The sequence below is a fragment of the Saezia sanguinis genome (assembly GCF_963921665.1).
Lineage (GTDB): Bacteria > Pseudomonadota > Gammaproteobacteria > Burkholderiales > Burkholderiaceae_C > Saezia > Saezia sanguinis.
This window is the reverse complement of the sequence record NZ_CAWUGC010000019.1, coordinates 1-114,919: the sequence shown is the minus strand read 5'-3', so window position 1 is coordinate 114,919 and position 114,919 is coordinate 1. Positions and strand designations below refer to the sequence as shown.

The window sequence follows — 114,919 nt, the reverse complement described above, 5'->3', positions numbered from 1 at the left end:
TTGCCGGGTGCTACCTCCAGGCTGCCGGCACCACCTACAACAAGCAGGCGAGCAATGCCGGCGGCCTTGACCAGAGCCAGTATATCATCGGCGGTGGGGCCATCTGAAAACCGTGCAGCGCTGATCAAGGCGTCGCAGCCTTTGATCTGAGGTGCCAGAGGCTGTGCCTGTTTGCCATCACCTGCAACCAGCGTGAGATTTTTCTGCGGTGAAATATTGTCAATGCGGCGCGCCACGCCAACAACAGCGTGTCCACGGCGCAGCAATTCGTGTGCAATGCGGGAGCCAACGCGCCCGCTGATGCCAATAAGGGCAACTTTCATTTCTTTTCCTTTCCTGTCTTGGAGTCAGTTTGTGGTTTTGGGGGGTGCGCAGCCATCAATCGGGCAGGCGGTCTGTGCCGGGCTGGTTTCGTCCAGCTCGATGATGTCGTGTCCCTGTTCATACAGCAATGTTTGCAGGTGCTTTTTCCATTCCTGCGGTCGGCCCAGGAATGAGCCCAGGTCGACAACCGCCCAGTCGGCATCCGGTGTTTCCAGCGCCAGTGTGGGAAAGCCCTGTCCTCCCACCTTGAACAACAGCGCGCGGCTCTGTTCAATATGGTCCTGTGTTTCATTGCCGGCCAACTGCTGATAAGCAGCGGTAAACTGCTGCGCATTCAGGCCGATATCCTGTGCCAGTTGGGTAAGCACATGTTCTTTGGAAATGTGCAGGCCTTCCACATACAGCGCTTTTTGCTCCCGGTGCAACATATCCAGCCCGTAGCCGCCAAGCGCCTGGGCCGCCAGCATGGCGGTCGTCGGTTGCATCGAGTTCAAAACCGCTTCGGAGTCGTGCAGCAGTCCGTTATAGTAAGCGTCGCCAAAAGGCTGTCCGGTGATTTTGGCTATGCGCTGGTCGTGCTGCATCACATAAGTGCGAAACTGCGGGCTGACATGTACCACGTTGGTTCCGGTCAGCATGCCGCCACCGTGCAGCGTCAACTCAACGTGCGGCATGCTTTGCGCAATATCCAGCAACGGTGCGGCAGCGTAGCACCAGCCGCAGTAGGGGTCAATGATGGCGTGCAGTCTCAGGTCAGAAGGTGTTTGTGCTGTCATACGGGTGTTTCCTCCGGCGTTAAATGAATCCATTTTTATATGCTGAATTGTTTTGACATGTTGCTTGAAAGCGCTTTCTTTGGCCAGCTAGCGGCCCTGGTTTTATCGTGAAGAGCCATGAATTTATGCTTGATTTAAATGATGCCTTGATCTTATATTGCATAAATCGATCAGTAAATGGCAAAATAGACAATAAATTGTTTCATTAATCGATCAAATAAATACATGGACCGCGTTACTGCTGCACGGGTTTTTGTCGAAATTGTTGAGCGGGGCGGGTTAAGTCCGGCTGCGGCCAGCCTGGAAATGTCTCGGCCCATGGTGACGCGCTACCTGGCCGCCATGGAACACTGGGCAGGCACCCGTTTGCTGCACCGAACCACACGGCAGATCAGCCTGACAGAAGCCGGCAGCCAGGCTCTGCAGGATTGCCGGCAGTTATTGGATGTGGCGCAAAGATTTCCGATTGCGTCGGCACGCTCGGTGCAGGGGCTGATTCGTGTCAGCTGTGCGCATGTGTTTGCGCAATATATCCTGGCGCCGGCATTGAGCCGTTTTCTGGCGCAGTATCCACAGGTGACGGTTGACTTGCAGGTCAGTGATCAGGCGGTTAATCTGGTGGCCAACCGGATTGATCTGGCGATCCGGTCAACCAACCATCCTGATCCGCAACTGGTCGCCCGGCCCCTGGGGCAGTGTGTTTCGGTGTTGTGCGCAGCCCCGGCTTATCTGGAAAAGCATGGCCTGCCTAAGCAGGTGGAAGACCTGATGGTGCACAACTGCCTGACACACCATTATTACAGCAAAAGCCTGTGGGCATTTCAGGCGCGGAAAAACCAGCCACCGAAAAGTGTGCCGGTGAATGGTTCCATGAGCGCCAGTGAGTCAACGGTTTTGCTTGCTGCGGCCTTGCAGGGCGCCGGGATTACCATGCAGCCGGTGTTTGCGGTGCTGCCGTATCTGCAAACCGGGCAACTGGTGGAGGTGCTGGGGCACGAGCATGTGCAGGATCTGGCGATTTATGGGCTGTATGCATCACACCAGGGCATGACGCCGCTGCTGCGCACGCTGCTGGATTTTTTAGTGCACTGGTTCAGCCAGCAGGACCCTGCTGGCGGAATCAGGCCGTTTCATCAATGATGGTGTTTATCGGCATGTTTGAGCGCGTGCGGAATTTTGATGCTGCGTAAAATGGTTGCCAGTAAACCGGAGAGAACAACCAGTGCCATGCCGATCCAGGTGAGCTGGTCGGGCCAGCCGGTGCCCAGTATCCAGTCAAACAGAATCACAAACACCAGCCCCAGATACTGCAGGCTGGCGTTGACCAGTGCATTGCCCTGTGTATAAGCACGGGTCAGCAGCAACTGTGCTGCCATGGCGGTGACGCCAACAGGAATCATCCAGGCAATGCCGGGCCAGGAAAATTCGGAAAAGCCGTTGGGGTTGAACAGCGTGCATACCAGCCCGAAGATAGCGCCAAACAGGCAGAAGTAAAAGACGGTGCGGTATTCCGGCTCGCCCATACGGCCCAGCGCTGCCACCTGCAGGTAGGCCAGTGCCGCAAAAACGCTGGACAGCAGCACCACCAGGCTGGCCCACAGTTCAAAACTGTCGCCGGTGGGGCGCAGAATCAGCACAATGCCGCCAAAGCCGACCACAATGGTGAGCAGCAGTTTAAAGTCCGGTTTGCCTTTGCCGGTGATCATGGCCGAAGCGATGATGAACAGCGCCATCCAGATGGAGGACATGTAACTCAGGGTGGTGGCGGTGGCCAGCGGCAGGATCGCGATACCGTAAAACCAGCAGGTCATCGACATGGTGCCGATGAAGGAGCGCCACATCTGCATGCCCAGATAGGGCGTTTTCATAGCGGTGATGCCGTGCCCGTGCGCAATCTGCTGGTAGATCAGCAGGCATGCCACACCGATAAAACCGCGAAATGAAATGATCTCAAAATTGCTGTAATAGCGTGAAGCCATTTTCACGCACAGCACCATGACAGAAAATAAGAACACCGACATGATCATCAGGAACGCCGGGCTTCGAATGATGCCGATCAGCAGATTCGGGCTGTCCTGGGCAGCGGAAGCTGCTTGCTCTGATGCTGTCGGTAGCACCGTATTGTCATTGGCCGCGCTGGCCTGCGGGGTGCTGGTTGAGTCTGGGAGGCTGTGAGAGGAGGCTGCTGGTAGGTCAGCCTCCGGATCGCTGGCGGCATTGCTGTTTTCTGCCGTCGCAATGGATGCATCGGCTGATGCATCCACTGTATTGCTGGAAATGTGTTGGTTCATTCTGCCGCCAGTCTGGGAGTCTGCTGTTGTGCCGGCTCTTTCATGATTTTGCGATACCACAGGTGGAACTGTTCCATGCCATTTTCCATCGGGTTCTGGTAAGGGCCTACTTCACTGACGCCGCGCTCCATCAGCGCACGGCGGCCAATGTCCATGCGCTCGCCGATTTCATCGTCTTCAATGCATGTTTCCATATAAGCTGCGCGTTCGGCTTCAATGAAGTCACGCTCAAAAGCGGCGATCTCTTCCGGATAGTAGAACTCCACGGTGTTGAGGGTTTTCTGCGTACCCATTGGGTACAGGTTGGAAACCACCAGTACGTGCGGGTACCACTCGATCATCAGCGTTGGGTAGTACAGCAGCCAGATAGCCCCATGGGGTGGGACTTCAGGCAAGCCGGCGTTGCGGCGGTAGTTGCGTACCACTTCCTGCCACTTTTTGTACACGTCCGAGCCCGACTTGGTCAGCCCGTTGGCAATACCCACGCGCTGCACCGAATACTCTTCACCATATTCCCAGGTCAGGTCGTCACAGGTGACGAAATTGCCCAGGCCCGGGTGGAACGGCCCGACATGGTAGTCTTCCAGGTAGACTTCAATAAAGGTTTTCCAGTTGTAGTTGCAGACGTGCTGTTCCACATGGTCCAGCACGTAGCCGGAAAAGTCCAGGTCGGCGCGGGGGCCGAGCTTTTCAAAGTCTTTGGAAATGTTGCGACCATGGTTTTCAAACAGCAGGCCATTCCACTCACTGACCGGGAAACGTTGCAGGTTCATGCAGGGGTTCTGGTCAAAGTGCGGTGCACCAATCAGTTGCCCATCGGTTTTGTAGGTCCAACGGTGCAGCGGGCAGACAATGTTTTCACCGGTGGTGCCGCGGCCCCTGAGCATGATGGCCTGGCGATGCCGGCAGACGTTGGAAATCAGTTCAATGCCATTTTTGTTGTGAACCAGCGCCCGGCCTTCGTTTTCCTGCGGCAATGCATAATAATTTCCTACCTCCGGAACGGCAAGGCGGTGTCCCAGGTACAGCGGTGTGTGCTGAAAGATAAGCTCCATTTCTTTTTGATAGAGTTCTTCGCTGAAGTAACTGGAAACTGGCAACTGCGGGCCAGGGCCGTCTTGATGGAGATAAGTTTTCAGATCCGACATGATTCCTGAGGTATCCCTTTAAAAAAGACATCAGGCTACCGGCCGATATGGCGTAGCGTGGGTGGCTAAAAAGAGCCGTACTCCTGTTGATGTGGGAAGAGGTGAATGATAAAAATACCCTGACTTCTATCTAGAGCATAAGTAGGTAGCAGACAGGGGCATATGGCAAAAGCGCCATACTCCTTATTTTACCCCGATCTTGCTGGTATTCGCCCGTCATAAGGGTAAAATGTGGAAAGTTTGAAGAAAATCTGAATCATATAGGTAACAGTATCATGGCATCTTCCCGCAAAGCGGCCGCACGGCCGGTTCCGGATAATTTTGAAAATGCGCTGGATGAGCTTGAGCAACTGGTGGCGCGCATGGAATCAGGCGAGCTGGCGCTGGATGCGCTGCTGGAAAATTACCAGCGCGGTGCGCAACTGATTTCTTTTTGCCGTGACAAGCTCAAAACGGTTGAACAGCAGGTGCAGGTGCTGGAAGGCGGCGAGTTGAAGCCGCTGATCTCCGGGGATGCCCAGTGAGTGGTGTTCAGATGCCATATGCTGTCAATGCCGAAGGTCAGCAGCAGGCCTTTGACTATGAGCGCTGGGCAGCGCAGCAGCTTGAACGGATTGAAACAGCGCTTGACCAGCATGTCAGCGCCAGCGCGCCGGCAGAGCTGGGGCAGGCGATGCGTTATGCAGCCTTGAATGGGGGCAAGCGGTTGCGCCCGCTGCTGGTGCTGGCAACCGCGCAGGCGGTGGGGGCTCAGGAAACGCCGGCAGCGCTCAGAGCGGCCTGCGCCGTTGAGCTGATTCATGCCTATTCGCTGGTGCATGACGATTTGCCCTGCATGGATAATGATGTGCTGCGCCGCGGGCAGCCTACCGTGCATGTGAAGTTTGGCGAGGCGCTGGCATTGTTGGCCGGCGATGCGTTGCAGGCACTGGCTTTTGAGGTGCTGACCCCGGCTGATGAAACACAGGTTCCGCTGGTGGCTCAGGCACGGCTGGTGGCTGTATTGGCGCGCGCGGCAGGTGCCATGGGGATGGCTGGCGGGCAGGCGATTGATCTCACGCACGTTGGGCTGAGCATGGATGAGCAGCACCTGCAGGAAATGCATCAGCTCAAGACTGGCGCATTGCTCAGCGGTTGCATATCGCTGGGAATGGCGTGCAGTACACAAAGCGTCAGCCGGCAGGCACGCGATGCGCTGAATACATATGGACATGCGCTGGGGCTGGCGTTTCAGGTGGTTGATGATATTTTGGACGCAACAGCCGAAAGTGCGGTGATTGGTAAAACGGCCGGCAAAGATGCGCAGGCAGGCAAACCGACTTATGTGTCGTTATTGGGCTTGGCTGCCGCCAGGCAGCGGGCGCAGGCGCTGCATACGCAGGCCAGGCAGGCACTGTTGCACAGCGGACTGACGCAGATTGCCCCGTTGCAGGCATTGGCCGACAAAATGGTGGCCAGGAGTTATTAGTGTGAGTGACTTATTGAATCAAATCCAAAGTCCGGCCGATTTACGCCAGCTCAGTTTAGAGCAGTTGCCCCAGGTGGCAGATGAATTAAGGGCTTATGTGCTGGAAAGCGTGGCACAGACCGGCGGGCATCTTTCGTCCAACCTGGGCACCATTGAACTGACGGTTGCGTTGCACTATGTGTTCAATACGCCTGAAGACCGGCTGGTGTGGGATGTTGGCCACCAGACATATGCCCACAAGGTTCTGACCGGGCGGCGCGACCGCATGCCGACGCTGCGGCAATACCAGGGGATGAGCGGTTTTCCCAAACGGGATGAAAGTGAGTATGACACATTCGGTGTGGGGCATTCCTCCACATCCGTGTCGGCCGCGCTGGGCATGGCGCTGGCGGCACGCCAGAAGGGTGAGCGCCGGCATACGGTGGCGATCATTGGTGATGGCTCCATGAGTGCCGGCATGGCATTTGAGGCCATGAACAATGCCGGCGTCAGCGATGCTGATCTGCTGGTGATTCTCAATGACAATGAGATGTCCATTTCTCCGCCAGTGGGGGCTCTGAACCGGCATCTGGCCAAGCTGATCAGTATCTACAATACCGCCAAAGATACCGCTAAAAGTGTCTTGGGGCCGATGCCTGTGTTGCTGGAAATGGTCAAGCGTCTGGAAGAGCATGCCAAAGGCGTGCTGGTGCCCGGGACCCTGTTTGAGGAACTGGGGTTTAACTATGTGGGGCCGATTGATGGGCACGATCTGGAATCTTTGGTACATGCGCTGGAGCGCATCCGCAATGCCAAAGGGCCGCAGTTCCTGCATGTGATTACCAAAAAAGGCTGTGGCTATAAACTGGCCGAAGCCGACCCCATTGCCTACCATGGGCCGGGCAAGTTTGATGTGGCCAAAGGCCTGCAAAAAGGGCCTGCATCCAGCGGCAAAACATTCACGCAGATATTTGGCGACTGGGTTTGCGACATGGCCGAGCAGGATGAACGGCTGGTTGCCATTACACCGGCCATGCGGGAGGGCTCTGGCCTGGTAGAGTTTGAGCGTCGCTTTCCGCGCCGTTATTATGATGTCGGTATTGCAGAGCAGCACGCGGTGACTTTTGCAGCCGGTTTGGCATGTGAAGGGCTTAAACCGGTGGTTGCGATTTATTCCACATTTTTACAGCGAGCCTATGACCAGTTGATTCACGATGTGGCTTTGCAGAACCTGCCGGTGGTGTTTGCTGTGGACCGTGCCGGCATTGTGGGGGCCGATGGTGCCACGCACATGGGTTTGTTTGATATTGCCTATCTGCGCTGCATTCCTAATATGGGCATACTGACGCCGGCGGATGAAAATGAATGCCGTCGTTTATTAAGTACGGCGTATGCGCAGCCCGGCCCGGTGGCGGTGCGCTATCCGCGTGGCAATGGCGCCGGCGTAGCGATCGAGCCGGGGCTTGCGCCGCTGCCGTATGGCAAAGGTGAAATCCGGCGCCAGGGGAAGAACGTGGCGATTCTGGCATTTGGTACGCTGCTGTACCCGGCGCTGGAGGCCGCGGAGCAACTGGATGCAACGGTTGTGAATATGCGCAGCGTTAAACCATTGGATATCGAATTGCTGGAGCAGGTTGCGCACGCGCATGAAACGATTGTGACCATTGAAGAAGGCTGTATTGCGGGTGGTGCCGGCAGTGCTGTGATGGAGGCATTGCAGCGACTTAAGCTGGCGCGCCCTGTGCTGCAATTGGGGCTGCCGGACCAGTTTATTGAACATGGGGACTCTCAAAAGTTGAAAAATATGCATGGTCTGGATGCGGCTGGAATTGCTAGGTCGGTTCAGGCATTTCTGGCCTGAATGCGGCGCATGTAGGCTGGGTAAATTGCTGTGTTGACAGGAGGCTGGCAGGCAGTATGGGTGGGCTTCTATTAGAATCTGCTGATTCGATTTGATTTTGAAAGGGACATGATGTCAGATGCTTCAGAAGGAGATGGGCAAAGTGCTGCCTTGGTCGCCATTGGTGCAATGGCTGCCGTAGCGATTGGTATTGCATTGTGGATTGGTATTGCGCAGCCTCATAAAACAGCGGCTGTGACAACGGCATCATCATCGCCGGCCACAGTTGCACAGCAAACTGCAGGAAATAATAATGCATCTTCTGCATCGCCTGAGAGCACGGTAGAAGCCGTGGCTGCTGAACAGGTTGCCAGCGTGACCATCGTCAATGGCAATGTGCATTTTTATTTTGCACCGGGTAAAGCTGATCTGGCCGATGGCGCCAAGGCAGCGCTGGCAGATGCTGTGGCCGCAGCCAAGCGGGGCCGTTTTCTGGTGATTTCAGGTTTCCATGATCCGACAGGCGATCCGGCTGCCAATGAAGAACTGGCAAAACAGCGGGCGCTGAATGTCAGGGCAGCACTGGTTGCCATGGGTGTCCCGCAGACGCAGTTGTATTTGTTGCGTCCAACTGAAACGACCGGGGACGGCTCGTACGCACAGGCACGCCGGGTGGAGGTTGTGATTGTGGAGAAAGCAGATTTCTCTGCGGATGCTTTGTTGGAAGTTGTGCAACAGCCCGAGGAGTCTGGCAGCGCCAATTGATGACCGGATAACCGTCTGAAAGGTCAGACACAACCGCGTTTGATGCGCAAGCTGTAATCGCTGTAATTAATGACAGGCCGCTCTGATACCCTCAGAGCGGCTTTTGGTTTTTTGGCTTTCGTGAAGGCTGTAGACATACGGTAGGTTCTTTTGCAAACGGGTTTTTTAAGAGCCCGTTTTTTATGCCTGCGTCAAGCAGGCGTGTGTCTGCCAACATGCTGAGAAGGCCTGCAAATAAGGCTGGCGCAGTGTTTTCATGCGTATTTCAGCCTATCGCTTGGTGTCAAATGACAACACCAGGCCCTTTTTGATACCCCGAAAGTGTGAACTTTCGCACAGAGATGCCAAGAAACGAGTGTCATGCGGTTTTTAAAGCAGGGAATAAAAACTATATTTAATGCATAAAACCAGAATTACGATAAGAAAAAAAAGATCAGTAGCTACTCACTCGGGCTTTATTAGCTATACAGGATAACAAGCGATGAACTCAACCTACCGGATTGTATGGAACCGTGCTCTGTCTCAATTTGTTGTTGCTTCTGAGCTGGCTAAAAGCCAGACCCAAGGAGGCAGCACAACACGCCTGATTCTTAAGACAAGGCGAAAAGAGCATGCGCCAGCCGTTGCTGCGCAGAAAGCACCCAGCCGGATGTGGCAAGCCTGTCTTGCTTTTTTAGGGACGTTCGCGCTGACAGCGCCGATTCAGGCGCAGACAACGGTCAATATTCAAAACATGACGCCCGATGGCTCCAGCTATGGCTATCAATACACGGTACCGACAGACGGAACACCGCTGACAATCACCGGCAATCTCAATGGTGTCATTGTTCCTGGTGGTTTTGCGTCTTCCGGATCGCCCAGCTCAGGTGATTTGCAGATCCAGGACAAGTTTGAGTGGACCAATGCACCGCCTGCCGATGTGACCGATTATTTCCAGAAAATCGGCACGCCGTCTCAGAACGAAGTGGTTAACGTGTTTGACCCCAAGACCGGCGGGGTGCTTGCAATCCCGACTTATGACTCTGACGCATTGGAAAACGGCGGCTATTTCAAGGACTTTTCAACCGAGCAGTTACCGGTTTTTAACCCGGATGTCGATTTGGTGAACAGTTCCATTTACATTGGTACCGGGCTGGGTCAGGTCACGTCAGCCGGTGGACAGATCAATGTGGATCTGGGTGATGACACCAAGAATGTGCGGGAAGCGGACAACACCATTTCGATGTCGGCCAAACAATCGACATTGTTATATGCAGATGGTACGGCCGGTAATGACAGCAGCATTGTCTGGCAGTCTGACAACTACATTGACTTCAAAGTAACGCCCGTTATTGCCACGGAAGTGCAGGGCGGCTCTGCCGAACTGTTGCAGTTTCAGGATGTCACGACCACTGAGTACAGTTGGGTGGATCCCAATGACCACAGCTTAGGGGTACAGTCAACATCTAAAACGTTTACCATTTCCAACCCGACCGAGCTGGCTGCCTATAACAACTGGTTGCAGGACCAGTTTCAGTATTGGGTGGTTTCCGCTGCGGATGGCGGGCTGGCCTTGTCTGAAAACCAGGTGAAAAGCCAGTACCGCACGCAACTGGATGCGGCGTATGGCGACTCCAGCACAGTGTCGTGGTCCTACAAGGTATGGGATGATGGCGCAGAACACAATAACAAAGCCACCGAAGGCATCGGTGAACTGCACGCGATACATGTGACCGGCTCCAACGCCAGCGGACAGATTGAATCGGATGCGCGGCTGGCCGTTTCCGGCAGTTCCGGCGGGGCCTTGTATGCAGACAGCGGCGCAACACTGGTGAATGACGGACAGCTCGATCATTGGCGTACATCCATATATACCAATGTTTCGCAGGGTATGGTCATGGTGGATTCCACCGGTATCAATAACGGGGTGCTGAATTCGGGCCTGTTTGTTGACAAAGACGGGCGCCAGGATGTCACGAACTGGGGCTCTTTTGGGATGCACGGTGCCGGCGACAGCGTTGTGGTGAACAATGGTGTGATCAACCAGGCCTTGACGACCAACGACTATTCGTCTCCAACCGGTGTTTCGGACGGTATTGATTCAGAGCCTTTGCCTGAAGACGGTTGGGTGCTGGGCCGTGGCATGTGGATAGAAGGGAACTCACAGGGCTACAACTCTGGCTCCATCAACCTGGTGGATGGCCGGGATGGTTCGGGTAACTCCTTCGGAGACGGAACGGCCTATGGCGTCATTGTGACGGGCAACGGGTCGTTTACCAATGAGGATACCGGCCAGATTTATATTGGTCGCGAAGCGCAGTCAAGCATTGATGAAGATACGGCCGATGTCAATATGGGCGGCGGCGCAAATCTGTCTGCCGGGGTTTATGTTGAAACCGCAGGCAATGTGCAAAATAAAGGCGACATTACATTAGGCACGGGCGTGCGCAACGCCGCTGGGATTTTGGTGGTGGACTCCAGTGGCGATGTCAGCAACAGCGGCACCATCAACATCAATGGTGATCAGGCCGGGCGTGTCAATTATGGTATGACGGTCAGAAACTCCGGGGCGTCTGGCTCTACCATAGAAAATACCGGGCAGATCAATGTTTCCGGCAAAAATAATGTGGGCCTGCATGTGCTGAGCAGTACGGCTGATGCAGAAGTGACGACAACCAGCACAGGGGCCATTACGGTGATTGACGGGCAGGACCCGTCTACCGGCTACCGGAACTATGCGGTGGTGGTTGAGGGCAGCCTGGCTGATACGTATCGGGCTACGGCCAATATTCAATCAAACATTGTTCTGGATGGACAGGGTGCTATTGGCATTTATGTGCAAAACCATGGAACGGTTAATGTAGCAGCGCAGTCCAGCCCGGTTATCAATAATACCGATCAGATCGGTTATCTGCTTTCTGGCGTCGGGGCTAAAGCCAATATTGAAACCATCACAACGGCGGATAATGGCCATGCACGTACCACGCTGTTTCGCGTAGCGGATGGTGCGGAGTTTGACGGCACCAATGGCGATTCTGGCCTGCCGATGGAAATGACGGTTACCGGACAGGATTCCATCGCGATTGTGGGCTCCGGCAGCTCCTCTGTGGTAGATACGGGGAATGCAACGCTGAATGTCGGCGGAGAAAACTCCATTGGCGTACGCATTGAGGGCGGTGCCGTTGGTCATATTGATGCCAATACCGTGATTAATCTGACCGGCTCTGGCGCCACCGCCGGTGTGGTGGATGGGCAGAAATACAATGTGGTGAACCAGAAGCAGGGTGTTTATTACACCAATCTGGATTCGAGCGGACGCATCACTTCCTCAGCCGATGATGTTGTTGCCTATGTGGCAAGAACCTATGGGACGATCACGCTTAACAGTGACGCCACAGTGAACCTGCAAGGCACAGACAATACGGGTGTGCGCATTGAAGACTACGGGCAACTGATCAATAACGCCGATGAGGCTTTGTATGTGGCTCACGGTGTCGGGGTTCAGGCTACCGGCAGCAATGCGGTTATCGGCAAGCTCGGGCATGTTCAGACCGATGATGGCACGGCTGCAGTTCAACTGCTCGATGGCGCGGGCCTGGTGGCAGATGGCAGCGATGGTATTGTTGCCGATGGTACTGCCGATGGTATTTTGCTGGATACGGGCGCTGCCGGGCTGACCGCGACAGACCTGACCGTGGATGTTCGAGGCAGCGGGACAGGGGTTGAAAATAAAGCGGAAACCTCTTTGATCACGCTGACCGATGTCACCATCAATGCGCATGATGGCGCAGGGATTCGCACGGCAGTGGATCTGAACTCCGGCAACTCGGGCAATACCATCAATGTCACAGGTGCAGGTACCGGCTATGTGCTGGATAACTATGATACGAGCGCACCGCAACTGACTTCAAGCTTCCTGTTCAGTGATGGTTATACCGTCAATGTGGGCAACGCCAGCGGTACTGCAACCGGTTCCGGCGTATATGCCAATACCACAGGCGCAGTGCAGACCGACGGGGTGATCAATGTGCTTGATAGCACCGGTGGTTCTGCGCTGATTGCACGTGACGCGCAAAGTATCCTGAATACAGGCGAGATACGCTCTGCCAGCGTAGCAGGCAGAGCGGTAGTGGATGCCAGCGGCTCGAACGACAAAATCATTCAAAATGATTATGTGCTTGAAGCTGCTGATGCCACGCAGAGGGTCATTCAGTCCGGTGCAGGTAATGACCTGGTGAACCTGATTACTGCCGGGGCCTCCACCGTCGGGGTGATCAATACCGGGGCGGGCGAAGACGTTTTCCGCTGGACAGCCGGATCATTCCGCGGTGCCGTGGAATTTGAAGGCACGGGCGGGAACAACTTTGCGCTGATCCAGCAGGGAGATCTGGGTGGTGTTTCACACATCATGACACCGGCAGCAGACGGTAATGTGCTGCAGCTTTCCGGTGTATCGGGGGCCAATGCCAAGGTTGGCACTTTGCCTACAGATGATCTGTCACGTGGCACCAATATCGGCTCGGGCTGGAATGTGATCAATGTGCTTGACAACAGTGACGTTCGCATTGTGGGTGATCTGCAAATGGCCGGAACCGCACCGGTGCTTCAGGTGCTGAGCGATTCGGTGGCGCGCGTCGGTGGTCATGACCTGAGCAGCGGCAGTCTGGGAAATCAAAACGTTTATCTGGGAGACCGTACGTCTGCCGTAATCGGTACGGGAACGCTGGTGTTTGACAATGTCAGTGGCAGCCAGACGTATGGCGGTGTTATTTCCGGCGATGGCAACGTGTTGCGTGATGCTGGTGGCACAACCGTGTTGACCAATCAGAACCTGTACACCGGCTCCACCACGATCCGTTCCGGCGCTACATTGCAAGGCGGCATGGCATTTGCCTTCAGTGCGGCGTCTAACCATACGGTGGATGCAGGGGCAACGCTGGATACCGGCGGACACAATCAGCAGGTGGCCGACCTGGTGAACGCTGGCACGGTTACACTTGCCAGCCGGAGTGCAGACAGCTACCTGATTGCCAATAATTATGTGGGCCAGAACGGCACCATGAAGCTTTCTCTGGATGGGATAAAGCAGGTGGCCGACAAGCTAGTGATTGACGGCGGCACTGCCAGTGGTCAGACCACATTGGTGGTACAGCCGATCAACTCAGGCGGGTTTGCAACCACGGGGGATGGCATCATTGTGGTGGAAGCGCTCAACGGCGCACAAACCACCGCACAGACCACCAAGGATGCTTTCAACCTGCAGCGTGAATATGTACTGGCCGGTGCATATGAATACCGTCTGTATGCCGGTGATGCACAGGGCCAGGGGGAAAACTGGTATCTGCGTTCCGAGTTCCGGCCTGATGTGCCTTTGTACTCCGCTTTGCCCAATGTGTTGCGGGGCGATACGCTGATGATGCTGGGAACACTGCATCAGCGCATGGGGGACGAAGTTCATGATGGCCGTGCAGGATCGACGTTGTCGGTAGATGGCCCCCGTCTGTGGACGCGCGTTCTGGGTCGCTCCGGCGATATTGAACAGCACAGCGATGTTTATTCACGTGCCAGCGTCAGCTCCAAGGGCTTCCAGGGCGGTGTTGACCTGATGACCAACGAGAGCTGGAACCTTGGTGTGTATGCCGGCATGCTGGACAACAAGGCCGGGGTGGATACATCGTCTGATTTCGGTTGGATCAAGGCTGGGGATATCAAGGCGCAATCCTATTTCTTTGGCGGCTATGGAACCTATACCGCTGAAAACGGGTTTTACGCCGACGGCGTGCTGCAGGTCGGCTGGCATGATGTCAAATTGGATCCCTCGCAGGACAATGCATTCCGCAAGGCCAGCTTTGATGCCAAGAGTATCACGGCTTCGCTGGAAGTGGGGCGGCCATTTACCATCGGCGAAAGCCGGGCGTTCATTGAGCCGCAGGCACAACTGATTTACATGCACACCAGCATTGATGACAGTACAACCGGCTTGACCACGCAGGTCAGCATGGATACCAAAGATGCCGTCATCGGCCGGGTGGGCGCGCGGATCGTTTTACCCACGAAAACCTCGTGGGGCGACTTTACGCCATATGCCCGCTTTAACCTGTGGCATACCTTCTCGGGCAGCGACTATGTGACGTTTACCGATACCCTGTCAAACCGGTTTGGCTCATCGGTCAGCTATACCAGCCCCGAACTGGCTTTGGGCTTTACGCTGGATATCACATCCAGTCTGCGGCTGTATGGTGAAATCGGCCACCAGTTCAGAGCGGGTTCGGGTGAAACGCGTATCAAGTCGATGAACTCAGGGTCGTTGGGGTTGAAGTTTATCTTCTAACTTCGGGGACGTGCCTGAAAAGCGTTTGAGCGTAAGTAGTCACTAAGGCAAAAGCAGAGCATCCAAGCCAATACCAATAGGCAAGGGTGCTCTGTTTTGTTTGCGATATTTTGCAGTATTACAGGTCTTCGGTCTGCGTGTCCGCGCCCTGTTCACTATCGGGCATGGGGGCCATGTCACCCAGTACGATGGTATAACTCAGCGATGCAGGTGCTGGCAGCCCTTCCTGGCGTTTTCGGAACAGTACCGCACGTGCCAATACCACAGTGGTAATCGGAATGGTGATGGCCAGCATGACGACAATCAGCCAGGCATATAAAGCCGGACGCGCCTGCGTGGCGGTAAAAAAGATCAGCACCGCAATGCAAACACACCAGGCCCCCAGTGTAAAAACAATGGCTGTAGGGTGCATGCGCAGGTAAAAATTATCAAACCGCAGCAACCCCAACGCGCCCAGGATGGTGAAAACAGCGCTGATCAGCAACGGGCAGGCAACAGCAATCTGAATCCACAGAGGTATAACGATTTCCTGGCTCATTCGATCACCTCGCCGCGCAACAGAAATTTGGCCATGGCCGTAGAGCTGACAAAACCAAAAATGGCAATCAGCAATGCCACTTCAAAATACATGGCGCTGCTGTAACGAATGCCTAACACCAGAATCACCAGCATGGCGATGTTATAGATGAAGTCTGCCGCCAAAATCCGGTCCTGCGATGAAGGGCCGACAAACAGCCGAAACAGGCTGATTACCATCGCTGCGGCGTAACAGCCCAGTGTGATGTGAACGACCCAGCTCAAAAATTCAGGAAGAACAATCGACGTCATTGAAATATCTCCATTAACGGCTTTTCATAGCGGTTTTTGAAACGGATGATTTCAGCCTGCGGATTTTTTAAATCAAAAACATGAATCAATACGGCACTGCGGTCCAGTGCCAGTTCAGACCAGATGGTGCCGGGAATAACGGTGCAAATGGCCGCCAGGGCAGTGAGCCCGTTGGGATCGCTCAATTCAAGCGGCACCCGGATAAAGTCCCCGGAAGGTTTTCTTTTTCCGAATTTTGCAGCGGCCATGGCAACCACGATGTTGGAGACAATCACATCATAGCCTACCGTCAGAAACAGTTTCAATGCTACCAGCGGGTGCCGGATGGTGATTGGCGTGGGGCGTAAAGAGGCAGTGAAAACCGGCACAAACCAGCCCAGAATAATTGCCAGTGCAATATGGCCCCGGCTCAATGAGTGGTTCAATACCAGCCACATCAGTGCCAGCGCAACAGAAAGCCAGGGGGCCGGGAACAGAGTGTGAATGACCTTTTTCATGGCGCAACCTCCGCAGCAGGTGTTGCTGGCGCCGTCAGGCGTTCCTGGTTGGTTGGGCTGGGGATCGGCCGGGTGGACATGACGGCCCGAATGTAATCTGCAGGCTGGTACAGAGCGGCAGATGTCGCATAGGTATAACGCAGGCTGATCTCTGCACGCATGGTCAGCAGCACACACGCAGCAAGCAGAATCACAATGGGAATGCTTTCGATGATACGCAGGCGCGGCGCGGTGCGGTTAACCGGAGACCAGAAGTAGCGGATGCCGGCGCGGGAAAAACTGATCAATGCGAACAGGCCTGAGACGATAATCAGCGCTAGCGCCACCCAGCGGACACTGTCCGTGGCGATGACATTCAGGCTGCCGGCCCCTGACGGATTGATCAGGGCATTGAGCATGGCAAACTTGGCAATGAATCCGGCCAAGGGGGGCAGGCCGGCAATCAACAATGCACAGCAGGCAAAAGTGACACCTAAAAATGCAATGGCTGCAGGAATAGCCCGGCCAATGATGGCCTCTTCACGTTCATCGAGGTTGGCATTCTGCTTTTCTTCCAGCTCAAGCTCGGCCAAGTTAAAAACCAGCCGGTCTTCTTCATCTTCGGCAGCGCGCTGTTCAGCATCTTCTGGGGAGCGGGAGCGCTCGATGAGCTCTGCAATCAAAAAGAATGCAGCCACAGCCAGCGTAGAGCCGGGCAGATAATACAGCGCAGCGCTGGTCAGTGACAACTGTCCAAAGCTGATGGCCATCATGATGGTGCCTGAAGAGACCAGCGTGGCATAAGCAGCCAGACGGGACGGGCGTATGGTGGAAAGAATACCAACCATGCCGAAAACCAATGTCATCATGCCGCCATAGGTCAGCCAGGTACTGCCAAACCACTGATCCTCCCCAACAGCCGGGGATGAGAAAAACAGCGAGGACAGCCGCAAAATCACATACAGGCCGACCTTGGTCAAAATAGCGAAGACTGCACTGGATGGTGCGCTGGCACTGCTGTATGCCGATACCAGCCAGAAGTTCAGTGGCCACATGGCCGCCTTGGCCAGAAAAGCCACCGCCAGAACACCGAAACCAATGTACAGCAGTTCATGCCCGGCACGGTTGACAACCTGCAGGCGCTGGGCAATTTCGGCAAAGCTGAGGGTGCCGGTGACGTTGTAAATCAGTGCCACACCAATCAAAAAGAAAAACGATGCGACCAGGTTGATGGCAATGTAGTGCAGTCCGGCGCGTACCCTGTTGGGGCCTGATCCATGCAGCACCAGGCCGTAAGAGGCGGCCAGCAGGATTTCAAAAAATACGAACAGGTTAAACAGGTCGGCAGTTAAAAAAGCGCCATTGATGCCCATGAGCTGTACTTGAAACAGCGTCTGGAAATGCACGCCGGCACGGTCCCAGCGGGCAACGGCATACAGTGCCGTACTCAGGCCGATGATGCTGGCAACCAGCAGCATCATGGCGGAAAAACGGTCTACCAGCAGTGAAATGCCAAAGGGAACATCCCAGTTGGACGGCAGATACACGCCATAAGCGCTGGAGGCATCGCGCTCTTTGACCCAGTAAACCAGCGCGCAGGCAACCAGCACGTTGAGCAGGCAAGCCAGAATGTTGATGAATGAACGGGCGCTTCTGTGCTTTTCGCGTACAGCCACCAGTACGGCTGCCGTGAACATCGGCAACAGTATCGGGGCCACAATCAGGTGTGGCATGCTGTACTCAAGCCATGCAATCATTGGCTGCGCTCCTGCGTTTTGTCGCGCTGTTCAGGTTCTTGCAGTGTATCGGTTCCATCCACATGGTCGTTGCCGTTGAAGCCGCGGGCTGCCATCAGGACAACCAGGAAAAGGGCGGTGGTGGCAAATCCGATCACAATGGCGGTCAGCACGAGCGCCTGTGGAATCGGGTCGGTATAGTATTCCAGCGTTTGCGGGACATCTTCCAGCAGCACCGGCGCACGGTTCAGAATCAGGCGCCCGGAACTGAATAAGAACAAATTGACGGCATATGAAATCAGCGACAGCCCGATAATGACCTGATAGGTACGTGGGCGCAGAATCAGCCAGACGCCCGAAGCGGTTAACATGCCAATGGCCAGGGACAGGGTGATTTCCATTAGGCGGTTTCCTTCAGTTCAGAGTCGGGTGTGGCCAGCATGCTGTCTGGCACCAGTTTGCTGTCCGTGCTTTCAGCGTCACGGGCCAGGCGTTCTTCCACCTCGGTTTCGCGTGCCCGGCGACCGCGCACAGACTGGTGAGACAACGCCGTCAGAATCAGAATGGTGGCACCAATCACCAGCAGATAGACACCAATGTCAAAAAACATGGCGCTGGGCACATGAATATCGCCAATCAGCGGAATATGGAAATGTGGTGCATGTGTGGTCAGGAAAGGATAGCCGACGGCAATCGCTCCCAGGCCTGTCAGCAACGCCAGCAGAATGCCCAAACTGATCAACTGCTGTGGATAGAGTTTCATCCGTGCTTCCACCCACTGGGTACCTGCAATCATGTACTGCATGATGAAAGCCGCCGCAAAAATCAAACCACCAATGAAACCGCCGCCAGGCTCATTGTGGCCGCGCAGCAGGAAGTACACGGATACCACTGTGGCAATCGGCAGCACCAGCCGTACCAGAACCGCAGGAACCATCAGGTAGCCCAATGCGGTATCCTTGGCCTGGGCCGGGTTTTCCACATCCGATGAAATATCTGCAGGTGCCGTGCTTTGCTGTGCCGGAATGTACGTGCTTTCTTTGGCGGGCCGGAAGCGCCGCAGCAGTGCATATACGGTCAAAGCCACAATACCCAGCACCACAATTTCTCCCATGGTGTCAAAGCCGCGGAAATCAACCAGCATGACATTGACGACGTTGGTGCCGCCTCCTTCGGGCAATGCATGTTGCAGGAAGAAATTGGCGGCCAGCGGGTCACTGGAAGAGTGCGTCATCATGGCAAACGCCAGAACAGTCACGCATGCGCCAACCAGCAAAGAAACAATCAGGTCGCGGGTTCGCCTGGCACGAACGAAAATGTTGCTCATGTGGTCGGGGTCAGCCACCTGCTTGGGCAGCCAGCGTAACCCCAGCAAAATCAGAATGGTTGTGACCACTTCCACGGTCAACTGGGTCAATGCCAGGTCTGGTGCGGAAAACCAGACAAATGTCAGGCAGGTAACCAGTCCGGTCATGCCGAGCATGGCCAGCGATGCCAGGCGATGGAACTTGGCTTGCCAGGCAGCGCCCAGTGCACACGAGACGCCAACCACCCACAGCATGGCAAAGACAAATGAAAACGGTTGCTGCTCCCGCTCACCCAAAGTCAGGCGCAGGCCTTCCCCGTTGATCCAAAGCGGCGACAGGCCGGCGGCCAGCACCACAAACAGCATCAGGGCAATCTGGGCCTGCAGCCTTTTGGTGCTGAGCATCAGCGTCATTTGTTTGCCCATGTAGGTCAGCGATGCCAGCAACCTGGTAAATAAGCGCTGTCCGTTTACCCATCCGATCAGGGGAACACCGGCAAACACCCCCAGTTTGATTTGCCGGTGCAATATCAGGTAGAAATAAATACCGCCCGCCATCGCGACCAGGCTCATGGTCAATGGGACATTGAAGCCATGCCATATCGCCAGGCTGTAGGCTGGCAGTGTGCCACCGACCACCGGTGCGGCCGCCGTTGCCAGAACTGGCCCGATCGACAGCGAAGGCGCAATACCGATGATCAGGCACAGACACACCAGAAATTCAATTGGCACACGCATCCAGCGGGTAGGTTCATGCGGCTCATGCGGCAGCCCCATGGGGGCCGGACCAAAAAAGACGTCAACGGTAAAGCGCAAGGAATATGCCACGCTGAAAACACTGGCTACGGTCGCAATCAGCGGCATGCCCCACGACAGCCAGGGCGAGGCGTCCAGGTAAGCCGTTTCGGCAAAAAACATTTCTTTGGACAGAAAACCGTTGAGCAGCGGCACGCCTGCCATGGCCGCACTGGCAACCAGAGAAAGCGCACCGGTAATCGGCATGGCTTTGATCAGGCCGTTGAGTTTACGCATGTCGCGCGTACCGGTTTCATGGTCAATGATGCCGGCTGCCATGAACAAAGAGGCTTTGAAAATGGCGTGGTTGATGGTATGAAATACCGCCGCAACAGCAGCCATGTTGCTGTTAAGGCCCAGCAGCAGCGTGATCAGGCCCAGGTGGGAAATGGTGGAGTATGCCAGCAAGCCTTTCAGGTCATTTTGGAATGTGGCGGCATAGCCTCCCAGCAGCAGTGTGAATGCCCCGGTACCTGCCACCAGCCAGAACCATTCATCCGTGCCGGAAAGTACCGGCCACAGGCGCGCCATCAGGTAAATTCCGGCTTTGACCATGGTGGCTGAGTGCAGGTAGGCCGATACAGGGGTGGGTGCGGCCATGGCACGGGGCAGCCAGAACTGGAATGGAAACTGGGCGCTTTTGGTGAATGCCCCCAGCAGGATCAGCACCAGCATGGGTGTATAAAGAGGATGCTTGCGTATGATGTTACCGGCGGCCAGTACCGTATCCATATCAAAGCTGCCAACAATCTGCCCCAGAATCAGAACACCTGCCAGCAGGCAGAAACCACCCAGCCCGGTCACGGTCAATGCCATGCGGGCGCCGTTGCGGGCGTCACGCCGGTGGTACCAGTAACCGATCAGCAGAAATGAAAACAGACTGGTGAGTTCCCAGAACAACACCAACTGAATCAGGTTGCCGGACAGCACAACCCCGGACATGGCACCCATGAAAGCCAGAAAGAAAGAGAAAAAACGCGCCACCGGGTCTTGTGGTGACATGTAGTAGCGGGCATACAATGTCACCAAAGCGCCAATGCCAAAAATCAGCATGGCAAACAGCCAGGTGAAGCCATCCATCCGGAATGTCAGGTTGATACCAAGTGAGGGAATCCAGAGAATTTCCTGCCGCAACACCGTTCCTGAAGACACGTCAGGAAAAAACAGAGCCACCTGCACCACACATATCAGCGCAATCATCCCGGACAGGAATGCTTCCATATTGCGGGAATTGGTTGGCAGCAACGCTGCAACCAGACTTCCAGCAAACGGGAGGATAATGAGGGTGGCCAGGGAGGTTAGCATAACCCTATGATTCTAAAAGAAAAAGAGGTCTATTTGTCGAGGTTTTATGAAAAGACCTTAAAAACCTGCGCGCAATATTCAGTATTGTAGGCTCAGCGGGGCAGGAAATGCAGTGCAAACTGGAATTTTACGAAAGCGAGGTCTGGCAGCGGGTTGCCGGTATTTTTTGAAATGAATGTGGGGCATGTTTTTATTTGAGTTCAGATAGCCGCATGTTATTTTGAGTTAAAAACAGTTAGCCGCTGAGCCGCAAAGGGATTCTGGTTATGGACAACAGAAATTGGATTCAGCGGTAACAGATGAGAGTCAATTTGTACAGTCTATCATGCGTGTGGTTGCTATCCAACAAGTGCGCATATTTTATGGGCCCTGAACATGTATTGGCACTGTATGGTTATGACGTGATCAGTTTGCCACTCAAGGCCTTGATCAAAACCGTCAGATTGCTGCGCATCATACCGATGTAACTGTCTGCTGCCGTGCCTGGTGCTGAAAGCGCATCGGAATACAGTGTGCCGCCAACGACCGCGCCCGTTTCCTGTGCAATGCGTTGAATCATTTTAGGGTTGCTGACATTTTCCAGAAATACCGCACAAACCTGCTGTGATCGGATCTGCTCGATCAGCCGGGCGATATCGGCAGCCGAAGGTTCTGTACTGGTTGAAAAACCCATGGGTGAAATCAGCGTCAGCCCATAAGCTTGCGCAAAGTAGCCTAAAGAATCATGTGTGGTGACCAGCGTGCGGTGTGTTGGCGATAAGGTTGCCAGTGCATCGCGAATATCACGCTCCAGCTGATGCAGTTCTTTGATGTAGTTCTGGGCGCGTTGTGCATAAATGGCGGCATGTGCAGGGTCGGCTTGGCTCAGTGCGGCTTCAATGTTACGAACATAGATGATCGCATTGGCCACGTTCTGCCATGCATGCGGATCAAACTCCCCATGATCGTGCACATCGTGGTCATGGTCATGATCGTCATGGTTGTGAGCGTGGGCATCATCATGTTCATCATTCAACCTGCGCGGTGTTACGCCCTGGGAGACAACGACTTCCGTTCCGGCAAAGCCCGCGGCATTTCGCAGGCGGGGCAGCCAGGGCTCGAACCCCAGGCCGTTGACAAACAGGATATCGGCCTGAGACAACAGGCGCGCATCCTGTGCTGTGGGTTCGTACATGTGGGCGTCGCTGTCGGGTTTAACCAGGGTGCTGATCTGCACCTGCTCGCCGCCAACCTGTTGCACCAGATCTGACAGGATAGAAAAACTGGCAACCACTTTCAACGGCTCGGCATGTGCTTTTGTCAACGGCGCCATGAACAGAACAGACAGGCAGAGCAACAGTATCAGGCGCAAGCGTAAAGAAAGTGTATGCATATGAGTTTCCTTGCAAAATTGAACGGCGAGGGCATCAACACGCCCTCATGTCTTGAAACCATGGTGTTATGTCTGGCCTGGTTGTATTTTTGGTGGCCGTATCAGCAAACCACTGTGCAACCCCAGGAACATGGAAATGATGTAAATGCCACCCAGCGTCAGCACGATGGCAGGGGAGGCCGGGGTTGCAAAATGGTAAGAAATCAGCAGCCCGATATAGCCTGCTGCCACGCCGGTAGCAGCAGCAACCAGCATTTGTTTGGCAACGGTGGCAGCCCAGAAGCGTGCCGCAGCAGCAGGCAACACCATGAAGGCAACAGCCATTAACGTGCCCAGGGTGTGGAAGCCGCCGACCAGATTCAGCACCAGCAACAGCAAAAATGCACCATAGGCCAGGGCATTCCACCACCCTTTGGTGATTAAAAAGTTCGGGTCAAAACTCTGAATGATCAAAGGGCGGTACAACAATGCCAGCAGCAGCAGTGAAAGTGTCGCAATGCCCGCGGCCAGAAACAAGGTGGCATTATCCAGTGATAAAACGGTACCGAACAGGACGTGCAGCAGGTCGACGCTGGTACCGCGTAGCGAGATGATCAGCACGCCCAGTGCCAGTGAAATCAGGTAAAACGTCGCAAAGCTGGCATCTTCTTTCAGAACCGTGTAGCGGGTGACCACACCGGCCAGGCAGGCAACCAGCAAACCGGCGGCAATGCCGCCAATCGTCATGGCAGGCAGCGACAGGCCGAACAGCAGGTAACCCACTGCAGCGCCGGGCAAAATGGCGTGCGACATGGCGTCTCCCATCAGGCTCATGCGGCGCAGCAACAGCAATACGCCCAGCGGGCTGCTGCCCAGGCTGAGTGCGACACAGCCGGTAAGCGCCCGGCGCATGAAACTGAAGTCGGCAAAGGGGGAAACCAGCCATTCCAGCATGTTCATGCATGCTCCTGTATGCCGGTTTTATTTTTGGTGCCGGGATGTGCCGCTGCATATGTGTTGAGGCAGGTGGCGGCATCGCCCTGGCGCAGAATGCTTTGCTGCCCCAGTAACCATACGTTGGGGAATTGCTGGCGCACCAGTTCCAGATCATGCAAAACCACCAGCAGGGTTGCTCCCTGGCGGTGCCAATGGTGCAGCAGGCGCATCAGGTCGCGCATGGTGGGTTCATCAATGCCGGTAAACGGCTCGTCAAGCAAAAAAAGCTGGGCTTCCTGTAAGACCAGTTGGGCAAAACGGATGCGTTGAAATTGCCCGCCGGAAAGCTCTCCGATCAATTTGTCCGCACTTTCCCGCATGCCCACGGCTTCCAATGCGATGAGGATACGTGTTTCCAGCTCAGCGCTGATGGCTTTGAATGCGCCTGCTTTTTTCCACAGGCCGGACGCGACAAAGTCAAAAACAGAAATCGGAAAGCTGCGGTCGATTTCACTGACCTGCGCCAGATAAGCCACATTGTGTATGTCCGGCGCAATGGTGATATGCCCCGTGAGCGGCTTGATCAGACCTGCAACGGCTTTGAGCAGCGTCGATTTTCCGCACCCGTTGGCACCAACCACAGCCGTAAGTGTGCCGTGATCAATGTGGGCGTTGATACGGCTGAGCACCGGCTGTTGCCGGTAAGCCAGTGTCACGTCGTTGAGAACCATTGCGGTGGTTGCTTGGGTCATGATGCAGGGCAGTGCTCAGGTTCGGACCGACCAGTAAACCATCAACCATAAAAAAGCAGCGCCTGTGGCGGCAAGCAGTAAACGCTGCCAGGCCGCAGCACAAAATACGGTGGTTCTTCTGGAGATACGCGAATGCCGGCTCATATGATTGGGAGGAGTAATTTTTGATATTCAGTTTTAATATTCAGCCAAAGCGCTTGTCAGGGGCATGCAGATACATGCACATGCTGGCAGAATTCCCTGCTGTTCTGGTGCTTATTCTAATTGATAATAAAATATCAATATCAATTAAAGGGAAATCAAAAAGTCGGGTATTGGATGTTCAGGAGAATCAGCCCTTGGGGAATACCTGCGGTGCATGACTCCTGAAACCAGAACGAAGCCAGAACAAAGAGATTGATAGGAAACGATGAGAATGGAGCAGAAACGCTCAACCAAACAACGTACAGCCATGCTGGCGGTGCTGCAGGATGTTAAAAGGCCGCTGACACCGCAGGAAGTGCTTCTGCTGGCGCAGCAGGATGTTCCGGCACTTGGCATTGCCACGGTATACCGCAACTTGAAAGTGCTGATGGAAGAAGGCAGCATCCGCATGGTTGAACTGCCGGGTGAAGCGGCACGCTATGAAGCCATTCACCATGAACATGACGACCATCACCACCATTTTTTATGCACCCAGTGTACACGTGCTTTTGACGTGCATGGCTGCGCAGAAGACTTTGCCAGCCTGCTGCCCCCTGGTTTCAAGGTGAAAAGCCATGAGGTCACTTTGTACGGTTTGTGTGCAGACTGTGTCAAAGCAGAAAAAAAGAAAAAGCATTAAAAACAGAATTGTGTTGAAGGATGAGGGTTGCAAAAATGAAAAAAATTGTGGTGCTGACGGGGGCCGGTATTTCTGCTGAGTCGGGGATTGCAACATTCCGTGCCAGTGACGGTTTATGGGAAAAACACCGGGTTGAAGACGTGGCAACGCCGCAGGCATATCAGCGCGATCCGCAACTGGTGCAGACTTTTTACAATGCCAGGCGGCGCCAGCTTTTAGACGCCGAGGTGAAGCCCAATGCGGCGCACCTGGCGCTGGCCAGGCTGGAGCAGGAATTTAATGGTGAATTTTTGCTGGTAACACAGAATGTGGATAACCTGCATGAGCGGGCCGGAACAAAAAACCTGATTCACATGCACGGCGAGCTGCAAAAGGTGCGCTGCGTACGCTCCGGCCAGGTGGTTGAGTGGACCGGTGATGTCACAAAAGAGGATGGCTGCACATGTTGCCAGCCGTCGCAGCGCCTGCGTCCTCACATTGTCTGGTTTGGCGAAATGCCTTTGCTGATGGATGAAATCTACGAGGCGCTCATGTATGCGGACTGCTTTATTTCCATCGGCACTTCCGGGCATGTGTACCCGGCAGCCGGCTTTGTGCAGGTGGCCAATGAAGCCGGGGCGCAGACGGTTGAACTGAACCTGGAGCCCAGCCAGGGGGAGAGTCTGTTTCAAACCCGGATTTATGGGCCTGCAACGGAAGTGGTGCCGCAATATGTAGATAAATTGCTGGCATCATTAAGGTGAGCGGCTATACTGCTGCTGAAACACATTGACGTATTCAGGCGACGCCATATTTTTGCCAGTAAAGAGAAAGCAACCAGGCAAACAGGCAGCAATTGGCGATCACGGTGATCCAGAAGATGATCTGGAACGACAGCTTGCTGGATTTGTGCCGGAACAGGCGCTGTGCAATCAAAGCGCCGGGCCAGCCGCCAAACAGTGCCATCAGGTGCAGGGTGTTTTCCTCGGTTCTCCAGCGGTCTTTCACCGCGGCCCGCTTGTCCCGGGCGTAGGTGATAAAGGCCAGTGAACTGAACAGGACATATGGGATGAGAAAAATACTTGGCAGTTTGCCAAAATAATACATTCCCGCTAGTGTCGCCAGGAAGGCTACAGCGATCAAAACAAGTGCCAACGAAAGGCGGCGGGTGCGTCTTTTTCGACGCGATGCAGCATTTTCTGCAAAAGTAACGTTATAGGCTTGCGGACGTCCGTTGTCGTCTACACCGGATTCGTAGAAAACCCGGTCATCTTGCGCCGGCCTTTTGCTGCGGTCGGTAAATGCAGTGACATGGACAAATACTTGTTTACCTCCTGAGTCAGGTGTGATGAAGCCGAAACCCTGTTCATCTTTCCATTGGGTAATGCTGCCTTGTGCGCGTAAATTCATTTTCAATTTACTTTTGTCATGTTGAAGGTTGTGGCCCAATCATGCCATGGCACAAACTTCACATGATTGCACCGGTCATTTTAGCCGGGCGGAAGACATGCAATACGGTATACCCGATAAAAAATGGCCTGGCTCTGTTTTGAAACAACAGCCAGGCCATAACAGGGGAGGTTATTTGTTCAGCAGAATGGACGTGATGACGCCTGTAGCTGCGGCAATCAGGATGAAGTCACCGCCGATTTGTACCCAGTGATGATTGCGGGGCGGCTGGCTCAGCCCGTATGCTTTCCAGTCGTCTACCCGATAAGAGTAACCGCGATATTGCTGCGGTATGCGCTCACCCTGTCTGAAATCCATCGCAGGCCGTGATTCTGCATGAGGTCTGTTCTGGTTCTGTGCCTGTGCAGCAGGCCTGCCGGGTTGTTGCTGGTTTGGCCGGGCGTTATTATTGTTGGAGCGTGAGTCTGCCTGAGGCCCTGCATGACTCTGATTGCGCGATGGGCCGTTTTGGGGCTGCTGTTGTTGTGATGGTGCGGGCTGCCTGTTTCTTTCCTGTGAGGCCGGTTGCGCAAAAGCGACTGAGCTGCCCAGAATGGAAAGTGCGGCCAAATGGCAGACGATGGTTTTCATTTTCATTTGCTAACTCCTTTTGATGCGGATAATGCATCATTCATTTTATATAGCTAAACCACATTTGTTTTTTGAAAACATGAGGCCAGTTTACGTGCCGGATGTGTATGATTTATTTTGTTTTGTAAAGATTTGTATGCTTGCAGCACTCAGCCGTGCAACAGATATGGTATGCAAAGGGAGGGCAAATTTTTGAGAAATAAAAAAAGATACCTGTCTGTGGTGCAGAAAGGTATCTTCGTTTTACCTGTAGCCATAAACCTGTTGGCAGAACAGGTCAAATTATCTGTTTACAGTTTTCCTTCTAAATATTTCTGTACGTCGTGGGCCAGATCAGCCTGTGCGCCATACTCCATTCCATACCTCAAGGTACCATTTGCAAACTCCAGCAGTTTGGGTGTGGTGCGGCTGCATACAATGCTTTTGACATGCGCCTGAACGGTCTGTTTGCCTATTTCTGAGTTCAAGCAGATCTGGTTAACGCCTCTGACAGCTTCCTGACATAAGCTGTAAGCACCGTATTTTTCCAATTCTTCCAGATTGAAAGTAGACCAGTCAAAAGAGACTTTGATGTCTGCGCCACAATTCTCATGCAGTCTTTTGATGTCCGGAGCCAAAAGCTCTTCCTGTTTTTGATGGATCGCACGTTCTGCCAGCGTTTGCCCGACAGCAGCCTGTAAGAACAGGGCCGATAGGCAGGCGAGTGCAATTTTTACTTTAATCATGTATGTTCTCCAATTAAAAAAATAAGTGGTGTGTTGCACCAGTTATTCCAGAAAGTATTTATAAGCGAGCCCATTATAGGAAAATTAATTTTATGAAGATTTAAAACGCATGCCATCGATAACACCTGCTATATTTTTACTTATGAATGCATTGTGAGGATGTGCAGTGGGCCTGCCCCGAAATCTGGCCAGCCATGTCAGGTAAACTGAAAAGCCGTAACCAGGCGGACTGGCATGCAGACCATGGATTGTTTTTGGATGTAGAAAGATGGGCACGCATTAAGGGCAGTAGCCCTTTATGCTCGCCAAGAGCGTCTAAAACGATAACGATACAGGGAACGAGTTTTGAAGCTTTAGGCTGGCTCCCCGACCTGGGCTCGAACCAGGGACCTGCGGATTAACAGTCCGTCGCTCTACCGACTGAGCTATCAGGGATCAGAATTTTGACTCGGCATGGATGAAATGCGTTTTTTTGAACTTGGCCGGGGGCTTCGTTAGGGCCACCAGCGGTTGTATGGCAGTTCATCTTGGAAATCTGGCTCCCCGACCTGGGCTCGAACCAGGGACCTGCGGATTAACAGTCCGTCGCTCTACCGACTGAGCTATCGGGGAATAGAAAGGGGGATTATAGTTTGTTTAGAATAGGTTTTGCAAGTCACTTGTTTTTTAGTAAAGGAAATTGCATGTCTGGCGCAACACTGACCTATCCCCGGGTATTGACGATTGCCGGTTCTGACAGCGGCGGCGGGGCTGGTATTCAGGCTGATTTGAAGACCATTGCGGCGCTGGGCTGTTATGGGATGAGTGCCATTACCGCCATTACGGCACAGAATACGCTGGGGGTCAGTGCGATTCATGAAGTGCCGGTTGAAATTGTCAAGGCACAGATTGATGCCGTGGTGGATGATATTGGCGCAGATGCGGTAAAAATCGGCATGCTGAGTTCACCGGAAATTATCCGTACGGTGGCGCAGGCGATTGATGAAAAGCACCTGCCCCATGTGGTGCTGGATCCGGTGATGGTTTCTGCCACCGGTGCCAAACTGATTGACGATGGCGCCATGGCTTGCCTTGTTGCCGAACTGTTTTCGCGTGCACAGGTCATTACGCCCAATCTGGATGAAGCCGGTTTACTGCTTGGCCAGGCCATTACCGAAACGACGCAACTGGTTGCGGCAGCCCGTGCGCTGTTGGGCCAGGGCGCGCAGGCGGTGCTGCTTAAAGGTGGGCACCTGGTTGGTGCTGAGGTGGTGGATGTGCTGGCAATTCGCCAGCAGGCAACGGGTGCTGTTGAGCTGCATGAGCTGCAGTCGCCCCGTATCCAGACGCATAACCTGCATGGCTCCGGTTGCACACTGTCGTCGGCAATTGCATCGTATCTGGCGCTTGGGCTGGATCTGCCCGCTGCTGTACAGGCTGCGCGTGTGTATGTGCTGGCTGCCATTGAGGCGGGCATGCGGGTACAGATTGGCAAGGGCGTGGGGCCGCTGAACCATACCCATGCACCGCAGGCGATGAAGGTGCGCTAAGCAGTCAGGTGCAGGGGCTGCCCCTACCTCGGTTCAGTCGCAATGACAGGGCGTGTGCCTGCTTACCAAACCAGGGAGCCCCAGCCGATGACCTGAGGGACGGAACATCATACGTGGCCTGCCTTCTGAGGGGCCAGTATGGCTTGCAACTCGGAGTTGGACGACGTGTAATACACCGGAATGGTTGCCCCATCCTGCAGGTAGCTGGCGATGGCATAAGCCGCCAGTGTGGCTTCATGAAAACCGCTGACAATGAGTTTGCGCTTACCGGGGTAGGTGACGGCGTCGCCTATGGCGTAAATGCCCGGAGTGTTGGTCTGAAAGGTGCCAGGGTCAACCACCAGATGTTTACGCTCCAGCGCCAGCCCCCATTGTTCTATGGGGCCAAGCTGCGGGGCCAGCCCAAGCAGTATCAGGAGTGCATCGGCCGGGGTTTGCAGTGGTTGCCTGTCGGCGCTGCCCATGAGCTGTAATGCGGTAAGCTGGCCGGATGCTGCGTCGGTGACTAGGCCGGTGAACTGGCCGGCAATGAACTGCAAGCGCCCAGCCTGCCGCAGTTGCTGAATTTGGGCAATGAGTGTATCTTCGGCGCGGAATTTGTCTCTGCGGTGTACCAGCGTGACACTGGCCGGCCGGTTGTGTTCGGCACTGGCCAGTTGGCTGGCTGCCTGTAGCGCGATATCGGTATCGCCATTGATCACAACATGTTTGCCGGCATATGCGTCTGTATGGGCTGGCAGTTCGTAGAATACCTGTTGATTTTCCAGGGCCCGAATGCCTTCCAAAGGCAAGGTTCGCGGCAGAAATGCGCCGTAACCGGAAGCGATGACCACGCAGCGTGTTAGAAAGCATTGTCCGGTGGAGGTGTGCAGTTCAAAGCGTGGCGCCGGGTCGCTGGCTTTTTTGGGGGCATCCCGTGTTTTCAACTGTGTGACGGTCTGCTGCAGGTGCAGGCCGGCTTTGAATGGCCTGATTTGTTCCAGCAGGCGTTCGGTGAGTTCGTTACCGGTGCATTGCAAAATGGCCGGAATGTCATAAATGGGTTTGTCGCCATACAGGTGCACACACTGTCCGCCGGCATGCGGCAGGGTTTCGACGATGTGTGAGCGCAACCCCATAATGCCCAGTTCAAACGCGGCAAACAGGCCGGCACAACCTGCACCAATGATGACGGCATCGGTTGTGATGGGTTCCGGTGCAAAAGAGGGTTCAGTCATGGGTTATGGCTTTCTGCTTAAGTATGAATAGCAACGCCTTGCTGGCGTGACGGTACGCCGGCAAGGACAGTATTTTGGCAGGGAATGGGGTACTGAAAGTGTCTGATCAGCGGATCAGGTCAGAACGCTTGTCCGGTTTGCCGTTCCAGTCGTCGGCATCGGGCAGGGATGTTTTGCGTTTGGTAATGCTGGGCCATTCCGGTGCCAGTTCAGCATTGATTTTAATAAAGTCCTGCTGCTCTGCAGGAACATCCTCTTCAGCGTAGATGGCATTGGCCGGACATTCAGGAATGCATACGGCGCAATCAATGCACTCATCGGGGTCGATGACCAGAAAATTGGGGCCTTCACGAAAACAGTCTACCGGGCAAACATCCACACAGTCGGTATATTTACACTTGATACAGTTTTCAGTTACAACGTGGGTCATGATTTCACTCAGTTTTACACACAAAGAGGGTTTGCAAAAACAGCCGGATTACAAACCTCAGGTTGAAACACTTTGAATAATAACGTTGTATTTTAAGGGCAGGAAGCCGTTTTAGGCTAGTCTGATGAATTGATCATTTGGGCATCAGGCGTCATTTTGTCGCGTTGCGACAGGCCAGATGACAAAAGCGGCTGCATTTGACAGCCGCTTTTCGCCACAAACTGAGCACCTTCCGGGTGATCAGATGCCATCGGGCAAATTTATTTAACGTGTTTGCCGATGCCGCCACCAATTTCAAACATGGTGAACTGGTCTTTACCGAAAATAGCTTTCAGTTTTGCATCGGAATTAATAGCACGTTTGTTTTTCTTGTCTTGCAAGTCGTGCTTTTTAATGTATTCCCAAATCTTTTTCACGATTTCAGTGCGGGGCAGAGGAGCACTGCCAACCACTGCGGCCAGTTCAGCGCTGGGAGTCAATGGTTTCATGAAAGCGGCGTTGGGAGTGCGTTTTTTTGCTGGTGTTTTGCTGGTTGCCATAGGGTTCTTTTCCTTTAAGGATAAATACAAGCGCTTAAATGATGAGCATCTTATCAAAGAAAAGCCATCAGTGCACAAGATATGCGATGCTCTGACGGCTGCTTCTATTGAATGCTACTGTGAAAATAGGGCGTTTAACAAGAGTTAAAACTATTATTTATGCGGTTTGGGGCTTAGGAGCAACACTATACCGCTTAGGCAGATGCCCATTGCAAGCATTTCCACCGCCTGAACCTGCTCATGCCCCCAGATGACGCCAATGGCCAGTGCAATCACCGGGATGACGTAGTTGTAGCTGGTGTAGACGGCCGGGGAGGCGTTTTTGATCAGATACATGTAGGCACAGTAGGCGCCCAGCGATCCGGCCAGCACCAGGTAGCCCCAGGCCAACCATGCTGATTGTGTAGGTATTTGCGGTGTTTCTGCGCGAAAGTGCGAGAGGATCAGCAAAACAATGGCCCCGCACAGCATCTGGCTGGCCAGTCCGATGGCACCTGTTGCCGGGTGCAGGTAACGTGCCAGCAGTACACTGCCAACAGACCAGCATACGACCGAGCCCAGCATATACACCAGGCCCATGGGCTGCGCCTGGAGGCTGCCCTGGCAACTCAGCAGGATGACGCCGAAGATGCCAATGCCGATGCCCAGCAGCTCACGCCGGGTTGCACGCCAGCCCAGCGCAATGCTGAGCAGGCAGATCAGTAACGGCTCCAGCGTGGTCATTGCTGCGGCCAGCGAACTGTGAATGTACTGTTCGGCACAGGCCAGCAGCCCCATGCCACCGCCCAGCATCAGCGTTCCGGCAATGGCGGCATGTATCCATTGCTGCAACGTGGGCCAGCGGCTGCGCCGCCATAATGCCCAGGCAAACAGGATGGCACTCGCTGCCAGAAAACGGGTTCCCATCTGGAAAAAAGGCGGGAAGCTGTGCAGTGCAACCTGAACAGCATAAAAGGTAGAACCCCAGATCAGATAACAGGCCAGTAAAGCGGGCAGCAGCCAGGGGTTGGTGTGGTTAACCAGCCAGGCAGGGATAAAACGGGGCAGTTGACGGACTTGCATAGTGGTCTGATGATAGACCGCCTATACGCGCATTTAAATATAAAAATCAAGGTTAAATTGAATTTAACTTTAAAATATCAAATAATTTTGAAGAATTTTTAAATAATAAGGAAAGAGCGCTGCATGGTGACTTTGTTGAAACAGGAATTTGACCATTATGACCACCGGATTTTGACCGAGCTGCAAAAGGACGCCCGTATCAGCATGGCTGAACTGGGGCGCCGGGTGCATATGAGCCAGCCGGCGGTGACGGAACGGGTGCGTAAACTGGAGGAGACCGGGGTGATTACCGGGTATCGTGCCGTGGTGGACCCGGAGGCGCTGGGCTACCAGATTCGTGCTGTGGTGCGTATTGGCGGGCAAGCCCCCAGCTTTGAGCGTGTGACGCGCCTGATCAGCGAAAGCCCGGAAATCATCACCGCCTACAACGTGACCGGGGAGGACTCCTGGGTCATGGAGATTGCGGTAGCGAATGTGCGGCACCTGGACGAGGTGGTGACCAAGTTCAACAATGTGGCTGCCGAAACGTCCACTTCCATCATTTTACGTGTGGTGAAATCGCAGGTGGTATTGCAGCCGCCTTCAGGTGCCGGTGGCTGAACGGGCGTGTTTTCAGTTTGCCAGCAAAGGGGGCTATTGCGGCGCCAGCAGGGCCTGCCGGGTCAGTAGCAGCACCTGGTCTGCCCCGGCTGAGGTGGCTAACCACAAAGGTTGCAGTTGCGGAAACGCGGCTTCAAAGTAGTCGCGTTCATGGCCGATTTCAAGCACCAGAAACCCTTCTTCACTGAGCAGGGCTGGAACATGTTGGAGAAAGGGCCGGACAAAGTCCATGCCGTCTGCGCCGCCAGCCAGCGCCAGTTCGGGTTCAGCCCGGTATTCAGGCGGCAGCTCCTGCATGCTGCGGGCATTGACATATGGCGGGTTGCATAAAATCAGGTCATACGGTGCATGCTGTTTAATGGCCGGGGCGGAAAGGCCGTCGGACGCAAGCAGGCTGACACGCTGTTCAAGCTGGTGGCGCTGCAGGTTCATCTGTGCGACTGCCAGCGCGTCTGTGGAGATGTCGGTGGCGGTGACCACGGCATCGGGCCAGGCCAGTGCCGCGAGGATAGCCAGGCTGCCGTTGCCGGTGCACACGTCCAGAATATGGGGTACGGTATCGTCACGTGTTGTGACGGCAACTTCCAGCCACGGATCCGCCAGGCCCTCGGCCAGCACTTCGGCAATCAGGCTGCGTGGCACAATGGCGCGCTCATCAACGTAAAACGGCACCCCTTGCAGCCAGGCTTCGCGGGTAATGTAAGCGGCCGGCGTACGGGTTTCAATACGCTGCTGGATGGTGGCGTCCAGTTGCGCCAACTGAGTCGGTGTCAACTGGCGGTCTTGCACACTGTCCAGGTCGTCTAGCGGCAACCCAAGCCGCCACAGCACCAGCCAGACCGCTTCATCAAAAGCATTGGTGGTGCCGTGTCCATAACTTAAACCCGCCTGGGTAAAGCGTTCGCTGGTCTGCTGAATGTATTCACCGATGTGCATGCTTGATTCACGAAACAGGTCAGGCAATCAGCCGTTCCAGAACGCCCAGATAGATGTTTTTGAGGGGGTCGATATCGGCAACGGCCACATGCTCGTCAATTTTATGGATAGACGCGTTAACCGGCCCGAACTCAACCACCTGCGGGCAGATGGCGGCAATGAACCGGCCATCGCTGGTGCCGCCGGAAGTGGATAGCTCTGCATCAAGGCCGGTGTGTGCTTTGATGGAAGCCTGCATGGCCTCCACCAGAGCACCGGGTGGCGTGAGAAAAGGCATGCCGCTGAGCGTCCATTGCAAATCGTAGTCCAGCGCATGTTTTTCTAAAATGGCTGCCAGCCTTTCTTTCAGGCTCTCAGGCGTGGACTCGGTGGAAAAGCGGAAGTTGAAGTCCACCACCACATCGCCCGGAATGACGTTGGAAGCGCCGGTACCGGCATGGATGTTGGAGACCTGCCAACTGGTGGGCGGGAAAAAGTCATTGCCCTGATCCCACTGTATTGTCACCAGCTCTGCCAGTGCAGGGGCCAGCAGGTGAATGGGGTTGCGTGCCAGATGCGGGTAGGCGATGTGTCCCTGGATGCCATGCACCGTCAGAATGCCGCCCAGTGAGCCACGGCGTCCGTTCTTGATCATATCCCCCAGTTGTGAGGTGCTTGACGGTTCTCCGACAATGCAATAGTCCAGCCGCTGTCCGCGCTGTTTGAGTGCTTCGCAGACTTTCACGGTGCCATCGGTTGCGGGGCCTTCTTCGTCGCTGGTAATCAGCAATGCAATGCTGCCGGCAGGGCGGGGGTGTTTGGCCAGAAACTCTTCACAGGCAACGGTAAACGCCGCGATGGAGGTTTTCATATCGGCAGCGCCACGGCCATATAAATTGCCATTGCGCTCAGTAGGAGTGAAGGGGGGCGATGTCCAATGATCAACGGGGCCTGTGGGCACTACATCGGTATGCCCGGCAAACACCAGCACCGGTGCGTCTTGTTGCACGCCGGGGCGGATGGCCCACAGGTTGGAGACTTGTGAATGTGCAGGGCCAAATGGCATGGGCTCGCAGTTGAACCCTAACGGCGCAAGCCGCCGGGCCAGCATGTGCTGGGCACCTTGGTCATCGGGGGTGGTAGACGGGCAGGAAATCAGCGCCCTGGTCAAGGCCAGGGCTGCATGGTCGGCGGAATGTGTCATGAATGGTTGATATTCAGTTCAATATCAGAGAAAACAGGCCCGTCATCTTCGGTAAAGGTGGGCATTTTCTTATCTTCTTTTTTGACGCCGCGTTTGGGATCGTTCTGCAAACGCCACAGCAGGTTGGATGGCGAATCGGCGTTTTCAATGCCTTCGGCCTGGGTGATCAGTTTTTCCCTGATCAGATAAGCCAGGTCTTCTTCAAAGGTCTGGCTGCCTTCGGCCAGCGATTTTTCCATGGCGTCACGGATCTCGTGGAAGCTGCCTTTGGTGATCAGTTCGCTGATCAGGCGTGTATTTTCCATGATTTCCACGGCCGGGCGCAGTGCGCCTTCGCTGGTGCGCAGCAGCCGTTGTGAGACGATGGCTTTAAGCGCTGCGGCCATGTCGTTGAGCAGGATCGGGCGCACATCTTCAGAGTAGAAACTCATGATGCGGTTCAGCGCTTCATACGAGTTGCTGGCGTGCAGTGTGGAAACGCACATGTGGCCTGAGTGTGCATAGGCCAGTGCGGCGCTCATGGTTTCAGCATCGCGGATCTCACCGATGAAAATGCAGTCAGGCATTTGGCGCAGTGCGTTTTTCAGCCCCGTGTTCAGCGATACCGTGTCTTTGCCGATTTCGCGCTGGTTGATGGTGCTGCGCTTGTTGGTAAAGAAGTATTCAATCGGGTCTTCAATGGTCAGAATATGTCCGGCAAGGTGGGTGTTGCGCAGGTCGAGCAAAGACGCAATGCTGGTGCTCTTACCGCAACCGGTGGCGCCCACAAACAGGATCAGCCCGCGTTTGGTCAATGCCAGGTCGGCCAGTGCTGGCGGCAGGTTCAGGCTTTCAAATGCCGGCACGCTTGGAGGGATGTAGCGGATAACGGCTGCCAGTGAGCCTCTTTGGCGGAAACAACTGTAGCGGAAGTTACCCACCGAGTCACGGTGGATACCGACATTGAGCTCGCCCGTTGTGTCCAGTTCATTCACCTGTTCGGCAGACAGTACGCTGACCAGCATTTCGCGCACTTTGTCAGCGGTCAGTTGCTGCTCTCCATTGACAGGAACCATGTTGCCATGGAGCCGGATCATGATGGGTGCATTGGCCGTGAGGTACAGGTCAGACGCAGATTTTTGCGCCATCAGTACCATCAAGCGTTCCATTTTAGGTGATGTCATGGTTTTTCCCTCCTACTCAATAACTTCTGTTCGCTATCACCGCCATTGGTCGTATATTTCAGTGTGCGGTGATAGGGTACCATGGATTATTCCCGCAATAAATCGTTCAAACTGGTTTTTGCACGTGTTTTAGCGTCGACGTGTTTGACAATGATCGCCGCGTACAACTGGCATTTGCCATCAGCAGATGGCAGCGTACCGGGGACGACCACCGAGCCTGCCGGAATGCGGCCATAAGAGATCTCTCCGGTAGTGCGATCATAAATTTTGGTGCTCTGGCTTAAGAATACGCCCATTGAAAGCACACTGTTTTCTTCCACAATCACGCCTTCAACCACCTCGGAACGCGCGCCAATAAAACAGTTGTCTTCAATGATAGTGGGGTTGGCCTGCAAAGGCTCCAGTACCCCACCAATGCCCACGCCGCCGGACAGGTGAACGTTTTTGCCGATTTGCGCGCAGGAGCCGACCGTGGCCCAGGTATCTACCATGGTCCCTTCATCCACATAGGCGCCAATATTGACAAAAGAGGGCATCAGTACCACATTTTTACCTAAAAAGCTGCCGCGCCTGGCAGTAGCCGGCGGCACCACGCGCACGCCCGAACTGGCCAGTTCAGCCAGAGGGTTGGCGGAGAATTTCTGCGGCACTTTGTCAAAAAAGCTCAAAGCGCCGGATTGCATGATCTCATTATCCTGCAACCTAAATGAGAGCAGGACAGATTTTTTGATCCATTGGTGTGTAACCCATTGACCATTCAGCTTTTCAGCCACACGCAGTTTGCCATGGTCGAGTTCGTTGATGACGTAGTTGACTGCATCCACCACTTCTTTCGGGGCAGAAACGGGAGAGATGCTGGAGCGGTTTTCCCAGGCGGAATCGATAATGGTTTGTAATTGTTGGGTCATAACTATGGTAATGAGTGAAATAGGTTCAAAATCAATGATCAAACACAGATTTTACAGATTGCCGGAAGAAACGAGTATTTGCGGTGATTTGTCGCATAAAAGTAACATAATACTGTAGTTCATGCTTGGGTGCCATGTTTTCCCGCAAGCAACAGGTGCTGCATGCGCAGTGCCGGAGCGCATCAAGATGCAGAGATGCGGTTCAATCAGCGGTAAAGCTGTAACGGCTTTTCATTGTGGCATGGTTGCATGCCTATGCCCGTTCACTTTTTTCGGTGTGACATCCAAACTGGGGCAGTAGTGCCGATCCCATATCAACGCGCAGCGGGCGTGTGTTGGATATATGTTGGATGCCGGGCGGCATAAAAGTGTTATGAATTAGGCGGTTTTTTGTTTCTCTCTACATGCCGCTAAATAACAGGCAATGGCACGCATTTGCCTGCATTGGTGTTCAACCACAGGTATAGCGCTTACAATGAAACGGAGACAGTGCCTTATGAAGGTAAGGGCGCAACCCAATGCAGAACAATGAAAGTGATCGAGTATGGCGTTTCCTGTTAAAAAGCTGATTCCTGTGGCCATTGTTGCAGTTGTGGTAGTTGCCGGATATTTCATGTGGTCGGAAATGCGCAACAAAGGCCCGGGAGAGGGTTTTATCAGCGGCAATGGCCGTATTGAAGCCACAGAAATCAATATTTCTGCCAAACTGGCCGGGCGCATCGAGCAGATTTTGGTGCAGGAAGGCGACTTTGTTGAGGCCGGGCAGGCATTGGTCATTATGCAGACCGACACGTTGCAGGCCCAGTTGAACGAGGCCAAAGCACAGTTGCAGCAGGCCATCAGCAATGAAGTCAATGCCAGGGCGCAGGTGGCGCAGCGTGTCAGCGATAAAGCCGCAGCGCAGGCGGTGCTGCTGCAGCGTGAAAGCGATGTGAACATTGCCAACAAGCGTGCGGCACGTTCTTCCGCTTTGCATCTTCAGGGGGCAGTGCCGGTACAGCAGTACGATGACGACCAGGCCGAAGTGAAAAGTGCGCAGGCCGCGGTGACTTCGGCCAAAGCGCAGGTGGCGGTGGCTCAGGCGGCGATTGAGTCGGCACAGGCCAATCTGGACAGTACAACTTCAGCGATCAAAGCGGCGCAGGCAACGGTGGCACGGATTGAAGCCGATATTGCCGACAGCACCCTGGCCGCACCGGTGGGCGGACGTATCCAGTACCGTATTTCACAGCCGGGTGAGGTGATGGGGGCCGGCGGCAAGGTGCTGAATCTGGTTGACCTGTCAGATGTGTACCTGACATTTTTCCTGCCGGAAACGGCTGTCGGCAAAGTGGCGCTGGGGCAGGAGGTGCGTCTGGTTCTGGATGCGGCACCGGACCATGTCATTCCGGCGTATGTGTCTTATGTGGCCAGTGTGGCGCAGTTTACGCCGAAAACGGTGGAAACAGAAAGTGAACGCCAGAAACTGATGTTCCGGGTCAAGGCGCAGGTCAGCCCGGAGTTGATGCAGTGTTTCATGACGCAGGTGAAAACCGGTTTGCCGGGCGTGGCCTGGGTGCGCCTGGATCCTGAAAAAGAATGGCCCAGCCAACTGAGCAATCTGGTGCAGCCCTGTCAGAGTAACTGAAGCCAGGCCGGATGATGTCTGCTGCACCAGCTTCCAACGAACCGGCCAATGAGCCTGTGGTTCGTATTGCGGATGTGAGTCTGCATTACGGCAAAACGCTGGCGCTGGACCATGTGAGCCTAGATGTGCCTTCCAACTGCATGGTCGGGCTGATTGGCCCGGATGGTGTGGGCAAGTCCAGCCTGCTGTCGCTGGTTTCGGGTGCGCGTGCCATACAGGAGGGTTCTGTTGTGGCGCTGGGTGCGGATATGCGCGATAAAGAGCAGCGCAATCTGGTGTGCTCGCGCATTGCCTACATGCCGCAGGGGCTGGGCAAGAACCTGTATCCGACGTTGTCGGTAGAAGAAAACCTGCAGTTTTTTGCCCGCCTGTTTGGGCACGATGCCGCAGAGCGCAGGCGCCGCATTGATGAACTGACGCGTAGCACCGGGTTATTCCCCTTTCTGGACCGGCCTGCAGGCAAGCTGTCTGGCGGGATGAAGCAAAAGCTGGGCCTGTGCTCGGCGCTGATTCATGACCCCGACCTGCTGATTCTGGATGAGCCGACCACTGGTGTTGACCCGCTGTCACGCTCTCAGTTCTGGGACCTGATCAATCGCATTCGCGATGAGCGCCCGCAGATGAGCGTGATTGTCGCCACCGCCTATATGGATGAAGCTCAGCGCTTTGACTGGCTGGTGGCAATGGACGCCGGCAAATTGCTCGCAACCGGAACACCGGCTGAAATGCTGGCACAAACACAGCGGGATAATCTGGAGGAAGCCTTCATCCAACTGATGCCGGAAGAAAAACGTGCCGGCTATCAGCCGGTTGAAATTCCGCCGCTGCAAATAACCGACCAGACCCCGATCGCCATTGAAGCCAAAGACCTGACCCGGCGCTTTGGCAAATTTGTCGCGGTGGATCATGTCAACTTCCGTATTCCCCAGGGCGAGATTTTTGGTTTTCTCGGCTCGAACGGTTGCGGCAAATCGACCACCATGAAAATGCTGACAGGTTTGCTGCCGGTTTCGGAAGGCAAGGCATGGCTGTTCGGGCAGGAGATTGACGCGCAGGATATCAATACGCGCAAACGCCTGGGCTACATGTCGCAGGCCTTTTCGCTGTACAGTGAACTGTCTGTGCGCCAGAATCTGGTATTGCATGCGCGCCTGTTTGGTGTGCCGCAGGCTAAGATTCCCGCGCGGGTGGATGAAATGCTCAAACGGTTTGGGCTGGAGCAGGTGGCGGACAGCATGCCGGACAACCTGCCACTGGGGGTGCGCCAGCGGCTGTCATTGGCCGTGGCGGTGGTGCATAACCCTGAAATTCTGATTCTGGATGAGCCGACATCGGGCGTGGACCCGATTGCGCGTGACGATTTCTGGCGCCTGCTGATTGAGCTGTCGCGTAAAGACAATGTCACGGTGTTTATTACCACGCACTTTATGAACGAAGCCCAGCGCTGCGACCGCATTTCGCTGATGCACGCCGGCAAGGTGCTGGCCAGCGATACGCCGGATAACCTGGTGCAGGCGCGGCAGGCGCAAACGCTGGAGCAGGCGTTTATCGACTATCTGATTGACGCCGGAGCCGGCACCAACGATGAGGTGCAGGACAAAAAGGATGCGAAAACAGGTACGAAAACAGATGTGCCGCCGGTACCGGCCGAGTCCAAGGCATCTGTACACCATCACCCTGGCATGTTCAGTTGGAACCGATTGGTTGGCTGCATGTGGCGTGAGGCGCTGGAGCTGTACCGCGATCCGATCCGGCTGACGCTGGCACTGCTGGGCGCTGCCATTCTGATGCTGGTGATGGGGTACGGTATCAGCATGGACGTGGAAGACCTGCGGTTTGCCGTGCTGGACCGGGACCAGTCGGGGCTGAGCCAGAACTATACGCTGAACATCGCGGGGTCGCGCTACTTCATTGAACAACCGCCTTTGCAAAGTTATCAAGAGCTTGATCAGCGTATGCAGAACGGTGATATCACGCTGGCCATTGAGATTCCTCCGGGCTTTGGGCGCGACATTGAACGCGGAGACCCGGTTGAGGTTGGCGTGTGGGTGGATGGCGCCATGCCCATGCGTGCAGAAACCATTCGGGGCTACATTCAGGGCATGCACCAGGGCTGGCTGGTGGAAAAGGCCACCGAGCGTATGGGGGTGGGCACAACCAGTACCGCCACCGTGGAAACACGCTTTCGTTACAACCCCGATGTGAAAAGCCTGCCGGCGATGGTGCCTGCGGTGATTCCGATTCTGCTGCTGATGCTGCCTGCCATGCTGGCGGCGCTTTCTGTGGTGCGGGAAAAGGAACTCGGCTCCATCATCAATCTGTATGTAACGCCGGTGACCCGTTCCGAGTTTTTAATCGGCAAGCAACTGCCTTACATTGTGCTGTCGATGCTGAGCTTCATGCTGCTGATCTTTATGGCGCTGACCATTTTTGCCGTACCGATCAAAGGCAGTTTTTTGACGCTGTTTCTGGCAACATTCCTGTACTGTGTGATTGCCACAGGCATTGGCCTGTTGGCGTCCACGGTAACACGCAGCCAGATTGCCGTGCTGTTCCTGACCATGGTGGGCACCATGCTGCCCGCAATTCAGTTTGCTGGCGTGATCAACCCGGTGTCCACGCTGGAAGGCGGCGGGCGGCTGATTGGCGAGATTTATCCGACCACCTATATGCTGATCATCAGCAGAGGTGTGTTTAACAAGGCGCTGGAATTTTCTGACCTGTATGCCTCCATTGGGGCATTGCTGGTGATGATTCCGGTGATTCTGGTCGTCAGCATTTTGCTGCTCAAGAAACAGGATAAATGAGTATGCAGGCACTGACCAATATCTTCCGGCTGGGTGTCAAAGAACTCTGGGGTCTGCTCAGAGACCCGGTCATGCTGGTGCTGATCGTCTATTGTTTCACGCTGGCGATTTACGTGGCAGCCACCGCAGCGCCCGACTCGCTGAGCAAGGCCAGCATTGCGATTGTTGATGAAGATGACTCACCCCTTTCCAGACAGATTGCCTCGGCGTTTTATCCGCCCATGTTCATTGCGCCGGTGCGGGTGACGCTGGAAGAAGTGGACCCAGGCATGGACAAAGACAGCTTTACCTTTGCGTTGAATATTCCGCCGGATTTTCAGCGTGATGTGCTCAGGGGCGACAACCCCCAGATTCAGCTCAACGTGGATGCCACCCGCATGACGCAGGCATTTACCGGCAACGGCTATATCCAGCAGATTGTGCTCAGTGAGATCACCGAGTTTGTACAGCGCTACCGCAGCGCGGATACGATGAGCGTGGATCTGACCATGCGCTCGCGTTTTAATCCGAACCTGACGCAGTCCTGGTTTGGCTCGGTCAATGAAGTGATCAACATGGTCACCATGCTATCCATCATCCTGACCGGGGCGGCCCTGATGCGCGAGCGCGAGCACGGCACGATCGAGCATTTGCTGGCCATGCCGGTGACGCCGTTCCAGATCATGCTCTCCAAGGTCTGGTCAATGGGGCTGGTGGTGCTGGTGGCGACCGGGTGTGCGCTGGTGCTGGTGGTGCGGGGCGCAATCCATGTCCCGATAGAGGGCTCTATCGGCCTGTTTCTGGTGGGTGCAACGCTGCACCTGTTTGCAACCACGTCAATGGGCATTTTCATGGCAACGGTGGCGCGCAGCATGGCGCAGTTTGGCATGTTGTTGATTCTGGTGCTGCTGCCCATGCAGATGCTCTCCGGCGGTACCACGCCCAGGGAAAGCATGCCGGAGTTTGTGCAAAACATCATGCTGGTGGCGCCGACCACCCATTTCATCGAACTGGGGCAGGCCATACTGTTCCGCGGCGCGGGGATTGATGTGGTGTGGAAATCGTTCCTGTTTCTGGTGGTGATCGGGGGTGTTTTCTTTACAGTGGCGCTGACGCGCTTTCGCAAAACCATCACGCAGATGGCTTAGGCCTAAGCCGTTGTCCTTCTTCCTTGCTTCTCACCCATCCTTTTTCTTGGTTTGAACGCTAGCATATTTTTTTATGCTCCATAGCCGTGCCTGATATGGGCGAGACGCGTATTCGGCCAAGATGACAGCGTTTCAAATGGGGGTGTGCATTCTGTACATAATAACGGTTTGTGCTGAAAGAAAATAAAACAAGGAAGTATGAAGTCATGAGCGTCATCAAAGAGATTCAACAGCAGGAGCAGGTATTCACTGCAATCCGGCGTGATATTCATGCGCATCCGGAAGTGGCCTACGAAGAAGTGCGCACTTCAGATCTGGTTGCCAAACTGCTTGAGCAGTGGCACATCAAGGTGCACAGGGGGTTCGGTAAAACCGGGCTGGTCGGCGTGCTGCATGGCGCCAAGGGGGCAGGGCAGAAGACCATCGGCATCCGGGCTGATATGGATGCGCTGCCCATGCCGGAATACAACCGTTTTGCCCATGTGTCCACGATTCCGGGGCGCATGCATGGCTGCGGGCACGATGGCCACACCACCATTTTGCTGGCCGCCGCACATTACCTGTCTGAGCACCGGGATTTTGCCGGCACCGTGAATTTCATTTTTCAACCGGCGGAAGAAGGGTTTGCCGGCGCCAAAGCGATGATGGACGACGGATTGTTTGACAAATTCCCATGTGATGAAATTTATGGCCTGCATAATCTGCCGGGGGTTCCGACAGGCAAGCTGGCTTTTGTCAAAGGTGCGGCGATGGCGTCGTCCAATACCTTTGAAATCACGATCAAGGGTGTTGGCGGGCATGCGGCCATGCCGCACAAAACCGTGGACCCGATTGTGATTGCCAGTGAAGTGGTGGGTGCGTTGCAGACGGTGATTTCCCGCCACAAAAATCCCGATGCCGGTGGCGTGCTGTCCGTCACGCAGTTTCATGCGGGCGACGCATTCAACGTGATTCCGGATGAGGCGCGGCTCAGTGGCACGGTACGGACATTTGATGATAAGGTACTGGATGATATTGAAAACAACATGCGCCGTATCGTTGAAACCCTGCCGCAAATGCACGGCGGCAGCGGGGTGCTTGATTTCAGGCGGATTTACCCGACGCTGGTGAACTGGGATGCGCCGCTGGCATTTGCGATGGAGGTGGCGGAAAACACATTCGGAAAAGACCATGTGATTCCTGATTTCCAGCGCCTGAGTGGTTCTGAAGACTTTGCATTTTTCCTGCAGAAAGTGCCCGGTGCTTATCTGTGGCTGGGCAATGGCGATGGTTCCCACCGCGAGGCGCAGTATGAAGGCATTGGCCCGTGTGAGCTGCATAACCCCAATTACGATTTCAACGACACGTTGTTGCCGGTGGGGGCGACATACTGGGTGCGGCTGGTGGAGGCGTTTTTCCGGCGCGCTTAAGCCGGGTGAAATGAATTTTGAAGTCCGGTTGTGTTGCGTCAACAGATTCGGGGCATACACTGTTTTAATCAGGAATCGACATCGCGGCAGCAACAGCAAGGCGGCGCACACAGGTACGCTGTCCACAGAAAAGGGGTTATTGACATGAGTCTGATTGATGAGATCAAGGCTTCACATGCAGAGTTCACCAGAATCCGGCGTGATATCCATGCGCATCCGGAATTGTCGTATGAAGAGATACGCACATCGGACCTGGTAGCCAGCCTGCTGACGCAGTGGGGCATTGAAGTGCATCGTGGCCTGGGTAAAACCGGTCTGGTCGGTGTGTTGCGCGGAACCGCGGGCAGCAGCAAGCGTGCCATTGGTATCCGGGCCGATATGGATGCGCTGCCGATGCCCGAACATAACCGCTTTGCGCATGTCTCCACGATTCCGGGTCGCATGCATGGCTGTGGTCACGACGGGCATACCGCCATTTTGCTGACAGCGGCACATTATCTGTCCAAGCACCGCGATTTTGACGGGACGATCAACTTCATCTTTCAGCCGGCGGAAGAAGGCGGGGCCGGAGCCAAGGCGATGATGGACGATGGTTTGTTTGAACGTTTCCCGTGCGATGAGATTTATGGCCTGCATAATCGGCCGGCTTTCCCCACCGGGCATTTTGGCTTTCGCAAAGGCGTGGCAATGGCTTCGGCCAGCGAGTTTGAAATTGTCATCAAAGGCGTTGGCGGACACGCCGCCATGCCGCATAAAACGGTGGACCCGGTGGTGATTGCCGCCGAGATGATCATGGCGCTGCAGACGGTGGTCTCGCGCCATAAACACCCCGACGAGGCGGTGGTGCTTTCGGTCACCCAGGTGCATGCGGGAGATGCGTTTAATGTCATTCCGGACCAGGCGGTGCTGCGCGGAACGGTGCGCACGTTTAATATGCAGGCGCTTGATGACACGGAAAATGCCATGCGCCGTATCGTTGAAACGCTGCCCAAAATTCATGGCGGCAGTGGTGAGCTGAAGTTTGACCGCGGTTATCCGGCACTTTCCAACTGGGATGGCCCGACCGATTTTGCCGCCTCTGTGGCTGAAGAGGTGTTTGGCAAAGACCGGGTGCAGCGTGATTTTCCGCGCCGCAGCGGCGGGGAGGATTTTGCTTTTTATCTGCAAAAGATTCCGGGCTGTTACTTGTTTTTGGGCAACGGCAGCGGCGAGCACCTGGACTACCATTACGAAGGCATGGGGCCGTGCGAAGTGCATAACCCGAACTACGATTTCAATGATGCGCTGCTGCCTATCGGTGCGACTTACTGGGTGCGGCTGGCACAGGCATTTTTTGCACGGAAGGCATAACGATTCCCGGGCCATTGAATTGGCTTACAGATTTTGTTTTTATTCGGTTGCTGGCCGGTTATTTTGTGGTATGGTTCAAAACTGAACTTACCTGGATATATTCAACATGTTCGTTTTGTGAAAGGAATGCTATGCAGTCTCCGAAATCACGTTTCCTGCGCATGGTGCTGGCGGCCTCGGTCGCAACCGCGGCCATGCTGTCCGGCACACAGGTACTGGCCAAAGACCTGGTGATCGCGCTGCGGTCTGAGCCGACTTCGATGGACCCGCACTACCATGCGCTGACCTCCAACATTCAGGTGACCCAAACGCTGTTTGATCCGCTGGTGTGCCGCGATGCCGTCATGGCACCGAAACCCTGCCTGGCAGAGTCATGGAGTGTGGATGGCAATGTCTGGACGTTCAAACTGCGCCCGGACGTGAAGTTTTCCGATGGCTCACCTTTGACTGCCGAAGACGTGGTGTTTTCGCTCAAGCGGGTGCCGCTGGTGCCCAACAGCCCGTCACCGCTGACGATTTATCTGCAGCAGGTGGTTAATGTGGAAGCGGTTGACCCGCTGACCGTGCGCATCACCACCGCAGAGCCCTACCCGCTGGTGCCCAACAACATGGCAGGGCTGCCGATCATGTCGGCTAAGGCCGCAGCAGGCCCGGCTCCCGAAGGCAAAACCACAACGCAGTTAAATTCCGGCGATGGTCTGGTGGGTACCGGCCCGTACCGCTTTGTATCATGGCGGCGCGGCTCGGAACTGGTTTTTGAGCGCAACCCGTATTACTGGGGTGAAAAGCCGGCATGGGACCGGGTGATCTACCGTCCGATCAACAATCCGGCATCGCGTATTGCCGCATTGCAGGCCGGTGATGTGGATTTTGTTGAAGACCCGCCGGTGGAAGATTTGAAACGCCTGCAGGATAACCCAAACATGCGTGTGGTGGTGCAGGGGCCCAGTTACCGGCTGGTGTATATCGGGCTGGATTCAGACCGTGACAACCCGCCCGGCATTACCGGCACCAATGGCGTGAACCCGCTCAAAGACCATCGCGTGCGTGAAGCGATGTCGCTGGCGATTGACCGCAAGGCACTGGTCGAGCGCGTGATGAACGGCATGGCCACGCCGGCGGCACAGTTGTCGCCGTACCCGATGTTTGGCGCCAGCAAAGAAATGATGGAAGTGCCTGCGGCCAATGTGGAGCGCGCCAAAGCCCTGCTGGCGGAAGCCGGCTTCCCGAACGGTTTTACGCTGGTGCTGGGGTCGCCGAATGGCCGTTATATGAACGATGTGAAAGTGGCGCAGACACTGGCTGCCATGTGGGCGCGCATCGGTATCAAGACATCGGTAGATGCTTCGGCACCATCGGTCTTTTTCTCCAAGGCGCAGAATCTGTCTTACAGTGCCTACCTGATTGGCTGGGGCGCGGGGTCGGGTGAAATGTCCAACCCGCTCACGGCGCTGGTCATGACGGTGGATAAGGAGCGTGGGCAGGGTACCACCAACTATGCGCACTATTCCAACCCCGAGGTCGACAAAATTGTGATGCAGGCGCGTTCTGAGCTGGATGATGAGAAACGCCTGGCTTTGCTGCAACAGGGCAATAAAATGGCGATGGCAGACTTTGCATTGCTGCCGATTCATTTTGAGCACTCGGTCTGGGCCATGAAGCGCGATATTGATTACAAGGGCCGTATGGACCAGATGACCATGGCGCTGGAAATTACGCCAGCCAAATAAAGCCTTTTGTGAAATAGAAGACGCCATGTAAAACCAGAAGCACATTGTGTGTTTCTGGTTTTTTCATGCGGACGATGCAGGAAGTGAGGGTGGTATGAGTCTGATTGATGAGATCAGGGTGTTTCACGACGAGTTCACACAGATCAGGCGTGACCTTCACGCACACCCGGAGCCGGCATTTCAGGAAACGCGCACAGCCAAGATCATTACTGAGCTGCTGGCGGCGTGGGGGCTTGAGGTGCATACAGGTGTCGGGCAGACCGGTGTGGTCGGTGTTCTACGTGGCAGCGCAGGCAAAAGCCGGCATGCCATCGGGTTGCGGGCGGATATGGATGCATTGCCGATGCAGGAAAAAACCGGGCTGGCACATGCGTCCACGGTACCCGGCGCCATGCATGGTTGCGGGCATGACGGGCATACCACCATCTTGCTGTATGCGGCAAAATGGCTGTCGCAGCACCGGGATTTTGCCGGGACGGTGAATTTCATTTTTCAGCCGGCGGAGGAGTTGCCACCAGGCGGCGCCAAAGCGATGCTGGACGATGGTTTGTTCGAGCGTTTTCCGTGTGATGAAATCTATGGCCTGCATAATCGGCCCGGCCTGCCGTTAGGGCACATCGGGTTGACTGCGGGGGTGTCTTCGGCGTCGTCCAATTCATTTGAAATCACCCTCAAGGGTGTTGGCGGGCACGCGGCCATGCCGCATAAAACGGTAGACCCGGTGGTTATTGGCGCCGAAGTGGTGCTGGCGCTGCAAACGCTGATTTCACGTCATAAAAATCCGGATACGGCCGCCGTGCTGTCGGTAACGCAGTTTCATGCGGGGGATGCATACAATGTGATCCCGGATGAAGCAGTGCTTAAAGGCACCATGCGCACTTTTGATATGCAGTTGATTGACGATATAGAGGCCGGTATGCGCTGCATGGTAGAAATGCTGCCGGCCATGCATGGTGGCAGCGGCGTACTGAGTTTTGAGCGGGGCTACCCGGTGCTGCTTAATCATGAGCCACAGCGCCAGTTTGTCATTGCCGTGGCGGAAACGCTGTTTGGCAAAGACCATGTGGATACGCACTTTCCGCGCCGCAGCGGCTCAGAGGATTTTGCCTACTACCTGCAGAAAGTGCCGGGCTGCTTTGCGCAACTGGGTATTGGCAACAATACCGATGGCGGGCAGGGCGTGCGTGAGGTGCATCACCCGTGTTACGACTTTAACGACGAGGCCTTGCCTTACGGTGCGGCGTTCTGGGTCAGCCTGGTGCAGGCGTTTTTTGCACGCAAATAAAGCAATGAGGGTAGCGGAGATCTGCCCCCAGACTGACAGGCTGTTTTTACCGCCGTTGTTGCTGCGGTTTTAATCACACACGATCCGGCGGACAGTCTGGTACATCTGCCTGCTTTGCGGATCATCGGACATCTGGTCAAGTGGGGTGAATTCACCGCCACTGCCTGAGGTTTCGCTTTTGCCATAAGGAACCAGTCCCCAGGCTTCGATATACAGCTCCAGGCCGTCAATGCGCAGGGTGTTGTCCTGACAATTGAGCGTCATTAAAAAATCGGCCGCGGCATCGCTGGGTACCTGTTTGGCACTATCTTCAAAAGGCTGTACACGCATTCTGAACTGGCGCAGGTGTGGCTGTCCCTGAACAGGCTGGATGTCCTGCGGATTAACCAGCACAATTTCCTGTTCATTCTTGGGGTCGTTCACCTGCTGCCAGTTTGAAAACGGTGCGGGTATCTGCGCATATACACTCACCATGAACGATAAACCGGCAGTGAATAACAGCAATGGTTTCATACAGGTTTTTCCTTGCGTTGGGTGTGTTAGGCGCATTGGGCGTTATGGTTTCCTTTTCGCGGCAAACTCGGCAATGCGGTGCGCGGCTTCCAGGCATTCCTCCACATCGGCCACCAGTGCCAGTCGCAGGCGCGAGGTCCCGGGGTTGAAGCCGTTCATATCGCGCGCCATGTAGCTGCCCGGCATGACGGTGATGTTGTACTGCGCCATCAGGTCCCGGGCGAATTCGGCATCGCTGCCAGGCACTTTGGGCCACAGGTAAAAGCTGGCGTCAGGCATGGGGACTTCCAGCACTTTTTGCAGCACGGGGACCACCTGGGCAAATTTTTGCCGGTACAGCTCGCGGTTGGTGTTGACGTGTGCTTCATCGCTCCATGCGGCAATGCTGGCGTGTTGCACAGTCAGGCCCATCATCATGCCCTGGTGCAGGCGGTAAGTGAGGTAGGGCTTGATGATTTGCTCATCGCCGCTGACAAAGCCTGAGCGCAGCCCAGGCGCGTTGGAGCGTTTGGACAGGCTGGTCACTGCCACCAGGCGGCGAAAGTCGGTACGGCCAAGTTGGGCGGCAGCTTCCAGCGCACCCAGTGGGGCCGTGTCGCCAAACCAGATTTCGCTGTAGCATTCGTCCGATATGATGCTAAAACCATAACGGTCGCTGAGCTCAAACAACTGCTTCCACTGTTCCAGCGGTATGACGGCGCCGGTGGGGTTATCGGGCGAGCAGACGATCAGCACCTGCGTTTTCTGCCAGACGTTTGCAGGCACTTTGTCCCAGTCCACCAGAAAGTGGTTGTTTTCTTCGCCGTAAACAAAATGCATGTTAACACCGGCGAGCGCGGCAGCAGATTCATACACCTGGAAAAACGGGTTCGGGAAAACGACTGTGGCGTCAGGGGCAGTGGTATCGGTCAGAAAATGCACCAGTGAAAACAGCGCCTCTTTGGAGCCGCTGACAGGCAAGGCCTGTGTGGCCGGATTCAGGGGCACGCCATAGCGGCGCTCGGTCCAGCCGGCAAATGCCTCACGCAGCGCTGGCAGTCCGGCCATGGCCGGGTAGTGCGAGATGCCATCCAGATGGCTGATGATGGCATCTTTGATCAGCTTGGGCGTGGGGTGCTGGGGTTCGCCCAGCCCCAGGTTGATATGGCGGTATGCCGGGTTCGGGGTAATGCCTGTATAAAGCTCGCGCAACCGCACAAAAGGAGAAGGCTGCAAACGTGACATGTAAGAATTCATGATAAGGTAAACTCAGTCTGTAAAGGGTTTTGGCCTTTTGGGCCCGAGGGCAGGTTATCATCGTAGCGGTAAGCGCCAGGGATGATGCATATGTGTGGTCTTGCCTGACCAATAGGCTTATTATCCTTTTTATAGGAAAATAAGGCGTATTTTTTGACGTTATCGTAAGAGCATTTCTGTGCGGCTGACATCTATCAAATTATCAGGATTTAAATCATTTGCTGAACCGACCCAGTTCCAGGTACCTGGACAACTGGTTGCCGTTGTAGGGCCCAACGGGTGCGGCAAGTCCAATATCATCGACGCGGTGCGCTGGGTGCTGGGGGAGTCGCGTGCGTCGGAGCTGCGCGGCGAGTCAATGCAGGATGTGATTTTCAGCGGTACGACGACACGCAAGCCGTCCAGCCGCGCCAGCGTTGAACTGGTGTTTGACAACTCGGAACACCGCGCCGGCGGGCAGTGGAACCAGTATGCCGAAATTTCCGTGCGTCGGGTGCTGACGCGCGATGGCAATTCCAGCTACATGATCAACGGGCAGACGGTGCGTCGGCGCGATATTCAGGATGTGTTTCTGGGTACCGGTCTGGGGCCGCGCGCATATGCCATTATCGGGCAGGGCACGATCAGCCGGATCATTGAATCGCGGCCGGAAGACATGCGCCTGTTTCTGGAAGAGGCCGCAGGCGTGTCCAAATACAAGGAACGCCGGCGCGAAACGGAAAACCGCCTGCATGATACACACGAGAACCTGACGCGTGTGCAGGATATTTTGCGCGAGTTGAACGCCAATCTGGACAAGCTGGAAAAGCAGGCCGAAGTGGCGGGCCGTTACCATGATTTGCAGAACGAAGCCACGCTCAAGCAGCATCAATTGTGGTGGCTCAAGCAGCAGGAGGCCAAGGCCGAGCAGCAGCATATCGGGGCCCGTATTGAACAGGCGCAGGCGGCGCTGGAAGGCCGCATGAGCGACCTGCGCAAAACGGAAAGCGAGCTCGAGACCATACGCCAGACGCATTATGCGTCGGGCGATGCGGTGAACCAGGCTCAGGGTAAGTTGTATGAAGCCAGTGCTGAAGTGGGCAAGCTGGAAGCCGAGATCCGTTTTGTGGTGGATGGGCGCAACCGCGCGCAGCAGCGCATGACAGAGTTGAAGGCGCAGGTGGAATCCTGGAGCGGGCGCAGACAGCAGGCGCTTGACGAACTGGAAACCATCAGTGCCCAGATGCTGGAGGCTGAAGAGCAGGCGGCTTTGCTGCAGGCACAAAGCGAAGAGGAAGGCGGGCGCACGCCTGAGCTGGAAGAGGCGCTGCGGCGCAAACAGCAGGAGGCTTCGCAGCAACGTAATGCCGTGGTGCAGGTGCAGCAGCAGATTCAACTGCTTTCTACCGAGCAGGGGCTGGTGGATGACCAGTTGCGTGCGTTGACACAGCGCCATGAACGGCTGACGTCTGAAAAGTCGCAATTGACATTGCCGGACCAGGAGCGCCTGGACAAACTGCGGGCGCAACTGGTGCAGGACGAGCAGAGCCAGGAAGTGCTCAATGCGCAGCTTGAGGAACTGGCTGCCACCTTGCCGGATCTGGCAGAAAAAAGCCGTAACGAGCGCGAACTGGTGCGCACCGAGCAGGCCAAGCAGACCGAGTTGGATGCCCGTTTGCAGGCCTTGCGCGCCTTGCAGGAAAAGGTGCAGACCGACGGCAAGCTGCAACCGTGGTTGGAAAAGCACGGACTGCAAAGCCTGACCGCACTGTGGCACCGCCTGCATGTGGATACCGGCTGGGAAGCTGCGCTGGAAGGCGCTTTGCGTGAACGGCTGGCGGCGCTGGAAGTGGGCCAGTTAGAGCGTTTGCAGGGGTTTGCCAAGGATACGCCACCGACCCGGCTGACTTTTTATACCCAGGCACAGGTGGCTGCACCGGCGGCTGCCGCAGCTGGCAAGCGTGCACTAGTGGACAAGGTAAAGATCAATGATCCGGCGCTCAAGGCACTGCTGGCCGACTGGCTGCACGGCTGCTGGGCGATAGATTCGCTTGGCGATGCGCTGGCACAGCGCCAGACGCTGGGTAGCGGTGAGGCGTTTTATGTGGCGGATGGCCATGCCATCACGCAGCATTCGGTCAGTTTTTATGCGGCCGATTCCGAGCAGTCCGGCATGCTGGCACGCCAGCAGGAAATGGAGAACCTGGAAAAGCAGATCAGGGCACAGGCCTTGATTGTGGAGCAGGTGAAAGCCGCATCCATGCGTGCCGATATGGCGCATGGCCAGGCAGAGCAGAAGCTGAGCAGCTTGCAGCAGCAGTCTAAGCAGCAACAGCAGCAGGTGCACCAGTTGCAGGTGGAGGTGTTGCGGCTTTCGCAGCAGGCCGAGTCTGCCCAGGCCCGGCATGCCCAACTGGGTGATGACCTGGCAGAAACACAGGCGCGCATGGAAGATCTGCAGGAGCGCAGGGTTGCTGCGGAAGCGCGTTTTGAAGAACTGGACCTGGCGCTGGCGAACGAGCAGGAGCGCCAGGCGCGGCTGGATGAGGCGGTGATGGCTGCCGAGCGCGTGTTGTCACAGGGGCGTGAGCAGGGCCGGGCGCTGGAAAACCGTGCGCAGGAAGCCCGGTTTTCGGTACGGACGTTGCAGGCACGCCAGCAGGAATTGCAGCGGGGCATTCAAACGGCGGAGCAGCAGGCGCAGTCATTGCAGACAGAAGACGAGCGTTTGCGCACAGAATTGTCGCAATATGACGATGCGGCAGCGCAGACCGGCTTGCAGGATGCGCTGGAAGTTAAGGTGGCATGCGAAGAGAAACTGTCGCTGTTGCGTTCGGAATATGATGATTTGACACAGCGTTTGCGTGCAGCAGATGAGCAGCGCATGCAGATGTCGCATGAGCTTGATCCGCTGCGCCAGCGGGTGACAGAACTGCAACTGAAAGCGCAGGCTGCGGAAATCGGCTTTGACCAGTATGCCGAGCATCTGGCACAGGCGGAAGTGGACCTGGAAGCGCTGGCACAAAGTGTTGAAAACGATGGCGTCAAGCTCAGCGGCCTGCAATCGGAAATTGACCGCCTGCAGCGTGCCATTGCAGCATTGGGTGCGGTGAACCTGGCTGCGCTGGAAGAGTTGAGCGCAGCACGTGAACGCAAGACTTTCCTGGATGCGCAGGTGGGTGATTTGAACGAAGCGATCACAACACTGGAAAATGCCATTCAGAAAATTGATGCGCAGACGCGCGAGCTGCTTACGCATACGTTCAATACCGTCAATGACCATTTTGGTCGTATGTTCCCGGAACTTTTCGGTGGTGGACATGCCAAACTGGTGATGACGGGAGACGAGATTCTGGATTCGGGTGTGCAGGTGATGGCACAGCCGCCGGGCAAGCGCAACAGCACGATTCATCTGCTTTCGGGGGGTGAAAAAGCGCTGACAGCGATTGCGCTGGTGTTTGCGATTTTCCAGCTTAATCCGGCGCCATTCTGTCTGCTGGATGAGGTGGATGCACCACTGGATGATGCCAACACCGAGCGTTATGCCAAGCTGGTCACCAGTATGTCCAAGGAAACGCAGTTCCTGTTTATTTCGCATAACAAGATTGCGATGGAAATGGCCGAGCAACTGGTTGGGGTGACGATGCAGGAGCAGGGTGTATCGCGCATTGTGGCGGTGGATATGGCCGCTGCCATGACGATGGCAGAAGTCTGAGCGAAAGGGCTGTCCCTGCAAGCAGTGGATGCGGCTAAAAATGTATATACTGGGTGTATGCATTGGCGTACAACAGAAATGGATATAGAGATGAAGGTTTTGGCATGAATGATCTGTATATGCTGTTAGCAGGTGCCGGCGGGCTGATCCTGGTCGGTGTGATCGTTCAGGGGCTGTGGCAGATGCACAAGGCACGTCAGATGTTGCAGGTCAAGCCCGATGGCAACGCCGCCAAAGGTTCACAGGTGGAACCGGTGCTGGAAAAAGATGGCGCCGTATCTGCTAAGACACAACAGCCCGAAGCGGTTGAGCCTTCACACATCGCAGCCGCTATTCCGGATGACCTCGTTGGGCTGCCCACGATTTCATCTTATACCGTCGCGTCGATTGACCCGCTGATTGATGCCGTGGTGACCATTCATCTGGAACACCCGATTACCGGCGATACAGCGCTGATGGCAGCGCCCTCTTCGCGCCGGGCCGGCAGCAAGCCCATGTATTTTGAAGGGCTGAATGCCAAAAGCCGCGTGTGGGAATCGCTGCAGGCAGGCCAGCAGTATCAGGAACTGATGGTGGGTCTGCAACTGGCCAACCGCATGGGTGCGCTCAATGAGATTGAGTATTCTGACTTCATCATGAAAATGCAGAGTTACGCCGATGCGCTGGGCGCGGCGTTTGATGCGCCTGATATGATTGAAACCGTGGGGCATGCGCGCGAGCTGGATCAGTTTGCCAATGACCACGATGCGCAGATCATCATGCATCTGGTTGCCAACAAGTCGGCCTGGTCGCCGTCTTATGTGCAGCAGCAGGCCGCCGGTATGGGGTTTGTTGCGGGAACCTTGCCCGGCCGGCTGGTGATTCCGGCCATGCAGGCCGGTGCGCCGCCGATCCTGACGCTGCAATACGACATGCAGGCAGCCATGGCCGATGACCCGAATATGATGCCCATTACCCATGTGACGCTGACACTGGATGTGCCGCAGACCGACCGGCTGGAACAGCCGTTCAAACTGCTGTACAAGGTGGCTGCAACACTGTCCAAAAATATGGATGCATCGGTGGTGGACGAGCAGGGCACGCCGCTGGGAGTGGAAGCGTTTGACGCCATCCATCAGATGCTGGAAAAACTGTATGACCAGTTGGAACAGCGTGGCCTGTCGGCCGGCAGTGCCGCAGCCAGAAGGCTGTTCAGCTAGCCTGGTTTATTAAGGATTTCGTGCTTTTTCCAGGCACTGAAAATCATACACTGTTAACGGCTAGATGTGACTTTTATGGCGGGTGATACAGAATTGCTGACGGCAGAAATCGTCAAGGCGGCTGGCAAGGCATTTCGTGAGTTGTTTGAAAACGGTGAGTCTTACTACTACTGCACGTTGATCACAACCGGTGAGGCGCTGGCACCTACCGTTTCGGCGTGGACGTGGGAGGCATTGGCGCATCACGCAGCAAAACCCCCAGGATGCTTATTGGCTCAAGTGGTCGTACGGTGATTCTCCTTACTGGCTGGCAGGGGATGAATATTTTGCGACGGTCAAAAAAATGTTTTCAGAACGTACCCCCGCAGATTACCTGCACCTGCCTGCTTATTGGGAGGATGAGGTTCCGTTGCGCATGCAAGCCATGGAGCAGGCAATGATGGAGCTGGATCGCCAGGGTATTTTTGCGCTCAACCAACCCAGAGATGCAGTCTGTATTCATGTGGAAATGATGCCACCTGATGCGGGGAATACGCAAAGGGCGTTGCGCCTGAACCAGCCGCAATCGCAGGCGATGCAGGCGTGGCTGGCAGAAGCGGCTGAATAAATAATCAGGTAATCATAAGACCGCCCGCCTGCCTGTAGCGCAGGGGGTTGGTTGGATGTTGTACCGTTTTAGGCTCAGGCCGGCTGTGCCAGTGCTTGAGCGACTTCTTTCACCAGTGCAGGGCCGCGGTAGATCAGCCCGGTATACAACTGCACCAGATTGGCGCCTGCATTGATTTTTTCCTGCGCGTCGTAACCTGACATGATGCCGCCCACGCCGATGATCGGATAGTCCGCACCTAACGCCTGCCTGAGCTGGCGGATGATCTGTGTGCTGGCCTGACGCAGCGGTGCGCCTGAAAGGCCGCCGGTTTCCGCGCCATGCGAAAGGTGTGACACCATGGTGCGTGAAATGGTGGTGTTGGTTGCAATCACGCCGTCAATGCCATGTTGCTGCAAAGCCTGGGCAATCAGCGCAATCTGCTGTTCATCGAGATCGGGGGCGATTTTGACAAACAGCGGGACTTTGTGCCCGTGCTCATGCGCCAGCTCGCTGCGTTTGGCCGTCAGCGCTGCCAGCAGGCTGTCCAGTGCGGCGTCGCTTTGCAGCTCACGCAAGTTCTGGGTATTGGGGCTGGAGATGTTGATGGTGATGTAGTCTGCATCGGCATATACCGCCTGCAATGCAGTCAAATAGTCGTCATTGGCACGTTCTATCGGCGTGTCTTTGTTTTTGCCGATGTTGATGCCCAGAATACCGCCCGTTGAGCGAAAGCGTGCACCGCGGACGTTGCGGACAAATGTTTCAACGCCTTCGTTATTAAAGCCAAAGCGGTTGATCAGCGCATTGGCCTCTGGCAGGCGGAAAATGCGGGGCTTGGGGTTGCCCGGCTGCGGGCGCGGTGTGACGGTGCCCACTTCAATAAAACCAAAACCCAGTTGGGCAAACCCGTCAATGCAACAGGCATTTTTGTCAAGCCCTGCGGCCAGTCCGACCGGGTTCGGAAAGGTCAGGCCGGCAAGGGTGACCGGGTTCAGAGCGCGCTGCTGCTGGTACAGGCGGGCCAGCCCTGTGTGCTGTGTATTGGAAAGCAGGCTGATGGTCAGGTCGTGTGCACGTTCGGGGTCAAGACAGAACAGCCAGGGGCGCGCCAGATCATAAGAGGAAAAATGCATAGAGAGACTTTCGTGAATTGACTGAAAAGAACGCTAAAATAGCACCACCCAGTCTGTGAACACGAGATCAGTATAAACAGACCCCCATTGTCTCACTCTTGAAAGAATTTGACAGTTATGACACAGGATGAACTCAAAACGCTGGCAGGTAAAGCTGCTTTGGATTATGTGGTGGAAGGCAGTATTGTCGGCGTAGGCACCGGCTCCACAGTGAACAAGTTCATTGATGCGCTGGGCGGTATCAAACACCGCATACGGGGGGCGGTGTCCAGCTCTGAAGCCAGCACGGTGCGTTTGCGCAGCTATGGTATTGAGGTGTTTGACCCCAATGAGGTGGAAGATATTCCGGTTTATATTGACGGTGCGGACGAAATCAACAAATCGGGCTGCATGATCAAAGGCGGTGGCGGTGCGCTGACGCGTGAAAAAATTCTGGCGGCACAGGCCCACCAGTTTATCTGTGTGGCCGATGAAAGCAAGCTGGTGGATGTGCTGGGCTTTTTCCCGCTGCCGGTGGAAGTGATTCCGATGGCAAGGGCCCAGATTGAGCGCCGGTTGCAAAAGATGGGGGCAACGCCGCAATGGCGCAAAGGGTTTGTAACGGATAACGGCAACCACATCATTGATGCCCGGGGCCTGAAGATTGTCGATCCGGCAGATATGGAAGCGATCATCAGCCAGTGGGCGGGGGTTGTCACTGTGGGTATTTTTGCGGCACAGCGTGCGTCTGTGTGTTTGCTGGCCCGCTCTCACGGGCTGGAAGTGCTGCGCTTTGACTAATTGAAATTGATCATTCAGCTTTAAGCCCGTTTAGCTACCAGTGTGAGCTGAAACGGGCTTTGTTCTTTTTACGGCATTTTGTTTTCAGTGGCTTCTGCCGGTGCAGGTTGGGCTTTATGCACTTGTACTTCTTTGTCTTTAAAGCGGCGGAAGATGGTGGCGGCAATCGGGCCTGATATGTTGTGCCAGACGCTGAAAATGGCACTTGGAACTGCGGCCAGCGGTGAAAAGTGGGCAGTTGCCAGCGCGGCACCCAGGCCGGAGTTTTGCATGCCGACCTCAATGGCAAGTGCTTTGCGTTTGGGCAGCGACATTCTGAATATTTTCCCGAGCAGATAGCCCAGGATCAGTCCCAGGCCGTTGTGCAGTACCACCACCAGGAAAATCAGCGGTCCCATGGTAGCGATTTTGGCCTGGCTGCCTGCCACAACGGCTGCCACAATCGCAACGATTGCGATCACGGAAATCAGCGGCAATACCTGAACAAAGGGTTTAACCCGCAGGCCCAGAAAGTATTGCACAACCAGCCCAGCCACAATGGGCAGAATGACCACCTGAACAATAGACCAGAACATGGCGGTCGCGCTGACTTCAATCCACTGGCTTGCCAGCAGGTAGATCAGCGCAGGCGTGACCACCGGGGCCAGCAGTGTGCTGACGGAGGTGATGGTCACAGACAGCGCCAGGTCGCCCCGGGCCAAAAAGGTCATGACGTTGGAGGCGGTTCCTCCGGGGCAACAGCCTACTAATATGACGCCCAGCGCCACTTCGGGGGGCAGGTCAATGGTTTTGACCAGCAGCCATGCCAGCCCGGGCATGATGGTGAATTGGCCCAGAACGCCAAGCAGAACGTCTTTCGGGCGGGTGAATACATCCTGAAAGTCTTTTTTGGACAGTGTCAGGCCCATGCCAAACATGATGATGCCCAGCAGCGGCACCACATACTTGAGCAGCCATTTGAATGAATCCGGCAGGAAGTACGCCAGAATGGCAAACAGGAGGACCCAGACGGCAAATGTATTGCCGACAAAGCGACTGATGCGGGCCAGAAACTGCATGTGCAAAATTCCTTAAAAACAAAAAAGCCAAATAAGTGTATGGCTGGTACAGGCACTGTGCCTTGGTTGTTGTGGGCATATTGGGCTGACTTGCCGGAGTGTCGGCAAGGTCAGGGCCGGGTAGATAGTAGGCCGTAGTAGGCCAGCCAGTTTTGCCAGGTGGGTAAATGGCAGTTCAGTTGATGGCAGCCGGGGTGGTGCTGCCTGTAGCAACAGGGTTGCTGATAAGCGCCCTGTTATACATTGGTCATCTGTCTGATTTTATGCTGTAAGGCTTGTGCGGTGGTTGAGCAGGGACACTTGGCGTGTGGTATGTTTGTTCCCGGTCAAACCGGGTGTGGCTCTTTGAGGACATATCTGAACAGGTATTGAGCCACACCGCAGGGTTGTTTTAGAAGTCGGTACGTAAGGGGTAGGGCAGCGCTTCAATAGTGACATCAGCCCCGGAGGCGGTTTTCAGCGGTGGTTGTGCATCATCGGTGCGCAGTACGGCCAGCGCGCTCCAGCCGTGATCGGGGCCGGGCGCTGCTGCAATGATTGCGCCGGCCGGCTGGGCCGGATCTGTGACGGTCAGAACTTCTTCACCGGGTTGCAGCGCCTGACTGCTGGAAAGCAGATAGGTGTGCCGCTTCAATGTGCCGCGGAACTGGCTGCGGGAGATGACTTCCTGCCCCGGATAGCAGCCTTTGGCAAAGTCAATGCCGCCGATGGATTCGTAATTGAGCATCTGGGGAACATACTGCTCCCGGATCTGCTGGCGGACCATGGGAATGCCGCTTTGGATTTCGAGCCAGTCCCAGGTAGATTCCGGCAGCGCGGCAAAGGCGGGCAGGGTTTGTTGTGAGGATGCGACGATCAGGTAACGCTGGGTGCCTGCGGCATCTGGCAGCCGGACCGCCAGGTGTGCATCATGGTGCTGGCAGGCCCATGGCACAGCAGCCGGCACCAGAAAATCCGGCATGCGTTCTGGAGAACATGCCAGGCCATATAATGACAGTTCGCTGCTGGCATTGGTCAGTTTGACTTTGGCCCGCAGCACAAACATGGATAATCGTTTCAAGGTGGCTTCCAGCAGGTCGGCCGCACAGATCAGCAGCAGTTCTTCCGGGGTGCTTTTGATCACAATGAAGCTGGCCAGCATGCGGCCCTGGGCAGAGCAGTATGCGGCAAGTCTAGCGTGCTGGGCATCCAGGTGTGCCATGTCGTTGCTGAGTTGTCCATGCAGAAAACTGGCGGCATCCGGCCCGGCCGCCCGGATAATGCCCAGGTGGTTCAGTTTGACGATTCCATGCGTATTCATATGGGAGACATTGCGGGTAAATTGGAGGAAGTACAGTAAGTATTATGGCTGAACAGAAAGCAACCCAGAAAAAAAAGCCGCGCAAACCATCCTTTATAGGCAGGCTATTGAGCCGGCTGATTATGCTGGCCATTGTGGCGGGAGTGGCGCTGGCTGCCGGGGCATGGTGGTGGATTGATGCGCCGGTGTCGATGACGCAGTCTGCGGTGGAAGTTGAAATTGCTCCGGGCACCTCAGCCCGTGCTGTTGCGCAGACCATTGTGAATGCAGGGGTGCAGACGCATCCGGAACTGCTGTACCAGTATTTCAGATGGTCGGGGCAGGCCCGTGCCATCCGTGCCGGGAGCTATGAATTTACCGCAACCGATACGCCGCGCAGCATTCTGGAAAAACTGGTTCTGGGGGCTGAAACCTACCAGACCATTGTGTTTGTGGAGGGGTGGACTTTTGCCCAGATACGCCAGCGGCTGGCACAGGCGCCCGATATCAAACACGATACGGCGCAGATGACCGATGCACAGATCATGGAGGCGCTGGGCAAGCCCGGAGTCCACCCTGAAGGGATGTTTTTTCCGGACACCTACACGTTCAGCAAAGGCAGCAGCGACCTGCATATTCTGCGGCGTGCCATGCACATGATGGATAAGACGCTGGAGCAGGTATGGCAGGAGCGTGATCAGGGACTGCCACTGAAAACCCCGTATGAGGCGCTGATTCTGGCCTCTATCATTGAGAAGGAAACCGGCCGGCCGCAGGACCGGTTCATGGTGGCAGGTGTTTTCACCAACCGGCTGAACCGTGGCATGCTGTTGCAAACCGACCCGACCGTGGTTTACGGGCTGGGCGACAGTTACACCGGGCGCATTACGCGCAGAAATCTGGATACCGATACGCCTTATAACACCTACACCCGCGCGGGCCTGACGCCAACCCCGATTGCCATGCCGGGCCGGGATTCGTTGCTGGCGGCGGTGCATCCGGCTAAAACCAGTGCATTGTATTTTGTATCACGGGGTGATGGCAGCAGCCATTTCAGCGATTCGCTGAACGACCATAACCGTGCGGTAGACCATTACATCCGGGGCCGCTCCACACCACCGCGCCCGTCTTCAACTGTGAGTGAGCAATGAACAAACCAACTGGCCACGGTATTTTCATTACGTTTGAGGGCATTGATGGCGCTGGCAAGTCCAGTCATATCGAGCGCACGGCGCAAGCGCTGGCGGCTGCCGGCCGCGAAGTGGTGCGGACACGCGAGCCGGGGGGAACCGCCCTGGCTGAAACACTGCGCTCACTGGTACTCAATGACCCGATGGATGCGCTGACCGAGTCCTTGCTGATTTTTGCGGCGCGCCGCGACCATCTTTCGCAGGTGATTCTGCCTGCGCTGCAACGCGGGGCGGCGGTATTATGCGACCGCTTTACCGATTCAACCTTTGCCTACCAGGGGTATGGGCGCGGGTTTGATCTGGAGGTGTTACAGCATCTGGAACAATGGGTGCAGCAGGGTACGCAGCCGGATGTGACCTTGTGGTTTGATCTGCCGGCCGAACAGGCCGCCAAACGGTTGGGGCCGGTACGGGTACCGGACCGTTTTGAGAGCGAACCGCAAGGTTTTTTTGAGCTGGTTGCCAAGGGCTACGCAGCCCGGATGCAGCAGTTCCCGCAGCGCTTTGCCAGAATTGATGCGTCATTGTCAATTGAGGCGGTGGCCGAGCAGGTGCAGCAGGCCTTGTGCAGCAGAGGGATTCTGTAATGGCCGCAGGCAATGAAGATATGCAACCGGCACAACTGGCGCCCTGGATCAGCAGGCAGCTGCAGGCGCTGGTGCAGCGGCAGGGGCATGCCTGGCTGCTGGCCGGGCCTGGCGGGCTGAACCAGTTTGATCTGGCGCTGGCACTGGCGCGAGCTTGGCTGTGTGATTCGCCGCAGGGGGGAATCGCCTGCGGGCACTGTGAGAGCTGTCACATGGTGAAAGCGCATACACACCCCGACCTGAGGGTTCTGCTGCCGCAGGAGCTGGCCCTTGCTTTACATTGGGGAGAGGAAGAGCCGGAGGCTGCCGGCAGCGATGATAAAAAGCGCAAGCCCAGCAAAGAAATCCGCATTGAAGCGTTGCGGACAATGATTGAATTTACCCAGCGCACGGCAGCGCGCCGCCCGGGGCAGGTGGTGGTGATTTATCCGGCAGAGCGGATGAATACGGTATCGGCCAATACCTTACTGAAAACGCTGGAAGAGCCGCCCGGCCATACACGGTTTATTCTGGTCAGTGAAAATGCGCAGCGTCTGCTGCCGACAATACGCAGCCGTTGCCAGGTGTATCAGATGCACTGGCCCGAGCCGGCAGAAGCTTTGGCGTGGCTGGAGCAGCAGGGCGTTGAAGCACCACAGGTGTTGCTGGCGGCCGCTGGTGGCCGGCCGGCACTGGCGGTGCAATTGGTTGAACAGGGGATGACAGCACAGAAATGGCAGCAGATTCCACGCGGACTGGCCCAGGGGCAAATGGCCGTGCTGGAGGATATGACCCCGGCACAGATGCTGGATACGGTCGGCAAACTCTGCCATGACCTGCTGGCAGTGCAAACAGGCGCAACACCGCGTTTTTTTGATTTGAAACACCTGCCGCAAAAGGTCAACCGGCCACTGGTGCTGGCCTGGTCGCAGGAGATCATGCAGGCCAGCCGCAAAGCCGAGCATCCCTGGAATGCGACACTTTATGCCCAGGCACTGCTCAGCAGGGCACAGCAGGTGCTGTCGGGCTGAAAACGTGCTTGGCATGTGCAATAGGGGATAAAACTGCTGGTCCTGTGCAGTTTTACCTTAATGGGGTTTGATTCACCCGTTATAATGAGGGTGTGAAGAAGTAACCTGCTGCGAAGACGACCTATTATGAATGCAAGTGCAAATCCTCAGCCCGTGCCATCTGCTGCACGCCCCAGTGTGATTCAATTGAATATCAAAGGGGTGACGGCACTGTATCTGGCGTATATTTCCCAGTTTCGCCAGGGCGGATTGTTTATTCCCACTTCTAAAAAATACCAGATGGGGGATAGTGTGTATGCGCTGGTTTCGCTGCCGAATAATCCGCAGCGTTTTGCGGTAACGGGCAAGGTGGCCTGGATTACACCGGAGCACTCATCGGGCCAAAGGCCGCAGGGCATTGGTATTATTTTTCCTGATAACGAGCAGTGCAAGCAGTTGAAGACGCAGATTGAAGCGTTGCTGGCGAGTTTTGTACCGCATGGGCGTGTAACGCACACCATGTAATTGCCGGTACTTGCCGCCTGCCTTGTCTGCCGGGTTGATCCAATAATGAATCGGTTCATTGAATGAACCGATTTTTACGTAATAGGGTTCCATGTTTGTAGATTCACACTGCCATCTCAGCGATGCTTCACTGGTATCGCAAATGGACCAGGTACTGCTGCAAATGCAGCAGGCCAAGGTGACGCAGGCGCTGTGCATCAGCACGACGCTGGCAGATTTTGAGCAGGTACGGCAACTGGCGCATACGCACGCCAATCTGTGGGCCAGCATTGGCGTGCATCCGGAAAATGAACACGACCAGGAGCCTTTGAAATCTGACCTGCTGAGCCGTGCTGCTGATGCACGTGTGGTTGCCATTGGCGAAACGGGGCTGGATTATTTTCAATTTGGTGAGCGCAGCCATGCGCAGATGCAGTGGCAGCGCGACCGGTTCAGCACCCATATTGAAGCGGCGCGCGAGGCGGCTTTGCCGCTGGTGATTCATACACGGGCGGCCGCGGCGGATACGGTGGCCATGCTGAAAGAAGCGGTGAACGGGCCAGGGAAAATCCAGGGCGTGTTCCACTGTTTCACGGAAACCATGGATGTGGCCCGGCAGGCGCTGGATCTGGGGTTTTATATTTCTTTTTCAGGCATACTGACGTTCAAGAATGCGGCGCAATTGCGCGAGGTGGCGCAAATGGTGCCGCATGACGCGTGCCTGATTGAAACCGACAGCCCCTATCTGGCACCGGTGCCGTACCGGGGCAAAACGAATATGCCTGCCTACGTGCCATTTGTTGCAGCGGTACTGGCCGACCTGTGGCGTACCGATGCAGCGCATGTGGGGGCGCAGACAACGCGGAATTTTGAAACATTATTTGCAAAGGTAAAGGGTACAGCATGAAAAGACATTATCTGATCCATTATGGAATGCTGGTGTTGCTGCTGCTGACAGGTATCAGCAGCCAGGCAGATAGCCGCAGTGATTTTCTGGATGCGGTTAAAGCCGATGATGTCAGCCAAGTCAAAACCATGCTCAGCCGCGGTGTTGACCCCAATACCAAGGATGCCAGCGGGCAATGTGCACTGGTATTGGCGTTGCAGTCAGATGCGCTGAAAGTGGCTGACGTGCTGATTGCCGACCAGCGTACCGATGTGAACTATCTGAACAGCCATGACGAATCACCTTTGATGATGGCAGCCATTAAAGGCCTGCTGCCGCAGGCGCAGGCTTTGATTGCGCGTGAAGCGCTGGTCAATAAGACGGGCTGGACACCGCTGCATTACGCGGCTTCGCAAAATGACCCGGCGCTGATTGCACTGATGCTGGAGAATTACGCCTACATTGATGCAGAGTCGCCTAACAGCACCACGCCGCTGATGATGGCAGCGCACTATGGCAGCGATGCCGGTGTGGAGCTGCTGTTGCAGGAGGGCGCCGACCCCGAGCTGAAAAACCAGCAGGGGCTGACGGCTTATGATTTTGCCAAAGGTGCGGAGCGTGCCGAAACCGCCGAAATCATTCTGAAAGCAATGCGCGCACGCCAGCCCGCCGGCTGGTAGTCATAGGGCTGCAGGCCTTCTTAGCTGAATGCCTGCGTGGCGCTCAGCATGCGCTCAACGTAGCGCGCAATCAGGTCAATTTCCAGATTGACCGGGCTGTCGGCCTGTAACTGACCCAGCGTGGTGTTTTGTACCGTGTGCGGAATCAGGTTGATGCTGACCACGGTACCTTTGCCCGCAATGTCGCTGACCTGATTGACGGTCAGGCTCACGCCATTGACAGTGACCGAACCTTTATAGGCCAGAAAACGGCTGAGCTCCGGCGGGGCCAGCACTTCCAGCAGCCAGGATTCGCCTACCGGCTTCATTTGCTGTACATGCCCGATGCCATCAACATGACCACTGACCAGATGGCCGCCCAGACGGTCTTGCAGTTGCATGGCTTTTTCCAGATTGACCTGGTTGCCCGCCTGGTTCAACCCTGCTGTTTTGTGCAGGCTTTCGGTAGAAATATCGATGCTGAAAGTATGGCTGGGCTTGTCGAAGGATGTGACGGTCATGCAGGCACCGTTCAGGGCAATGCTGTCGCCCAGTTGTACATCGTTGAGATAACCTTGCGGGGCCTGTATGGTCAGGTGCAGGCCATGCTGTGATGGCGAGCCGGTATTTTGTGCCAGCGGTGTGGCTTGCTGAATGCGGCCTACGCCGGTGATGATGCCTGTGAACATGATGAAGCCAGTCAAATTCTTAATAAAAAGATTGTAGTGTGAAGCGGTTAAATACCTGTGCGTATGGGTATAACATGTGCTTACGAACGGCGCACATTGGCCGGATAGCGGCGTGCCATCAGCCGTATATCTTCACCAAGCACCTCGACCTGTGTGAAGGTGAAGTTCATGGTGTGTGCCAATGTATCGGCCTGAAAACCGGTGATGAAGTTTTTGCCCTCACCCATCAGCCTGGGAGCCATGTACACGAGCAGTTCATCGGCCAGTCCGGCTTTTAGCAGGGCGCTGCTGAGCGTGCTGCCGGCTTCCACGTGCAATTCATTGCATTCACGTTGAGCCAGGTCATGCAAAACCCATGGCAGATCGATATGGTCATCAGCAGACAGGGGCGCGGCGCATATAGTTGCGCCCACCTGTTGCAGTGCCTGCTGGCGTGCTGTATCTGTGCTGGCGGTGTAGATGACCACCTGCGGGCTGGTTTGAAACAGCATGGCATTCGGCGGCATTTGCAGATGGGTATCGACAATGGCGTGCCATGGCTGCCTGGGTGTTTCGCAGGAGCGCACATTCAGTTGCGGATTATCCGCCAGAATGGTGCCCACGCCGGTCAGAATGGCGCTGGCGCGTGCCCGCCAGTGGTGCCCGTCAGCACGTGCCATGCTGCCGGTGATCCATTGGCTTTCGCCGCTGGGCAGTGCCGTTTTACCATCCAGACTACAGGCCATTTTCAGCCGCACCCACGGGCGCTGGCGCTGCATGCGTGAGAAAAAACCGATATTCAGTTCTTCACTGTCATGGGCCAGAACGTCGGTTTCTACCTGAATGCCTGCCGCACGCAGCCGTTCAATGCCTTGTCCGGCAACCAGCGGGTTGGGGTCTGTTGCGGCAATGACCACCCGCGCAACGCCAGCCGCAATCAAAGCATCGGCACACGGCGGTGTGCGGCCATGGTGTGAACAGGGCTCGAGTGTGACGTAAGCGGTGCTGCCCTGCACGGCATGGCCTTTGGCCTGGGCATCACGCAAGGCCATGATTTCTGCATGAGGGCTGCCAACCGCCTGTGTATAGCCGCGGCCGATACAGTGGTTTTGCGCGTCCACCAGCACGCAGCCTACCCGTGGGTTGGGGTCGGAGAGGTAAATGGCCTGCTGTGCCTGCTCAAGTGCCTGGCGCATCCAGTGAATTGATTGAGTTTTGTTGGGCATGAGTGTCGTCAAAACAGTTGTCAACTGCATGGTACTTTACCATGCTGCCATTACTGTACGCTATTTGCAAAAAACAATGGTTTCGGGGTTGGGCATGGTGGTTCCCGATGGCTGGCCGTAATTTATACGGGTTGCGACGTGCGCAGCAGCACAATCAGTGCGCCTGCACCGCCTTCCGCAGCGCGTGCCTGGGTGTAGGCCAGCACATCGTTTTTTTGCGCCAGCCAGCTCATGACCCAGGTTTTCAGTACCGGTGTTTTTCCGGGGGAGCCTAGGCCTTTGCCATGCACAATGCGTACACAACGCAAGCCCTGTTTGGTGGCTTCGCGCAGGAATGCCGACAGCGCTTCGCGGGCCTCGTCGCGGCGGTAGCCGTGCAGGTCCAGTTGCGCCTGCAAAGCCCAGTGACCGCGGCGCAGTTTGCGGACCACATCGGTGCCAATGCCGGATTGCCGGAACGACAGCGCTTCATCGGTATCCAGCAGCGATTCCACGTCAAACTCATCTGAGAGCGATTCTTGCAGTACACGCTGTTCGTCCTGCTCGCGCTGTTTCGGGTGGGGGATGGGTTTGGGTGAGCGGAGCACAACCCGGCCCGTGTTTTTCAGCGGTGTCACGTCGCCCATGCTGCTGCGAAACAGGTTCTGCTCGGCCCGTGCTTTGCGGGCCTGTTCCTGGGCGCGTTTTTTTTCTTCTTCTGCCTGTTGTGTGCGCTGTTGTAATTCTTTTTTGAGCTGCTTCAGGTCGGCCAGGCTGTTGACGGCTTGGGCGGGTGAAGAAGCAGCAGAGGGGTTTGAGTGGTTGGTTTTTTTCATTGGGGTGTGCATCGGCACCAAAGTGTGTATTTTATAACAGGCCCTGCTCGGCCATGGAGGTGCTTTGCCCTTTGCCCACAATGATATGGTCCAGCACATGAATGTCAACCAGCGCCAGCGCTTTGGTGAGCGCCTGAGTGACCTGCTTGTCGGCTGACGACGGCGCGGTTTGCCCGGAGGGGTGGTTATGCGCCAGGATGACGGCATGCGCGTTATGCATCAATGCGGCAATAACGACTTCGCGCGGGTAAATGCTGCTGTGTGTCAGTGTGCCGTAAAACAGTTTTTTCATCTCGATCAGGTGGTGCTGTGTGTCCAGAAACAGTACGGCAAATACTTCGTGCTGCAAAGCACCGAGTTGCAGTTGCAGATAATCGGTCACCGCCTGAAGGCTGGTGAACACGGGCATGGCTTTGAGCTTTTGTGCCAAAGCCCGGCGAGCCAGCTCCAGCACGGCAATCAGTTCTGCGCGTTTGGCAGTGCCACCCAGTCCCTTGAATCGTTTGAGTTCTTCGGAACTGGTGTTCAGCAGCCCGGCCAGTCCGCCAAACTGGCTGAGCAGTTCCTGCGCCATGGTCAGTACCGAGCGGCCTTTGGTTCCGGTGCGCAGCAGTACGGCCAGCAGTTCCACGTCGGCCAGCGAGCCGGCACCATGGGTGATGAGTTTTTCGCGCGGGCGCGCATCGGCAGGAAGTGATTTGAGTGACATGAATGTAATTCGTATTCAAAAGATCGGGTTGGTGTGTTGTATGAACCAGTAACAGGAGTTTATGCCTGAACCTGCCGTGGGCAAGCATAAACCTTTAAAATAACATATCTTTATAGCATGAACTGATGGTTCAAAAACAATAACAAGACCCCCTACATACTGATCAAAAGGAATGAAATGACTGCTTCTGTTGTCGGGCCTGAATCTTTTTTGACCTTGCATTACCGGCTGGCCGGTTCTGATGGTGCTGACATCATCAATACGTTTGCGGGCAAGCCTTCCACACTGGGAATGGGCAGCGGAGAACTCTCGCCCGCGTTGGAGCAGGTTCTGATCGGATTGCCGGAAGGTACGCGCAAAGAATTTCGTTTAAACGCCGGGGAGGCATTTGGCGAGCGCAACCCGGAACTGGTGCAGTGGGTGGCGCGCAAGCTGCTTAAGGAACTGGGGGACCATCACGAAGATTACAGTGAAGGTGATGTGGTGCAGTTTCCAATGCCTGACGGCATTGGTACTTATGCCGGCATGGTGCGTGAAGTCAGCGACTCGGCAGTGAAGTTTGATTTCAACCATCCCCTGGCCGGGCAGCCGGTCATTTTTGAAGTGGAACTGATCGGAGTTCTGTAATGCCGGGAACATCGGGCTCCAAGACCATGTCACCTCAGCCATCCGGTGCGGCTGAGCAGCCGGTAACGCTGGTGCTGGCTGAGCCGCGCGGATTTTGTGCCGGCGTGGACCGTGCCATTGAAATTGTGGAGCGTGCGCTGGCGATTTTTGGCGCGCCTATTTATGTGCGGCATGAAATTGTGCATAACACTTATGTGGTCAATACCCTGCGTGAAAAAGGGGCCGTGTTCATTGAGGACCTGGCCGAAGTGCCGGCCGGGGCAACGCTGGTGTTCAGCGCCCATGGGGTGAGCAAGGCGGTTGAGCAGGAGGCGGCACAACGCGGTTTTCGCATTTTTGATGCGACCTGCCCGCTGGTGAGCAAAGTACATGTTGAAGTGGCCAAGCTGCGCCGTGAAGGGTATGAATTCATCATGATCGGGCACAAAGGACACCCGGAGGTGGAAGGCACCATGGGCCAACTGGATGGCGGCATTCACCTGGTGGACAGCCCCGAAGATGTGGCCTTGTTGCAGCCCGAGCAGTCCGAAAAGCTGGCGGTGGTAACACAAACCACGCTCAGTGTGGACGATACCATGGTGATTATGGAAGCGATCAAGGCGCGGTTTCCTAACATTCGTGAGCCGAAAAAACAGGACATCTGCTACGCCACCCAGAACCGGCAGGACGCAGTTAAACTGCTGAGCCAGCAGGTGGATGTGGTGGTGGTGGTGGGCAGTCCAACCAGCTCCAACAGCAACCGCCTGCGTGAAGTGGCCGAACGCCGCGGAACACCGGCCTACATGGTGGATAATGCCTCAGAACTGCGGGCAGAATGGTTTGCGCAGGCCGGTGCAGTCGGTTTGACGGCAGGCGCTTCTGCGCCGGAACTGCTGGTGCAGCAGGTGATTGACCGTTTGCGCAGTTTTGGAGTGATTGCGCTCAGAAATATGGATGGCATCAATGAAGAGGTGCATTTTCCTTTGCCGAAAGGACTCCGGCTGGATAATGAGCAGCCGGTTGCCAGCCGGCTGCGGGGCGGCATTACACCGGATACTGACAAGTCGTACTGAAACCATACTGAGACGGATGCGGTGTGGATAGAAAAACGGCGATGTGCATGACATCGCCGTTTTTTAATGGGCAGAACGGGGTTTATTGGCCGACGCCTTCAAACAGGGCCGACGACAGATAACGCTCGGCGGCATCGGGCAGAACCACCACAATGGTTTTGCCTGCAAATTCGGGTTTTGCAGCCAGACGGCTGGCCGCCAGTGCCGCTGCCCCGGAAGAGATCCCGGCCAGAATGCCTTCTTCTTTGGCCAGGCGGCGGGCAAATTCAATGGCATCTTCACTGCTGACCTGTTCTACCAGGTCAACGATGGACAGATCGAGTGTGTCAGGAATGAACCCGGCACCAATCCCCTGAATTTTATGCGGCCCCGATTTGATTGGCTGGCCAGCCAGGTGTTGCGTGATGACCGGGCTGGTGCTGGGCTCCACCGCAACGCTGGTGATTTTTTTATGCTTTTTCAGGAAACGCGATGTACCGCTGATGGTACCGCCGGTTCCAACGCCGGATACCAGCACATCCACCTGGCCTGCCGTGTCTTCCCAGATTTCAGGGCCGGTGGTCTGTTCATGAATCGCCGGATTGGCCGGGTTTTTGAACTGCTGCGGCATGAAATACTGTGAGCCGGAAGCAGCAATTTCTTCCGCTTTGCGAATAGCGCCGGGCATACCTTCAGCTCCGGGGGTGAGTACCAGGTTGGCACCCAGAAATGCCAGCACACGGCGGCGTTCCAGGCTCATGGTCTCTGGCATGGTCAGCGTTAACTGGTAGCCGCGTGCTGCGGCCACATAGGCCAGCGCAATACCGGTATTGCCGCTGGTGGGCTCAATGATATGCGAGCCGGGTTTAAGCAGCCCCTTTTTCTCGGCGTCCCAGATCATGCTGGCGCCAATGCGGCATTTGACAGAGTAGGAAGGATTACGCCCTTCTATTTTGGCCAGCACGGTTGCGTTTTGACCGACGATGCGATTCAGTTTGACCAGCGGGGTATGCCCGATGGATTGGGAGTTGTCTTTATAAATGCGTGTCATGATCAATTTCTCCTTATGGGTCTTCTGACAAATAGCATTCAGTTTAATGGGTTAGCAACTGAATTTTCTATTTTTTAAAATATTACTAATATGGTAATATTTATAATATTTTATATGTCAAAGTGTGACAGATAAGGTGCCAAAGTGCAAATACAGAGTTGTTATATTCATATACAGAAAAATTTGTATTTGCTGTTTCCGGTGGCAGTTTTAAAGGGAAGACCGCATCATGGGTGTATCGTTAAAGTGCCAGTATGCGCTCAGGGCGCTTTTTGAGCTGGGGCTCCGGCAGGAGGGCTCAAAGTGGGTCCGTTTGCAGGAGGTCGCCCGGGCCCAGGCGGTGCCGGCACGGTTTCTGGAAAATATCCTGAACCAGTTGCGGCGCGGTGGTTTTGTGGAAAGCCGGCGCGGCTTAAACGGCGGTTTCCGGCTGGCACGCCAGACCACCAGCATGCATATTGTAGAAATCGTGCGTTTCATGGATGGCGATATTTATTCAGTTGATCAGCACCAGGCCGGGGTGCAGGCGGTGGATACGGTATTTGCTGCGTTGTGGCAGCAGGCGCAGGCAGCCATAGAGCAGGTGTATCAGGAAAAGACGTTACAGGATCTGCTGGACGCGCAGACCACGCAACAAACGGTGAGCGATTATGCGATTTAATGCGCCCTGAGCATCATGACACTGGGCGACAGGTGCTGTCGGTTTATAAAAGGGTCATGCGGCTGCTTTGTTAGAATGCGCGTACCAGCATCAACCGGACAAGGTGCCATGCATATGCCTGAAAAATCAACAGAAAAAACGATCCGGCTTTATCCGGACAGAAAAAGGTACCTGGGTATTGCAGCAGTCTGCGGGGCGGCATTGGTTATGCTGGCCGGGGCGGTCTATCTGGGGGTGATGGCGTATAACGGCCTGACAGCATTCATCGCCGTGATTCTGGTATGTGTGGCGGGCTGGCTCCTTGTGAATGTGGCGTTTCGCAACAAGGTTTATCTACAGCTTGATGATGAGGGACTGACCGCAAGCACTTTGACAGGCAGCCTGCGTTTGAAGTGGGCGGACATCGATGGGTTTTATGTGCCACCAACCAATTCAGAAAGTGACTGGTTGCGGGTGAAGCTGCACCGGGCAGCGGATTCTGACGGTGTCGCCGCAGGTGAGTTGTCATCGGTGCATGATATGGATTCTTTTAAAGTGATTTCTCTGAATTACGGCATGAACAGTACGCTGGATCTGGCCAATTTGCTGGATGCGCATTTGCAGCGTTACCGCCAGCAGCATGCAGCGGTGGCGGACAACTGAATCACCGGCCTGAATAGGTTGGCTCCATTTTGCCATCTGATCTGTGTACCGAATAAACGCGGTAAGTGAATCTGTTAGAATGACGAACACATTTTTAAAGAGGCCACAGGCCCGTATCACCGAGACAAATCTGACATGAAAAGCACGGCAGAGACAGAACAGGCTGCGCCAGTAGGGGCTGCCGCATTGGCGGGGGATGAGCCGCCTCAATTCGGTTTGCTGCGTTTGCTGGGCATGGTGCTGTTGCCGTTTGCACTGGCACATTTTATTTCTTATCTGTTTCGCACAGTCAATGCGGTGGTGTATCCGGAACTGGCGCATGACCTGGGGCTGGAGGCCAACAATCTGGGCCTGCTGACCAGTGTCTACCTGCTGACGTTTGCGCTGGCGCAGTTGCCGATAGGTGTGGCGCTGGATCGCTTTGGTCCGCGCCGGGTGCAAATTCCCATGCTGGCCGTGGCTGCCGCCGGAGCGGCCATGTTTGCCAGCGCCCATACGCTGTGGATGCTGGCGGTGGCCCGCGGGCTGATCGGGCTGGGGGTGGCGGGTTCGCTGATGGCGTCCATTAAAGCCTGCTCGCTCTGGCTACCACCGCAGAAGTTGTCGCTGGCAACGGCCATTGTGCTGGCTGTCGGTGGCATGGGGGCCATGGTGGCCACCACGCCGGTGCAACTGGCGCTTACCTATACAGACTGGCGCATCGTGTTTTTATGTCTGGCGGGCGTCACCGTGGCGCTCAGTACAGCAATGTTTTTCATGGTGCCCGAGCATCCTAAAAAACAAAAGACCCGGCTTTCGGATATGACCAGAGCCGTTGCGCAGTTGTACAGCACCTGGTCTTTCTGGCGGCTGGCATTTTATACGCTGTTCGCTCATGCATCATTCATGGCGATTCAAGGACTATGGATGGGCCCCTGGCTGCATGATGTCAGGCATCTGTCACGGCTGGAAGTGGCGAACGTGCTGTTTGCCGGTACCGTGGGCATGGTGGTGGGGTCGCTGGCGTTTGGCTGGCTGACCGATATTTTGCATAAACGGGGGTTCAAGCCCATACTGGTGTGTGGCGGGGGGCTGGCCTGTTTTCTGCTGATCGAGGTGCTGATGGTGCTGGAGGTGCCGGTCAGCCCGTTTGTGATTGCGGTGGGGTTCAGTTGTTTTGGCTCATCGGCGGCCATGAATTATGCGATTGTGGCGCAGAGTGTGCCGCCGCACCTGATCGGGCGTGTCAGCACATCATACAATCTGGTGATTTTCATGCTTGGATTCCTGGTGCAGTGGGGGCTGGGCAGCATCATCAATCTGTGGCCGATGGAAAACGGTGTTTATCCGGCAAAAGCTTATCAGGTGGCGCTGGGCATTAATCTGGCATTGCAGATACCGGGATTTCTCTTGTGGCTGAGTTTTAAGCCCTGGCAGCGGGAACGCTAAAACCGTCTGGTTGCTCTGCGAATACGAAAGCAGTGCAGAAAGCATGTATCGGCCAATTATGCTGGCATGGCAATAGTTCATAAGCATTTTGCTTGTATATACGGGGGTGGCAGATTGGCAAGGTGCTAGAATCCGCCCATCACCTGAATTTTAGTGGCATATCGTACTACGCTGGTACCCAGCAGCGTAAAGTGACTCAGGTGTATTCATCATTTCAAGTTGGAAACAAGGACAGATGACAGGCCTGATCCTTAAAGTGAGGCAGTGTACGCCGGCTTAAACAACATGGAGCTGGCTTCGTCCTGGGAACACTATGAAGCAGAAAATTATTGAGGGGCTGCGGCTCGACTACGAGCAGGCGCTCAATCTTGTCAACACGACTCCAAAAGAAGAGCTTTACGCACTGGCCAATGGTCTGCGTAAGCATTTTCACCAGAACCGCATTTCCACCTGCATGATCATGAACGCCAAATCGGGCGCATGTACAGAGGATTGCAAGTGGTGTTCGCAATCCAAGTTTTATGAGACCGAGGTCAGCGTGCACCGGCTGGTGGATGTGGACGCGGTGCATGCACATGCCCGGATTGCACACGACAACGGCGTGCACAACTTTGCCCTGGTGACCAGTGGCAAACGGCTGAAACCGCGCGAGGTCGATCAGCTTGCAGAGATGGTGGTGCAGGTAAAGGCCGATAAACCCAGGATGGAATATTGCTCGTCACTGGGGTTGCTGCCAAAAGAAGAGTTGCAAAAGCTCTGGGATGCCGGTGTGCGGCGCTACCATTGCAACCTGGAAACCGCGCCATCGTATTTCCCTGAGGTATGCACAACACATACCACAGAGGAAAAAATCGCGACTATCAAAGCCGCGCAGGAAGTGGGCATGAAGATCTGTTCCGGCGGCATCATTGGCATGGGCGAAACCATGGCGCAGCGCATTGAACTGGCTGTGACGCTGCAACAACTGCGAGTGGATTCCATTCCGGTCAATCTGCTGATGCCCATTGCCGGAACACCGATGGCCAAAATGACGCTGCTGTCTGACGAAGAGATTCTGACCACGTTTGCCATGTTCTGCATTACCAACCCGACAGCGGAAATCCGGTTTGCCGCCGGGCGCGCGCGCATCAAAAATATTTTGGCCAAAGCATTACAGTGCGGTGTCAGTGCCTCCATGGTGGGGGATATGCTGACGACAGCCAATACCAAAGTCATTGATGATTTTGCATTGTTTGAGCAGATGGGTTATGACTACGCAACCAGACATTGAACAACTGCTGGCGTTTGACCGCCAGCACATCTGGCATCCGTACAGTCCGGCGGTGCCTGCACAGCCGTGCCATTTGGTGGAGTCGGCACGCGGGGTTTACATTCAACTGGCCAGCGGCGAAAAGCTGATTGACGGTGTTTCATCGTGGTGGGCTGTGATACATGGCTATAACCATCCGCATATCAACAAGGCGATTGTGGATCAGCTGCACAAGTTCAGCCATGTGATGTTTGCCGGGCTGACACACCAGGCAGCCATCTCGCTGACCCGCAATCTGCTGACGCTGGTGCCTGCAAACCTGCAACACGTGTTTTACAGCGATTCGGGGTCTGTTGCCGTTGAAATTGCAATGAAAATGGCATTGCAATACTGGCATGCGATGGGCCGGCCGCAAAAATGCACGTTTGCCACGGTACGCTCCGGCTACCATGGGGATACCTGGCATGCCATGTCGGTATGCGACCCGCAGGATGGCATGCACACCATGTTCAATAACCGCCTGACCATTCAGCATTTTGCCGATGAGCCGCATTGCCGTTTCGGCCAAGCATGGGATGCGCGGAACTTGGATTCGGTGGAGGCGCTGTTTGAGCAGCATGGTGCAGAGCTTGCCGCTTTTATCATTGAGCCGATTGTGCAGGGTGCCGGAGGGATGCGGTTTTATCATCCTGAGTATCTTAAGGCGCTGTCAGCGTTATGCAGCAGGTATGATGTGCTGCTGATTGCCGATGAGATTGCCACCGGGTTCGGCCGCACGGGCCGAATGTTTGCATGTGAATGGGCCGGTGTGCAGCCCGATATCATGACGGTGGGCAAGGGGCTCACCGGTGGTTATGTGCCAATGGCAGCCACCCTGGCATCGGCACAGGTGGGTGCGGTTATTTCACAAAATGCGCCCGGAATTTTTATCCATGGCCCGACCTTCATGGGCAACCCGATTGCCGCCGCCGCTGCCAATGCCAGTCTGGAGCTGATCATGGACAGCCCCATTGTGGAAAATGTGGCGCGCATTGAGGCACAACTGAAACAAGGGCTGATGCCAGCCAGAGACAACCCGGCCGTTGCTGATGTGCGTGTGCTGGGTGCCATTGGTGTGATCGAGATGAAAGAGGCGGTGGACCGTGAAAAACTGCAGGCACTGTTTATAGCCAACGGTGTCTGGGCGCGCCCGTTTGGCAAGCTGGTTTATCTGATGCCGGCGCTGATCATGGCGCAGGACGAACTGGAAAAGCTGATTCGTGGCGTGATGAAGGGTTTGTCAGCCTATGCGCCATGATATGCACCCTGATATGCGTCACGAACTGCAGAGGCTCAAAGAGCAGGGGCAGGCACGGGAACTGAAGTGCCTTGAGTCCAACGGTGCGCTGATTACGTACCAGGGGCGCGATTACCTCAACCTGTCATCCAATGATTATCTGGGTATTTCTGCGCGTACAGATTTTCAGAAAGAGTTCATTCAGTCGCTGAACCTGGATCATTTCTGGATGAGCGCATCATCTTCGCGCCTGCTGACAGGCAATCACCCATGCGCGGTGGAGCTGGAAGCGTATCTGGAAAGCCTTTATGGCAAAAGCTGCCTGTTATACAACTCAGGCTACCACGCCAACAGCGGCATTCTGCCGGCCATTACCGGCAAGAAGGACCTGATCCTGGCCGATAAACTGGTGCATGCAAGCATCATTGACGGCATGAGGCTGTGTGCATGTGAATGGCGCCGTTACCAGCACAATGATTACAGCCATCTGGAGCGCCTTTTGCAGCAGGCGCAGGGCAAGTACGAGCAGATTTACATTGTGACTGAAAGTGTTTTCAGCATGGACGGCGATATGGCCGATATTGCCGCACTGGTTGAGCTGAAAAAGCGCTATGGCGCCAGGCTCTATGTGGATGAGGCGCATGGTTTTGGTGTGTACGGTGCGCGCGGGCTGGGGTTGGTGGAAGCGCTTGGTTTGTTGGACCATGTGGACCTGCTCATGTGCACGCTGGGCAAGGCGGCGGCTTCCGAAGGCGCTTTTGTGGTGTGTGATGCAGAAGTCAGGGAGTGGCTGATCAACCACTCGCGCACGCTGATTTTTACCACGGCGACGCCGGCCATCAATCTGGCGTGGACGCATTTTGTCATTCGCAAAATTGTAGGCATGACACAAGAGCGTATGGCGTTGCAGGCCATGACAGAGCGCTTTCGCGCACAACTGGCCCGTTTTCAACTATTGGGCTGCTCTCCCATTGTGCCGATGCTGATGGGGGACAACGAGCCCTGCAACCGGTTAGCAGCGCAACTGCAGCATGCGGGAATCTGGGTCATGCCGATCCGCTATCCGACGGTACCTGCCGGACAGGCCCGTATCCGTTTTTCGCTGACGGCAGCGCTGAGCGATGAACAGGTTCAGAAAGCTTATGAAACTGTACTGGCACACACAGAACAATAATTCGCGTCTGGTCCTGGTTTTTAACGGCTGGGGTTTTGACGAGCGCATATTGAGTGCGGTGGATGCGTTGCCGGGTACGGATATTTTGCTGGTGTATGACTACACCACGATTGAGCCGCAGCAACTGGCGTGCGTGCAGCGCTATGCTCAGGTGGATCTGGTGGCGTGGTCGTTCGGGGTGTTTGCCGCCAACTGCTGTGCAGAAGTATTGCCCGTGCTTAACCAATGCATTGCAGTCAATGGAACGCTGCAACCGGTTGATGACCGGTATGGGATTCCCAGGCAGATTTTTCAGTCCACACTGCAAACGTATGATGAGCATAACCGCAAGCGTTTTCAGATGCGGCTGGCCGGGAGTGCCAGTGCATACAAAGCCATGCAGGAACAACTGCCGCAGCGCGATGTGCAGAACCAACTGGAAGAGCTGAAGGCGTTGGGGCAGTTTTTTCTTACGCCACCTGCGTGCCGGCTGAACTGGACCAAGGCCTTTGTTTCTAATGCGGACAAAATCTTTCCACCGGAAAACATGAAAGCCGCATGGGGGGATCTGGCATGTGTGCTGGACGGTGAACACCGTGTTGACTTTGCACGTATTTTGCATGAACTGTTATGAGCGCCATTCAACTGGTTAAATGTCAATTTGAGCGCAGCATGGCCACATACGATGCACATGCTCAGGCACAGAAGAAGATTGCATCCAAACTCGCAGAGATGGTGCACAGGACGCTGCCGGACAGGCCAAGGAGGGTGCTGGAGGTGGGTTGTGGCACGGGGCTGCTGACCCGGCAGTTGAATGCCGTTTACCGGCCGGATCAGTATTTTTTAAATGACATCAATGCCAAGGTCAAAGAGATTTTGCCCACGCTGATGCGCGATAGGCCCTATACATTCCTGTATGGAGATGCGCAGCAGATCTGTCTGCCAAATGAACTGGATCTGGTGGTTTCGGCATCGTCCTTGCAGTGGATCAGTGATCTGGCAGGCTTTTTAGCAAAAGTGAGACAGGTGCTGTCTAAAGGCGGGCACCTGTTTTTTTCTTCATTCGGGCCTTCTAATCTGAAAGAAATTGCAGCCATTGAACACCGGGGGCTGGACTACCATGGCCTGAATGAAGTCCGTGCCTTGTTGCAGGCGGATTTTGACGTGCTGTTTTGCTCGGAAGAGGAAATGGTGCTGCGGTTTGACGAGCCGCTGGCTGTATTGCGGCACTTGAAATATACCGGCGTGAACGGTGGATTTTCCAGCGTGTGGAGCCGCAGCAGGCTGCAAAGGTTTTGTGAGGCGTATCGGGCAGGCTTTGGCGATGCGCAGGGGGTTTCCCTGACTTACCACCCTACTTATTTTGCAGTGAGGGGACAATGAAACAAACGTATTTTGTGACCGGTATTGATACCGATATTGGCAAAAGCTATGTGACCGGGTTTGTTGCGAAGATGATGGCTGCCCAGGGGCAGAAGGTGGTGACCCAGAAGCTGATTCAGACGGGCAACCAGGGCGTTTCAGAAGACATTCAACTGCACCGGCGCATCATGGGGCTTGAATTGTTACCGGAAGATCTGGATGGCACCACATGCCCTGTGGTGTTGAGTTATCCGGCTTCGCCGCATCTGGCCGCAGAAATTGACCAAAGCCCAATTGATCTGGAAAAGGTAGTGCAGGCAACAGCCAGGCTGCATCAGCACTATGACGTGGTTCTGATTGAAGGGGCGGGTGGCATCATGGTGCCGCTGACTAAAGATGTGCTGACGATTGATTTCATTGCGCAGCATCAATTGCCCGTGATTATTGCGACAACACCCAGACTGGGCAGCATCAACCATACACTGCTCACGCTGGAGGCGTGCCGGGTGCGGGGTATTGCCGTGCATATGCTGGCGTATAACGAGTTCCGTGTGGATGACGAAGTTATCAACGAAGGAACGAGGGCGTTTTTGCAGCAGTATCTGGCACGATTTTTCAGTGGTGCGCAATGGATGGATGTGCCGCGCATAGAGGCCTAGCGGACAAAGAGACTGCGCATGGCCGATGCTGCCAGGGGCTGTGTGTACAAAGCCTGAGCGGGCTTGGGTTTATTGCTGTTTTTGCAATGGCATACAGGCCAGTGCAGGCATGTATCCGCTAGGGCGTACCGGATTTGTCCAGCCCGTGTTCCACCGCATAAACAGCAGCCTGTACACGGCTGTGCAGATCGAGCTTGCGCAGCAGATTTTGCACATGCACTTTGACAGTGCTTTCAGCCAGGTCCAGTTCACGCGCAATGACTTTGTTGCTGGCACCCTTGGCCAGCCATACCAGCATTTCGCGCTCGCGCGGGGTCAGGCTTTCCAGTTCCTTGTTTTGTGTTGAAGCCTGTGGTGAGCACAGTTGTGCCACGAGTTTGGTGGTCATTTCAGGCGAGAGCACGCTGTCGCCATCAACGGCTTTGCGAATGCTGTCGAGCAGGAAATTGGTGTTGATGTTTTTCAGCAGATAGCCTTTGGCACCCATGCGCATGCAGTCGCCCAGATCGGCCGCATCTTCGGATACGGTGAGCATCAAAACGGTCAGGTCAGGGCGGCCACTGAGTAGCTGGGGCAGCGCTTCACGCCCGTGCATGACCGGCATATCCAGATCCAGCAGCACCACGTCGGGTTGCAACTGCTCTGCCAGCTTGACGCCCTCCAGGCCGTCTGCCGCTTCCCCCACGACTTCAAAATCGCCCTGTTGTGTCAGTAAGAATTTAAGCCCGCTGCGAAAGAGGTTGTGGTCATCAATTAACAGGATGCGTATTTTGTTCTGGCTCATGGGGTACTCCTTTTGGCTCCTGAAATGGGAATGGTCAGCATGACACGGGTTCCTTTGCGGGCATGCGGTGATGATATGCTGACATTCCCGTTTGCGCGCGCGGCTCTTTCGTGCATGATGCCCATGCCCACGTGGCGATCCTTCTTCGATAGCAGGGTCTGGGCGTCAAACCCGACGCCATCGTCGTCAATGGTCATGACAAAGTCGTCATTGTTGCAGATGTCTACCCTGACGTGCTGGGCCTGGGCATGTTTGCGTACATTGGACAAGGCTTCCTGCAAAATAAAGACGGCCTGCAACTGCTGCTCTATGTTGAGCTGGGACTCACTGTCTGAAATATGCAGGTCAACCGGTATATTGACCTGTTTTTGAAACCGGTTGATGACGGATTGTACGGCCTGCGGGAAGTCTTCCTGATTGATACGGGTTCTGAAATTGAGCAGCAGTTCCCGCACGTCGTCATAGGATTCCTGTACCCCTTCCTGAATGAATTTGAGGTTTTCAAGCGCCTGTTCACGGTTGTGTTCGCGCAATGCATTTTCGAGCATCTGCACCTGCATGTTCAAAAATGAAAGCGATTGCGCGATGCTGTCGTGCAGGCCTTGTGCCATCAGGTTGCGTTCTTCCACAATGCCGAGCTGTTTTTCCAGTAATGCCCAGCGCTGGTTTTCAATGGAGACGCCAAGTTGGTTGGTGAGTGTTTCAATCAGCCGGATATCCTGTTCGGTCAGGTGGTGGTCGTGTTCAAAATACAGCGTCAGAATGCCGATGTCTTTGAGGTTGTGCCGTATATAGAAAATAACGCTGTGGTCAAAAGGCAGCAGGCCGGCATCACGGAACTGCGGGTCATTGGGGTCAATGTGCTGGATGATGATGTTGGACTGGTGCGCGCTGATGCCGCCCAGTATTTTTTCTGACGGCGCTGCTGTTTCGCTGTTGACCAGTGATTCAGGCAGGCCAATGCTGCTGATGTAGTCCAGCTGTTTTTTACCTTTTTCCAGAATCCGGATGCTGCCGGCTTTGGCCTGGCAGATGTCCATGATGTATTTCAGAAAGCCCTTGGCCATGTTTTCCTGCGTTTGTGATTCGTGCAGGAAAGCGGTAATTTCATAAAGCAACTGCAGCTCGTGGTTTTTTTCTTCCAGTGCCAGTGTTTTTTCTTTGACCTTGAGTTCCAGGTTGTCATACAGGTCGCTCAGGTTGGCGGCCATCTGGTTAAACCCGTCGGATACCTCGCCGAATTCGTCATGGCTGATCGGGATGACCCGTGCTGCCAGATCGCCATGGCTGATTTTCTGGATGCCGGTTTTCAGAATGTCCAGCGGGCGGATGACAAGCCGCCCCAGGAAAAAGATGGCGACAAATGCCGAAAAGATCACCATACCAATCAGAATGAACTGAAACAAACGCAGCAGCCGGATGTTTTTGGTGTTCTGGATTTCAATGGCTTTGACCAGTGCATCAATCTGGGTGATGAAGTCTTGTGTTCTGTGCAACAGGGTCAGGCTCAGGTCCCCTGTATTGGCCGCCTTTAAAAACTGTTCAATAATCTGGCGCGAGGTCAGGCGGATATCTTGCAGCCGCTGGTGAATTTCTCCGTTTTCGGGGTTTAGCCAGCTTTGGGTGTTGATGCGCTCCAGTCGATCCACCACGGTCTCAAAATCGGTCTGTTCCCGGAAGATGTCCTGCTGCTGTCCGACCTGGCTGGCAAGCGCGGCCATGTGGTACATGCGCTTGCGCAGGCTGCCGGCGTCATTGATGGCAACACCGCCATTTTCCAGCTCCCATGACAGGTTCAGTGTCAGCCCGGTAAACGATACGGCACCAATCAGCCAGATGATGATGGATACCAGCAGTTTGGTCGAAAGGCTGTACAGCGGTTTTTTCATCACAGGGGCCGTTTGTTCTGTCGTCTGTATCAGGGGATATGTCTATGCAGGCTGCCGTAGCGCCCGGCAGGATATGTACGCATTTTATCTCTTAAGCATAGCGGTTTGGTAAATGGTTTGTACTAAGCCAGAGTGATTAGAACATCTTACACCGGATGCCAGTGCATTTACTCCCCTTCTGGCCGATAGGTTATTGCAGCGCACAGGCGTATGCTCATCGCATAACTCATTTGTGCAAAAGGTGTGCTTTATGAAAAGTGCTGATTTCAAGGCTTATAGTGTTCTGGCATCCAGTACGCTGGCCTTTACCGTGTGTTTCATGGTATGGATGGTTTTTGCGGTATTGGGGTTGCCAATTAAGCAGCATCTGGGGCTTTCTGAAACCGAATTCGGGATTCTGGCCGCTACACCCGTGCTTTCCGGGTCATTGATCCGCGTGCCACTGGGTATCTGGACCGACCGGTACGGTGGTCGCATCGTGTTCTTTATCCTGATGCTGTTGTGCGTGCCCGCCGTATTCCTGATTCAGTATGCAACGCAGTTCTGGCAGTTCCTGCTGATTGGTCTGTGGGTCGGGCTGGTTGGCGGTTCTTTTTCTGTGGGTACACCTTATGTGGCGCGCTGGTTCCCTGCGCAAAGGCAGGGGCTGGCGATGGGCGTGTTTGGCGCTGGCAACTGCGGTGCTGCGGTCAATAAACTGTTGGCCCCGGCAATCATTGCTGCGCTGGGCTGGCAGATGCTGCCAACGGTTTACGCCGTGGTGCTGCTGGTAACGGCGGTTTTGTTCTGGCTGTTCACCTACAGCGATCCGAAGCACCTGGTGCCTTCGACGGTCAAATTTTCTGATCAGGTCAAACTGATGAAAGACATTGCCGTGCTGCGCTACAGCCAGTATTACTCGGTGGTGTTTGGCGGCTATGTGGGGCTGTCCTTATGGATGGTGCACTACTACCAGGACCAGTACAGCCTGAGCCTGTCTACCGCAGCATTTCTTGCGGCTTGCTTTTCGATGCCGGGTGGGCTGCTGCGTGCGGTTGGAGGCTGGTTTTCTGACTCGTTTGGTGCGCGCCGCGTGACGGAATGGGTGTTCTGGATTTGTGCGGCGATTTTCCTGCTGCTGAGTATTCCGCAGGAAAAAATTGGCATGTCGGTCACGATGTTCACGGTGCTGCTGTTTGTGGCCGGTGTGGCAATGGCAGTAGGCAAGGCCTCTGTATTTAAGTTTGTTTCGGACCAGTTCCCGAAAGACATCGGTACGGTATCCGGTGTGGTCGGGCTGGCCGGCGGTTTGGGTGGTTTCTTGCTGCCGATCATGTTCGGTTTTCTGGCCGATATGACAGGTATCCGTTCCAGCAGTTTTGCGCTGCTGTTCGGTACGGTAGCAGTGAGTCTGGTGTGGATGTATATGTCTGAAAGAAAAGATTTTGTGAGGGGACAAGCATGGCAAAATTGATTACTGGTTGGGATCCGGAAGATGCACGGCAGTGGGCCAGTGGCGGGCGTGCCATTGCCCGGCGTAACCTGTGGATTTCTGTTCCTGCGCTGTTGTTGGCGTTTGCGATCTGGCAGGTGTGGAGTGTGGTGGTGGTGAAGCTGCCCAGCGTGGGTTTTGAGTTCACTAAAAACCAGTTGTTCTGGTTGGCCGCACTGCCGGCATTGTCCGGCGCCACGCTGCGTATTTTCTATTCGTTTGCGGTGCCAATTTTCGGTGGCCGGCGCTGGACAGCGGTTTCAACGGCGAGCCTGCTGATTCCGGCGGTTGGTCTGGGTATTTGTGTGCAGAATCCGCAGACCAGTTACGGCGTTCTGCTGCTGCTGGCACTGTTGTGCGGGTTTGGCGGCGCCAATTTCAGTTCTTCCATGTCCAATATCAGTTTCTTTTTCCCGAAGGCAGAAAAAGGCAACGCGATGGGGATCAATGCCGGGCTGGGCAACCTGGGGGTATCGGTGGTGCAGTTTGTAGTGCCGCTGGTGATTACCGCCGGGGTTTTCGGCGCACTGGGTGGTGAGCCGCAGCACATGGCAAGCAATGGCGGCAGTACGCCGATCTGGTTGCAGAATGCCGGGTTTATCTGGGTGCCGTTCATTGCGGTATCGGCCATTGCGGCATGGTTTGGCATGAACGATATTGCGTCTGCCAAGGCATCGTTCAAAGAGCAGGCGGTGATTTTCAAGCGCAAGCACAACTGGCTGATGTGCTGGCTGTACATTGGTACTTTCGGTTCGTTCATTGGTTTTTCGGCGGCATTTCCGCTGCTGACCAAAGGCGAGTTTCCAACGGTTGACCCGACCCAGTATGCCTTCCTGGGGCCGCTGGTGGGGGCACTGGCGCGTGTGGCCGGTGGCTGGGTGTCTGACCGGGTGCCGGCCAGCAAGGTGACGCAGTACAGCTTCATCATCATGATTTTGGCGGTGGTCGGTGTGATCCTGTGCCTGCCGAATAATGGTCAAGGCGGCAGTTTCATCGGTTTCTTTGTGTGCTTCATGCTGTTGTTTGCCTTTACCGGCGTAGGCAATGCATCAACGTTTGCACAGGCACCGCGTATTTTTTCCACGCTGTTCAGCCGCCGCTCCAAAAACATGGACCCTGCGTTGCAGCACAAGGCCCAGGCCGAAGCCACGCGCGAATCTGCCGCAGTGGTGGGTTTCATGGGCGCTATCGGTGCCTATGGCGGGTTCTTTATCCCGAAAAGCTTTGGTTCTTCCATTGATGCCACCGGCAGCCCGATGCTGGCATTGATCGGCTTTATTGTGTTTTATGTCACCTGTGTAGCGATCAACTGGTGGTTTTATGCGCGTAAAAATGCCGAGGTGTCATGCTGAGGCTGATGAAGTAAGGTGCGTGCAGAAGTAGCCGGGCTACTCCTTTTGGGGGAGAAAGTTTAGCTCTTTTGCACGCCGGACATGCTGCGTTAGGCGAATCGTTTTTTGAGCGCAGTTTAAAGACAATGTAATTATGAAATACCCACAGATGCAATACAACCTACGGAGCGCTGTATGAGTCACATTTTAGACAGGCTGAATTTCTTCAATAAAACAAGAAGCACTTTTTCCGATGGGCACGGCGCTGTTGTAAAGGAAGACCGTCAATGGGAAAACGGCTACCGGCAAAGATGGCAGCATGACAAGATTGTGCGTTCCACCCATGGGGTGAACTGCACCGGCTCATGCAGTTGGAAAGTGTATGTGAAAAACGGGTTGATCACCTGGGAAACGCAGCAGACCGATTATCCGGTAACGCGCCCCGATCTGCCCAACCACGAGCCGCGCGGTTGCCCGCGTGGCGCATCGTACAGCTGGTATGTGTATTCGGCGCAGCGTGTGAAGTACCCGATGTTGCGCGGGCATCTGGCCCGCATGTGGCGTGAGGCGCGCAAAACGATGTCGCCGCTGGAAGCCTGGGCCTATATTTCTCAGGATGAGAAAAGAGCCAAATCCTATAAAAGCAAGCGCGGTCTGGGCGGTTTTGTGCGTTCCAACTGGGACGAGGCCAATGAAATTGTAGCAGCGGCCAACGCGTTTACCGTGAAGAATTACGGGCCGGACCGGGTGATTGGTTTTTCACCGATTCCGGCAATGTCGATGGTCAGCTACGCATCAGGGGCGCGTTACCTGTCGTTGATCGGTGGCGTGCCGCTGTCATTTTATGACTGGTACTGCGATCTGCCGCCGGCCAGTCCGCAGATCTGGGGCGAGCAGACCGACGTGGCCGAATCAGCCGACTGGTATAACTCGACCTATCTGATGGTGTGGGGCTCCAACATCCCGATGACGCGTACGCCTGATGCGCACTTTTATACCGAGGTGCGCTACAAGGGTACCAAGACGGTAGCAGTGTCATCCGACTTTGGTGAAATGGCCAAGTTCAGCGATATCTGGATGGCGCCCAAGCAGGGCACCGATGCGGCCATGGCGATGGCGATGGGGCATGTGATCATGAAGGAATTCCATCTGGAAAATCCGTCGGATTACTTTACCGATTATTGCCGCCGCTTGACAGACATGCCTTTCCTGGTGGTACTGACTCAGGAGAATGGCCGTTTGCTGCCGGGTTACTTCCTGCGCGCCAGCCAGCTGGATGGCAACTGTAACGAAGAAAACAATCCGGAATGGAAAACACTGGTGCTGGATGAAAGCACCGGCGACATTGTGGCACCCAAGGGCTCTATCGGCTTTCGCTGGGGGCAGTCCGGCAAATGGAACCTCAAGCATGAGGACGGCAGCGGTAAAGAGATCAAGGCACGCCTGAGCCTGCTGGGTTCACATGATGAAGTGGCGCCAGTGGCATTTGACTACTTTGGCGGTAAAGATGCCAATGATGTATTGCTGCGCAATGTACCGGCGAAAAAGATACGGCTGGCAGATGGTCAAGAGGTTTTAGTGACAACGGTGTACGACCTTTCTGCGGCCAACTATGGTATTGACCGGGGGCTGGGTGGCGCCAATGTGGCAAGCGACTATATGCAGGATGTGCCTTATACCCCGGCCTGGCAGGAAAAGCACACCGGTGTGAAGCCTGAGCTGGTGATCCAGGTGGCGCGTGAATTTGCACAGAATGCGCACCAGACGCACGGAAAGAGCATGGTGATTGTGGGGGCCGGGCTGAACCACTGGTACCACATGGACATGACGTACCGCGGCATTATCAACATGCTGATGATGTGCGGTTGTGTGGGGCAGAGTGGCGGCGGCTGGGCGCACTATGTGGGGCAGGAGAAACTGCGTCCGCAGACCGGCTGGACGCCGCTGACGTTCTCGCTGGACTGGCAGCGCCCGGCCCGGCAGATGAACGGGACATCGTTCTTTTATGCGCACACCAGCCAGTGGCGCCATGAAAAGCTGGGGGTGGATGAGATTGCCGCACCGACCTATGGCAACCAGGTGATGCAGATGTCGATGATCGACTACAACGCCAAGTCTGAACGCATGGGCTGGCTGCCTTCTGCGCCACAGCTTTCAAGCAATCCGCTGGACGTGACGCGTGAGGCAGAGGCTGCCGGCAAAGACCCGATTCAGTATGCGGTGGAAGGTTTGAAAAACGGCTCGCTGGATATGGCATGTAATGATCCGGATAATCCGAAAAATTTCCCGCGCAATCTGTTCGTGTGGCGCTCCAATATTCTGGGCTCATCCGGCAAAGGGCATGAGTACTTTCTGAAGTATCTGTTGGGTACACAGAATGCGGTGATGAGCGAAGAAGAGGAATGCATTAAGCCCAAAGAGATCACGGTACGCCCTGCCGCTGAAGGCAAGCTTGATCTGCTGGTGGTGCTGGATTTCCGCATGTCAACCACCTGCCTGTATGCTGACGTGGTGCTGCCGACAGCGACCTGGTATGAAAAGGATGACCTGAACACATCGGATATGCATCCGTTCATTCACCCGCTGAGCGAAGCGGTGCAGCCGCTGTGGGAGAGCAAGACCGACTGGGAAATTTACAAAGGTATTGCCAAGAAGTTTTCCGAGTTGAGCAAAGACTACCTGGGTATGCAGAAGGATCTGGTGCTGACACCGCTGATGCACGATACTGCCCAGGAGCTGGGGCAGGCGTTTGACGCCAAAGACTGGAAGAAGGGCGAATGTGACCCGATTCCGGGTAAAACGATGCCGGCCATGACGGTAGTGGAGCGTGACTATGGCGCTATTTATGACAAGTTCACATCCATCGGCCCGCTGCTGGAAAAAGTGGGCAATGGCGGCAAAGGCATTAACTGGAAGACAGAGCACGAGGTTGAACTGCTGCGCAAGATCAACAATGTGGTGACCAAGGGTGCGGGCAAGGGGCAGCCTAAGCTGGATACCGCCATCAACGCGGCAGAAATGATTTTGACGCTGGCGCCGGAAACCAACGGGCATGTCTCAGTGAAGGCCTGGGAAGCATTGTCGAAAAATACCGGTATTGACCATACACACCTGGCCAAGCCGCGTGAGCATGACCGCATCACGTTCAGAGATGTGCAGGCACAGCCGCGCAAGATCATTTCGTCACCGACCTGGTCAGGGCTGGAGAGCGAAGAGGTGAGCTACAACGCCGGTTATACCAATGTGCATGAGCTGATTCCCTGGCGCACGATTACCGGCCGCCAGCAGTTCTATCAGGACCACCAGTGGATGCGCATGTTTGGCGAAGGGCTGTGTGTGTATAAGCCGGCGGTGGATTTGAAGACCACCGAGAAGGTGCTGGGCAAGCATGGCAACGGAAACCCTGAAATTGTGCTGAACTTCATCACGCCGCACCAGAAGTGGGGTATTCACAGCACGTACTCGGACAACCTGCGCATGCTCACGCTGTCACGCGGCGGCCCGCATGTGTGGGTGTCGGAAGTGGATGCGAAAAAAGCTGGCCTGGTGGATAACGACTGGGTCGAGGTGTTCAACGCCAACGGTACGCTGACTGCACGTGTGGTGGTGAGCCAGCGGGTGCCGGAGACGATGATTTTGATGTACCACGCACAGGAAAAAATTGTCAATGTGCCGGGTGCCGAAGTGTCAGGCAAGCGCGGCGGTATTCATAACTCGGTCACACGCGCCGTGCTCAAGCCTACGCACATGATCGGCGGTTATGCGCAACTGGCCTATGGCTTCAACTATTACGGCACGGTGGGCTCCAACCGCGACGAGTTTGTGGTGGTGCGCAAGATGAAAAAAGTGGACTGGATGGAAGAAGAAGCACAGGGCGCTGTTGCTGCCGAGTGAGTTTGACCCGAACACGATGACGACAAGGATGAGAAAATGAAAATCAGAGCACAAATCGGCATGGTCCTGAATCTGGACAAGTGTATCGGTTGCCATACCTGCTCGGTAACCTGCAAAAACGTCTGGACCAGTCGCGATGGTGTGGAGTACGCCTGGTTTAACAACGTGGAGAGCAAGCCTGGCGTGGGCTACCCGAAGGAATGGGAAAACCAGGACAAATACCAGGGCGGCTGGGTACGGCAAAACAATGGCAAGCTCAAGCCGCGCCAGGGCGGCAAGGTGAAGCTGCTGGCCAATATTTTTGCCAACCCGAACCTGCCGCAGATTGACGAGTATTACGAGCCGTTCACTTACGACTATGAGCGCTTGCAGAATGCGCCGGAGGTGAAGACGCCGCCGACAGCGCGCCCGGTGTCGGTGCTGACCGGCAAGAAGATGGAGAAGATTGAGTGGGGCCCGAACTGGGAAGACGACCTGGGCGGTGAATTTTCCAAGCGCTCCAAGGATGCCTTGTTTGAAGGCATCCAGAAGGAGATGCATGCGGCGTTTGAAAATACATTCCTGATGTATCTGCCCCGCCTGTGTGAGCATTGCCTGAATCCGGCCTGTGTGGCAAGTTGCCCGGCGGGTTCGATCTACAAGCGCGAGGAAGACGGCATTGTGCTGATTGATCAGGACAAATGCCGTGGCTGGCGTATGTGTATTTCGGGCTGCCCGTACAAGAAGATTTATTACAACTGGACCACCGGCAAATCGGAAAAATGTATTTTCTGCTACCCGCGTATTGAGGGCGGCCAGCCTACCGTGTGTTCTGAGACTTGTGTGGGGCGTATCCGTTACCTGGGCGTGCTGCTGTATGACGCCGACAAGATTGAAACGGCTGCCGCAACGGAAGATACCCAGGACTTGTACCAGTCACAACTGGATGTGTTCCTGGACCCGAATGACCCCGAAGTGCAGGCTGAAGCATTGAAGCAGGGTATTGCGCAGAGTTGGATTAACGCGGCATGCAAGTCGCCGGTGTACAAGATGGCAATGGAGTGGAAGGTGGCGTTTCCGCTGCATCCTGAATACCGCACGCTGCCGATGGTGTGGTACATTCCGCCGCTGTCGCCGATCCAGTCTGTGATTGAAAGCGGGCTGGTGGGTGAGAAGGGCATTATTCCGGATGTGAAAGACCTGCGTATTCCGGTGCGCTACCTGGCCAACCTGCTGACCTCCGGCAAGGAAGAGCCGATTGTGAAAGCGCTGGAAACGATGATTGCCATGCGCCGTTACATGCGCTCCAAGTCGGTTGAGAAGGTGGCGGATGTTAGCGCGCTCAGCGGCACGCATCTGCAGGCCGAGCAGGTGGAGGAAATGTACCGGATCATGGCGCTGGCCGCGTATGACGACCGTTTTGTGATTCCCTCCTCACATAAAGAGCTGGTGGAGAACACGTTTGAAGACAAAGCCTCGTGCGGCTTCAGCTTTGGCAACGGCTGCTCTGACGGCTATAACAAGGACAGTCTGTTTGGTCAGAAAAAAGCGTCGCCGATTGTGTTTTACGGTTCGCGTAAAGACCGGCAGGACAACATTGAAAAGGATAAAAGATGAACGAGACCACAGGCATCTACAAAATTCTTTCAGTGCTGCTTTCGTATCCGCAGCAGGATTTGCTGGATGGCATTGAAGATATCCGCAATGAGCTTAAAAAGCTGTCATTGGGCAATACTTCGCTGAACGTGCTGTTGCACCATTTACAGCGTACAGACCTGATTGAGTTGCAGGAAGGGTATGTGCTGACGTTTGACCGCACGCCGTCGCATTCGCTGCATCTGTTTGAGCACCTGCACGGGGAAGACCGCTCGCGCGGGCAGGCCATGGTGGATTTGTTGCAGGAGTATCAGCAGGGAGGTTTTGAGCCGGCCGGCAATGAGCTGCCTGATTATCTGCCGTTGTTTCTGGAGTTTTTATCGATGTGCTCACTGGACAAAGCGCGTGAGCTGTTAGGAGATGCAATTCATGTGGTGGCGCATATCGGACACAAGCTGGCACAGGCGCAATCGCCATATGCGGGGATTTTCACATTATTGCAGGACCTGTGTCCGGTTCAGGCGCAGCCGTTGCGTGTGACGCCGGTGCGCGATATGGATGAGGCGCTGGAGAAGTTCGGTCCGAGTACGGAAGGCATGGAGCTGTTGCTGGGCAGCGCCAGTGCAGTTCAACCCGTTCACTTTTATGCCAAGGCGCCCGCCGGCGCAGGTCTGAAAGGATAAACAATGAGTTATCTTAATCAATTTGTATTCGGCATTTACCCTTACATTGCCGGCGCGGTTTTTCTGCTGGGTTGTATTGTGCGGTTTGAGCGCGAGCAGTACACCTGGAAAACCGATTCGAGCCAGTTGCTGCACCGCGGCAACCTGAGGGTAGCCAACGTGTTGTTCCACCTGGGCATTATCGGGCTGTTTTTCACCCACCTGGTCGGGTTGCTGACACCGATTGCGGTGTGGGAGGCGCTGGGCATCAGCCACCAGTTCAAGCAGATGCTGGCGATGGTGGGCGGTGGTGTTCTCGGTTCGATCACGCTGATTGGCCTGATCATGCTGCTGTACCGGCGTTTTTCCTCTGACCGGCTGTCGGTGAACAGTACCTGGCGTGACAAGCTGGTGCTGATCTGGATTTTGCTGACGCTGCTGCTGGGGCTGTCGACGATTTTTGTATCGGCCAAGCATACCGACGGGCATGAAATGGTGCGCCTGATGACCTGGGCGCAGCACATTGTGACGTTCCGTGGAGACGCTGCCAGCTATGTGGCTGATGCGTCCATCATGTTCAAACTGCACCTGTTCATGGGGATGAGCCTGTTTCTGATTTTCCCGTTTACCCGTTTGGTGCATATCTGGAGCGGGTTTGGTACGGTGGGTTATCTGGTTCGTCCATGGCAACTGGTACGGCCCAGAAAGTAACCGATTGATTGATAGCTTGCAACAAGCTCCCTTCATTGGCGCGGCGTTTGAAAGAAGCCGCGCCTTTTTTATGCAAAAGTCAAAGGGGTTAGCGGCTGACAGCGTCAACCTTTACCCGTACCGGCTGCGGGTCGGTGCCATCGAGCTTGACGCCGATATGTTCGGTGTTGATGTAAAGCAACTGGCCCTGCTGCTCAATGCGGGCGCTGATGCTGTAGGTGTGGTTGGCCTGCACCTGGGTCGGGTCATAGGTCAGGGTGAAAGAGATGGGCACCTGCTTGCCGGCGGTGTTGATTTCCTGCCGGGACAGCACTTTGGCCGGGGCATCTGCCAGCGAGACATCGTTCAGCGAAACGGTCAGTTGCGCATCGGCCGGGAGTGCTATGCGGTTCAGGTAAAACACTTCGCCCTGAATCAAGGCTTGCTGGGGTGCAAGGGTGGAAGTGCTGCCACTGCCGGCGCAGCCGGCGGCAACCATGGCAACAGCGCCTGCGCATAACAGCAGGCCCAGACGTTTGAGTGTATGTGAATGGATCATGGTTTTTTCTCTTTCTGGTCAATAGGAGTGGGAAAATAATACTGGATATACCGGATGCCGGCAGGGGCAGTGGTGTAAAGAAACGGCAACAAAGCGGTTTTTGTGAAAACAAAAGAGGGGAAAAGGCCAAAATCACCGTTTGCTGATGACATGAGTGAGAAACGAGGGGGTATGAGATGAATGGTTACCCTTTTCACAGGGTATTTGTTATGATGGAGCTTACCTGATGAAGAGGTCTTCCGGCGTGGTTGCAGACTACAGACCGTGCTGGTTGTCAAACAGGATTGATTGGAAATGACACAGACAAATACTTTGTATGAAATTCACGTGCACGGTGATGTACCGGTGCGGCGGGATATCATGCCAGAGCAGATTGAGCAGGCGTTGCAGCCTTTATGGCGTTTTGCCGGCGCATCGTCGCTGAACGAAGCCGCAGGCAGCCTTTTTCCTGAGGAGCCGGGCGTGACGTTCGACCTCAGTGATTATGTGTTGCGCATGTGCTGGACGGTGGAGGGTGACGATTCTTTTGACCAGGCTGCTGAGGAGCTGTGTCGCAGCCTCAATGAAATTGCGCGCGAAGGCGCCCCTATTGAAGTGAGTTATTTTGATGCCGATGATGATAATGCGGAAGATGAATATCACTTGCTGTTTGTCGGGCCAAACCCGCAGGCGATCCTGAAAGCCCAGCGTGATTTGCTGGTGGAGGATGTGATCGGGGCGATGGAGCGGCATTTTGACGCGGCAGAGCTTGGCGGCGTTGTCGCGGAAATTGACCGCCTGTTCAGCCAGCGTGCACAGCAGATGGAGAGTTCGCTTTTCCCGGTCAATACCATGTGGTCTGAAATTGCTTTGGGCGGCCTGCACGATGCGGGGAAAAGACGGCTGCACTGACGGTGTGTTTGTCGGCTTTGATGATAAGTGTGCGTCGTCATGGCGCTTGTTTTTTTGACCAGAAGGGCAGGAGCTTTGCTGCGGGGTAACCTCCGCATGTTATGTGCCTGTGACGCCGAAGACGCATGAAAAATTTCATCCAAAACGCGTTGAATCCGGGGGTTAAAGTCCGCGAGGTGCTGGGCTGGGCGATGTATGACTTCGCCAACTCGGGTTATACGCTGGTGGTGCTCACGGCCATTTATGCGCCGTTTTTTACCGGCGTGATTGTGGGCAACGACAAACCCTGGGGGGCAACCGCCTGGTCATGGGCGCTGGCGGTGTCGTATCTGATCGTCATGCTCACAGCCACCACACTGGGGCAATGGGCAGACCGGCATGGCGCCAAGCGCAGGCTGTTGATGTTTACCACAGCCGGTTGTGTTGTTACCACGGCGCTGCTGGGCTGGACTGGTGCTGGCGCAGTGGCGCTGGCCATTGGGATGATCATTCTGTCCAACACGTTTTATTCATGGGGCGAAGGGTTCATTGCGGCCTTTTTGCCTGAGCTGGCCAAACGCGAAAAACTGGGAACCATTTCGGGTTTGGGCTGGGGCATTGGTTACCTGGGCGGCATGCTGACGCTGGGTGTTTGCCTGGCGTATATTCTGTGGGCGATGAAGCAGGGTAAAACCGAGGCTGAGTATACGCCGGTGACGATGTGGATTACCGCGGGCATTTATGGGGCGTGCGCCTGTGTGACGTTTGCGTTACTCAAAGAGCGTGCCAAGCCACGCCAGGCACTGCTGCGCAAAGCATCGGTGTGGGCAGAAATAGGGTTGTCTATCCAATCAGTCCGGGCGTTTCCTGACCTGCGGCAGATTTTGCTGAGCACCGTGTTTTACCAGGGCGGGGTTGCCGTGGTGATTGCGCTGGCAGCCATTTACGCGCAGGATGTTGTGCACATGACGCAGCAGGAAATCATCCTGATGATGTTTTTGCTGAACATTGCTGCGGCTGGTGGTGCGTTCATGCTGGGCTTTTTGCAGGACTGGCTGGGCCATAAACTGATGCTGATTGTGGTGCTGCTGGTGTGGGCGATTACCTGTGTTGGTGTATCGATGTGTCATACCAAAGGTGAATTCTGGCTGGCGGCAACCATGGCCGGTTTGTGCATGGGGTCGAGCCAATCCATCGGGCGTGCCATGGTGGGGCTGTTTGCGCCGGAAAAACGGCTGGCAGAGTTTTTCGGGCTGTGGTCGCTGTCGACCCGGCTGGCCTCTATCATCGGGCTGGTCTTGTTTGGCCTGCTGAACTGGATGTTTGGCGCCCGTGTGGGCGTAGGGCTGATTTCCATGCTGTTTGTGGCCGGTATTGTGATGGTGTTGCCGCTGGATGTGCAGCGCGGTATCTGGCTGGCCGAGTTGCAGGATGGATCGGCCGGGGATGAAGAAAAGCCCTGAACGGCAGGGCACAAGCATAGTGTTGTGGGTTGTTCTATAGAAAGGGTACGCAATGAGAAAATCTGTAACGGCTCCGGGGATTGTGGCCACAGGGCCTTATGCGCACGCGGTGGAAAGTGAAGGGCTGCTCTTTTTATCGGGGCAAACGCCGATAGACCCGGCTACCGGCAAACTGATTCAGGGCGGTGTTGCCGAGCAGACGCAACTGTGTTTTGACAACCTGAAGAGTGTTCTGCAGGCAGCAGGGCTGACATTGGACGATGTGCAGAAGGTCAATGTGTACCTGCTGGATATGGGCAATTTTGCGGTGATGAATGCCGTGTATGAAAAGAACTTTTCACAGCCCTACCCGGCCAGAACCACGGTTCAGGTTGGTGGCCTGCCGCTGGGGGCGGAGGTTGAAATAGAGATGGTTGCGCGCAGGCCGAAAGCCTGACCTGTGTGTTGAGCTACCACGGCTATTTGCCAGTAACATGATGCTCAAACGGCAGGCATCAAGTCTGGTGTGTCGGCTGGCGCATGTGCCCTGATTCTAAGAAGACCATGTATGCACCTGGGCGGGGGTGCCCGGTAGCCAGCGGGTTAATGCCTGGCTCAGCAGTGCAGGGGTTTCATTGGTCCATACGTGAAGTGAGGGCGTTTCGCTAGTTGTCTCGCTGATGGTCGGAGGCGCGGCGGTGCCATTGCCGGCAGAGAACACGGTTTGCGCATGGCGGGCAACGGCAGCGCCGGTATCCAGAATTTGTATTCCAGGCAAAGCCTGCGCAATGCGTTCCCTGATCAATGGGTAATGGGTGCAGCCCAGTACCACCACATCCGGTGATAAAGCTTTTAACTGTGCCGCGTAGCGTTCAACCAGCGTTTCTATCAGTTCGGTGCGGTGGTGTTCAATGGCTTCGGCCAGGCCATCGCACGGGCAGGGGAAAAGTTGCAGCGGAATGTGCGTGCTGTCGTGAATGCGTCGTATCAGCGTCTGGTATTTGGCGCTGTTCAGCGTACCGGCTGTAGCCATGATGCCGATGCGGCCGGTTTGGCTGAGCTGCGCCGCAGGTTTGATGCCGGGCTCCACCCCGACTATGGGCCAGCTGTCACCATATTCATTTCTCAGGGTGGTGCAGGCGGCTGCCGTAGCGGTGTTGCAGGCAATGACCAGGCCGCAGGTGTGCTGGACATCATGCATCCAGCGGGCGATGGTGCGCGAGCGTTCGATCACGTAGGCGTCGCCGCGTTCTCCATAGGGGGCGTAAGCAGTATCGGCCAGGTAGACGAACCGGCGCTGGGGAATGGCCTGCAGCAGCGCGCGCAGAATGCTCAAGCCGCCGATGCCGGAATCGAACACGCCGATAGGCGGCAGGGTATCCGGATTGGGGCAGGGTACAGCAGTGCTGGAAGTGCTGTTGGTGGCGGGTTGCTGCTGGATAAAAAGTGGATCAGTCGACTGCATGGTGCATGTGCCGGAACAAAACAGGCCATGTGCAGATTATCCGCGCATTTGACAGTCTGTATGAGGGAGCGTTAAAAAAATAATGCCAGCAGTGTTTGCTATTTGCTTGGAGTCAAACAGCAGCACTGCTGGCGCAAGACCGGTTTTCGATCAGTTTCAGGCGGTGGCTACCGGGATTTTGCCGATTTTGGCTTGCCACTCGCGCGGGCCGGTAATGTGGGCCGAGGTGCCGGAGCTGTCAACTGCGACAGTGACCGGCATGTCCTGCACATCAAACTCGTAGATGGCTTCCATGCCCAGGTCGGCAAAGCCAACCACTTTGGCAGCCTTGATGGCTTTGGATACCAGATAAGCGGCCCCGCCTACGGCCATCAGGTAGGCACTCTTGTGCTTTTTGATCGCTTCAATGGCGGTTGGGCCGCGCTCGGCCTTGCCGATCATGGCAATCAAGCCGGTCTGGCTGAGCATCGTTTCGGTGAATTTGTCCATGCGGGTGGAGGTGGTGGGGCCTGCCGGGCCGACCACTTCGTCGCGTACCGGGTCTACCGGCCCGACGTAGTAGATGACCCGGTTGGTAAAGTCTACCGGCAGTTTTTCGCCTTTGGCAAGCATGTCCTGAATGTGTTTGTGCGCAGCGTCACGGCCGGTGAGCATTTTGCCGTTCAGCAGCAGGGTGTCTCCAGGCTTCCAACTGGCGACTTCTTCGGGTGTGAGTTTGTTCAGGTCAACGCGCTTGCTTTTCTGGGTATCGGGTTTCCAGTGCACATTGGGCCACAGGTCCAGACTGGGTGGGGTCAGGTAGACCGGGCCGGAGCCGTCCAGCGTCAGGTGGGCGTGGCGGGTGGCTGCGCAGTTGGGAATCATCGCCACGGGTTTGGATGCCGCATGGGTCGGGTAGGTTTTGATTTTGATATCGAGCACTGTGGTCAGCCCGCCCAGGCCCTGTGCGCCAATGCCCAGTGCATTGACTTTTTCGTACAGTTCAACGCGCAGTTCTTCAAGTTTGTTTTGCGGGCCGCGTTGCAGCAGTTCGTACATGTCAATGTCGTCCATCAGCGCTTCTTTGGCCAGCAATACGGCTTTTTCTGCCGTGCCGCCCACACCAATACCCAAAATGCCGGGCGGGCACCAGCCAGCACCCATGGTGGGTACGGTTTTGAGTACCCAGTCGACAATGGAGTCGCTCGGGTTCATCATGATGACTTTGCTCTTGTTTTCTGAGCCGCCACCTTTGGCTGCCACAATGATGTCGAGCTTGTTGCCCGGCACCATTTCCACATGAATGACCGCTGGGGTGTTGTCCTTGGTGTTTTTGCGCTCAAAAATGGGGTCGTTCAGTACCGAAGCGCGCAGCACGTTGTCCGGGCAGGTGTAGGCGCGGCGCACGCCTTCATTGATAGCGTCGTTGAAAGATCCGGTGAAGCCTTCAAAGCGGATATCCATGCCGATTTTGACAAACACGTTGACAATGCCGGTGTCCTGGCAGATCGGGCGCTTGCCCTGTGCACACATGAGCGAGTTGGTGAGTATCTGTGCAATGGCGTCTTTGGCGGGGGCGCTTTCTTCACGCTCGTAAGCGCGTGCCAGATGTGCAATGAAGTCTGCCGGGTGGTAGTAGCTGATGTACTGCAAGGCGCCGGCGACGCTTTCGATCAGATCTTCCTGCTTGATGGTAGTCATGATATTTCCGTGGGTTGTATGGTTATTGACGATTCAACACGCGGGCCGCTTTTCAGCTAAAACAATGCTGGCATTGCGATGACTGGTGCCGCATTGGAGAGAAAACCAGCCGGCGTGTATAGTAGCGCATGAAACATTTGCTATTTTGACAAACTTTGTGCCTGGCAGTTTGAGCCAGCACAGGAGACGCACTGATGAATACGAGAATTGAAAAAGATACGTTTGGGCCGATTGAGGTTCCTGCTGACCGGTTGTGGGGGGCACAGACACAACGTTCACTGCAGAATTTTAAGATTGCCGGTGACCGTCAGCCGCCGGAGGTGATCAGGGCGCTGGCGCAGGTGAAGCGCTCTTCTGCGCTGGTTAATCATGCGCTGGGCCTGCTGGATGAGAAAAAAGCCCGGGTTATTGTGACCGTAGCCGACGAGATTATTGCAGGAGAGCATCCGGAGGAATTTCCGCTGGTGGTATGGCAGACCGGTTCTGGTACGCAGACCAATATGAACGTGAACGAGGTGATTGCCAACCGGGCCAGTGAACTGCTGGGGGGGAAACGCGGCGAAGGCCGCCTGGTGCACCCCAATGATGATGTAAATAAAAGCCAGTCGTCCAACGATGTGTTTCCCACCGCCATGCATGTGGCGGCGGTGGATGCCATCAGTCACAAGCTGTTGCCGGCGATAGATGTGTTGCATGCCACGTTAAAAGCCAAATCTGAGGCATTTGCCGGTATTGTGAAAATCGGGCGCACCCATTTGCAGGATGCCACGCCTTTGACGCTGGGGCAGGAGTTTTCGGGCTACGTGTCGCAACTGGAACACTGCAAGCTGCATATTGAGCTGACGCTGAACCACCTGTGCGAACTGGCGCTGGGCGGTACAGCGGTAGGTACCGGGCTGAATGCGCCCAAGGGCTATGCTGAAGCCGTAGCCAAAGAACTGGCCGGGCTGACGGGCCTGCCTTTTGTAACGGCACCCAACAAGTTTGAGGCGCTGGCCTCCAACGACGCGATGGTCAATGCACATGGCGCGCTGAAAACGCTGGCTGCCAGCATGATGAAAATTGCCAACGATGTGCGCTGGCTGGCCAGTGGGCCGCGTTGCGGCATTGGCGAGATCAGCATTCCGGAAAATGAGCCGGGCTCATCCATCATGCCGGGTAAGGTGAATCCGACACAAAGCGAAGCGGTCACCATGTTGTGCGCCCAGGTGTTTGGCAACGATGTGGCTATTAATTTTGGCGGTGCATCGGGTAATTTTGAGCTGAATGTGTTCAGGCCGATGGTGGCATGGAATTTTATTCACAGCGTGAATCTGCTGGCAGACGGCATTGTGAGTTTCAATGAGCATTGCGCGGTGGGCATTGAACCGAACCGCGAACGCATTGCTGATTTGCTGGAGCGTTCGCTGATGCTGGTGACGGCGCTGAACCCCCATATTGGTTATGACAAGTCAGCGCAGATTGCGAAAAAAGCGCACAAGGAAGGCAGCAGCCTGCGCGAAGCGGCGCTGGCACTGGGGTATGTGACAGCTGAGCAGTTTGACGCCTGGGTGAAGCCGCAGGACATGGTGGGTGGCCGCTAATAAGCCTGTATTTGAGAACCGCTATCCGATGGGGCGCAATGTCCGGTTGCTGCCCCATTGTTGTTTTGGTATGTTGGGGCATATGATTCTGCACCCAACATAATCATTCAAGTTTGAGGGGGCAGGACTATACACCACAGAAGATCGCCTTTATCTGGTTAAACAGTTTTTACGAAAGTTCTCTGAAAAAACACACTACAATCCGGATAAATTCACTGCAATATAAGTGGCTGCTAAGTGGCCCTCTACACCCATTTGTGTTTAAAAAATGCTTTCATTTATTTTCGCGATCATATGGTTCGGTCTCCTGTTTACGCTCGTTTGGCTAATTAACAAAACGTCGAAGAATGGGAGTTATGGTTTTGGTGCATTTTGTGTCACACTTTTTTTTATATTGACTGGTGTTTTGATAAAAATTTACGCCAGGTTAGGTGGGGATCTGGATACTGGTGGATTGCGTTGCCTGGGTAGAGATTACTTCAACCCTTGTGAAGCAGAACGTTTTGTCGTTGATGGCGCAGACCTTTCATTCTTTGGCTCCATCGTGATCGGCATAGGTGTCATCATCCTGGCGCTTCTTGTCATACGGTATGTAATGGTATTTATATTTTCTTTTTTTAAATAAAACGCCATCAACAGTTAACTTTCTCTTGTCACTGGATGGAAAGGGCCCTGTAAAAAACGGGTTCTGCGCCAGAATGGTGACAATATGGGCAGATGGCAAATATCAGCCTAGACAATAAACAGATAAGTATGCAGTTGCCAAAGAATACTGATAAAGACAGTCAAGGGTTTACTTTTTAATGATCATCCAGACGATCACGGCGACAACCACGATGACTGCACCGGTGATGAGGAGCCTGACCAACGGGTTGCTTTCATCATCGTTTTTGCGACCCAGCGAAAAAATATCGATGAAAAAATCGATGATCCATTCGATGATAGACATGGTCTCGTGTTCCTTTGGTTGGCGGTTGGTATGCGCAGCGTATTTATGACACTTTATTGATGATAAGAAAACCGGCGGTGGTCGCAATGATGGCCGTGATGAAGATAGGCCACCAGGGCGAGCGCGATGTGCTCCTTGCCAACCAGCCCAATGGCTTCACAATGCAGAAATAGAAAAGCTCAACGATGAATGCGCACAGTATTTCACCCATGAATGTTTTGTACTTGCCTGTATGTTTTAGGTGTCTTAAATAAACTTCAATACCACCATGCCGATGACAAGAAGCGCGGCCAGAACCAGCATGAGTTTAAAGAAGAAGGTTCCGGCTTTTCCCAGGGGTTCTGTTCTGTTTTTTTTAGATAAAAGCTCTGGTAAGAGTTCAATCATTGCAAATTCTATCAAAGTTTCATGTAATTAAATATATATTTATATGTAAATATAACATGTAAATTTTGAAAAATCCTTAAAATAGATGGAGGTGGTCAGGATTGGTTTTCGTGGTTTTAAACGATGAGCCGGCTGGGCTGCATGGAAAAATGGCTACAATGCAAAGCAACGTATCAGCTGATTATTCCCACGTATGAACAACAAAGTGCCAAATCCTGTGCCAAGTATTGGCTGGGTGTCTTTAGGCTGCCCGAAAGCCCTGACCGATTCCGAAGTAATCCTGACGCAACTGAGTGCCGAAGGGTATGCGACTTCGCCCAGTTTTGCCGGGGCTGATCTGGTGATTGTGAATACCTGTGGTTTCATTGACGATGCAGTGAAGGAAAGTCTGGATACGATTGGCGAGGCGCTGGCCGAAAACGGCAAGGTGATTGTGACGGGCTGCCTGGGCGCGCGCACCAACGATCAGGGCGGCAACTGGGTGAAAGAGGTGCACCCCAGCGTGTTGGCTGTGACCGGGCCGCATGCACTGCAGGAGGTGATGGATGTGGTGCACGAGCATCTGCCCAAGCCGCATGACCCGTTTACCGATCTGGTGCCGTCGCAGGGTATCAAGCTCACGCCCAGGCATTATGCGTATTTAAAGATCAGCGAGGGATGTAACCATCACTGCACGTTCTGCATTATTCCGGATTTGCGTGGCACGCTGGTGTCGCGCCCGATTGGCGATGTGCTGACCGAAGCGAAAAAGCTGTTTGACGCCGGTGTGAAGGAACTGCTGGTGGTAAGCCAGGACACATCGGCCTATGGTGTGGATATCAAATACCGTACCGGCTTTTGGGAAGGCCGCCCGGTGAAAAGCCGCCTGCTGGAACTAGTGCAGACGCTGGGCGCGCTGGCAGAGCCTTATGGCGCGTGGGTGCGGCTGCATTATGTGTACCCGTACCCCAGTGTGGATGAAGTGATTCCGCTGATGGCGCAGGGGCTGGTGTTGCCGTATCTGGATGTGCCGATGCAGCACGCGCACCCCGATGTGCTCAAGCGCATGAAGCGCCCGGCCAGCGGCGAGCGTAACCTGGAGCGGATTCAGGCCTGGCGCAGCATGTGCCCGGAAATTGTGATTCGCAGCACATTCATTGCCGGGTTTCCGGGTGAGACGGAAGCCGAGTTCCAGTACTTGCTGGATTTCATGCACGAAGCGCAGATTGACCGCGCCGGCTGTTTTGCCTATTCGCCGGTGGAAGGTGCCAAGGCCAATGAATTGCCGGGGCAGTTGCCGCAGGAGGTCAGGGAAGAACGGCAGGCACGCTTTATGGAAGTGGCCGAAGAGGTTTCGGTGAGCAAGCTGCAAAAACGCATTGGCGCCACGATGCAGGTGCTGGTAGACCATGCGCCGGGCCTCGGCAAAAAGGGCGGCCGTGGCCGCAGCTATGCCGATGCGCCTGAGATTGATGGTGTGGTGCATTTGCTGCCGCCGGAAAAAATCAGCAAGCGGCTACATGTGGGCGAATTTACCAAAGCGGTGATTGTGGATGCGCAAGGGCACGACCTGATTGCCAGGCCGATTTGAGGCTGTGCTGTCACGAATGCAGTGTTGGCAGGGAACGGTGGTGTTGTATGTGTATACAATGAACACCATCTATTCTGAATAATAACGGGTGCCATGTATTACCGCTGCGGGCAGTTGGAGCTGATTCATCTGCAGGACTGCCATGTTGCTTATCCTGAGCATAACCACGCTTGCACATTCACGGTGGGAATGGTTCTGGCTGGCGGGGTTATGCTGGAACACCGGCAGCAGGCACGCAGGATTTTACCCGGGCAGATGTTCTGGATTGCACCGTATGAAGTGCACGCCATCACGCCTGTATCTGCATATGACATGCTGTCGTTGTCGGTTCATGTCGACCTGATGCAGCAGGAACATATGCCCACTGTTGTGGGCGTGTTGCAGCAGGCGCTTTCATGTGTTTTTAAGCATGGCCATTTGCAGGCTGGTTGCATTGAACGGTTCAGGCAGACGCTTGAAGCGATATGCGCATGGCAGCAGGTGCATTTGCATACGCCTGAACTTTTGCTGAAAATGAAGCATTTGCAGCAAAGCGCCGAGGATGCAGAAATGGGGCTGGAGCGGTTGGCTGTGCAAGTGGGTATGAGCAAATACCACCTGATCAGAAAGTTTAAGCGCGAATGCGGGCTGACGCCGCATCAGTTTCAGATTCAGGGCAAGGTCAGAAAGGCCCAGCGCCTGCTGGAGCAAAGTGGTTCCATTGCCGGTGTTGCGCAGGATGCCGGGTTCTATGACCAGAGCCATCTGACCCGGCATTTTAAACATCTGTTAGGATTAACCCCCTGCGCATATAAGCGGGTCTTCATACCAATCAGGTTATCAACCGGATATCCGGAGTAATACAGCTTAGTCAAGTGGACATGGTTGTATTTCGAGTGGGTATGTGGAGGTCAAGGATTTTTATCCAAGGGGATTTATATGCCGATGAGTCTACCGCAAGGTATGCAGATGTACTTTCAGAAGTTTGCATTAGGGGAAATGCCTTACAAAGCGTTTGACCAATGGCTATGCTCTCATGCTGCGCAGTTAGAGGAGCATATGGCAGATGAAGCATATTTGAATCTGATATCGACAAATTTCAATGTGTTTGAAGAACGTTTATCAGCTCGAAGGCTGGTTGCGAGTGTACTTCAAGAAAAAGAAATGACATCATGGATAAAAGAGTTAGAAAAAAAAGTTTCTCAAACACTTAAGCAGATAGAGCAGGTATTTCATGGTGTTTCCAGAGAAGGGGGCATTTCACTTTCTCAGGCAGGCGTTTTGGATAAGGGTGGTGCGCATAATGAGTTTGTATCTGTAGCTTTGTTTGATGTGGATAAGTGCTGGCAGGATGTTCCCGACAGTGAGATCGTGCATCATGCAGAAGCGTTGCTTTTTCTAGATGAAATAGGGATACGCTATTATCTTCCCGCATACATGGTGTTTGCATTAAAAAATAGTGGTGTAGAAAAAGGGGCTACCAATATGGATTTTTCATGGTCCATACATATGATTTTGGTTACTCTTTCCTCACCATGTCAAGAAAGAAATGAGCGCTTCCAACTTTTTTCATTGCAACAAAAAGAAGTGGTCTGTCAATTTCTTGCGTTAATGATGATACATCCAATTGGTATAGGCGCTGATTACCATGAGGCTGCCTATACAGCCATGACCACGTATTGGAAGCGTTTTTACAAAGAGAGCGAAGGGTTCAAGCTGTCAACATAACGCAGGCATGAATTTGGCAAGCAGGTACAGGCCGTTTTTTTCGGCAATCACTTCGTGCGGCTGTTTTGCAGGTAAAACAGCCAGTGTGCCGGGGCGGTAAGTGATCTGCTTGCCTTCGGTGATGCATTGGCCGGTTCCGGCGATGACTTCATGTGTTTCCAGTTGTGTTGGGTGCGTATGCAGCCCGATGCGTTTGCCCGGCGCGATGCGTACCAGGTGGTAGCTGAATTGCCCGTGGGTATGCGCAGCGGTGATCAGGTGCTTGAGTTCAACGCCGTCAAACTGTGGGTGTTTGTGCCACGGCAGTGCAGCGCAGTCTGTGGTTGAATCGGGTGAGTCGGGTGAATTGGGCAGATGGCATTGGCCTGTGCTGAATTGTTCAAACAGGTTTTGTGTTTGCATGTAGGTGCCTTTCTGAAAAATGGTGTTTTCCAGTGTAGGCACGCACTGCGGTTTGGGATTGTACAAAATTGCGCTTTTGGCAATTGAATTGAAAACGCCCCCAAATTCAGGTTTTTGTAACAGGAGGCGCAATGAAATCCATTACCAGTTCGGTGAATTGTTCGGGAACCTCAAGGTTGACGAAGTGCCCGCTTTCTGAAAGTTCTACATAACGTGCGTTGTGCATGGTTTGTGCCATGGCGTAGGCTTGTGCGGCAGGAATCAGCGGATCCTGCCGGCCGGTGATCCACAATGTAGGACACTGGATTTGCGTAAGTGCATTGCTGCGGTCAAATGCCAGTTGGGCTTGCAGTGCCAGTTGGTAAATACGCGGATGGATGTCGCTCATGCAGCGCATGGCAAGCTCAACGCCCGCAGCATCGGCCTGGGGTGCGGTATAAGAAAGCAGCATGCGGCGTGCCAGTTGCGGCATGGTCTGTCCGCCGTTCAACGCCTGTGCGCTGTGATCCTGCAATGTTAGGTGGGCTTCGCGCGCATTGCCTTTTACCGCTGGCAGGGTGGCTGCCAGGATGAGTTTATCAACCAGGTCGGCACGGCGCAAAGCAACTTCCAGTGCGATCATGCCGCCAATGCCATGGCCTAGCAATACCACCGGGCGCTGCTGTTCATGTTGCAGCGCTTCAATCAGCTGGATGCAACTGCGTGCCATGGTCTGTACCGAATATGGTTCCTGCGGCACGCTGGCCGCATAACCGGGCATGTTCCATGCAACAGAGCGCCAGCGCAGGTTGGCAAAGTCTTCCGACTGCGGGGCAAAGCTCTGCGCTGTGCCGCATGCATCGTGCAGCATCAGAATGGTAGGACCGGAGCCCAGCAAGGAAAAGGTGGGAAGGCGCATGGAGATGACCCGTCTGCTGAAAATAATTAGATGAAGGTCAATATGGAATATTCAACCCCTGCTCTAAGGAGCGTGTTTTTGGGGAGAGGTCTGTGCAGGGTTCTTCCATACGCATGTGATAGAAAAATGCAAACATGCGTATGGAATGTATAAGCGGGTTGACTAACCGACGATGGCCTGGCTTTTAAGCTGTGCAATGGTGTCTTTGGATATGCCAATGGATTGCAGTACTTCGTCGGTATGCTGCCCCAGCGCCGGCGGGGGTGAGCTCAATACCGGCGGGGTATCGCTCAGGCGTACCGGGCTGGCCACGGTGTAAACCGGTGCGGTGGTGACGCCATCGACCTGGGTGGGCGGCAGTTCTACACGCAGACCACGGGCCTGCACCTGCGGGTCTTTGAACACGTCAGACATCTGGTTGACCGGGCCGCAGGGTACGGCTTTGCCTTCCAGCGCGTCAACCCACTGCACCGTGGCTTTGGTGCGGGTGACGTCCGAGATCATCGGCACCAGTACCTCACGGTTGATGACGCGTGCCTTGTTGGTGGCAAAGCGTTCGTCTTTGGCCCATTCGGGTTTGCCGATCACGCCGCAAAAGCGTTCAAACTGGCCGTCGTTGCCTACAGCGAGCAGCATGTTGCCGTCTGCGGTGGGGAAGGTCTGATACGGTACGATGCTGGGGTGCGAATTGCCCTGGCGCACTGAGTCGCGCCCGGCGTTGAGGTAGGCCGATACCTGGTTGGCCAGAATGGCGGTGGAAACGTCCAGCAGCGCCATATCGACATACTGGCCTTTGCCGGTTTTGTGGCGCGATTCCACTGCTGCCAGAATGGCTGTGCTGGCGTAGATGCCGGTGAGGATGTCAATCACGGCCACACCGGTACGCATTGGGCCACCGCCCGGGGCATCATCGGGCTGGCCGGTGATGCTCATGAGGCCGCCGGAAGCCTGAATCAGCAGGTCATACCCGGCGCGCGGCGCGTAAGGGCCGGTCTGACCAAAGCCGGTGATGGAGCAATAGATCAGGCGCGGGTTGAGTTTTTGAAGGCTTTCGTAGTCCAGCCCGTATTGTTTCAGTCCGCCGACTTTGTAGTTTTCAACGACGATGTCGCTTTGCTTGGCAAGTTCGCAGATGAGTTTCTGGCCTTCTGGGGTGGAGATGTCCACCGCGACAGAACGTTTATTGCGGTTGCAGCACAGAAAGTAGGTGGCAAGCTGGGTCGGATCGCCGTTTTCGTCGGCAATGAAGGGAGGGCCCCACTGGCGCGTGTCGTCTCCCACTTTGGGTCGCTCGATTTTGATTACATCGGCGCCCAGATCGGCCAGTATCTGGGTGCACCAGGGGCCGGCCAATATGCGGGAAAGGTCTAAAACGCGCAGTCCTGCCAGTGCAGAACCGGAGGCGGCGGTAGAAGTTGTCATGCCTTGTCTCCAATCAGATGATTGACCAGGCTAACAGCAGCCAGCCAGACGATATTGGAACGCGGACTGCCTGCCTGTATGTTTGTTATGGATTCGGTTGCGCTTCAAGGGGCATGTGCCCCTCAAAGTTCAGCAGGGCACTTTTGCAGCGCCCTGTTGTCAGCGGTTTCAGTTGGCAAAAGCCGCGAGGCCGGTTTGTGCGCGTCCCAAGATCAGGGCATGGATGTCGTGCGTGCCTTCGTAGGTGTTGACAACTTCCAGGTTGACCAGGTGGCGCGCAACGCCGAATTCGTCAGAGATGCCGTTGCCGCCCATCATGTCGCGTGCCATGCGTGCAATGTCAAGTGCTTTGCCGCAGGAGTTGCGCTTGAGGATGGAGGTGGCTTCCACCGAAGCGGTGCCTTCGTCTTTCATGCGGCCAAACCGCAGGCAGCCTTGTAGCGCCAGCGCGATTTCGGTTTGCATGTCGGCGAGTTTTTTCTGGATCAACTGGTTGGCTGCCAGCGGGCGGCCAAACTGTTTGCGGTCCAGCACATACTGGCGTGATGTGTGCCAGCAGAATTCAGCCGCACCCAGAACACCCCAGGCAATGCCAAAGCGGGCGCTGTTCAGCGCGGTGAAGGGGCCTTTGAGGCCACGGACTTCGGGGAACGCGTTTTCTTCGGGGCAGAAGACTTCGTCCATGACGACTTCGCCGGTGATGGAGGCTTTCAGGCCGACTTTACCGTGGATGACGGGAGCGGACAGGCCTTTCCAGCCTTTTTCGAGGATAAAGCCACGGATCGGGCCGGTGTTGCCTTTTTCGTCAACTTCCTTGGCCCACACCACAAACACGTCGGCAATCGGGCTGTTGGAGATCCAGGTTTTGGCGCCGGACAGTTTGTAACCGCCAGCCACTTTTTGGGCGCGGGTCACCATGCTGCCGGGGTCAGACCCGTAGTCGGGCTCGGTCAGGCCAAAGCAGCCGATGTATTCGCCGGTAGCCAGTTTGGGCAGGTATTTCTGTTTCTGGGCTTCAGAGCCGAACGCGTCAATCGGCACCATGACCAGCGAAGACTGTACGCTGAACATGGAGCGGTAGCCGGAGTCGACACGCTCGACTTCACGGGCGATCAGGCCGTAGGCAATGTAGTTCAGGCCAGGGCCGCCGTATTCTGGGGCAATGGTCGGGCCCAGCAGGCCCATTTCACCCATTTCACGAAAGATGGTCGGGTCGGTTTTTTCTTCACGGAACGCCATCTGTACACGCGGCATCAGTTTATCTTGTGCGTAGGCTGCAGCGGCATCGCGAATCATGCGTTCTTCTTCTGTAAGCTGCTGGTCAAGTAAAAAAGGATCGTCCCACTGAAATGTGGCGTGCTGCGTAGCGTTAACCATAAAAAGTCTCCATTTATTTTTTAAACATAACCGGATTGGCCATACCGCGGCCCCAGTCTGTAACCGGCAATAATACCGCTTATTCTCTTTTTTGGCAAAGCAGGGGGAACAACTGGTTCCTAACTTGCTAAGGTTTTTGCAGGCACCGGTTTCCAGCAGGTCCAGGCAATGACAATGGCAAGGCACTGCATGGCAACGATACTGGCAACAGAGCCTGGCCAGCCCCAGGCTTCAAACGCCAGCCCCGCCAGCCAGGCGCCGATGGCACCGCCCGAGTAGTATGACAAATTGTAAATGCCTGAAGCCAGTGAGCGGCCTTCATCCACATTGGTTGCAATAAAGCCGATCGAGGCTGACTGGCAGACGAACACGCCTGACGAGCAAATGATCAGGCCGAGAATGACGACCGTTAAAGAGGGAATGAGCGTGATGCAGATGCCTGCAGATGAGAACACCAGCGCCATGATCAGCACTCGCTGGCTGCCCAGCTTGCTGATGAGTCGCCCGGCCAGTGGTGTGACGAAAACGCCAATCAGGTAAACGGCAAACACATTGGCAAGCCCGGCGGTGCTGAGGTTGAAGGGTTCGTGGTTGAGCACGAAGTTGATGTAGGTGAAGCTGGCCACCAGCGAATACAGTACGCAGAACCCGACGGCGCAGGCAGCCAGCAGCCGCTTGTTTTTAAGGTGATGCGACAGCGTGACCAGACCGGCATGAAAGTTGGTGCTGGGTTTGAACTTTTGTGATGGCGGGAGTTGCTTGAACACCATGATCACGCCCATCAGGTTGATGGCTGCCAGCACCAGGAATCCGCCACGCCAGCCAATCCAGTCGCTGACGTGCCCGGTAATGAAGCGGCCACTGAAGCCGCCCATCACCGTGCCGCTGACATAGGCCGTGGTGATGCGGGCGATGTTGGTGGGCGGGAATTCTTCTGCAATATAGGCCATGGTGACCACAACGATGCCCGGCACTGCAAGCCCCTGGCAGAAGCGGAACAGCATCAGCAGATACAGGTTGGTGCATAAAGGAATCAGTGCGGTGGGAATGGTCAGCGCGATGAGTGCAAAACACAATACGTTTTTACGTCCGATGCGGTCCGACACCAGTCCCATGAAAGGTGATACAGCCGCCATGGCAAACAGGGTGACGCCCACCACCATGCCGGCCTGGGTGGCCGTGGTGTCAAAATCGGCTTTGATCATGGGCAGGATGGACTGAATGGCGTACACATCCAGAAAAGCAAAAAAACCGATGAACCAGATAATGACCGGGGAGGCGGTCGCACCTGGCAGGGGTCCTTTGAACAGTGATGAGCTTTTGAGTTTTTGCAAAAACATATGGATCAGGGCCGTGTATGCGGGGGATATACAGTGCAATGGCCTAAACATTCTGAGTGCTTTGGGGCTATTGCCGACGCCTTGGGGGCTGTTAATCGTACTCTTGCTGCCAAGGGAGAGGAAAACGGTCAATCATTTCAAGCCGCCATTGAGCTGTTGGTACGAGCAGTTCTGGCATGGAAAAAGAGCCCTGAATTTCCGCATTCAACAGGCAAAATGATACGCCAGATAGCCAACTATTGAGGAAAATCATTGTATAGGCCCTGCTGGCATTGCATAATAGAGGGCATCTATGCGTAGAAATATCCCATCCACTCAAGCTTTATTATGTTTTGATGCGGCTGCCCGGCATGAAAGCTACACGCGCGCAGCCCAAGAGCTGGGGCTAACCCAGGGCGCCATATCCAGGCAGATTGCATCACTGGAGCGGTTCATGCAGATCCGGCTGTTCCGCCGTACGCGCCATGGCGTTGAGTTGACTGTGGCCGGAAGAGATTATGCTAACCTGGTTGCTGCCAGGCTGGGGGCGCTTGAGCTCGATACGCTGGATGCCATGGCTTATCAGAGCGGCATGGCATTGAATCTGGCAACCATGACCACATTTGCGACCACCTGGCTGATTCCACGGCTGGGGTCTTTGAAAGCGTTGTTCCCGGAAATGGTGATCCATATGGATGCCTTTTCAAAGCCGTTTTTGTTTTCCCAGACCCGGTTTGACGCCGCGCTTTTCTGCGGAGAGCCAGAGGTGATGGATACCTGGTCGGGGGTAACGACCACGCTGCTGATGGAAGAAAAAGTGGTGCCTGTGTGCAGCCTGGATTACATGGCCGAGATTCGGGAGCGCATCGGCAATCGCAGGAAGAAGATGCTGGAACCGGCTGATCTGATCGGAAGCAACCTGTTGCAGATTACGTCGCGCCCGGATGGCTGGCGGCGCTGGTTTGTTGCACAGGGAACGATACCGCCGGCACAGCCATTCTCCACCCGTGGCCCGCGTTATGAATCGTTTGCGATGATTGTGGCCAGTGCCATTCATAACCTGGGGGTGGCGTTGGTGCCGGAACTGCTGGTGGCAGAGGAATTGCAGGAAGGTAAGCTGATCAAAGCCTGTAAAGCCAAGCGCTGGGGCTACCGGAATTATTACCTGGTGGTGCCTGAGCAGCACCAGAAAAGTAAGATTTTGCAGCGTTTTCAGCAATGGCTGCAAGATGAATTGAAAGCGTATTCCGAGCAAAAATAAGCGTCTTTTGCCGTGCTGACCCATCGTGGATCATGCTCAGCGGGCAAAGGCTCATGCTGCTGGACAAAATAAAACGGGGCATCAATGCCCCGTTTCACTTTTCATAGACCTGAAAAATTTTCAGAATTGTAGGCACTTATTTTTTGCGCGGTGCGGCAGAATTAATCGCCACCACAGCCTCACTGGTCAGCAGGCGGAACACCAGCGTTTCTTCCAGGTACAGCTTGACGCTTTCATCGGAATGGCTCTGGTAGCCAATGGACAGATCGCGCCCCAGGCTGAGTTCAAAGTCACCTCCGCGCATCGACAGGATGAATGCGCCCTGAATTGCCGGAGCCCAGACGATGTCTGCCGGAACCAGGCGGCGAATGTGGCTGATGACCGGATAGCCGTCGTCGCTGGCTTCGCTCAGGCGGGTGTAGGCTTCAGCCCCCATGACGATGACGTATGGGCCTTCCACGCCGGCTAAGCGCAGCTGTTTCAAGGCCGCAGCAATCACATCGGGGTAGTCGTCTGCGTCGTTGGGCAGTGTCAGCACCGGGTTGGAAGTGCCGGCGCGCATGCCTTCCATGCCCCCGTTGGAGAAGCCTTCAAAAACGATGCGGTCTTCTGCGTAAGCCAGTTTTTCGGCGGCATCTTTGGCAGGCTGCCAGTCGGAATCGTCTGATCCGCGCTCGACCGCATCAATGTCTTCGCGGTTCAGTGTGAAGGGCACACGGAGCTTGACCAGTGGCAGAACCTCATGCTGATAGGTGATCACTTCTTTATCCGAGGTTTTCAGAGGCTTGAGGTGCCCGGTGCCTACCGAAGTAAATTTAGCGCCGTGCGGGCCATTGATGTCAACCACGCGGCGTGCGCCCAGGTTGCGCTTGAAGGTGCGAACAACTTCTTCTTCAATTTGCGCCCAGGCTTCATCGGAAACAGGTGCAAGTTCTCTGTGCAGATTATTCATATTCATTCTCCTTGTGCGCAAAGGCTTTAGATCAGTTAATCTTGTTTTGAACAACGTTCATCAAATATTTTGCGGATTTTGCTTCAGCGACCCTATGCTCAATGAGCCATCAGTATTTTTGGATGCAGAGGCCGCAGAGGCTGCCGGTGCGGCAGGCGCCACAGGGGCAGGATTTTCTGCGACATCTTCGGGTGTAATGATTGGTGCTTCTGTCGGTGTAATCGCTTGCGACTCGCGCTCGGCCAGGCTCTCCAGCAAAGGAACTGAAGGAATAAAAAACAATGTGCCCGTGATCGCGGTGCTGAAATCCAGCAAACGGTCGTAGTTCCCCGGTGGATCGCCAATGAACATGTTGGACAGCATGCGTTCAGTGACTTCAGGGTTGCGAGCATAGCCTAAAAAATAGGTGCCAAATTCGCCTGTAGAGGGGCTGCCAAAAGGCAGGTTGTCACGCACGATTTTCAGTTCGTTGCCATCTTCATCTGCAATGTTGGTGACGGCATTGTGCGCGTTGGCAGGTTTGACGTCGTCGTCCAGTTCAATATCGTCAAATTTACGCCGGCCAATCGCGCGCTCCTGCTCCTCAACAGGCAGCTTGTTCCATTCATCCATGTTGTGCAAGTATTTCTGCACAATCACATAGCTGCCGCCCGAAAATTCCGGGTCTTCTTCACCCACGACAGCAAATTCGTAGGCTTCATCGCCGGTAGGGTTCTCTGTTCCATCGACAAAACCCACCATGCTGCGGGCGTCAAAGTAGCGAAAGCCGTGCACTTCATCAACCGGCTCAACGTCACCGCCGAGTTTCACCATGATCTGGCGTGCCAGTTCAAAACACAAATCCATGGTGTTGGCGCGCAGGTGGAAAAAGATATCTCCAGGCGTTGACGGCGCCGTATGTTTATCGCCCCGGTATTCAGGTAAAACATGCAGTTTGGCCGGACGGGGTGAGCCAAATAAACGGTCCCAGGCGTTGGAGCCAAACCCCATAATTGCTCTGACACTGCGGCTGGCGTCGCGCAGATTGGCGCTTCGGATCAGTGCCGCAAAATCTTCGCAGAACCCCCTGACCGCAGAGGCGCTTTCAGGTCTTTGTGCAATATTGAGCACAATGAAAATGGCATGTAACCCGGCCGGGTCAGTCACTGGCTGATGCTCGTTTGCAATGGATGGTTGTGCAGTATTTGTTGTACTCATGATGTTTGAGGCTTCTTTCATATTGAATTTTCAGCGCAACGGCCATAATGGGCAGCATGAATTATTCTGACTTTATGCCGCCATCGTGTTTGAGTTTAACGTCTATGCACAAGTCCTTGTTATTCAGGCTAAGAGCCCGTTGAATGTGTGTATGTATTTGTCTTGGTATTTGCCCTATTTGGCCGCTGCTGCATCATAAATATAATAAAAGCATTGAAGTGCTGCCGGAAAATTATCAGTGAGCATGGTGCTTGTTGAGTGTAGCCATGAGGTGGGCTAGGGTATAAATTCGGGTGGCACAATCAAACGGTTTTAAATTGGTAATGGAATGATGGATATTGGTTTGGTCAGTTGGCAGCAGGAGGTTCCTCGTCACTTCACATCTAAAATCAAAAACCTGGCGGTGCAACAATCCTTGACAGGCATGCTGAAAAAAAGGCCACATGCTTTTTCAGTGCAGTTGCTGGCCTTGAAAGCAGATAAAGCCACTGAGCATGGCATATTTTCGCAGGAGCATTCCACATGGATGCGGGAAGTTTTTTTATGCCTGGATGGTGTGCCTGTGGTGCAGGCGCGCAGTGAATGCCTCAACGTACCGGACTCACCGTGGCTGAGCATGCTGGATCGGGGAGAGTCACCCTTGGGACAGACATTGTTTGGCACACAAGCCCCCACTTTTCAGAGAACCCCGTTTGAATACAACGCAGAGCCCTTGTCCGTCCCGATTTATCAGCAGTGCTGTACGCCAGACGCATTACGTTATTGCCGCCGTTCTGTGTTCCAACTGAACGGACATGCATTGTTAATGATGGAATCATTTTTGCCGCAGATTGAGCACTTCATGTAAAAAAACAAGCGGTTTGTTGTAATAACATCAAAGATAAACATTGCGGTGTTTGCGGGTGTTCCTCATAGGGCTGACAATCGCTATCGGCTGGTATACGATAGAAGCTTATTGATGTAAAAAACGGGGAATCTGCCCTGTCTTGTAAAAAGTAAAGCCACTGAGAATTAAAAGGAAAATGATCATGAAACTTTATTATTCACCGGGAACCTGTTCACTGGCCTCATCTATCGCGCTGCATGAAGCAGGCCTTCCGTTTGAGCTGGTATTGGTTGACCTGAAAACACATAAAACCAAAGCCGGCGAAGACATGTATGCCATTAACTCCAAAGGCTATGTACCTATCCTTGAACTTGATAATGGCGAACGTCTGACAGAAGGCGCTGTTATTCTGCAATACATTGCCGATCAGGTTCCGGGCAAAAGGCTAATGCCTGAGGCGGGTTCCATGCCACGTTACCGTGCCATGGAATGGTTGAACTACATTGGCACAGAAGTACATAAAAGCTATAGCCCCTTGTTTAACGCCTCTATGCCGGCAGAAGCCAAACAGTTTGCCATAGACAAATTGTCTGTGCGCTTCAAATGGGTGGATGCGCAACTGGCAGGCAAACAATACCTGATGGGTGATGCTTTCTGTGTTGCCGATGCTTACCTGTTCACTGTGACCCGTTGGGCGCCAGGTTTGAATGTTCCGCTGGACCATTTTTCAAATCTGAACGAATATATTGACCGGGTGAAAGCACGTCCGGCAGTACAGGAAGCGCTGAAAGCTGAAAAGCGGTAACCTTTCTTATTTCCAATTGACAAAAGCCCCCGCTAAGGGGCTTTTTCTTTTTCGGGAGCGTTGAGAGGGAGAATAAGGCACCGGAGGGAATAGCATAGTAAAAGTCAGGGAGAAGATAGTCACTTGACAAAGATGAATGAAGGGTGCTATAGTTCATGTCTTCGCTGAATTACAGCGCAGCTGCAAGGCGTGATGAGAGGAAGGCTCCCTGATGAAAAGTGAGGGGGCTTTTTAATCGGTTAAG

General features: G+C 55.0%; 103 protein-coding genes, 2 tRNA genes and 1 pseudogene (1 of these 106 cut by a window edge). 56 read left to right on the top strand and 50 right to left on the bottom strand.

From position 1 onward, the window contains the following. A protein-coding gene (locus AACY98_RS14120) for an NAD(P)-dependent oxidoreductase (RefSeq protein WP_339806045.1) crosses the window boundary here: on the bottom strand, positions 1–323 show its 5' portion. The gene continues 292 nt to the left of window position 1, outside the view; the window shows 323 of its 615 coding nt (coding positions 1–323); its start codon is at positions 321–323; its stop codon lies off the left edge, out of view. Between the two features lie 24 nt (positions 324–347). After that, on the bottom strand, positions 348–1,100 hold the full coding sequence (locus AACY98_RS14115; RefSeq protein WP_339806043.1) for a DsbA family protein: 753 nt from the start codon (positions 1,098–1,100) through the stop codon (positions 348–350). A gap of 225 nt (positions 1,101–1,325) precedes the next feature. On the opposite strand from AACY98_RS14115, the gene AACY98_RS14110 reads away from it, so the two are divergent. Next, complete coding sequence (locus AACY98_RS14110) at positions 1,326–2,240, top strand: LysR family transcriptional regulator (RefSeq protein WP_339806042.1); 915 nt, start codon at positions 1,326–1,328, stop codon at positions 2,238–2,240. Here the strand turns inward: AACY98_RS14110 and AACY98_RS14105 are convergent. After that, positions 2,234–3,391, bottom strand: coding sequence for a DMT family transporter (locus AACY98_RS14105; protein ID WP_339806040.1), 1,158 nt, complete (start codon positions 3,389–3,391; stop codon positions 2,234–2,236). The two genes, AACY98_RS14110 and AACY98_RS14105, sit on opposite strands and share 7 nt — an antisense overlap. After that, positions 3,388–4,539, bottom strand: a complete 1,152-nt coding sequence (locus tag AACY98_RS14100; protein WP_339806038.1) for an aromatic ring-hydroxylating oxygenase subunit alpha — start codon at positions 4,537–4,539, stop codon at positions 3,388–3,390. The genes AACY98_RS14105 and AACY98_RS14100 overlap by 4 nt, the downstream gene beginning before the upstream one ends. Before the next feature lie 275 nt (positions 4,540–4,814). Here AACY98_RS14100 and AACY98_RS14095 point away from each other — a divergent pair, with 275 nt between their 5' ends. The 5 genes from AACY98_RS14095 (at position 4,815) to AACY98_RS14075 (ending at position 14,901) form a co-directional block, all read left to right on the top strand. Further along, positions 4,815–5,063, top strand: a complete 249-nt coding sequence (locus AACY98_RS14095; RefSeq protein WP_339806036.1) for an exodeoxyribonuclease VII small subunit — start codon at positions 4,815–4,817, stop codon at positions 5,061–5,063. A gap of 11 nt (positions 5,064–5,074) precedes the next feature. Further along, the gene (locus AACY98_RS14090) at positions 5,075–6,007 is read left to right on the top strand and encodes a polyprenyl synthetase family protein (protein ID WP_339806034.1); all 933 of its coding nucleotides are present in this window, start codon (positions 5,075–5,077) and stop codon (positions 6,005–6,007) included. A 1-nt stretch (position 6,008) separates the two neighbouring features. Continuing rightward, entirely contained in the window at positions 6,009–7,847 is a 1,839-nt protein-coding gene (dxs, locus tag AACY98_RS14085; RefSeq protein WP_339806032.1) for a 1-deoxy-D-xylulose-5-phosphate synthase, read from the top strand. 108 nt (positions 7,848–7,955) lie between these two features. After that, on the top strand, positions 7,956–8,591 hold the full coding sequence (locus AACY98_RS14080; protein ID WP_339806030.1) for an OmpA family protein: 636 nt from the start codon (positions 7,956–7,958) through the stop codon (positions 8,589–8,591). Positions 8,592–9,072: 481 nt separating this feature from the next. Next, on the top strand, positions 9,073–14,901 hold the full coding sequence (locus AACY98_RS14075; RefSeq protein WP_339806028.1) for an autotransporter outer membrane beta-barrel domain-containing protein: 5,829 nt from the start codon (positions 9,073–9,075) through the stop codon (positions 14,899–14,901). 118 nt (positions 14,902–15,019) lie between these two features. Here AACY98_RS14075 and mnhG read toward each other — a convergent pair whose 3' ends face one another. The 9 genes from mnhG to AACY98_RS14030 all read right to left on the bottom strand — a co-directional run bounded on the left by mnhG (position 15,020) and on the right by AACY98_RS14030 (position 24,386). Further along, positions 15,020–15,439 (bottom strand): monovalent cation/H(+) antiporter subunit G, encoded by a 420-nt coding sequence (gene mnhG, locus AACY98_RS14070; protein WP_126980435.1) that lies wholly within the window; start codon positions 15,437–15,439, stop codon positions 15,020–15,022. Next, positions 15,436–15,729, bottom strand: a complete 294-nt coding sequence (locus tag AACY98_RS14065) for a K+/H+ antiporter subunit F (protein ID WP_126980434.1) — start codon at positions 15,727–15,729, stop codon at positions 15,436–15,438. Before AACY98_RS14065 ends, mnhG begins: the two co-directional genes overlap by 4 nt. After that, entirely contained in the window at positions 15,726–16,226 is a 501-nt protein-coding gene (locus AACY98_RS14060) for a Na+/H+ antiporter subunit E (RefSeq protein WP_339806024.1), read from the bottom strand. The genes AACY98_RS14065 and AACY98_RS14060 overlap by 4 nt, the downstream gene beginning before the upstream one ends. Then, positions 16,223–17,962, bottom strand: coding sequence for a monovalent cation/H+ antiporter subunit D (locus tag AACY98_RS14055; RefSeq protein ID WP_126980433.1), 1,740 nt, complete (start codon positions 17,960–17,962; stop codon positions 16,223–16,225). The genes AACY98_RS14060 and AACY98_RS14055 overlap by 4 nt, the downstream gene beginning before the upstream one ends. Continuing rightward, the gene (locus AACY98_RS14050) at positions 17,959–18,342 is read right to left on the bottom strand and encodes a Na+/H+ antiporter subunit C (protein WP_126980432.1); all 384 of its coding nucleotides are present in this window, start codon (positions 18,340–18,342) and stop codon (positions 17,959–17,961) included. Before AACY98_RS14050 ends, AACY98_RS14055 begins: the two co-directional genes overlap by 4 nt. Further along, positions 18,342–21,347 (bottom strand): monovalent cation/H+ antiporter subunit A, encoded by a 3,006-nt coding sequence (locus tag AACY98_RS14045; RefSeq protein ID WP_126980431.1) that lies wholly within the window; start codon positions 21,345–21,347, stop codon positions 18,342–18,344. Before AACY98_RS14045 ends, AACY98_RS14050 begins: the two co-directional genes overlap by 1 nt. A gap of 394 nt (positions 21,348–21,741) precedes the next feature. Beyond that, positions 21,742–22,719, bottom strand: coding sequence for a metal ABC transporter substrate-binding protein (locus AACY98_RS14040; protein WP_339806021.1), 978 nt, complete (start codon positions 22,717–22,719; stop codon positions 21,742–21,744). Positions 22,720–22,785: 66 nt separating this feature from the next. Next, complete coding sequence (locus tag AACY98_RS14035) at positions 22,786–23,658, bottom strand: metal ABC transporter permease (protein ID WP_339806019.1); 873 nt, start codon at positions 23,656–23,658, stop codon at positions 22,786–22,788. After that, the gene (locus AACY98_RS14030) at positions 23,655–24,386 is read right to left on the bottom strand and encodes a metal ABC transporter ATP-binding protein (RefSeq protein ID WP_339806017.1); all 732 of its coding nucleotides are present in this window, start codon (positions 24,384–24,386) and stop codon (positions 23,655–23,657) included. The genes AACY98_RS14035 and AACY98_RS14030 overlap by 4 nt, the downstream gene beginning before the upstream one ends. Before the next feature lie 415 nt (positions 24,387–24,801). Between AACY98_RS14030 and AACY98_RS14025 the strand changes: the two genes are divergently transcribed. Next, a complete protein-coding gene (locus AACY98_RS14025; RefSeq protein WP_423817580.1) occupies positions 24,802–25,209 on the top strand; it encodes a Fur family transcriptional regulator in 408 nt (135 codons plus the stop codon). Between the two features lie 35 nt (positions 25,210–25,244). After that, positions 25,245–25,952, top strand: coding sequence for a Sir2 family NAD+-dependent deacetylase (gene cobB / locus AACY98_RS14020; RefSeq protein WP_339806013.1), 708 nt, complete (start codon positions 25,245–25,247; stop codon positions 25,950–25,952). Between the two features lie 34 nt (positions 25,953–25,986). Here cobB and AACY98_RS14015 read toward each other — a convergent pair whose 3' ends face one another. From AACY98_RS14015 to AACY98_RS13995, 5 genes are all read right to left on the bottom strand, one after another. Next, positions 25,987–26,598 carry a cold shock and DUF1294 domain-containing protein gene (locus AACY98_RS14015; RefSeq protein ID WP_339806011.1) on the bottom strand — a complete coding sequence of 204 codons (612 nt, stop codon included), beginning with the start codon at positions 26,596–26,598 and terminating at the stop codon, positions 25,987–25,989. A gap of 171 nt (positions 26,599–26,769) precedes the next feature. Continuing rightward, positions 26,770–27,234: an RcnB family protein gene (locus AACY98_RS14010; RefSeq protein ID WP_339806008.1), complete on the bottom strand. Its 465-nt coding sequence runs from the start codon at positions 27,232–27,234 to the stop codon at positions 26,770–26,772. Between the two features lie 284 nt (positions 27,235–27,518). Beyond that, on the bottom strand, positions 27,519–27,953 hold the full coding sequence (locus AACY98_RS14005) for a hypothetical protein (RefSeq protein WP_339806006.1): 435 nt from the start codon (positions 27,951–27,953) through the stop codon (positions 27,519–27,521). Between the two features lie 359 nt (positions 27,954–28,312). Continuing rightward, positions 28,313–28,388: transfer RNA gene (locus AACY98_RS14000), tRNA-Asn, on the bottom strand. Between the two features lie 101 nt (positions 28,389–28,489). Then, positions 28,490–28,565: transfer RNA gene (locus AACY98_RS13995), tRNA-Asn, on the bottom strand. Between the two features lie 71 nt (positions 28,566–28,636). Between AACY98_RS13995 and thiD the strand changes: the two genes are divergently transcribed. Continuing rightward, positions 28,637–29,482 (top strand): bifunctional hydroxymethylpyrimidine kinase/phosphomethylpyrimidine kinase, encoded by an 846-nt coding sequence (thiD, locus tag AACY98_RS13990; RefSeq protein WP_126980420.1) that lies wholly within the window; start codon positions 28,637–28,639, stop codon positions 29,480–29,482. Positions 29,483–29,589: 107 nt separating this feature from the next. On the opposite strand, the gene AACY98_RS13985 is transcribed toward thiD, so the two are convergent. From AACY98_RS13985 to AACY98_RS13970, 4 genes are all read right to left on the bottom strand, one after another. After that, positions 29,590–30,699, bottom strand: a complete 1,110-nt coding sequence (locus AACY98_RS13985; RefSeq protein WP_339806004.1) for an NAD(P)/FAD-dependent oxidoreductase — start codon at positions 30,697–30,699, stop codon at positions 29,590–29,592. A gap of 106 nt (positions 30,700–30,805) precedes the next feature. Continuing rightward, positions 30,806–31,129 (bottom strand): ferredoxin FdxA, encoded by a 324-nt coding sequence (gene fdxA, locus AACY98_RS13980; RefSeq protein ID WP_126980418.1) that lies wholly within the window; start codon positions 31,127–31,129, stop codon positions 30,806–30,808. Positions 31,130–31,389: 260 nt separating this feature from the next. After that, positions 31,390–31,668, bottom strand: coding sequence for an SWIB/MDM2 domain-containing protein (locus tag AACY98_RS13975; RefSeq protein WP_126980417.1), 279 nt, complete (start codon positions 31,666–31,668; stop codon positions 31,390–31,392). Between the two features lie 153 nt (positions 31,669–31,821). Next, complete coding sequence (locus tag AACY98_RS13970) at positions 31,822–32,730, bottom strand: EamA family transporter (RefSeq protein WP_339806000.1); 909 nt, start codon at positions 32,728–32,730, stop codon at positions 31,822–31,824. A 123-nt stretch (positions 32,731–32,853) separates the two neighbouring features. Here AACY98_RS13970 and AACY98_RS13965 point away from each other — a divergent pair, with 123 nt between their 5' ends. Further along, positions 32,854–33,330, top strand: a complete 477-nt coding sequence (locus tag AACY98_RS13965; RefSeq protein ID WP_339805998.1) for an Lrp/AsnC family transcriptional regulator — start codon at positions 32,854–32,856, stop codon at positions 33,328–33,330. A gap of 33 nt (positions 33,331–33,363) precedes the next feature. On the opposite strand, the gene prmB is transcribed toward AACY98_RS13965, so the two are convergent. The 4 genes from prmB to dapD all read right to left on the bottom strand — a co-directional run bounded on the left by prmB (position 33,364) and on the right by dapD (position 37,520). Continuing rightward, complete coding sequence (prmB, locus tag AACY98_RS13960) at positions 33,364–34,266, bottom strand: 50S ribosomal protein L3 N(5)-glutamine methyltransferase (protein WP_339805994.1); 903 nt, start codon at positions 34,264–34,266, stop codon at positions 33,364–33,366. Between the two features lie 19 nt (positions 34,267–34,285). Continuing rightward, on the bottom strand, positions 34,286–35,449 hold the full coding sequence (gene dapE / locus AACY98_RS13955) for a succinyl-diaminopimelate desuccinylase (RefSeq protein WP_339805991.1): 1,164 nt from the start codon (positions 35,447–35,449) through the stop codon (positions 34,286–34,288). Next, the gene (locus AACY98_RS13950; RefSeq protein ID WP_339805989.1) at positions 35,446–36,612 is read right to left on the bottom strand and encodes a PilT/PilU family type 4a pilus ATPase; all 1,167 of its coding nucleotides are present in this window, start codon (positions 36,610–36,612) and stop codon (positions 35,446–35,448) included. Before AACY98_RS13950 ends, dapE begins: the two co-directional genes overlap by 4 nt. 86 nt (positions 36,613–36,698) lie before the next feature. After that, a complete protein-coding gene (gene dapD, locus AACY98_RS13945; RefSeq protein ID WP_126980411.1) occupies positions 36,699–37,520 on the bottom strand; it encodes a 2,3,4,5-tetrahydropyridine-2,6-dicarboxylate N-succinyltransferase in 822 nt (273 codons plus the stop codon). Positions 37,521–38,064: 544 nt separating this feature from the next. On the opposite strand from dapD, the gene AACY98_RS13940 reads away from it, so the two are divergent. From AACY98_RS13940 to AACY98_RS13910, 7 genes are all read left to right on the top strand, one after another. Then, positions 38,065–39,147 (top strand): HlyD family secretion protein, encoded by a 1,083-nt coding sequence (locus AACY98_RS13940; RefSeq protein WP_339805986.1) that lies wholly within the window; start codon positions 38,065–38,067, stop codon positions 39,145–39,147. Positions 39,148–39,158: 11 nt separating this feature from the next. After that, positions 39,159–41,954 carry a ribosome-associated ATPase/putative transporter RbbA gene (gene rbbA / locus AACY98_RS13935; RefSeq protein ID WP_339805983.1) on the top strand — a complete coding sequence of 932 codons (2,796 nt, stop codon included), beginning with the start codon at positions 39,159–39,161 and terminating at the stop codon, positions 41,952–41,954. Between the two features lie 2 nt (positions 41,955–41,956). Beyond that, positions 41,957–43,081, top strand: a complete 1,125-nt coding sequence (locus tag AACY98_RS13930) for an ABC transporter permease (protein ID WP_339806106.1) — start codon at positions 41,957–41,959, stop codon at positions 43,079–43,081. A gap of 206 nt (positions 43,082–43,287) precedes the next feature. Beyond that, entirely contained in the window at positions 43,288–44,490 is a 1,203-nt protein-coding gene (locus AACY98_RS13925; protein ID WP_126980409.1) for a M20 aminoacylase family protein, read from the top strand. Between the two features lie 144 nt (positions 44,491–44,634). Beyond that, entirely contained in the window at positions 44,635–45,840 is a 1,206-nt protein-coding gene (locus tag AACY98_RS13920; RefSeq protein WP_339805980.1) for a M20 aminoacylase family protein, read from the top strand. Positions 45,841–45,971: 131 nt separating this feature from the next. Beyond that, a complete protein-coding gene (locus AACY98_RS13915; RefSeq protein WP_423817579.1) occupies positions 45,972–47,570 on the top strand; it encodes an ABC transporter substrate-binding protein in 1,599 nt (532 codons plus the stop codon). 94 nt (positions 47,571–47,664) lie between these two features. Continuing rightward, positions 47,665–48,855 (top strand): M20 aminoacylase family protein, encoded by a 1,191-nt coding sequence (locus tag AACY98_RS13910; RefSeq protein ID WP_339805978.1) that lies wholly within the window; start codon positions 47,665–47,667, stop codon positions 48,853–48,855. Between the two features lie 69 nt (positions 48,856–48,924). On the opposite strand, the gene AACY98_RS13905 is transcribed toward AACY98_RS13910, so the two are convergent. Both AACY98_RS13905 and dapC read right to left on the bottom strand, forming a co-directional pair. Beyond that, a complete protein-coding gene (locus AACY98_RS13905; RefSeq protein WP_339805976.1) occupies positions 48,925–49,368 on the bottom strand; it encodes a hypothetical protein in 444 nt (147 codons plus the stop codon). A 42-nt stretch (positions 49,369–49,410) separates the two neighbouring features. Continuing rightward, on the bottom strand, positions 49,411–50,604 hold the full coding sequence (dapC, locus tag AACY98_RS13900; protein WP_339805974.1) for a succinyldiaminopimelate transaminase: 1,194 nt from the start codon (positions 50,602–50,604) through the stop codon (positions 49,411–49,413). A gap of 178 nt (positions 50,605–50,782) precedes the next feature. On the opposite strand from dapC, the gene smc reads away from it, so the two are divergent. The 3 genes and pseudogenes from smc to AACY98_RS13880 all read left to right on the top strand — a co-directional run bounded on the left by smc (position 50,783) and on the right by AACY98_RS13880 (position 56,104). Next, positions 50,783–54,298, top strand: coding sequence for a chromosome segregation protein SMC (smc, locus tag AACY98_RS13895; protein WP_339805972.1), 3,516 nt, complete (start codon positions 50,783–50,785; stop codon positions 54,296–54,298). Positions 54,299–54,402: 104 nt separating this feature from the next. Further along, the gene (locus AACY98_RS13890) at positions 54,403–55,497 is read left to right on the top strand and encodes a cell division protein ZipA C-terminal FtsZ-binding domain-containing protein (RefSeq protein WP_339805970.1); all 1,095 of its coding nucleotides are present in this window, start codon (positions 54,403–54,405) and stop codon (positions 55,495–55,497) included. A gap of 75 nt (positions 55,498–55,572) precedes the next feature. Next, positions 55,573–56,104: pseudogene (locus tag AACY98_RS13880) on the top strand (DUF4303 domain-containing protein). Between the two features lie 74 nt (positions 56,105–56,178). Here AACY98_RS13880 and AACY98_RS13875 read toward each other — a convergent pair. Then, the gene (locus tag AACY98_RS13875) at positions 56,179–57,219 is read right to left on the bottom strand and encodes a quinone-dependent dihydroorotate dehydrogenase (protein ID WP_339805963.1); all 1,041 of its coding nucleotides are present in this window, start codon (positions 57,217–57,219) and stop codon (positions 56,179–56,181) included. A 117-nt stretch (positions 57,220–57,336) separates the two neighbouring features. On the opposite strand from AACY98_RS13875, the gene rpiA reads away from it, so the two are divergent. Continuing rightward, positions 57,337–57,999 carry a ribose-5-phosphate isomerase RpiA gene (gene rpiA, locus AACY98_RS13870; protein WP_339805960.1) on the top strand — a complete coding sequence of 221 codons (663 nt, stop codon included), beginning with the start codon at positions 57,337–57,339 and terminating at the stop codon, positions 57,997–57,999. A gap of 68 nt (positions 58,000–58,067) precedes the next feature. Here rpiA and AACY98_RS13865 read toward each other — a convergent pair whose 3' ends face one another. Further along, the gene (locus AACY98_RS13865) at positions 58,068–59,057 is read right to left on the bottom strand and encodes a bile acid:sodium symporter family protein (protein ID WP_339805957.1); all 990 of its coding nucleotides are present in this window, start codon (positions 59,055–59,057) and stop codon (positions 58,068–58,070) included. Positions 59,058–59,448: 391 nt separating this feature from the next. Continuing rightward, entirely contained in the window at positions 59,449–60,357 is a 909-nt protein-coding gene (locus AACY98_RS13860; RefSeq protein ID WP_339805955.1) for a YgfZ/GcvT domain-containing protein, read from the bottom strand. 44 nt (positions 60,358–60,401) lie between these two features. Here AACY98_RS13860 and mltG point away from each other — a divergent pair, with 44 nt between their 5' ends. The 6 genes from mltG (at position 60,402) to AACY98_RS13830 (ending at position 65,172) form a co-directional block, all read left to right on the top strand. Then, a complete protein-coding gene (mltG, locus tag AACY98_RS13855; RefSeq protein ID WP_339805953.1) occupies positions 60,402–61,487 on the top strand; it encodes an endolytic transglycosylase MltG in 1,086 nt (361 codons plus the stop codon). Beyond that, positions 61,484–62,113: a dTMP kinase gene (tmk, locus tag AACY98_RS13850; protein WP_339805951.1), complete on the top strand. Its 630-nt coding sequence runs from the start codon at positions 61,484–61,486 to the stop codon at positions 62,111–62,113. Before mltG ends, tmk begins: the two co-directional genes overlap by 4 nt. Further along, positions 62,113–63,123, top strand: a complete 1,011-nt coding sequence (gene holB, locus AACY98_RS13845) for a DNA polymerase III subunit delta' (protein WP_339805949.1) — start codon at positions 62,113–62,115, stop codon at positions 63,121–63,123. The genes tmk and holB overlap by 1 nt, the downstream gene beginning before the upstream one ends. A gap of 126 nt (positions 63,124–63,249) precedes the next feature. After that, positions 63,250–63,627, top strand: a complete 378-nt coding sequence (locus AACY98_RS13840) for a PilZ domain-containing protein (protein WP_126980398.1) — start codon at positions 63,250–63,252, stop codon at positions 63,625–63,627. Between the two features lie 91 nt (positions 63,628–63,718). Then, positions 63,719–64,513 carry a TatD family hydrolase gene (locus tag AACY98_RS13835; protein ID WP_339805947.1) on the top strand — a complete coding sequence of 265 codons (795 nt, stop codon included), beginning with the start codon at positions 63,719–63,721 and terminating at the stop codon, positions 64,511–64,513. Then, positions 64,510–65,172, top strand: coding sequence for an ankyrin repeat domain-containing protein (locus tag AACY98_RS13830; RefSeq protein ID WP_126980396.1), 663 nt, complete (start codon positions 64,510–64,512; stop codon positions 65,170–65,172). The genes AACY98_RS13835 and AACY98_RS13830 overlap by 4 nt, the downstream gene beginning before the upstream one ends. A 20-nt stretch (positions 65,173–65,192) precedes the next feature. Here the strand turns inward: AACY98_RS13830 and AACY98_RS13825 are convergent, their stop codons facing one another. From AACY98_RS13825 to radC, 4 genes are all read right to left on the bottom strand, one after another. Then, complete coding sequence (locus tag AACY98_RS13825; RefSeq protein ID WP_339805944.1) at positions 65,193–65,840, bottom strand: riboflavin synthase; 648 nt, start codon at positions 65,838–65,840, stop codon at positions 65,193–65,195. An 80-nt stretch (positions 65,841–65,920) separates the two neighbouring features. After that, positions 65,921–67,075 (bottom strand): bifunctional diaminohydroxyphosphoribosylaminopyrimidine deaminase/5-amino-6-(5-phosphoribosylamino)uracil reductase RibD, encoded by a 1,155-nt coding sequence (gene ribD / locus AACY98_RS13820; protein ID WP_339805942.1) that lies wholly within the window; start codon positions 67,073–67,075, stop codon positions 65,921–65,923. Positions 67,076–67,167: 92 nt separating this feature from the next. Then, on the bottom strand, positions 67,168–67,860 hold the full coding sequence (locus AACY98_RS13815; RefSeq protein ID WP_339805940.1) for a Smr/MutS family protein: 693 nt from the start codon (positions 67,858–67,860) through the stop codon (positions 67,168–67,170). 31 nt (positions 67,861–67,891) lie between these two features. Beyond that, the gene (gene radC, locus AACY98_RS13810) at positions 67,892–68,569 is read right to left on the bottom strand and encodes a RadC family protein (RefSeq protein WP_339805938.1); all 678 of its coding nucleotides are present in this window, start codon (positions 68,567–68,569) and stop codon (positions 67,892–67,894) included. Between the two features lie 177 nt (positions 68,570–68,746). On the opposite strand from radC, the gene AACY98_RS13805 reads away from it, so the two are divergent. Continuing rightward, the gene (locus AACY98_RS13805; RefSeq protein ID WP_339805935.1) at positions 68,747–69,196 is read left to right on the top strand and encodes an FKBP-type peptidyl-prolyl cis-trans isomerase; all 450 of its coding nucleotides are present in this window, start codon (positions 68,747–68,749) and stop codon (positions 69,194–69,196) included. 26 nt (positions 69,197–69,222) lie between these two features. Further along, a complete protein-coding gene (gene ispH, locus AACY98_RS13800) occupies positions 69,223–70,248 on the top strand; it encodes a 4-hydroxy-3-methylbut-2-enyl diphosphate reductase (RefSeq protein WP_126980496.1) in 1,026 nt (341 codons plus the stop codon). A gap of 82 nt (positions 70,249–70,330) precedes the next feature. Here ispH and cysK read toward each other — a convergent pair whose 3' ends face one another. Continuing rightward, positions 70,331–71,278, bottom strand: a complete 948-nt coding sequence (cysK, locus tag AACY98_RS13795) for a cysteine synthase A (RefSeq protein ID WP_339805933.1) — start codon at positions 71,276–71,278, stop codon at positions 70,331–70,333. Between the two features lie 229 nt (positions 71,279–71,507). Here cysK and AACY98_RS13790 point away from each other — a divergent pair, with 229 nt between their 5' ends. From AACY98_RS13790 to bioD, 9 genes are all read left to right on the top strand, one after another. Then, positions 71,508–71,939, top strand: coding sequence for an RrF2 family transcriptional regulator (locus tag AACY98_RS13790; protein ID WP_339805931.1), 432 nt, complete (start codon positions 71,508–71,510; stop codon positions 71,937–71,939). A 114-nt stretch (positions 71,940–72,053) separates the two neighbouring features. Then, positions 72,054–72,581, top strand: a complete 528-nt coding sequence (locus AACY98_RS13785) for a hypothetical protein (RefSeq protein ID WP_339805929.1) — start codon at positions 72,054–72,056, stop codon at positions 72,579–72,581. Between the two features lie 135 nt (positions 72,582–72,716). After that, positions 72,717–74,009 carry an MFS transporter gene (locus tag AACY98_RS13780; protein WP_339805927.1) on the top strand — a complete coding sequence of 431 codons (1,293 nt, stop codon included), beginning with the start codon at positions 72,717–72,719 and terminating at the stop codon, positions 74,007–74,009. A gap of 313 nt (positions 74,010–74,322) precedes the next feature. Continuing rightward, positions 74,323–75,279, top strand: a complete 957-nt coding sequence (gene bioB, locus AACY98_RS13775; protein WP_339805925.1) for a biotin synthase BioB — start codon at positions 74,323–74,325, stop codon at positions 75,277–75,279. Then, positions 75,257–76,555: an adenosylmethionine--8-amino-7-oxononanoate transaminase gene (gene bioA / locus AACY98_RS13770; RefSeq protein ID WP_339805923.1), complete on the top strand. Its 1,299-nt coding sequence runs from the start codon at positions 75,257–75,259 to the stop codon at positions 76,553–76,555. Before bioB ends, bioA begins: the two co-directional genes overlap by 23 nt. 13 nt (positions 76,556–76,568) lie before the next feature. Then, positions 76,569–77,708, top strand: a complete 1,140-nt coding sequence (locus AACY98_RS13765; RefSeq protein ID WP_339805921.1) for an aminotransferase class I/II-fold pyridoxal phosphate-dependent enzyme — start codon at positions 76,569–76,571, stop codon at positions 77,706–77,708. After that, positions 77,677–78,321, top strand: a complete 645-nt coding sequence (locus AACY98_RS13760) for a pimeloyl-ACP methyl esterase BioG family protein (protein ID WP_339805919.1) — start codon at positions 77,677–77,679, stop codon at positions 78,319–78,321. Before AACY98_RS13765 ends, AACY98_RS13760 begins: the two co-directional genes overlap by 32 nt. Further along, positions 78,318–79,070: a malonyl-ACP O-methyltransferase BioC gene (gene bioC / locus AACY98_RS13755; protein WP_339805917.1), complete on the top strand. Its 753-nt coding sequence runs from the start codon at positions 78,318–78,320 to the stop codon at positions 79,068–79,070. Before AACY98_RS13760 ends, bioC begins: the two co-directional genes overlap by 4 nt. Further along, positions 79,067–79,708, top strand: coding sequence for a dethiobiotin synthase (gene bioD / locus AACY98_RS13750; RefSeq protein WP_339805915.1), 642 nt, complete (start codon positions 79,067–79,069; stop codon positions 79,706–79,708). The genes bioC and bioD overlap by 4 nt, the downstream gene beginning before the upstream one ends. Before the next feature lie 118 nt (positions 79,709–79,826). Here bioD and AACY98_RS13745 read toward each other — a convergent pair whose 3' ends face one another. Both AACY98_RS13745 and AACY98_RS13740 read right to left on the bottom strand, forming a co-directional pair. Then, positions 79,827–80,492: a response regulator transcription factor gene (locus AACY98_RS13745; protein WP_339805913.1), complete on the bottom strand. Its 666-nt coding sequence runs from the start codon at positions 80,490–80,492 to the stop codon at positions 79,827–79,829. Next, a complete protein-coding gene (locus AACY98_RS13740) occupies positions 80,489–82,381 on the bottom strand; it encodes a histidine kinase (protein WP_339805911.1) in 1,893 nt (630 codons plus the stop codon). The genes AACY98_RS13745 and AACY98_RS13740 overlap by 4 nt, the downstream gene beginning before the upstream one ends. A 250-nt stretch (positions 82,382–82,631) precedes the next feature. On the opposite strand from AACY98_RS13740, the gene AACY98_RS13735 reads away from it, so the two are divergent. The 6 genes from AACY98_RS13735 to narI all read left to right on the top strand — a co-directional run bounded on the left by AACY98_RS13735 (position 82,632) and on the right by narI (position 92,025). Then, a complete protein-coding gene (locus tag AACY98_RS13735; protein ID WP_126980379.1) occupies positions 82,632–83,834 on the top strand; it encodes an MFS transporter in 1,203 nt (400 codons plus the stop codon). Then, positions 83,822–85,204, top strand: a complete 1,383-nt coding sequence (locus AACY98_RS13730) for a NarK family nitrate/nitrite MFS transporter (RefSeq protein ID WP_339805908.1) — start codon at positions 83,822–83,824, stop codon at positions 85,202–85,204. The genes AACY98_RS13735 and AACY98_RS13730 overlap by 13 nt, the downstream gene beginning before the upstream one ends. A 174-nt stretch (positions 85,205–85,378) precedes the next feature. Beyond that, positions 85,379–89,077, top strand: a complete 3,699-nt coding sequence (locus tag AACY98_RS13725) for a nitrate reductase subunit alpha (RefSeq protein ID WP_339805906.1) — start codon at positions 85,379–85,381, stop codon at positions 89,075–89,077. 36 nt (positions 89,078–89,113) lie between these two features. Then, complete coding sequence (gene narH / locus AACY98_RS13720) at positions 89,114–90,673, top strand: nitrate reductase subunit beta (RefSeq protein ID WP_339805904.1); 1,560 nt, start codon at positions 89,114–89,116, stop codon at positions 90,671–90,673. Next, positions 90,670–91,335, top strand: coding sequence for a nitrate reductase molybdenum cofactor assembly chaperone (gene narJ / locus AACY98_RS13715; RefSeq protein ID WP_339805902.1), 666 nt, complete (start codon positions 90,670–90,672; stop codon positions 91,333–91,335). Before narH ends, narJ begins: the two co-directional genes overlap by 4 nt. Before the next feature lie 3 nt (positions 91,336–91,338). Next, the gene (gene narI, locus AACY98_RS13710; RefSeq protein ID WP_339805901.1) at positions 91,339–92,025 is read left to right on the top strand and encodes a respiratory nitrate reductase subunit gamma; all 687 of its coding nucleotides are present in this window, start codon (positions 91,339–91,341) and stop codon (positions 92,023–92,025) included. Positions 92,026–92,113: 88 nt separating this feature from the next. On the opposite strand, the gene AACY98_RS13705 is transcribed toward narI, so the two are convergent. Further along, on the bottom strand, positions 92,114–92,563 hold the full coding sequence (locus AACY98_RS13705) for a YbaY family lipoprotein (protein WP_339805899.1): 450 nt from the start codon (positions 92,561–92,563) through the stop codon (positions 92,114–92,116). A gap of 294 nt (positions 92,564–92,857) precedes the next feature. Here AACY98_RS13705 and AACY98_RS13700 point away from each other — a divergent pair, with 294 nt between their 5' ends. The 3 genes from AACY98_RS13700 (at position 92,858) to AACY98_RS13690 (ending at position 95,332) form a co-directional block, all read left to right on the top strand. Further along, positions 92,858–93,454: a DUF6806 family protein gene (locus AACY98_RS13700; RefSeq protein ID WP_126980373.1), complete on the top strand. Its 597-nt coding sequence runs from the start codon at positions 92,858–92,860 to the stop codon at positions 93,452–93,454. Positions 93,455–93,579: 125 nt separating this feature from the next. After that, positions 93,580–94,896: an MFS transporter gene (locus AACY98_RS13695; protein ID WP_339805896.1), complete on the top strand. Its 1,317-nt coding sequence runs from the start codon at positions 93,580–93,582 to the stop codon at positions 94,894–94,896. A gap of 52 nt (positions 94,897–94,948) precedes the next feature. Then, positions 94,949–95,332, top strand: coding sequence for a Rid family detoxifying hydrolase (locus AACY98_RS13690; protein WP_339805894.1), 384 nt, complete (start codon positions 94,949–94,951; stop codon positions 95,330–95,332). 96 nt (positions 95,333–95,428) lie between these two features. Here the strand turns inward: AACY98_RS13690 and murI are convergent, their stop codons facing one another. Next, the gene (gene murI / locus AACY98_RS13685) at positions 95,429–96,340 is read right to left on the bottom strand and encodes a glutamate racemase (protein ID WP_339805892.1); all 912 of its coding nucleotides are present in this window, start codon (positions 96,338–96,340) and stop codon (positions 95,429–95,431) included. Between the two features lie 156 nt (positions 96,341–96,496). Next, positions 96,497–98,020, bottom strand: coding sequence for a fumarate hydratase (locus AACY98_RS13680; protein ID WP_339805890.1), 1,524 nt, complete (start codon positions 98,018–98,020; stop codon positions 96,497–96,499). A 194-nt stretch (positions 98,021–98,214) separates the two neighbouring features. On the opposite strand from AACY98_RS13680, the gene fumC reads away from it, so the two are divergent. Both fumC and AACY98_RS13670 read left to right on the top strand, forming a co-directional pair. Continuing rightward, complete coding sequence (fumC, locus tag AACY98_RS13675; RefSeq protein ID WP_339805888.1) at positions 98,215–99,603, top strand: class II fumarate hydratase; 1,389 nt, start codon at positions 98,215–98,217, stop codon at positions 99,601–99,603. 268 nt (positions 99,604–99,871) lie between these two features. Beyond that, positions 99,872–100,228, top strand: a complete 357-nt coding sequence (locus AACY98_RS13670) for a hypothetical protein (protein WP_339805885.1) — start codon at positions 99,872–99,874, stop codon at positions 100,226–100,228. A 168-nt stretch (positions 100,229–100,396) separates the two neighbouring features. Here the strand turns inward: AACY98_RS13670 and AACY98_RS13665 are convergent, their stop codons facing one another. After that, positions 100,397–100,552 (bottom strand): hypothetical protein, encoded by a 156-nt coding sequence (locus AACY98_RS13665; RefSeq protein WP_162615326.1) that lies wholly within the window; start codon positions 100,550–100,552, stop codon positions 100,397–100,399. 246 nt (positions 100,553–100,798) lie between these two features. Continuing rightward, entirely contained in the window at positions 100,799–100,939 is a 141-nt protein-coding gene (locus tag AACY98_RS13660; RefSeq protein ID WP_162615325.1) for a hypothetical protein, read from the bottom strand. A 205-nt stretch (positions 100,940–101,144) separates the two neighbouring features. Between AACY98_RS13660 and rimO the strand changes: the two genes are divergently transcribed. The 3 genes from rimO to AACY98_RS13645 all read left to right on the top strand — a co-directional run bounded on the left by rimO (position 101,145) and on the right by AACY98_RS13645 (position 104,216). Beyond that, the gene (rimO, locus tag AACY98_RS13655) at positions 101,145–102,509 is read left to right on the top strand and encodes a 30S ribosomal protein S12 methylthiotransferase RimO (RefSeq protein WP_423817578.1); all 1,365 of its coding nucleotides are present in this window, start codon (positions 101,145–101,147) and stop codon (positions 102,507–102,509) included. A 93-nt stretch (positions 102,510–102,602) separates the two neighbouring features. Further along, positions 102,603–103,349, top strand: coding sequence for a helix-turn-helix domain-containing protein (locus AACY98_RS13650; protein WP_339805881.1), 747 nt, complete (start codon positions 102,603–102,605; stop codon positions 103,347–103,349). Positions 103,350–103,427: 78 nt separating this feature from the next. After that, positions 103,428–104,216, top strand: a complete 789-nt coding sequence (locus tag AACY98_RS13645; protein ID WP_339805879.1) for a DUF6714 family protein — start codon at positions 103,428–103,430, stop codon at positions 104,214–104,216. On the opposite strand, the gene AACY98_RS13640 is transcribed toward AACY98_RS13645, so the two are convergent. The 5 genes from AACY98_RS13640 to AACY98_RS13620 all read right to left on the bottom strand — a co-directional run bounded on the left by AACY98_RS13640 (position 104,208) and on the right by AACY98_RS13620 (position 109,655). After that, the gene (locus AACY98_RS13640) at positions 104,208–104,618 is read right to left on the bottom strand and encodes a cupin domain-containing protein (RefSeq protein ID WP_339805877.1); all 411 of its coding nucleotides are present in this window, start codon (positions 104,616–104,618) and stop codon (positions 104,208–104,210) included. The genes AACY98_RS13645 and AACY98_RS13640 overlap by 9 nt on opposite strands. A 106-nt stretch (positions 104,619–104,724) precedes the next feature. Next, positions 104,725–105,516, bottom strand: coding sequence for an alpha/beta fold hydrolase (locus tag AACY98_RS13635; protein WP_339805874.1), 792 nt, complete (start codon positions 105,514–105,516; stop codon positions 104,725–104,727). Between the two features lie 162 nt (positions 105,517–105,678). After that, positions 105,679–106,938: a CaiB/BaiF CoA transferase family protein gene (locus AACY98_RS13630; RefSeq protein ID WP_339805872.1), complete on the bottom strand. Its 1,260-nt coding sequence runs from the start codon at positions 106,936–106,938 to the stop codon at positions 105,679–105,681. Between the two features lie 168 nt (positions 106,939–107,106). After that, positions 107,107–108,315, bottom strand: coding sequence for an acyl-CoA dehydrogenase (locus tag AACY98_RS13625; protein WP_126980361.1), 1,209 nt, complete (start codon positions 108,313–108,315; stop codon positions 107,107–107,109). A 119-nt stretch (positions 108,316–108,434) separates the two neighbouring features. Beyond that, a complete protein-coding gene (locus tag AACY98_RS13620) occupies positions 108,435–109,655 on the bottom strand; it encodes an MFS transporter (protein ID WP_339805867.1) in 1,221 nt (406 codons plus the stop codon). Here AACY98_RS13620 and AACY98_RS13615 point away from each other — a divergent pair, their 5' ends adjacent. Both AACY98_RS13615 and AACY98_RS13610 read left to right on the top strand, forming a co-directional pair. Further along, positions 109,656–109,898 (top strand): hypothetical protein, encoded by a 243-nt coding sequence (locus AACY98_RS13615; RefSeq protein WP_339805865.1) that lies wholly within the window; start codon positions 109,656–109,658, stop codon positions 109,896–109,898. Between the two features lie 49 nt (positions 109,899–109,947). Beyond that, positions 109,948–110,895, top strand: a complete 948-nt coding sequence (locus AACY98_RS13610) for a LysR substrate-binding domain-containing protein (protein ID WP_126980359.1) — start codon at positions 109,948–109,950, stop codon at positions 110,893–110,895. 136 nt (positions 110,896–111,031) lie between these two features. Here the strand turns inward: AACY98_RS13610 and AACY98_RS13605 are convergent, their stop codons facing one another. Together AACY98_RS13605 and AACY98_RS13600 are read right to left on the bottom strand one after the other, a co-directional pair. Beyond that, positions 111,032–111,847, bottom strand: coding sequence for a family 1 encapsulin nanocompartment shell protein (locus AACY98_RS13605; protein WP_126980358.1), 816 nt, complete (start codon positions 111,845–111,847; stop codon positions 111,032–111,034). A 60-nt stretch (positions 111,848–111,907) separates the two neighbouring features. After that, entirely contained in the window at positions 111,908–113,044 is a 1,137-nt protein-coding gene (locus tag AACY98_RS13600) for a Dyp-type peroxidase (RefSeq protein ID WP_339805861.1), read from the bottom strand. 328 nt (positions 113,045–113,372) lie between these two features. Here AACY98_RS13600 and AACY98_RS13595 point away from each other — a divergent pair, with 328 nt between their 5' ends. Continuing rightward, on the top strand, positions 113,373–113,891 hold the full coding sequence (locus AACY98_RS13595) for a chorismate--pyruvate lyase family protein (protein ID WP_339805860.1): 519 nt from the start codon (positions 113,373–113,375) through the stop codon (positions 113,889–113,891). 181 nt (positions 113,892–114,072) lie between these two features. Further along, on the top strand, positions 114,073–114,675 hold the full coding sequence (gstA, locus tag AACY98_RS13590) for a glutathione transferase GstA (RefSeq protein ID WP_126980355.1): 603 nt from the start codon (positions 114,073–114,075) through the stop codon (positions 114,673–114,675). The last annotated feature ends 244 nt before the right edge of the window (positions 114,676–114,919 follow it).

Coding starts and splice junctions, on each gene's coding strand:
- AACY98_RS13975 (WP_126980417.1), bottom strand. CDS start 31,668: ATGGCAACCAGCAAAACACCAGCAAAAAAACGCACTCCCAACGCCGCT.
- AACY98_RS13825 (WP_339805944.1), bottom strand. CDS start 65,840: ATGTTCACAGGCATCATCACCGGCGTAGGCCGCATTCAGCAAGCCACA.
- AACY98_RS13965 (WP_339805998.1), top strand. CDS start 32,854: ATGGTGACTTTGTTGAAACAGGAATTTGACCATTATGACCACCGGATT.
- AACY98_RS13700 (WP_126980373.1), top strand. CDS start 92,858: ATGACACAGACAAATACTTTGTATGAAATTCACGTGCACGGTGATGTA.
- AACY98_RS13830 (WP_126980396.1), top strand. CDS start 64,510: ATGAAAAGACATTATCTGATCCATTATGGAATGCTGGTGTTGCTGCTG.
- AACY98_RS13940 (WP_339805986.1), top strand. CDS start 38,065: ATGGCGTTTCCTGTTAAAAAGCTGATTCCTGTGGCCATTGTTGCAGTT.
- tmk (WP_339805951.1), top strand. CDS start 61,484: ATGAACAAACCAACTGGCCACGGTATTTTCATTACGTTTGAGGGCATT.
- AACY98_RS14075 (WP_339806028.1), top strand. CDS start 9,073: ATGAACTCAACCTACCGGATTGTATGGAACCGTGCTCTGTCTCAATTT.
- AACY98_RS13860 (WP_339805955.1), bottom strand. CDS start 60,357: ATGAATACGCATGGAATCGTCAAACTGAACCACCTGGGCATTATCCGG.
- AACY98_RS14015 (WP_339806011.1), bottom strand. CDS start 26,598: ATGAATTTACGCGCACAAGGCAGCATTACCCAATGGAAAGATGAACAG.
- AACY98_RS14110 (WP_339806042.1), top strand. CDS start 1,326: ATGGACCGCGTTACTGCTGCACGGGTTTTTGTCGAAATTGTTGAGCGG.
- ribD (WP_339805942.1), bottom strand. CDS start 67,075: ATGCAGTTGACAACTGTTTTGACGACACTCATGCCCAACAAAACTCAA.
- AACY98_RS13865 (WP_339805957.1), bottom strand. CDS start 59,057: ATGCAGTTTCTGGCCCGCATCAGTCGCTTTGTCGGCAATACATTTGCC.
- AACY98_RS13805 (WP_339805935.1), top strand. CDS start 68,747: ATGACTGCTTCTGTTGTCGGGCCTGAATCTTTTTTGACCTTGCATTAC.
- AACY98_RS14025 (WP_423817580.1), top strand. CDS start 24,802: ATGGAGCAGAAACGCTCAACCAAACAACGTACAGCCATGCTGGCGGTG.
- ispH (WP_126980496.1), top strand. CDS start 69,223: ATGTCACCTCAGCCATCCGGTGCGGCTGAGCAGCCGGTAACGCTGGTG.
- AACY98_RS13615 (WP_339805865.1), top strand. CDS start 109,656: ATGGATCAGGGCCGTGTATGCGGGGGATATACAGTGCAATGGCCTAAA.
- AACY98_RS14005 (WP_339806006.1), bottom strand. CDS start 27,953: ATGATTAAAGTAAAAATTGCACTCGCCTGCCTATCGGCCCTGTTCTTA.
- AACY98_RS13815 (WP_339805940.1), bottom strand. CDS start 67,860: ATGAAAAAAACCAACCACTCAAACCCCTCTGCTGCTTCTTCACCCGCC.
- AACY98_RS13650 (WP_339805881.1), top strand. CDS start 102,603: ATGTATTACCGCTGCGGGCAGTTGGAGCTGATTCATCTGCAGGACTGC.
- AACY98_RS13640 (WP_339805877.1), bottom strand. CDS start 104,618: ATGCAAACACAAAACCTGTTTGAACAATTCAGCACAGGCCAATGCCAT.
- AACY98_RS13665 (WP_162615326.1), bottom strand. CDS start 100,552: ATGTCTATCATCGAATGGATCATCGATTTTTTCATCGATATTTTTTCG.
- fdxA (WP_126980418.1), bottom strand. CDS start 31,129: ATGACCCACGTTGTAACTGAAAACTGTATCAAGTGTAAATATACCGAC.
- AACY98_RS14100 (WP_339806038.1), bottom strand. CDS start 4,539: ATGTCGGATCTGAAAACTTATCTCCATCAAGACGGCCCTGGCCCGCAG.
- bioA (WP_339805923.1), top strand. CDS start 75,257: ATGACTACGCAACCAGACATTGAACAACTGCTGGCGTTTGACCGCCAG.
- AACY98_RS14095 (WP_339806036.1), top strand. CDS start 4,815: ATGGCATCTTCCCGCAAAGCGGCCGCACGGCCGGTTCCGGATAATTTT.
- AACY98_RS13660 (WP_162615325.1), bottom strand. CDS start 100,939: ATGATTGAACTCTTACCAGAGCTTTTATCTAAAAAAAACAGAACAGAA.
- AACY98_RS13920 (WP_339805980.1), top strand. CDS start 44,635: ATGAGTCTGATTGATGAGATCAAGGCTTCACATGCAGAGTTCACCAGA.
- AACY98_RS14030 (WP_339806017.1), bottom strand. CDS start 24,386: ATGACCCAAGCAACCACCGCAATGGTTCTCAACGACGTGACACTGGCT.
- AACY98_RS14040 (WP_339806021.1), bottom strand. CDS start 22,719: ATGCATACACTTTCTTTACGCTTGCGCCTGATACTGTTGCTCTGCCTG.
- AACY98_RS13905 (WP_339805976.1), bottom strand. CDS start 49,368: ATGAAACCATTGCTGTTATTCACTGCCGGTTTATCGTTCATGGTGAGT.
- AACY98_RS13595 (WP_339805860.1), top strand. CDS start 113,373: ATGATGGATATTGGTTTGGTCAGTTGGCAGCAGGAGGTTCCTCGTCAC.
- AACY98_RS13605 (WP_126980358.1), bottom strand. CDS start 111,847: ATGAATAATCTGCACAGAGAACTTGCACCTGTTTCCGATGAAGCCTGG.
- AACY98_RS13695 (WP_339805896.1), top strand. CDS start 93,580: ATGAAAAATTTCATCCAAAACGCGTTGAATCCGGGGGTTAAAGTCCGC.
- fumC (WP_339805888.1), top strand. CDS start 98,215: ATGAATACGAGAATTGAAAAAGATACGTTTGGGCCGATTGAGGTTCCT.
- AACY98_RS13680 (WP_339805890.1), bottom strand. CDS start 98,020: ATGACTACCATCAAGCAGGAAGATCTGATCGAAAGCGTCGCCGGCGCC.
- AACY98_RS13925 (WP_126980409.1), top strand. CDS start 43,288: ATGAGCGTCATCAAAGAGATTCAACAGCAGGAGCAGGTATTCACTGCA.
- AACY98_RS13670 (WP_339805885.1), top strand. CDS start 99,872: ATGCTTTCATTTATTTTCGCGATCATATGGTTCGGTCTCCTGTTTACG.
- AACY98_RS13970 (WP_339806000.1), bottom strand. CDS start 32,730: ATGCAAGTCCGTCAACTGCCCCGTTTTATCCCTGCCTGGCTGGTTAAC.
- AACY98_RS13630 (WP_339805872.1), bottom strand. CDS start 106,938: ATGACAACTTCTACCGCCGCCTCCGGTTCTGCACTGGCAGGACTGCGC.
- AACY98_RS14035 (WP_339806019.1), bottom strand. CDS start 23,658: ATGAACATGCTGGAATGGCTGGTTTCCCCCTTTGCCGACTTCAGTTTC.
- AACY98_RS13760 (WP_339805919.1), top strand. CDS start 77,677: ATGAAACTGTACTGGCACACACAGAACAATAATTCGCGTCTGGTCCTG.
- AACY98_RS14060 (WP_339806024.1), bottom strand. CDS start 16,226: ATGAAAAAGGTCATTCACACTCTGTTCCCGGCCCCCTGGCTTTCTGTT.
- AACY98_RS13890 (WP_339805970.1), top strand. CDS start 54,403: ATGAATGATCTGTATATGCTGTTAGCAGGTGCCGGCGGGCTGATCCTG.
- holB (WP_339805949.1), top strand. CDS start 62,113: ATGGCCGCAGGCAATGAAGATATGCAACCGGCACAACTGGCGCCCTGG.
- bioD (WP_339805915.1), top strand. CDS start 79,067: ATGAAACAAACGTATTTTGTGACCGGTATTGATACCGATATTGGCAAA.
- AACY98_RS13690 (WP_339805894.1), top strand. CDS start 94,949: ATGAGAAAATCTGTAACGGCTCCGGGGATTGTGGCCACAGGGCCTTAT.
- AACY98_RS13625 (WP_126980361.1), bottom strand. CDS start 108,315: ATGGTTAACGCTACGCAGCACGCCACATTTCAGTGGGACGATCCTTTT.
- AACY98_RS14055 (WP_126980433.1), bottom strand. CDS start 17,962: ATGATTGCATGGCTTGAGTACAGCATGCCACACCTGATTGTGGCCCCG.
- cobB (WP_339806013.1), top strand. CDS start 25,245: ATGAAAAAAATTGTGGTGCTGACGGGGGCCGGTATTTCTGCTGAGTCG.
- AACY98_RS13725 (WP_339805906.1), top strand. CDS start 85,379: ATGAGTCACATTTTAGACAGGCTGAATTTCTTCAATAAAACAAGAAGC.
- AACY98_RS13780 (WP_339805927.1), top strand. CDS start 72,717: ATGAAAAGCACGGCAGAGACAGAACAGGCTGCGCCAGTAGGGGCTGCC.
- cysK (WP_339805933.1), bottom strand. CDS start 71,278: ATGACACGCATTTATAAAGACAACTCCCAATCCATCGGGCATACCCCG.
- narJ (WP_339805902.1), top strand. CDS start 90,670: ATGAACGAGACCACAGGCATCTACAAAATTCTTTCAGTGCTGCTTTCG.
- AACY98_RS13620 (WP_339805867.1), bottom strand. CDS start 109,655: ATGTTTTTGCAAAAACTCAAAAGCTCATCACTGTTCAAAGGACCCCTG.
- AACY98_RS14045 (WP_126980431.1), bottom strand. CDS start 21,347: ATGCTAACCTCCCTGGCCACCCTCATTATCCTCCCGTTTGCTGGAAGT.
- AACY98_RS13985 (WP_339806004.1), bottom strand. CDS start 30,699: ATGACTGAACCCTCTTTTGCACCGGAACCCATCACAACCGATGCCGTC.
- AACY98_RS13735 (WP_126980379.1), top strand. CDS start 82,632: ATGAAAAGTGCTGATTTCAAGGCTTATAGTGTTCTGGCATCCAGTACG.
- bioB (WP_339805925.1), top strand. CDS start 74,323: ATGAAGCAGAAAATTATTGAGGGGCTGCGGCTCGACTACGAGCAGGCG.
- AACY98_RS13910 (WP_339805978.1), top strand. CDS start 47,665: ATGAGTCTGATTGATGAGATCAGGGTGTTTCACGACGAGTTCACACAG.
- rpiA (WP_339805960.1), top strand. CDS start 57,337: ATGACACAGGATGAACTCAAAACGCTGGCAGGTAAAGCTGCTTTGGAT.
- AACY98_RS13950 (WP_339805989.1), bottom strand. CDS start 36,612: ATGACATCACCTAAAATGGAACGCTTGATGGTACTGATGGCGCAAAAA.
- dapE (WP_339805991.1), bottom strand. CDS start 35,449: ATGACACATTCCGCCGACCATGCAGCCCTGGCCTTGACCAGGGCGCTG.
- AACY98_RS13645 (WP_339805879.1), top strand. CDS start 103,428: ATGCCGATGAGTCTACCGCAAGGTATGCAGATGTACTTTCAGAAGTTT.
- AACY98_RS13745 (WP_339805913.1), bottom strand. CDS start 80,492: ATGAGCCAGAACAAAATACGCATCCTGTTAATTGATGACCACAACCTC.
- murI (WP_339805892.1), bottom strand. CDS start 96,340: ATGCAGTCGACTGATCCACTTTTTATCCAGCAGCAACCCGCCACCAAC.
- AACY98_RS14105 (WP_339806040.1), bottom strand. CDS start 3,391: ATGAACCAACACATTTCCAGCAATACAGTGGATGCATCAGCCGATGCA.
- narH (WP_339805904.1), top strand. CDS start 89,114: ATGAAAATCAGAGCACAAATCGGCATGGTCCTGAATCTGGACAAGTGT.
- AACY98_RS14115 (WP_339806043.1), bottom strand. CDS start 1,100: ATGACAGCACAAACACCTTCTGACCTGAGACTGCACGCCATCATTGAC.
- narI (WP_339805901.1), top strand. CDS start 91,339: ATGAGTTATCTTAATCAATTTGTATTCGGCATTTACCCTTACATTGCC.
- AACY98_RS14050 (WP_126980432.1), bottom strand. CDS start 18,342: ATGGAAATCACCCTGTCCCTGGCCATTGGCATGTTAACCGCTTCGGGC.
- AACY98_RS14010 (WP_339806008.1), bottom strand. CDS start 27,234: ATGAAAATGAAAACCATCGTCTGCCATTTGGCCGCACTTTCCATTCTG.
- AACY98_RS13740 (WP_339805911.1), bottom strand. CDS start 82,381: ATGAAAAAACCGCTGTACAGCCTTTCGACCAAACTGCTGGTATCCATC.
- gstA (WP_126980355.1), top strand. CDS start 114,073: ATGAAACTTTATTATTCACCGGGAACCTGTTCACTGGCCTCATCTATC.
- AACY98_RS13705 (WP_339805899.1), bottom strand. CDS start 92,563: ATGATCCATTCACATACACTCAAACGTCTGGGCCTGCTGTTATGCGCA.
- AACY98_RS13765 (WP_339805921.1), top strand. CDS start 76,569: ATGCGTCACGAACTGCAGAGGCTCAAAGAGCAGGGGCAGGCACGGGAA.
- prmB (WP_339805994.1), bottom strand. CDS start 34,266: ATGCACATCGGTGAATACATTCAGCAGACCAGCGAACGCTTTACCCAG.
- AACY98_RS13785 (WP_339805929.1), top strand. CDS start 72,054: ATGCCTGAAAAATCAACAGAAAAAACGATCCGGCTTTATCCGGACAGA.
- AACY98_RS13840 (WP_126980398.1), top strand. CDS start 63,250: ATGAATGCAAGTGCAAATCCTCAGCCCGTGCCATCTGCTGCACGCCCC.
- radC (WP_339805938.1), bottom strand. CDS start 68,569: ATGTCACTCAAATCACTTCCTGCCGATGCGCGCCCGCGCGAAAAACTC.
- AACY98_RS14065 (WP_126980434.1), bottom strand. CDS start 15,729: ATGACGTCGATTGTTCTTCCTGAATTTTTGAGCTGGGTCGTTCACATC.
- AACY98_RS13915 (WP_423817579.1), top strand. CDS start 45,972: ATGCAGTCTCCGAAATCACGTTTCCTGCGCATGGTGCTGGCGGCCTCG.
- AACY98_RS13790 (WP_339805931.1), top strand. CDS start 71,508: ATGGGTGTATCGTTAAAGTGCCAGTATGCGCTCAGGGCGCTTTTTGAG.
- thiD (WP_126980420.1), top strand. CDS start 28,637: ATGTCTGGCGCAACACTGACCTATCCCCGGGTATTGACGATTGCCGGT.
- AACY98_RS14080 (WP_339806030.1), top strand. CDS start 7,956: ATGATGTCAGATGCTTCAGAAGGAGATGGGCAAAGTGCTGCCTTGGTC.
- AACY98_RS14090 (WP_339806034.1), top strand. CDS start 5,075: ATGCCATATGCTGTCAATGCCGAAGGTCAGCAGCAGGCCTTTGACTAT.
- AACY98_RS13835 (WP_339805947.1), top strand. CDS start 63,719: ATGTTTGTAGATTCACACTGCCATCTCAGCGATGCTTCACTGGTATCG.
- mltG (WP_339805953.1), top strand. CDS start 60,402: ATGGCTGAACAGAAAGCAACCCAGAAAAAAAAGCCGCGCAAACCATCC.
- AACY98_RS13730 (WP_339805908.1), top strand. CDS start 83,822: ATGGCAAAATTGATTACTGGTTGGGATCCGGAAGATGCACGGCAGTGG.
- dapD (WP_126980411.1), bottom strand. CDS start 37,520: ATGACCCAACAATTACAAACCATTATCGATTCCGCCTGGGAAAACCGC.
- mnhG (WP_126980435.1), bottom strand. CDS start 15,439: ATGAGCCAGGAAATCGTTATACCTCTGTGGATTCAGATTGCTGTTGCC.
- bioC (WP_339805917.1), top strand. CDS start 78,318: ATGAGCGCCATTCAACTGGTTAAATGTCAATTTGAGCGCAGCATGGCC.
- AACY98_RS13600 (WP_339805861.1), bottom strand. CDS start 113,044: ATGAGTACAACAAATACTGCACAACCATCCATTGCAAACGAGCATCAG.
- AACY98_RS13635 (WP_339805874.1), bottom strand. CDS start 105,516: ATGCGCCTTCCCACCTTTTCCTTGCTGGGCTCCGGTCCTACCATTCTG.
- AACY98_RS13930 (WP_339806106.1), top strand. CDS start 41,957: ATGCAGGCACTGACCAATATCTTCCGGCTGGGTGTCAAAGAACTCTGG.
- dapC (WP_339805974.1), bottom strand. CDS start 50,604: ATGAATTCTTACATGTCACGTTTGCAGCCTTCTCCTTTTGTGCGGTTG.
- rbbA (WP_339805983.1), top strand. CDS start 39,159: ATGATGTCTGCTGCACCAGCTTCCAACGAACCGGCCAATGAGCCTGTG.
- AACY98_RS13875 (WP_339805963.1), bottom strand. CDS start 57,219: ATGCATTTTTCCTCTTATGATCTGGCGCGCCCCTGGCTGTTCTGTCTT.
- AACY98_RS13610 (WP_126980359.1), top strand. CDS start 109,948: ATGCGTAGAAATATCCCATCCACTCAAGCTTTATTATGTTTTGATGCG.